104 protein-coding genes, 1 tRNA gene and 1 pseudogene (2 of these 106 running past the window's edge) are annotated in these 114502 nt (G+C 66.2%); 53 read left to right on the top strand and 53 right to left on the bottom strand.

Features of this window, described 5'->3' with window-relative positions; translation table 11 throughout:
• From B0I00_RS00785 to B0I00_RS00770, 4 genes are all read left to right on the top strand, one after another.
• Positions 1-617, top strand: partial view of a GGDEF domain-containing protein gene (locus B0I00_RS00785; RefSeq protein WP_100865471.1) — the 3' portion only. It extends 316 nt beyond the left edge of the window; 617 of the gene's 933 nt are visible here — the last part of the coding sequence; its start codon lies beyond the left edge, outside the window; its stop codon occupies positions 615-617.
• 209 nt (positions 618-826) lie between these two features.
• Complete coding sequence (rpsA, locus tag B0I00_RS00780; RefSeq protein WP_100865470.1) at positions 827-2533, top strand: 30S ribosomal protein S1; 1707 nt, start codon at positions 827-829, stop codon at positions 2531-2533.
• Between the two features lie 116 nt (positions 2534-2649).
• Entirely contained in the window at positions 2650-3408 is a 759-nt protein-coding gene (gene gloB / locus B0I00_RS00775) for a hydroxyacylglutathione hydrolase (protein WP_100865469.1), read from the top strand.
• Positions 3409-3413: 5 nt separating this feature from the next.
• On the top strand, positions 3414-4394 hold the full coding sequence (locus B0I00_RS00770) for an NADPH:quinone oxidoreductase family protein (RefSeq protein WP_100866413.1): 981 nt from the start codon (positions 3414-3416) through the stop codon (positions 4392-4394).
• A gap of 55 nt (positions 4395-4449) precedes the next feature.
• On the opposite strand, the gene B0I00_RS00765 is transcribed toward B0I00_RS00770, so the two are convergent.
• The 8 genes from B0I00_RS00765 to B0I00_RS00730 form a co-directional block, all read right to left on the bottom strand.
• A complete protein-coding gene (locus tag B0I00_RS00765; protein WP_408635189.1) occupies positions 4450-5043 on the bottom strand; it encodes a F0F1 ATP synthase subunit B family protein in 594 nt (197 codons plus the stop codon).
• Complete coding sequence (locus B0I00_RS00760; protein WP_100865468.1) at positions 5036-5527, bottom strand: F0F1 ATP synthase subunit B family protein; 492 nt, start codon at positions 5525-5527, stop codon at positions 5036-5038. The genes B0I00_RS00765 and B0I00_RS00760 overlap by 8 nt, the downstream gene beginning before the upstream one ends.
• An 80-nt stretch (positions 5528-5607) precedes the next feature.
• On the bottom strand, positions 5608-5835 hold the full coding sequence (locus B0I00_RS00755; protein WP_054122335.1) for a F0F1 ATP synthase subunit C: 228 nt from the start codon (positions 5833-5835) through the stop codon (positions 5608-5610).
• A 47-nt stretch (positions 5836-5882) separates the two neighbouring features.
• Entirely contained in the window at positions 5883-6641 is a 759-nt protein-coding gene (locus tag B0I00_RS00750; RefSeq protein WP_100866411.1) for a F0F1 ATP synthase subunit A, read from the bottom strand.
• Positions 6642-6707: 66 nt separating this feature from the next.
• A complete protein-coding gene (locus B0I00_RS00745; protein ID WP_100865467.1) occupies positions 6708-7025 on the bottom strand; it encodes an AtpZ/AtpI family protein in 318 nt (105 codons plus the stop codon).
• Between the two features lie 185 nt (positions 7026-7210).
• A complete protein-coding gene (locus B0I00_RS00740) occupies positions 7211-7618 on the bottom strand; it encodes a YdbL family protein (RefSeq protein ID WP_100865466.1) in 408 nt (135 codons plus the stop codon).
• A gap of 16 nt (positions 7619-7634) precedes the next feature.
• Positions 7635-7862 (bottom strand): YnbE family lipoprotein, encoded by a 228-nt coding sequence (locus B0I00_RS00735; protein WP_100865465.1) that lies wholly within the window; start codon positions 7860-7862, stop codon positions 7635-7637.
• A 47-nt stretch (positions 7863-7909) separates the two neighbouring features.
• On the bottom strand, positions 7910-11104 hold the full coding sequence (locus B0I00_RS00730; RefSeq protein ID WP_100865464.1) for a YdbH domain-containing protein: 3195 nt from the start codon (positions 11102-11104) through the stop codon (positions 7910-7912).
• Positions 11105-11163: 59 nt separating this feature from the next.
• Here B0I00_RS00730 and radC point away from each other — a divergent pair, with 59 nt between their 5' ends.
• Positions 11164-11862: a RadC family protein gene (radC, locus tag B0I00_RS00725; RefSeq protein ID WP_100866410.1), complete on the top strand. Its 699-nt coding sequence runs from the start codon at positions 11164-11166 to the stop codon at positions 11860-11862.
• Between the two features lies 1 nt (position 11863).
• Positions 11864-12562: an NRDE family protein gene (locus B0I00_RS00720; protein ID WP_100865463.1), complete on the top strand. Its 699-nt coding sequence runs from the start codon at positions 11864-11866 to the stop codon at positions 12560-12562.
• 13 nt (positions 12563-12575) lie between these two features.
• Here B0I00_RS00720 and B0I00_RS00715 read toward each other — a convergent pair whose 3' ends face one another.
• Entirely contained in the window at positions 12576-13925 is a 1350-nt protein-coding gene (locus B0I00_RS00715; protein WP_100865462.1) for a glycoside hydrolase family 125 protein, read from the bottom strand.
• Between the two features lie 219 nt (positions 13926-14144).
• Between B0I00_RS00715 and purB the strand changes: the two genes are divergently transcribed.
• The 9 genes from purB to B0I00_RS00670 all read left to right on the top strand — a co-directional run bounded on the left by purB (position 14145) and on the right by B0I00_RS00670 (position 22229).
• On the top strand, positions 14145-15458 hold the full coding sequence (purB, locus tag B0I00_RS00710; RefSeq protein ID WP_100865461.1) for an adenylosuccinate lyase: 1314 nt from the start codon (positions 14145-14147) through the stop codon (positions 15456-15458).
• An 82-nt stretch (positions 15459-15540) separates the two neighbouring features.
• Complete coding sequence (locus B0I00_RS00705) at positions 15541-15876, top strand: lipopolysaccharide assembly protein LapA domain-containing protein (protein WP_100865460.1); 336 nt, start codon at positions 15541-15543, stop codon at positions 15874-15876.
• A complete protein-coding gene (pyrF, locus tag B0I00_RS00700; RefSeq protein WP_100865459.1) occupies positions 15873-16550 on the top strand; it encodes an orotidine-5'-phosphate decarboxylase in 678 nt (225 codons plus the stop codon). The genes B0I00_RS00705 and pyrF overlap by 4 nt, the downstream gene beginning before the upstream one ends.
• A gap of 65 nt (positions 16551-16615) precedes the next feature.
• Positions 16616-17389, top strand: coding sequence for an SIMPL domain-containing protein (locus B0I00_RS00695; RefSeq protein ID WP_100865458.1), 774 nt, complete (start codon positions 16616-16618; stop codon positions 17387-17389).
• A 39-nt stretch (positions 17390-17428) separates the two neighbouring features.
• Positions 17429-18067 carry a phosphoribosylanthranilate isomerase gene (locus tag B0I00_RS00690; RefSeq protein WP_100865457.1) on the top strand — a complete coding sequence of 213 codons (639 nt, stop codon included), beginning with the start codon at positions 17429-17431 and terminating at the stop codon, positions 18065-18067.
• The gene (gene trpB / locus B0I00_RS00685) at positions 18064-19278 is read left to right on the top strand and encodes a tryptophan synthase subunit beta (RefSeq protein ID WP_100865456.1); all 1215 of its coding nucleotides are present in this window, start codon (positions 18064-18066) and stop codon (positions 19276-19278) included. The genes B0I00_RS00690 and trpB overlap by 4 nt, the downstream gene beginning before the upstream one ends.
• Complete coding sequence (gene trpA, locus B0I00_RS00680; protein ID WP_100865455.1) at positions 19275-20060, top strand: tryptophan synthase subunit alpha; 786 nt, start codon at positions 19275-19277, stop codon at positions 20058-20060. Before trpB ends, trpA begins: the two co-directional genes overlap by 4 nt.
• Before the next feature lie 6 nt (positions 20061-20066).
• The gene (gene accD / locus B0I00_RS00675) at positions 20067-20915 is read left to right on the top strand and encodes an acetyl-CoA carboxylase, carboxyltransferase subunit beta (RefSeq protein WP_100865454.1); all 849 of its coding nucleotides are present in this window, start codon (positions 20067-20069) and stop codon (positions 20913-20915) included.
• A gap of 6 nt (positions 20916-20921) precedes the next feature.
• On the top strand, positions 20922-22229 hold the full coding sequence (locus B0I00_RS00670) for a bifunctional folylpolyglutamate synthase/dihydrofolate synthase (RefSeq protein WP_100865453.1): 1308 nt from the start codon (positions 20922-20924) through the stop codon (positions 22227-22229).
• Here B0I00_RS00670 and B0I00_RS00665 read toward each other — a convergent pair.
• Complete coding sequence (locus B0I00_RS00665) at positions 22207-23781, bottom strand: AmpG family muropeptide MFS transporter (protein WP_198519113.1); 1575 nt, start codon at positions 23779-23781, stop codon at positions 22207-22209. The genes B0I00_RS00670 and B0I00_RS00665 overlap by 23 nt on opposite strands.
• 65 nt (positions 23782-23846) lie before the next feature.
• On the opposite strand from B0I00_RS00665, the gene B0I00_RS00660 reads away from it, so the two are divergent.
• The 3 genes and pseudogenes from B0I00_RS00660 (at position 23847) to rsmD (ending at position 26594) form a co-directional block, all read left to right on the top strand.
• Complete coding sequence (locus B0I00_RS00660) at positions 23847-25007, top strand: aromatic ring-hydroxylating oxygenase subunit alpha (RefSeq protein WP_100866409.1); 1161 nt, start codon at positions 23847-23849, stop codon at positions 25005-25007.
• Positions 25008-25038: 31 nt separating this feature from the next.
• Positions 25039-25791: pseudogene (locus B0I00_RS17230) on the top strand (pseudouridine synthase); the annotation flags it as partial.
• A 248-nt stretch (positions 25792-26039) separates the two neighbouring features.
• Positions 26040-26594 carry a 16S rRNA (guanine(966)-N(2))-methyltransferase RsmD gene (rsmD, locus tag B0I00_RS00650; RefSeq protein ID WP_100866408.1) on the top strand — a complete coding sequence of 185 codons (555 nt, stop codon included), beginning with the start codon at positions 26040-26042 and terminating at the stop codon, positions 26592-26594.
• Here the strand turns inward: rsmD and B0I00_RS00645 are convergent.
• Together B0I00_RS00645 and B0I00_RS00640 are read right to left on the bottom strand one after the other, a co-directional pair.
• Entirely contained in the window at positions 26560-27822 is a 1263-nt protein-coding gene (locus B0I00_RS00645) for an MFS transporter (RefSeq protein ID WP_100865451.1), read from the bottom strand. The genes rsmD and B0I00_RS00645 overlap by 35 nt on opposite strands.
• A 101-nt stretch (positions 27823-27923) precedes the next feature.
• Positions 27924-28709: a hypothetical protein gene (locus tag B0I00_RS00640; protein WP_100865450.1), complete on the bottom strand. Its 786-nt coding sequence runs from the start codon at positions 28707-28709 to the stop codon at positions 27924-27926.
• A 104-nt stretch (positions 28710-28813) separates the two neighbouring features.
• On the opposite strand from B0I00_RS00640, the gene B0I00_RS00635 reads away from it, so the two are divergent.
• The gene (locus B0I00_RS00635) at positions 28814-31102 is read left to right on the top strand and encodes an ATP-dependent helicase (RefSeq protein WP_100865449.1); all 2289 of its coding nucleotides are present in this window, start codon (positions 28814-28816) and stop codon (positions 31100-31102) included.
• Between the two features lie 12 nt (positions 31103-31114).
• On the opposite strand, the gene B0I00_RS00630 is transcribed toward B0I00_RS00635, so the two are convergent.
• Together B0I00_RS00630 and B0I00_RS00625 are read right to left on the bottom strand one after the other, a co-directional pair.
• Positions 31115-32503 (bottom strand): DEAD/DEAH box helicase, encoded by a 1389-nt coding sequence (locus B0I00_RS00630; RefSeq protein ID WP_100865448.1) that lies wholly within the window; start codon positions 32501-32503, stop codon positions 31115-31117.
• 141 nt (positions 32504-32644) lie between these two features.
• The gene (locus B0I00_RS00625) at positions 32645-33238 is read right to left on the bottom strand and encodes a hypothetical protein (protein WP_100865447.1); all 594 of its coding nucleotides are present in this window, start codon (positions 33236-33238) and stop codon (positions 32645-32647) included.
• 125 nt (positions 33239-33363) lie between these two features.
• On the opposite strand from B0I00_RS00625, the gene B0I00_RS00620 reads away from it, so the two are divergent.
• Positions 33364-34818, top strand: a complete 1455-nt coding sequence (locus B0I00_RS00620; RefSeq protein WP_100865446.1) for an FAD-binding oxidoreductase — start codon at positions 33364-33366, stop codon at positions 34816-34818.
• Positions 34819-34882: 64 nt separating this feature from the next.
• On the top strand, positions 34883-35662 hold the full coding sequence (locus B0I00_RS00615) for a SapC family protein (protein WP_100865445.1): 780 nt from the start codon (positions 34883-34885) through the stop codon (positions 35660-35662).
• A 241-nt stretch (positions 35663-35903) separates the two neighbouring features.
• On the opposite strand, the gene B0I00_RS00610 is transcribed toward B0I00_RS00615, so the two are convergent.
• Positions 35904-36857 carry an N-formylglutamate amidohydrolase gene (locus tag B0I00_RS00610; RefSeq protein ID WP_100865444.1) on the bottom strand — a complete coding sequence of 318 codons (954 nt, stop codon included), beginning with the start codon at positions 36855-36857 and terminating at the stop codon, positions 35904-35906.
• A 148-nt stretch (positions 36858-37005) separates the two neighbouring features.
• Between B0I00_RS00610 and cpdR the strand changes: the two genes are divergently transcribed.
• Together cpdR and B0I00_RS00600 are read left to right on the top strand one after the other, a co-directional pair.
• On the top strand, positions 37006-37380 hold the full coding sequence (gene cpdR / locus B0I00_RS00605) for a cell cycle two-component system response regulator CpdR (protein ID WP_100866407.1): 375 nt from the start codon (positions 37006-37008) through the stop codon (positions 37378-37380).
• Between the two features lie 79 nt (positions 37381-37459).
• Positions 37460-37534 (top strand) — tRNA-Val (locus B0I00_RS00600).
• Between the two features lie 60 nt (positions 37535-37594).
• Here the strand turns inward: B0I00_RS00600 and B0I00_RS00595 are convergent.
• A complete protein-coding gene (locus tag B0I00_RS00595; protein WP_100865443.1) occupies positions 37595-38362 on the bottom strand; it encodes a crotonase/enoyl-CoA hydratase family protein in 768 nt (255 codons plus the stop codon).
• Positions 38363-38522: 160 nt separating this feature from the next.
• Between B0I00_RS00595 and B0I00_RS00590 the strand changes: the two genes are divergently transcribed.
• The 4 genes from B0I00_RS00590 to B0I00_RS16955 all read left to right on the top strand — a co-directional run bounded on the left by B0I00_RS00590 (position 38523) and on the right by B0I00_RS16955 (position 42638).
• Positions 38523-39746 carry an NADP-dependent isocitrate dehydrogenase gene (locus tag B0I00_RS00590; protein WP_100865442.1) on the top strand — a complete coding sequence of 408 codons (1224 nt, stop codon included), beginning with the start codon at positions 38523-38525 and terminating at the stop codon, positions 39744-39746.
• Positions 39747-39853: 107 nt separating this feature from the next.
• Positions 39854-41668: a cation:proton antiporter domain-containing protein gene (locus B0I00_RS00585; RefSeq protein WP_100865441.1), complete on the top strand. Its 1815-nt coding sequence runs from the start codon at positions 39854-39856 to the stop codon at positions 41666-41668.
• 6 nt (positions 41669-41674) lie between these two features.
• Positions 41675-42385, top strand: a complete 711-nt coding sequence (locus B0I00_RS00580) for a hypothetical protein (RefSeq protein WP_100865440.1) — start codon at positions 41675-41677, stop codon at positions 42383-42385.
• An 82-nt stretch (positions 42386-42467) separates the two neighbouring features.
• Complete coding sequence (locus B0I00_RS16955) at positions 42468-42638, top strand: hypothetical protein (protein ID WP_157812442.1); 171 nt, start codon at positions 42468-42470, stop codon at positions 42636-42638.
• Positions 42639-42652: 14 nt separating this feature from the next.
• On the opposite strand, the gene alaS is transcribed toward B0I00_RS16955, so the two are convergent.
• Genes alaS through B0I00_RS00565 form a run of 3 tightly spaced genes read right to left on the bottom strand, consistent with a single transcriptional unit; the run spans position 42653 to position 47060 of the window.
• Entirely contained in the window at positions 42653-45298 is a 2646-nt protein-coding gene (gene alaS, locus B0I00_RS00575; protein WP_100865439.1) for an alanine--tRNA ligase, read from the bottom strand.
• A gap of 47 nt (positions 45299-45345) precedes the next feature.
• Positions 45346-46245: a diacylglycerol/lipid kinase family protein gene (locus tag B0I00_RS00570; protein ID WP_100865438.1), complete on the bottom strand. Its 900-nt coding sequence runs from the start codon at positions 46243-46245 to the stop codon at positions 45346-45348.
• Positions 46245-47060 carry a class I SAM-dependent methyltransferase gene (locus B0I00_RS00565; RefSeq protein WP_100865437.1) on the bottom strand — a complete coding sequence of 272 codons (816 nt, stop codon included), beginning with the start codon at positions 47058-47060 and terminating at the stop codon, positions 46245-46247. The genes B0I00_RS00570 and B0I00_RS00565 overlap by 1 nt, the downstream gene beginning before the upstream one ends.
• 155 nt (positions 47061-47215) lie before the next feature.
• Between B0I00_RS00565 and B0I00_RS00560 the strand changes: the two genes are divergently transcribed.
• Positions 47216-49273 (top strand): elongation factor G, encoded by a 2058-nt coding sequence (locus B0I00_RS00560; RefSeq protein ID WP_100865436.1) that lies wholly within the window; start codon positions 47216-47218, stop codon positions 49271-49273.
• Between the two features lie 160 nt (positions 49274-49433).
• On the opposite strand, the gene recA is transcribed toward B0I00_RS00560, so the two are convergent.
• The 7 genes from recA to dapA form a co-directional block, all read right to left on the bottom strand.
• Complete coding sequence (gene recA, locus B0I00_RS00555) at positions 49434-50501, bottom strand: recombinase RecA (RefSeq protein ID WP_100865435.1); 1068 nt, start codon at positions 50499-50501, stop codon at positions 49434-49436.
• Positions 50502-50596: 95 nt separating this feature from the next.
• Entirely contained in the window at positions 50597-51709 is a 1113-nt protein-coding gene (locus B0I00_RS00550; RefSeq protein ID WP_100865434.1) for an acyltransferase family protein, read from the bottom strand.
• Between the two features lie 52 nt (positions 51710-51761).
• Positions 51762-54206, bottom strand: a complete 2445-nt coding sequence (locus B0I00_RS00545) for a hybrid sensor histidine kinase/response regulator (protein WP_100865433.1) — start codon at positions 54204-54206, stop codon at positions 51762-51764.
• Complete coding sequence (locus B0I00_RS00540; RefSeq protein ID WP_232730057.1) at positions 54203-54766, bottom strand: DUF2062 domain-containing protein; 564 nt, start codon at positions 54764-54766, stop codon at positions 54203-54205. Before B0I00_RS00540 ends, B0I00_RS00545 begins: the two co-directional genes overlap by 4 nt.
• Complete coding sequence (locus tag B0I00_RS00535) at positions 54763-55320, bottom strand: DUF2062 domain-containing protein (RefSeq protein ID WP_232730056.1); 558 nt, start codon at positions 55318-55320, stop codon at positions 54763-54765. The genes B0I00_RS00540 and B0I00_RS00535 overlap by 4 nt, the downstream gene beginning before the upstream one ends.
• Positions 55317-55799 carry an SsrA-binding protein SmpB gene (gene smpB, locus B0I00_RS00530; protein ID WP_100865432.1) on the bottom strand — a complete coding sequence of 161 codons (483 nt, stop codon included), beginning with the start codon at positions 55797-55799 and terminating at the stop codon, positions 55317-55319. Before smpB ends, B0I00_RS00535 begins: the two co-directional genes overlap by 4 nt.
• An 80-nt stretch (positions 55800-55879) precedes the next feature.
• Positions 55880-56761: a 4-hydroxy-tetrahydrodipicolinate synthase gene (dapA, locus tag B0I00_RS00525; RefSeq protein WP_100865431.1), complete on the bottom strand. Its 882-nt coding sequence runs from the start codon at positions 56759-56761 to the stop codon at positions 55880-55882.
• Positions 56762-56859: 98 nt separating this feature from the next.
• On the opposite strand from dapA, the gene B0I00_RS00520 reads away from it, so the two are divergent.
• The 4 genes from B0I00_RS00520 to B0I00_RS00505 are packed head-to-tail and all read left to right on the top strand — an operon-like array spanning position 56860 to position 59708.
• On the top strand, positions 56860-58824 hold the full coding sequence (locus B0I00_RS00520; protein WP_100865430.1) for a lytic transglycosylase domain-containing protein: 1965 nt from the start codon (positions 56860-56862) through the stop codon (positions 58822-58824).
• Positions 58821-59321, top strand: a complete 501-nt coding sequence (locus B0I00_RS00515; protein WP_100865429.1) for a GreA/GreB family elongation factor — start codon at positions 58821-58823, stop codon at positions 59319-59321. Before B0I00_RS00520 ends, B0I00_RS00515 begins: the two co-directional genes overlap by 4 nt.
• Positions 59322-59325: 4 nt before the next feature.
• Positions 59326-59505 carry a DUF4169 family protein gene (locus B0I00_RS00510; protein WP_100865428.1) on the top strand — a complete coding sequence of 60 codons (180 nt, stop codon included), beginning with the start codon at positions 59326-59328 and terminating at the stop codon, positions 59503-59505.
• The gene (locus tag B0I00_RS00505; RefSeq protein WP_100865427.1) at positions 59505-59708 is read left to right on the top strand and encodes a hypothetical protein; all 204 of its coding nucleotides are present in this window, start codon (positions 59505-59507) and stop codon (positions 59706-59708) included. Before B0I00_RS00510 ends, B0I00_RS00505 begins: the two co-directional genes overlap by 1 nt.
• Here B0I00_RS00505 and B0I00_RS00500 read toward each other — a convergent pair.
• Complete coding sequence (locus B0I00_RS00500) at positions 59705-60217, bottom strand: hypothetical protein (protein ID WP_157812441.1); 513 nt, start codon at positions 60215-60217, stop codon at positions 59705-59707. The genes B0I00_RS00505 and B0I00_RS00500 overlap by 4 nt on opposite strands.
• A gap of 91 nt (positions 60218-60308) precedes the next feature.
• Here B0I00_RS00500 and B0I00_RS00495 point away from each other — a divergent pair, with 91 nt between their 5' ends.
• From B0I00_RS00495 to B0I00_RS00470, 6 genes are all read left to right on the top strand, one after another.
• The gene (locus tag B0I00_RS00495; protein WP_100865425.1) at positions 60309-60794 is read left to right on the top strand and encodes a hypothetical protein; all 486 of its coding nucleotides are present in this window, start codon (positions 60309-60311) and stop codon (positions 60792-60794) included.
• 36 nt (positions 60795-60830) lie between these two features.
• A complete protein-coding gene (gene rlmN, locus B0I00_RS00490; protein WP_100865424.1) occupies positions 60831-62078 on the top strand; it encodes a 23S rRNA (adenine(2503)-C(2))-methyltransferase RlmN in 1248 nt (415 codons plus the stop codon).
• Between the two features lie 88 nt (positions 62079-62166).
• A complete protein-coding gene (locus B0I00_RS00485) occupies positions 62167-62646 on the top strand; it encodes a glycine zipper 2TM domain-containing protein (RefSeq protein ID WP_100865423.1) in 480 nt (159 codons plus the stop codon).
• A 180-nt stretch (positions 62647-62826) separates the two neighbouring features.
• Positions 62827-63177, top strand: a complete 351-nt coding sequence (locus B0I00_RS00480) for a glycine zipper 2TM domain-containing protein (protein WP_100865422.1) — start codon at positions 62827-62829, stop codon at positions 63175-63177.
• Between the two features lie 55 nt (positions 63178-63232).
• On the top strand, positions 63233-63982 hold the full coding sequence (locus B0I00_RS00475; RefSeq protein WP_232730055.1) for an SDR family oxidoreductase: 750 nt from the start codon (positions 63233-63235) through the stop codon (positions 63980-63982).
• Positions 63983-64207: 225 nt separating this feature from the next.
• Positions 64208-64780 carry a TMEM165/GDT1 family protein gene (locus B0I00_RS00470; protein ID WP_100865420.1) on the top strand — a complete coding sequence of 191 codons (573 nt, stop codon included), beginning with the start codon at positions 64208-64210 and terminating at the stop codon, positions 64778-64780.
• On the opposite strand, the gene B0I00_RS00465 is transcribed toward B0I00_RS00470, so the two are convergent.
• Positions 64777-66834, bottom strand: a complete 2058-nt coding sequence (locus tag B0I00_RS00465) for a S46 family peptidase (protein WP_100865419.1) — start codon at positions 66832-66834, stop codon at positions 64777-64779. The genes B0I00_RS00470 and B0I00_RS00465 overlap by 4 nt on opposite strands.
• 88 nt (positions 66835-66922) lie before the next feature.
• Here B0I00_RS00465 and B0I00_RS00460 point away from each other — a divergent pair, with 88 nt between their 5' ends.
• Positions 66923-68188, top strand: a complete 1266-nt coding sequence (locus B0I00_RS00460) for an SAM-dependent methyltransferase (RefSeq protein ID WP_100865418.1) — start codon at positions 66923-66925, stop codon at positions 68186-68188.
• Position 68189: 1 nt separating this feature from the next.
• Here B0I00_RS00460 and B0I00_RS00455 read toward each other — a convergent pair whose 3' ends face one another.
• Entirely contained in the window at positions 68190-68627 is a 438-nt protein-coding gene (locus B0I00_RS00455; protein ID WP_100865417.1) for a DUF1801 domain-containing protein, read from the bottom strand.
• A 76-nt stretch (positions 68628-68703) separates the two neighbouring features.
• Between B0I00_RS00455 and B0I00_RS00450 the strand changes: the two genes are divergently transcribed.
• The 3 genes from B0I00_RS00450 to B0I00_RS00445 all read left to right on the top strand — a co-directional run bounded on the left by B0I00_RS00450 (position 68704) and on the right by B0I00_RS00445 (position 71927).
• Positions 68704-69918 (top strand): argininosuccinate synthase, encoded by a 1215-nt coding sequence (locus B0I00_RS00450; protein WP_100865416.1) that lies wholly within the window; start codon positions 68704-68706, stop codon positions 69916-69918.
• A gap of 996 nt (positions 69919-70914) precedes the next feature.
• Entirely contained in the window at positions 70915-71343 is a 429-nt protein-coding gene (locus B0I00_RS16950; RefSeq protein ID WP_157812440.1) for an META domain-containing protein, read from the top strand.
• A 41-nt stretch (positions 71344-71384) separates the two neighbouring features.
• Positions 71385-71927 carry a pseudouridine synthase gene (locus tag B0I00_RS00445; RefSeq protein ID WP_100865415.1) on the top strand — a complete coding sequence of 181 codons (543 nt, stop codon included), beginning with the start codon at positions 71385-71387 and terminating at the stop codon, positions 71925-71927.
• Here B0I00_RS00445 and B0I00_RS00440 read toward each other — a convergent pair.
• From B0I00_RS00440 to B0I00_RS00410, 7 genes are read right to left on the bottom strand one after another with little or no spacing between them, the layout of a single operon-like run.
• Positions 71924-73192, bottom strand: a complete 1269-nt coding sequence (locus B0I00_RS00440; protein ID WP_100865414.1) for a class I SAM-dependent RNA methyltransferase — start codon at positions 73190-73192, stop codon at positions 71924-71926. The two genes, B0I00_RS00445 and B0I00_RS00440, sit on opposite strands and share 4 nt — an antisense overlap.
• Positions 73159-74559 (bottom strand): NAD(P)H-hydrate dehydratase, encoded by a 1401-nt coding sequence (locus B0I00_RS00435; protein ID WP_100865413.1) that lies wholly within the window; start codon positions 74557-74559, stop codon positions 73159-73161. The genes B0I00_RS00440 and B0I00_RS00435 overlap by 34 nt, the downstream gene beginning before the upstream one ends.
• Entirely contained in the window at positions 74543-74848 is a 306-nt protein-coding gene (locus B0I00_RS00430) for a hypothetical protein (protein WP_232730053.1), read from the bottom strand. Before B0I00_RS00430 ends, B0I00_RS00435 begins: the two co-directional genes overlap by 17 nt.
• 35 nt (positions 74849-74883) lie before the next feature.
• Entirely contained in the window at positions 74884-76737 is a 1854-nt protein-coding gene (ilvD, locus tag B0I00_RS00425; protein ID WP_100865411.1) for a dihydroxy-acid dehydratase, read from the bottom strand.
• A gap of 47 nt (positions 76738-76784) precedes the next feature.
• Positions 76785-77510: an N-formylglutamate amidohydrolase gene (locus B0I00_RS00420; RefSeq protein WP_100865410.1), complete on the bottom strand. Its 726-nt coding sequence runs from the start codon at positions 77508-77510 to the stop codon at positions 76785-76787.
• Positions 77507-78304: a 4-(cytidine 5'-diphospho)-2-C-methyl-D-erythritol kinase gene (locus tag B0I00_RS00415; RefSeq protein ID WP_100865409.1), complete on the bottom strand. Its 798-nt coding sequence runs from the start codon at positions 78302-78304 to the stop codon at positions 77507-77509. Before B0I00_RS00415 ends, B0I00_RS00420 begins: the two co-directional genes overlap by 4 nt.
• Before the next feature lie 12 nt (positions 78305-78316).
• Entirely contained in the window at positions 78317-79966 is a 1650-nt protein-coding gene (locus B0I00_RS00410) for an electron transfer flavoprotein-ubiquinone oxidoreductase (protein ID WP_100865408.1), read from the bottom strand.
• A gap of 85 nt (positions 79967-80051) precedes the next feature.
• On the opposite strand from B0I00_RS00410, the gene B0I00_RS00405 reads away from it, so the two are divergent.
• Genes B0I00_RS00405 through B0I00_RS00395 form a run of 3 tightly spaced genes read left to right on the top strand, consistent with a single transcriptional unit; the run spans position 80052 to position 83748 of the window.
• A complete protein-coding gene (locus B0I00_RS00405; protein WP_232730052.1) occupies positions 80052-80840 on the top strand; it encodes a uracil-DNA glycosylase family protein in 789 nt (262 codons plus the stop codon).
• A 41-nt stretch (positions 80841-80881) separates the two neighbouring features.
• Complete coding sequence (locus tag B0I00_RS00400; RefSeq protein ID WP_232730051.1) at positions 80882-82627, top strand: lytic transglycosylase domain-containing protein; 1746 nt, start codon at positions 80882-80884, stop codon at positions 82625-82627.
• Between the two features lie 38 nt (positions 82628-82665).
• Positions 82666-83748, top strand: coding sequence for a PA0069 family radical SAM protein (locus B0I00_RS00395; protein WP_100865407.1), 1083 nt, complete (start codon positions 82666-82668; stop codon positions 83746-83748).
• A gap of 22 nt (positions 83749-83770) precedes the next feature.
• On the opposite strand, the gene B0I00_RS00390 is transcribed toward B0I00_RS00395, so the two are convergent.
• The 7 genes from B0I00_RS00390 to B0I00_RS00360 form a co-directional block, all read right to left on the bottom strand.
• Positions 83771-84604 (bottom strand): hypothetical protein, encoded by an 834-nt coding sequence (locus B0I00_RS00390; protein ID WP_100865406.1) that lies wholly within the window; start codon positions 84602-84604, stop codon positions 83771-83773.
• A gap of 94 nt (positions 84605-84698) precedes the next feature.
• On the bottom strand, positions 84699-85106 hold the full coding sequence (locus tag B0I00_RS00385) for a DUF1330 domain-containing protein (protein WP_100865405.1): 408 nt from the start codon (positions 85104-85106) through the stop codon (positions 84699-84701).
• A 3-nt stretch (positions 85107-85109) separates the two neighbouring features.
• Complete coding sequence (locus tag B0I00_RS00380; RefSeq protein ID WP_100866402.1) at positions 85110-86708, bottom strand: long-chain fatty acid--CoA ligase; 1599 nt, start codon at positions 86706-86708, stop codon at positions 85110-85112.
• A 34-nt stretch (positions 86709-86742) separates the two neighbouring features.
• The gene (gene dnaE, locus B0I00_RS00375; RefSeq protein WP_100865404.1) at positions 86743-90213 is read right to left on the bottom strand and encodes a DNA polymerase III subunit alpha; all 3471 of its coding nucleotides are present in this window, start codon (positions 90211-90213) and stop codon (positions 86743-86745) included.
• An 80-nt stretch (positions 90214-90293) separates the two neighbouring features.
• The gene (locus B0I00_RS00370; protein WP_100865403.1) at positions 90294-90782 is read right to left on the bottom strand and encodes a glutathione peroxidase; all 489 of its coding nucleotides are present in this window, start codon (positions 90780-90782) and stop codon (positions 90294-90296) included.
• Positions 90779-91468, bottom strand: a complete 690-nt coding sequence (locus B0I00_RS00365; protein ID WP_100865402.1) for an ABC transporter ATP-binding protein — start codon at positions 91466-91468, stop codon at positions 90779-90781. Before B0I00_RS00365 ends, B0I00_RS00370 begins: the two co-directional genes overlap by 4 nt.
• Positions 91461-92702 carry a lipoprotein-releasing ABC transporter permease subunit gene (locus tag B0I00_RS00360; protein ID WP_100866401.1) on the bottom strand — a complete coding sequence of 414 codons (1242 nt, stop codon included), beginning with the start codon at positions 92700-92702 and terminating at the stop codon, positions 91461-91463. Before B0I00_RS00360 ends, B0I00_RS00365 begins: the two co-directional genes overlap by 8 nt.
• A gap of 170 nt (positions 92703-92872) precedes the next feature.
• Between B0I00_RS00360 and purF the strand changes: the two genes are divergently transcribed.
• From purF to B0I00_RS00345, 3 genes are all read left to right on the top strand, one after another.
• A complete protein-coding gene (gene purF, locus B0I00_RS00355) occupies positions 92873-94360 on the top strand; it encodes an amidophosphoribosyltransferase (protein WP_408635188.1) in 1488 nt (495 codons plus the stop codon).
• On the top strand, positions 94357-95070 hold the full coding sequence (locus tag B0I00_RS00350; RefSeq protein WP_100865400.1) for an SDR family NAD(P)-dependent oxidoreductase: 714 nt from the start codon (positions 94357-94359) through the stop codon (positions 95068-95070). Before purF ends, B0I00_RS00350 begins: the two co-directional genes overlap by 4 nt.
• Positions 95071-95154: 84 nt before the next feature.
• A complete protein-coding gene (locus B0I00_RS00345; RefSeq protein ID WP_100865399.1) occupies positions 95155-95514 on the top strand; it encodes a PilZ domain-containing protein in 360 nt (119 codons plus the stop codon).
• A gap of 6 nt (positions 95515-95520) precedes the next feature.
• Here the strand turns inward: B0I00_RS00345 and B0I00_RS00340 are convergent, their stop codons facing one another.
• The 3 genes from B0I00_RS00340 to dacB all read right to left on the bottom strand — a co-directional run bounded on the left by B0I00_RS00340 (position 95521) and on the right by dacB (position 101616).
• Complete coding sequence (locus tag B0I00_RS00340) at positions 95521-96828, bottom strand: SAM-dependent methyltransferase (protein WP_100865398.1); 1308 nt, start codon at positions 96826-96828, stop codon at positions 95521-95523.
• A gap of 123 nt (positions 96829-96951) precedes the next feature.
• Positions 96952-99975, bottom strand: a complete 3024-nt coding sequence (locus tag B0I00_RS00335) for a TonB-dependent receptor domain-containing protein (protein ID WP_100865397.1) — start codon at positions 99973-99975, stop codon at positions 96952-96954.
• A gap of 168 nt (positions 99976-100143) precedes the next feature.
• Positions 100144-101616 carry a D-alanyl-D-alanine carboxypeptidase/D-alanyl-D-alanine endopeptidase gene (gene dacB, locus B0I00_RS00330; RefSeq protein WP_100865396.1) on the bottom strand — a complete coding sequence of 491 codons (1473 nt, stop codon included), beginning with the start codon at positions 101614-101616 and terminating at the stop codon, positions 100144-100146.
• A gap of 170 nt (positions 101617-101786) precedes the next feature.
• On the opposite strand from dacB, the gene purC reads away from it, so the two are divergent.
• Together purC and B0I00_RS00320 are read left to right on the top strand one after the other, a co-directional pair.
• The gene (gene purC, locus B0I00_RS00325; RefSeq protein WP_100866400.1) at positions 101787-102566 is read left to right on the top strand and encodes a phosphoribosylaminoimidazolesuccinocarboxamide synthase; all 780 of its coding nucleotides are present in this window, start codon (positions 101787-101789) and stop codon (positions 102564-102566) included.
• A gap of 90 nt (positions 102567-102656) precedes the next feature.
• Positions 102657-105542, top strand: coding sequence for a M16 family metallopeptidase (locus tag B0I00_RS00320; RefSeq protein WP_100865395.1), 2886 nt, complete (start codon positions 102657-102659; stop codon positions 105540-105542).
• Here the strand turns inward: B0I00_RS00320 and B0I00_RS00315 are convergent.
• The 6 genes from B0I00_RS00315 to B0I00_RS00290 all read right to left on the bottom strand — a co-directional run bounded on the left by B0I00_RS00315 (position 105521) and on the right by B0I00_RS00290 (position 112349).
• Complete coding sequence (locus tag B0I00_RS00315) at positions 105521-106642, bottom strand: ABC transporter permease (protein WP_100865394.1); 1122 nt, start codon at positions 106640-106642, stop codon at positions 105521-105523. The two genes, B0I00_RS00320 and B0I00_RS00315, sit on opposite strands and share 22 nt — an antisense overlap.
• Complete coding sequence (locus B0I00_RS00310) at positions 106642-107574, bottom strand: ABC transporter ATP-binding protein (protein WP_100865393.1); 933 nt, start codon at positions 107572-107574, stop codon at positions 106642-106644. Before B0I00_RS00310 ends, B0I00_RS00315 begins: the two co-directional genes overlap by 1 nt.
• Complete coding sequence (locus tag B0I00_RS00305) at positions 107571-108545, bottom strand: HlyD family secretion protein (protein ID WP_100865392.1); 975 nt, start codon at positions 108543-108545, stop codon at positions 107571-107573. Before B0I00_RS00305 ends, B0I00_RS00310 begins: the two co-directional genes overlap by 4 nt.
• On the bottom strand, positions 108545-109162 hold the full coding sequence (locus tag B0I00_RS00300; RefSeq protein WP_157812438.1) for a TetR/AcrR family transcriptional regulator: 618 nt from the start codon (positions 109160-109162) through the stop codon (positions 108545-108547). Before B0I00_RS00300 ends, B0I00_RS00305 begins: the two co-directional genes overlap by 1 nt.
• A gap of 104 nt (positions 109163-109266) precedes the next feature.
• On the bottom strand, positions 109267-111687 hold the full coding sequence (locus B0I00_RS00295) for a TonB-dependent receptor (RefSeq protein WP_100865390.1): 2421 nt from the start codon (positions 111685-111687) through the stop codon (positions 109267-109269).
• A 173-nt stretch (positions 111688-111860) separates the two neighbouring features.
• Complete coding sequence (locus B0I00_RS00290) at positions 111861-112349, bottom strand: hypothetical protein (protein ID WP_198519112.1); 489 nt, start codon at positions 112347-112349, stop codon at positions 111861-111863.
• Between the two features lie 252 nt (positions 112350-112601).
• On the opposite strand from B0I00_RS00290, the gene B0I00_RS00285 reads away from it, so the two are divergent.
• The 3 genes from B0I00_RS00285 (at position 112602) to purQ (ending at position 114283) form a co-directional block, all read left to right on the top strand.
• Complete coding sequence (locus tag B0I00_RS00285) at positions 112602-113276, top strand: winged helix-turn-helix transcriptional regulator (RefSeq protein ID WP_100865388.1); 675 nt, start codon at positions 112602-112604, stop codon at positions 113274-113276.
• Positions 113277-113372: 96 nt separating this feature from the next.
• Positions 113373-113609 (top strand): phosphoribosylformylglycinamidine synthase subunit PurS, encoded by a 237-nt coding sequence (purS, locus tag B0I00_RS00280; RefSeq protein WP_100865387.1) that lies wholly within the window; start codon positions 113373-113375, stop codon positions 113607-113609.
• A complete protein-coding gene (gene purQ / locus B0I00_RS00275) occupies positions 113606-114283 on the top strand; it encodes a phosphoribosylformylglycinamidine synthase subunit PurQ (protein WP_100865386.1) in 678 nt (225 codons plus the stop codon). Before purS ends, purQ begins: the two co-directional genes overlap by 4 nt.
• Before the next feature lie 3 nt (positions 114284-114286).
• On the opposite strand, the gene B0I00_RS00270 is transcribed toward purQ, so the two are convergent.
• Positions 114287-114502, bottom strand: partial view of a putative bifunctional diguanylate cyclase/phosphodiesterase gene (locus B0I00_RS00270; protein WP_100866399.1) — the end only. It continues 2043 nt past the right edge of the window; the window shows 216 of its 2259 coding nt (coding positions 2044-2259); its start codon lies off the right edge, out of view; it ends in the stop codon at positions 114287-114289.

Here is a 114502-nt window from a genome sequence, read left to right as displayed (position 1 = left end):
AGCGCGGGCGGCCCTACGGCGTCCTCGCGATGATGCGCAGCGTGACCGAACGCAAGCTGCTCGAAGACCGCCTGTTCACCGCCGAATTGACCGATCCGCTGACCCGGCTGACCAACCGGGTCGCCTTCACCGCCATGCTCGACTACCTGGTCGAAGGCGACGCCGAAGGCTGCGTTGCGCTGTTCGACCTCGATCACTTCATGACGCTCAACATGGCATACGGCCACGCCGCGGGCGACGACCTGTTGCGCGCCTTTGCCGACCTTCTCGGCAGCTTGACCCGAAGCGACGACATCCTCTCGCGCGTGGGCGGCGAACGCTTTGCCGTGCTGATGCCGCAGATCGATCCGGTCAGCGCCCGCGACCTGTGCGAGCCGATCATCGAGACGCTGGCCGCGCTTGGCCGCGGCGCGCGCGATTGCGCGGTTACTGCCAGTTGCGGCGTGACGCCGCTTGCCGCTTCGGTCGACCAGACGATCAAGCGGGCCGAACTGGCCCTGTTCATGGCCAAGGCCAAGGGCCGGTCACGCGTCGAGATCGATCACGGCGGGGACGACCGCTCTGCGGCCCGGCCAGATCGGGCCGCGCTGTCGGCCTTGGTCCGGCACATCTCGTGAAGACCGCGCAAAGCCGCTATTTCCTTGCATTCGGGTCCCCATTGGCATAGGGGCCGCGCGTCCCGCGTGCGGGGCGCTGCGAACGGCATCCGGCCGGCGCGGCAGAGCGGCCCTTTTGGCCCGCAACCGGGATGGTCCCGGCGGCGGAGGAAAGACCGGCGGAACCAACCGCCTGGCCGGAAACATCGATACCGAGGAAACTCAACCCTATGGCATCCACTGCCAACCCCACCCGCGACGATTTCGCGGCTCTCCTTGACGAATCGCTCGGCGGCGCCGCCGACGGTGGCTTCGAAGGCCGCGTGGTCAAGGGCACCATCACTGCCATCGAAAACGACAAGGCCGTGATCGACGTAGGCCTGAAGAGCGAAGGGCGCGTCGCGCTTAAGGAATTCGCCATGGCCGGACAGCCCCACGGGCTCAAGGTCGGTGATGAAGTCGAAGTCTTCGTCGACCGCGTCGAGAACGCCGATGGCGAAGCCATGCTCAGCCGCGACCGCGCCCGCCGCGAAGCCGCCTGGGACAAGCTGGAAAGCGAATTCGGCGAAGGCAAGCGCGTCGACGGCGTGATCTTCGGCCGCGTCAAGGGCGGCTTCACCGTCGACCTCGACGGCGCCGTGGCCTTCCTGCCCGGCTCGCAGGTCGATATCCGCCCGGTTCGCGACGTGCAGCCGCTGATGGACATCCCGCAGCCGTTCCAGATCCTCAAGATGGATCGCCGCCGCGGCAACATCGTCGTCTCGCGCCGCGCCGTGCTGGAAGAAACCCGCGCCGAACAGCGCTCGGGCCTGATCCAGAACCTGGTCGAAGGCCAGATCATCGACGGCGTCGTCAAGAACATCACCGACTACGGTGCGTTCGTCGACCTGGGCGGCATCGACGGCCTGCTCCACGTCACCGACATGAGCTACAAGCGCGTCAATCACCCGAACGAGGTCATCAACATCGGTGACACCGTCAAGGTCCAGATCATCCGCATCAACCAGGACACCCAGCGCATCAGCCTGGGCATGAAGCAGCTGGAATCGGATCCGTGGGAAGGCGTTGCCGCCAAGTACCCGGTCGGCGCCAAGCTGCGCGGCACCGTCACCAACATCACCGAATACGGTGCGTTCGTGGAACTGGAAGCCGGCATCGAAGGCCTGGTCCACGTGTCGGAAATGTCCTGGACCAAGAAGAACGTCCACCCCGGCAAGATCGTTTCGACCAGCCAGGAAGTCGACGTCATGGTGCTGGAAGTCGACAGCGACAAGCGCCGCATCAGCCTCGGCCTCAAGCAGGCCCAGCAGAATCCCTGGGAAGCTTTCGCCGAGAAGCACCCGGTCGGTTCGACCGTGGAAGGCGAAGTCAAGAACGCGACCGAGTTCGGCCTGTTCATCGGCCTCGACGGCGACGTCGACGGCATGGTCCACATGTCGGACATCGCCTGGGGCATCTCGGGCGAGGACGCGCTGGCGCTCCACCGCAAGGGCGAGCAGGTCTCGGCCGTCGTGCTCGACGTCGATGTCGAGAAGGAACGCATCAGCCTCGGCATGAAGCAGCTTGAAAAGGGCGCTCCGGCGGCCGGCGTCGCGACGTCGTCCTCGGGCCTCAAGAAGAACGACGTCGTCACCGTCACCGTGCTCGAAGTGCGCGACGGCGGCCTCGAAGTTCAGGCCGGCGACGATGGCGCCACCGGCTTCATCAAGCGCAGCGACCTTGGCCGCGACCGCGACGAACAGCGCCCCGACCGCTTCCAGGTCGGCCAGAAGCTGGACGCCATGGTCACCGGTTTCGATCGCTCGAAGAAGCCCAACTTCTCGGTCAAGGCGCGCCAGCTGCACGAGGAAAAGGAAGCCGTGGAACAGTACGGTTCGTCGGATGCCGGCGCTTCGCTGGGCGACATCCTCGGCGCCGCGCTGAAGGCGAAGCAGTAAGCTTCACCCTCGCCGCTAGGCTGACAGCAAAAGGCCCGTCCGGAGAAATCCGGGCGGGCTTTTGCTTTGCATGTCGCCGGCAAAGCAGGTCTAATGCGGGCCAGGAGAGCCCAGCCATGCTTGAGATACACCAGTTTCCCTGCCTTTCGGACAATTACGGCTATCTGGTCCACGATCCGGAAAGCGGCGAAACGGCGGCTATCGATACGCCCGACGGCGAGGAATACCTGCGCCAGGCGGCCGCCAAGGACTGGCAGATCACCCAGATCTGGAATACCCACTGGCACCCCGATCACGCCGGCGGCAACGCCGCGATAAAGTCCGCGACCGATTGCCTGGTCGTCGGTCCGGCCGAGGTCGAGAAGCTTGGCACCGCGCCCGATCGCGTGGTGGCCCATGGCGACATCGTCATGCTGGGCGAATGGGACGCGGCGGTGATCGACGTCGGCGGGCACACGACAGGGCATATCGCCTACCACCTGCCCGATGCGGAGATTGCCTTTGTCGGCGATTCGGTCTTCGCGCTGGGCTGCGGTCGGATGTTCGAAGGGACGCCGGACCAGTTCTGGGCGAGCCTGAGTCGAATCAAGGCCTTGCCGCCGGCGACCCTGCTCTATTGCGCGCATGAATACACCGCATCGAACGCGCGCTTTGCCCTGCACGCCGATCCGGACAACGCCGAGCTTGCGCACTATGTCGAACGGGTGACGCGCTGCCGCGCCGAGGGGCGGCCGACCGTGCCGACCACGCTTTCGCGCGAGCTGTGCACAAACCCGTTCCTGCGTGCCGACGACCCCGCCATGCAGCAGCGCTGGGGGGGCGGAGACGCGGTCGCAACCTTTGCCGCCCTGCGAGCCGCCAAGGACAGTTTTTGATCGCGATGCTGGCTCTCGTCGTCCAGTCGCTGTCGTCCGATCTTTCCGGTGTCGATCTGATCGAAGTGACCAGACCCGAGCGCAAGCCGGGACAGGTACTGGTGAAGGTCCGCGCGGTCTCGCTCAACTTTCCCGACCTTTTGATGACCAGGGGCGAATACCAGCTGAAGCCCGCCCTCCCCTTTGTCGCCGGGCTAGAGTTTGCCGGTGACGTCGCCGATGCCGATGCCGATGGCCCGTTCCGCGTCGGCGATGCGGTATTCGGCGGGCAGAAGACCGGGGCCTTTGCACAATACGCGGTAGTGGACGCGGCTGCGCTGCGCTCCGTTCCCGGCGGCATGGACCACGCCACCGCCGCGTCGCTCGGCGCCGCCTACAGCACGGCCTATACCGGGCTGGTGGAACTCGGCGGGCTTGAGGCCGGGCAATGGGTACTGGTTCACGGCGCGACCGGCGGGGTCGGCCTTGCCGCATGCGATCTGGCCAAGGCGCTCGGCGCCAAGGTAATCGCCACGACCGGAAGCGAGGGCAAGATCGCCGCACTCAAGGCGGCGTGCAATCCCGACGCCGTGATCGTGGCCGACGGCCGCTTCCGCGACGCGGTCAGCGGCATTACCGGCGGAAGGCTGTGCGACCTCGTCTATGATCCTGTCGGCGGCGACATCTTCGACGAAAGCACCCGCTGTGTGGCTTTCGGCGGCAAGCTGCTGGTCATTGGTTTCGCCGGAGGCCGGATTGCCGACATCTCGACCAATATCCCGCTGATCAAGGGATTCTCGGTGGTGGGCGTGCGCGCGGGCGAATATGCAAGGCGCTTCCCGGATCGCGGGGCGCGGATCCGCGATGCCTGGCTGGGCCTTGCCGCGCAAGGCAAGCTTCATCCGCACATCGATCGCGTGCTGCCGCTATCGCGCTGGCGCGAGGCTTACGAGGCGATGGCGCACCGAGAAATCGTAGGGAAGATCGTGTTGGAGCCTGGGGCCTGAAACGGAAAAGGGCGGCTCGTTGGCCGCCCTTCCCTCTCCAACCTTTGAACGCGCTTTAGATGCTCGCGATTGCCTGGTCAACCAGCGACGTGTCGGCATCGGCGCCATGCTTTTCGGCAATCAGCTTGCGCGCGGCAGCGGTCGCGGCAGCTGCGGCCTTGGCGCGCAATTCGTCGACGGCACCGCGTTCGGCAGCGCTGATCTTGTCTTCGGCCATCTTTTCGCGGCGGGCGACGAGCGCGGTGGTGTCAGCTTCGGCCTTGGCGATGATCGCGTCCGCTTCGTGGCGGGCGTGGTCGATCATGGCTGCTGCGTCCTTTTCGGCACCAGCGATCTTGTCGGCGTATTCCTTGCGCAGCGCTTCGGCTTCGGCGCGCAGCGCCTTGGCCTCGTCCAGCTGCTTGCGGATCTGGGCGATCGAGTTGTCGAGGCCCGATGTGATGAGGCTTGGCACCTTCTTCACGATCATCACGATCAGCAGCGTGAGCATGGCCAGCGCCACCCACATGCCGGGCGTGATGCCAAAGGCTGCGGGTTCGGCGTGGTGCACTTCCTTGGTGCCTTCGGCCAGGGTCATTGCCGTGTCGGCGTGTTCGAGCTTGGCTTCTTCGGCCGCATTGACCGCTTCGGGCGCATGGGGACTAGCCATGGAAAGCCTCCTTCACAGCCGCATTAGCGGCCTTCGCGTCGACCGACAGGCCGGCCACGCGCTGAGCGATGGCGGCGGCCGCTTCGCTGGCAACGGTCTCGATCTCGCCAAGCGCACCGTCGCGGGCGGCAGCAATGCGCGCGTCGGCTTCGGCCAGGCGGCCATCGACCACGGTAGCGGCCGCAGCCAGGCGCTTTTCGCTTGCAGCCGCCGCGTCGGCCTTGGCCTTGGCAATGACTGCCTGGGCTTCGGCGCGGCGCGCGTTGTCGGCGGTGCGCCATGCCTCTTCCTCGGCATCGGCGGCAGCCCGCGCGGCGTCAGCCGCGGCAAGATCGTCCGCGATCTGCTTGTCGCGCGCTTCAACGGTAGCCATCACCTTGGGCACCATGCCCCGGCCGATGACGAAGTAGATGAAGCCGAAGAAAGCCAGCATCCAGAAGATCTGGCTGGCATAGGTCGCGGCAAGCTGCGAGATTTGAGGCATCGGGGTTTCCGGTCGGTTCGGGCCGCCCCCGCCATCAAAGGCAGGGGCGTGCCAAATCGGTAATCAGTCTTCGTTCGCGCTCAGGCGACGAAGATCAGGATCATCGCGACGACGAACGAGAGCAGGCCCAGAAGTTCGGCGGCAGCGAAGCCGATGAACAGGCGGCCCTGCTGGCCGTCGGCGGCGCCGGGGTTGCGCAGCGCGCTTTCCAGGAACGAACCGAAGACGTTACCCACGCCGATGGCGGCCATGCCGGCGCCGATGGCAGCGAGACCAGCACCGATCAGCTTGGCGCTTGCAGGTTCCATGTCAAAAACTCCTCTTTTTCGTAAATTTCGGTTGGATCAAAACGGACTTAGTGAAGGTTCTCGGCGTCGTTCAGGTACAGCGACGTGAGCAGCGCGAAGACGTAGGCCTGGATGCCGGCAACCAGCAGTTCCAGCGCGCAGATGGCGATCATCAGCAGGAAGCTGGGCAGGCCGACGACCGTGCCCCACAGCGCGCCCGAATTGGCGCTGTCGATCACGAAGGACGACAGCACTTCGAGAAGCACGTGGCCGGCCATCATCGCCACGAACAGTCGCAGCGCGAGGCTGAACGGACGGACCAGGAACGAGATAAGCTCGATGATCGGGATCAGCCACAGCAGCCACCAGGGGGTGCCATGCGGAACGAACAGCGAGAAGAAGTGAAGGCCGTGACGCGCGAAGCCGACGATCAGCACGATCGCGAACGACATGATCGCGAGTACGCCCGTAACCGTGAAATGGCTGGTGGGCGTGAACGGGTGAACGCCGACCAGCATGAGGGGCAACAGGCCCAGCAGGTTGGCGAACAGGATGAACATGAACAGCGAGAAGATGTAGGGCACATACTTCTTGCCGGCCGGGCCGATGTTGGCAGCCAGAAGGTTGTCGATGAATCCCGTGAAGCCTTCGACCGCCATCTGCCAGCGGCCGGGCACCAGCTCGCGCTTCATGCCGCCGACCACGAACAGCAGCAGCACGGCCGTGGTCAGCGCCATCCACAGCGCGGAATTGGTGAAGGGTATGGAATAACCCGCAATTGACCAGTGATCGGTGCCGAACAACGGCTCGATCGTGAACTGGTGCATCGGATCGACTTTGCCCTGTTCGGCTGCCACGCGACGTGCCTCTTCACTCGGTTCGATGCCGGCGCCCTACTTGGGCGGCTGCGACATCCGGATAATGTTCCTGAAGGTGACGATGATCCCGAGGGCCATCACCACCAGCAGACCCCAGGGCGACGTTCCGGCAAAACGGTCGATGACCCAGCCGATGAACGCTCCGCCCCCGATGCCCCCCAGCAATTCCGCCAAGACCCTGTTGCCGGCGCTGTAATTGGCGTCGGCTTCCACGGTTCCTTGCGGCTTGGTGCGGTCTTCCTCGCGCTCTTTGGCGGCTGCAAGCCGCGCTTCGAGCGCGTCGATTCGCGCGTCTTCGCCGATGGGGTCTCGGGCTGGCTGCTCGTCGTTCATGCCTGGCTCCTAATACGAGAGACGGGCACGGGCAACGGCGGCCCGCCTAAGGCGCCGCCCCCTTAGCAGGCAGAGGATTCGAGTCAACCGCCCTGAAAGGCGAATTGCTGCGCCGCAAAACGCGAAGACCCCTCCGCGCGGTCGGCGCGAAGGGGCCTGTTTATCAACCGATTTCCGTGCGCCACTTAGGGGCAGCGGCTGTCACGGTTGGGCGCGCCGGCGCCACGGGTCTGCCACGAACCGTCCGGCGCCTGGTATTTTTCCCCGGGAGTGGTGCGGGCTATGGCAAGGCAGCCAGCGGTGAAGGCGTATTCCTCGACCGTGGCGTTGTTGGCCTGGGCCTTCTGGGCGTAGACCGCCTTGCGCTTGATGTTGATGTCCTCGACGACGCTGCGCAGCGCCGCGCTTGGCGGGGTCGGAAAGCCGAGATATCCGTCCAGCTTCTCGCCCACCTGGCCCGAGGCACGGGCCGCGGCATAGACCGGATCGCGGCCTTCGGCCGACGCGCTGGTCCCCGCGGACAACATGGCAAGCGCCAAGGCGCCGGCGCCCAGCGTCAGCAACGTGCTTGTCTTGAAATTGCGGGCCTTCATCGGTTCATGCTCCAAATCAGAAAATGTCCTGGTTCTGATCTATCGTGTTCCCGGCATCGGCCGCGAGACGGTAGATCACTTCCTGCTTTATGTTGATGTTGAGCTCTATCACGATCGGCTTGTCGGGAGCATTAACGGAAACGCACCCTCCCGCTGCGAGCGAGCCGCCCATCAACACGGCCAGAAACGCCCCACGCTGCAATCGCCACGCCTTACCGCCGATCTGTGCTTCCAACCCTTGCATGGGCTGGATTCTCGCAGTGCCTGCGCACTTGGTCAATCGGCTGGTCGTCATGGCTTGGTCCTGGTGTCTGATGGCTGAACGAGCGGATCTTCGGCTGGTGCCGGATTGGTGACGGAGGCGCTGACCGGCTTGCCGTCCTTGTCGATCAGGCCCAATTCGCGCGGGTCGCGCAGGGCCTTGGTATCGTAGAGCGAACGGAACGTACCGATCAGCTTCTGGAACGGCGCGCGCACGTTGACGTTGAACTGGATCGGCAGGTTGGCGAAGCGCTGGGTGATGAAATTGCGCCTGGCACCCGTCCCTTGCGTCACTCCGTCGAAGCGCACGCGGGTGACGATGTCCCCTTCCAGCTCGCCGTCCATGGCAATGGTCATCTGCTTGTAGTCGAGCGAGCGCAGCGCCTGGAATGCGAAATTGGCCATCGCGCCAAGGTTCTTGTAGGTCAGTTCTCCGACATAGCTGACATTGCCGCCGGGCGGGCGCGAGACAAGCTTGCCGCCCTCGATCCGGCCGCCGTTCTCATCGAACACCAGCGGCAGGGTGCCGTCGAACTTCCCGCTCGCCGAGATGTTGGCAAGGTTCATCCGCTCGACGAAACGCCCCGCCTCGATCCCGATCACTTCGAGCGTGAAGCGCCGCATTTCCGATCTGCCCAACTGTAGCCCTGTCGGCCTCAGTCTCAGCTCGCCGTCGAGGAACGGCCAGGTCGCTCCGTTGACCTGGAGGTGCAGGCCTTCTTCTAGCTGGAACGACAGTTCTCCGTCGGTCGCTTCGATCCCGGGATTGATCGAGGCGAAGCGCAGCGTCTGGTTGCGCGCGGTGCGCAGGCCCAGCAGATCGTCGAAATAGAGCGTGCCCGTTGCGCCCTTGACCGGACCGAAGGCCGCCGCGAAATCGAGGCTGTCGGTGTGGAAGCGGCCAGTGCTGGTCACCGCGCCGCGCTGCCAGTCGATCCGGCCCTTGCCATCTACCGTGCCGTTCGCGTTGGCGATCACGCCGAGCGCCAAGCGGGTCAGTGTCGTCGGCTGCATCTGCCGGTCGAAGACCAGGCCGGGCACGTCGAGATCGGCAAAGCCACGCTCGCTGTCGAGATCGTGGACGATGTGCGCGGTCACGACGTGGCGGTCGCTACGCGGTTCGCGCAACACCGCATCGGCGGTGAAGGTCGTGGACTTGAGCGTCAGCGAGGCATCGCGCGCGACAAGCGGGCGGAAGCGGGCATCTGCCAGCCGGTCTTCGAGACGCAGCGACACGCCCGATAGCGCCATGTCCTTGCCCACCCAGCGCCAGCGACCTCCCGCGTCGAACACGTCGAGCGGGACGTTGGCGAGCTTGAAATCGGTGCCTGCAAAGGTGCCGCTGCTGACCGCGCCCATGGTTCCGCGCAGCGTCCGTACGTTGAGCAGCGTTGCCTCGTTCACCGGGCCGAGTTCGATAACCAGGTTGTTGGCCGCAACCGCGCCGGGCCAGGCGAAGCCGAACGCGCCGCTGCGCATCCGCAAAGGCGTCGATCCGAGCTTGCCGCTGAGGTTGAGTGAAGAGGTCCCCACGGCAAAGCGGGTGCCGGCGCGGTCGCTGCGCAGGATCGCGCCGCCGCCGCCCGGACACAGAACCAGAGAGCGGCGATCGAGCGAAATCGAGCCGACCGCGATCCGGTCGAAGGCCACCGGCGTGCAGCGCCGCCAGACCGACAGGCCGCGCGCCGAGGACCAGGTGCCATCGATCGGCAATAGCAGGTTCTGCGCGATCCCGCCCGGAAGCCGCCCGGTCACCTGCGCGCGGCCGGCAAAGCCCAGTTCGCCCCCGGGCCGCTGGACCAGCGCGAGTTCGGGCAGCGCCAGCCGCGTATCGCCGGCGCGGTATTCGGCCATGCGGAACCGGCCGAGAGTGGTGCCGCCGGCCTGCGCCTCGATCCGCCCCTCGATCCGCGGCAAGCCCTCCCCGCCGGTGACGAAATTGCCGACGAACTGCGGCGTGGCCTTGCCGATCGCGGTGAGCTGAAAGCGCGACAACGCGAGGATGTCGGCCCCGCTTGTCCCGCGCAGCGCGGCGCGCGGCACGACCAGACTGGTGACGTTGCCGCCTTTGCGGAACACATAGGTGCCGGTGAGCGAGCTGGCGCGCCCTTCGCGCAGCAGCGCCGCCCGGATTTGGCTGGCGAGAGGTGCGACAAGGGTGTCGCGGCCCGCGAGGGCAGCGTCGGCCAAAGCCTTGTCGAAGACCTGCGATGGGCGAACAGCCTCTCCGCTGATTGCGCCATCCGCCTCGATCGTGGCAAAGCGGTCGCGCGTGCGGACCACGCCTTCAAGGCCCAGGGCGCCCGCCGCGCCATAGGTTGAGCGCAGGTCTTTCGCCGCGAGGTCATAGCTGGCGGTCACGTCGCCGCCAGCATAGGTGAAGTCACCCTTGGCGGTGCTCGCAGCCATGGCCGCGCCGGCCATGGCCAATCCCTGCACCGAAGCGTCGTAGGTGCCGGCGAAGCGATCGAACTTTTCGGTGGTCTCGGCCGTAAGCTGCAGGGCGGCGCTGCGAATGGCAAGCCCCTGGGCCGGGCAATCGAGCTTGCCGAAGCGCAACGGACCGGCGAATCCCGGCTTTGCGGCCATGACCTTGACCGCACCGAAGGCACTTGCCCCGGTTGCCTTGCACGAACCGAACGCCAGTTCGGGAGCCACCGCCGCGATCATGCCATTGAAACCGCCGCGCAGGTTGCCGGCCCCTTCGGCCTTCACGCCGATCACGCCCATGTCGGTTTCGAGCCGCGCGCGACCGTCGACGAGCGTGAGGTTGAGGTCGGGCAACCCTCCCTCCCCGCCGGTATCGCGGAACAACACCTTGTCGAGCGTCCCGAAACTGATCTTCGCGTCGCGCAAGGTGCCGTAGAGCCGCGGGCGGATCAGGGTGACGGTCTCGATCGTCGGCGTGCCGAAGCGCGGCGTGATCTGCACGATCGCGCGTTCCACCGTAAGGTCGGGGCGGCGCGGATCGCCGATGACGATATCGGTCAGGACCTGATGGCGCGTGCTGATCGATTCGATCTTGTAGGTTGCCGGCAGACCCAGATCGCCGAGCTGTCCGGCGATGATGCGGTTGGCGATGCCGTAGCGCTGCCACCAGACCACGCCGATCGTCACCAGGCCGAGCACGGCGGTGATCATCAAGGCAAGCGCCAAGCACGACCGTTTGCGCCGCGCAGGGACCACTTCGATCTGGTCGGCGGTATCGCCAGCGGCCTCGGTCATCGCCCCCACCCTTGCGCGCCGCGCGCGCGAAAGGCAAGGAAGTCACGAACCGGCAGGGGATGGAAGTGACTGACAAGCCACGCGAAGCGCATGACGGCACCGGGCATCGCGCCCGCCTGCGACAGCGCTTGCTGGACGGCGGCGATGGCGCGCTGGCCGATCATGAAATGATCGAATACCTCCTGATGACCGCCATCCCCCGGCGGGACATGAAACCCCTTTCCAAAAGCCTTCTCAACCGCTTCGGTTCCCTCGCCGGGGTGTTCAATGCCGATGCCCAGGCGCTGGCCAACCACCCCGGCATGGGCGAGACGAGCGCCGCGGCGATCAAGATTGTTACCCTCGCCGCGCGCCGGCTGGCGCGCACCGGGGTGCAGGAACAGCCGGTACTGGGATCGTGGCAGACGCTGATCGACTACCTGACCATCGACATGGCGCACCTGACCCACGAGCGGGTCCGCATTCTTTACCTCGATGTGCGCAACCGCCTGATTCTCGATCATCTGCTGACCGACGGGAGCATCGACGAAGCCGCCATCCATCCGCGCGAGGTGGTGAAGAAGGCGCTGGACCTAGGCGCAAGCGCGCTGATCCTGGTGCACAACCACCCCTCCGGCTCGCCCGAGCCCAGCCGCGCCGACATTCAGGTGACCAACCGCATTGCCGAGGCCGGGCGGCTGCTTGGCATCGTGGTCCACGATCACGTGATCATCGGCAAGGAAGGCCACGTCAGCCTCAAGGCCAAGGGGCTGATCTGACATGTGCGTCGCCGCCATCGCCTGGGCCGCAGACCCGCGCTGGAAAGTGGTCGCCATCGGCAACCGCGACGAGTTTCACGCACGGCCTACCGCGCCGCTCGCCGCCTGGGACGACGCGCCGCTCGTGGCGGGGCGCGATCTTCAGGCCGGGGGGACATGGCTGGGGGTCAGCGCGGGGCGGTTCGGGCTGGTCACCAACCTGCGTGTACCGGGCTATCCGCGGGCCGAGCTTTCCTCGCGCGGCGCGCTGGTCAGCGATTGGCTCCGCGGCCGCGAGCCGGGCGGGATCGAAGGCATGAACCCGTTCAACCTGTGGCTGGCCGAACGCGATTCGCTGCGCTTCGTCACCAATCATCCCGCAGCGCAGACGGTATCCCTTTCGACCGGCATTCATGGCCTCTCCAACGGGGCGCGGGGCGATCGCTGGTTCAAGATCGCGCGACTTGAAGCCGCGCTTGAGGACTGGCTGGCGTCAGACGCTGCGCCGGAAGCGCTGTTCGCCGCGCTGGCCGACCCGACCCCGCAGTCGGCCGATCCCGAGGATGCGTTCTCATCCGTCTTCATCCGCAACGAGACATATGGAACGCGCTGTTCGACCGTGGTGCTGGTCGACGCCGATGGACGCGGAACGATCGTCGAGCGGCGCTTCGACGCGCTGGGCCGCGAAACCGGCGAAACCAGCCTGCCCTTCACCTGGTGACGTGCGACCCTGACTAGCCGTACCGCGTCGCCAGCAGATGCGGGCGCTCGTTCGCCACCTTGACAACCAGTTCGCCGAACAGCCCGTTGACCCAGGCGAACCAGCTGCGGGTGAACTTCGCCGGATCGTCCTTGTCGAAGGCCTCGTGCATGAAGCCGGTTGCGGCATGGCTGCCGCGCAGGGTGGCAAGACTTGCCTCGATCACGCCATCGTCGACGCTCGACAAGGCGCGCACGATTATGCTCATCGGCCAGATCTGCCCTTCCCCGATGTGCGGTCCGCCAATTCCTTCCGCGGCCTTGCCGGAAAAGAACCAGGGGTTGTCGGCGCTCCACACCGCCTGCGCGGTTGTTCGCCACAGGGCGTAGTCCGCCGGCAGGCAGCGAAGGTAGGCAAGCCCCAGCAAGGAGGGGACATTGGCATCGTCCATGAACAGGTGGTTGCCGTATCCGTCGGTTTCGTAGGCGAAGACCTGGCGGCCGTCGGGCATCAGCATCGTCCCGTGAGCCATGACCGCGGCTTCGACTTCTGCGGCAAGGGTCAGCGCATCGGCCGACAGCGCAGCGTCGGCAAGCACCGCGCCGGCAAGGCTCGCCAGTTCGCGCAAGGTGGCCACGGCGAAGAGGTTGCCCGGTATGTTGAAGGGATAGGTGCAGGCATCGTCCGAGGGGCGGAAGGCGGAATGGATCATCCCGACCTTGCGCGTCGGCACACCGATCCCGGCCAGGGTCGTCTCGGTGGGCTGGGTCGACTGGCGCTGGAAGCGATAAGGCCCCGGCCCATCCTTGCGCTGCTGTTCGCGAAATGTCGCGACGATGGTTCGTGCGGCATCGGCCCAGGTTGCATCGAACGGCTCGACATCGCCGGTTGCCCGCCAGTAATCGTGCGCCAGCCGCAGGACATAGCACAGCGAATCGACCTCCCATTTGCGTTCGGCGACACCCGGCTTCATCGCCGTCTGGTCGCCCCGCGACCAGGCCAGCGCCGTCGTGTCGGCCGGATCGTGGGTGAAGGCGTTGGCATAGGGGTCGAGCAGCACGCAGCGCGCGTGCCGGCGGATCAGCCCGCGATAGAGCGCAGTCAGGGCCGCGTCGCCACGCGCCAGATGCAGATAGGGCCGCAGCTGCGCAGCCGAATCGCGCAGCCACAGCGCGGGAATGTCGCCCGTTATGACGAAGGCATCGTCCTTGCCGTCGACTGTGCCGAGAAGAACCGTGGTGTCGAGGGTGTTGGGATAGCAGTTCGAAAACAGCCAGCGCAGCTCCGGATCGGCAATCAGCGCGGATACCCTCTCGATTTCGCGCTCAACCGCAGGGCTGGCGAAGCGGCGCGCGGCGACGGCGGGGCGATTCGACGGGGGCATGGCGGTCTCCTGCGCGGATCCGGTGCGCGGCCACAGGGCAAGCCCGGCTGCGCCGGCAAGGAACGATCGACGGGTAGGTGAAGCTGGTCCCACGCCCGGTCCTCGTGGCCCTCCAGCCCCAGCGGCGCAACCATTCTTTCGCGCCTCGCGCGTGCAGTCCCCTTGCCATTATCCGCCCCGGTCCCTAGCGGCGGGCGCGTCCAGCCAAGGAGTCGAAACATGGTCCCCCGCTACGCCCGCCCCGCCATGGTCGCGATCTGGGAGCCCGAGGCACGCTATCGCATCTGGTTCGAGATCGAGGCCCATGCCACCGAAAAGCTGGGCGAGCTCGGCGTGGTGCCGCCGTCGGGTGCCAAGGCGCTGTGGGACTGGTGGGCGACGGCCCCCGCCATCGACGTTGCCGCAATCGACGCGATCGAGGCCGTGACCAAGCACGACGTGATCGCCTTCCTCGACTGGGTAGCGCAGCAGGTCGGCCCCGAAGCGCGATTCATGCACCAGGGCATGACCAGCAGCGACGTACTCGACACCACCCTGGCGGTTCAGCTGGCCCGCGCCAGCGACATCCTGCTCGACGATCTCGACGCGCTGCTCGCCGCGATCAAGCGCCGCGCGCTGGAGCACAAGTATACCCCGACCATCGGCCGCAGCCACGGCATCCATGCCGAGCCGACCACCTTCGGCAAGAAGCTGGCCGAAGCCTATGCCGAATTCGACCGCTGCAAGGCGCGCCTTGTCGCCGCGCGGGCCGAGATCGCGACCTGCGCGATTTCCGGCGCGGTCGGCACCTTCGCCAACATCGACCCCGCGGTGGAAGGCTATGTCGCCGAGAAGCTGGGCCTAACCGTCGAGCCGGTAAGCACCCAGGTGATCCCGCGCGATCGTCACGCCATGTTCTTTGCAACGCTTGGCGTGATCGCCAGCAGCATCGAACGCCTTGCGGTTGAAATCCGCCATCTGCAGCGCACCGAGGTGTTGGAGGCGGAAGAGTACTTCTCGCCGGGACAGAAGGGCTCGTCGGCCATGCCGCACAAGCGCAACCCGGTCTTGACCGAAAACCTTACCGGCCTTGCCCGCATGGTCCGCTCCGCCGTCACCCCGGCGCTGGAGAACGTGGCGCTGTGGCACGAGCGCGACATCTCGCACTCCTCGGTCGAACGCTTCATCGGGCCCGATGCGACGATCACCCTGGATTTTGCACTCGCGCGGCTGACCTCGGTCGTCGACAAGCTCGTCGTCTATCCCGAGCGGATGGAGAAGAACCTCAACAAGATGGGCGGCCTGGTCCATTCGCAGCGCGTCCTGCTGGCGCTGACCCAGGCGGGTCTCGAGCGCGACGCTGCCTATCGCCTGGTCCAGCGCAATGCGATGAAGGTGTGGGAATCGGACGGGAAGTTGAGCCTGCTCGACCTGCTCAAGGGCGACAGCGAAGTTCTTGCAGTGATGAGCGAGAAGGACCTCGAGGAGAAGTTCAACCTCGACTACCACTTCAAAGCGATCGACACGATCTTCGCGCGGGTCTTCGCGGGCTGAGCCCCTCAGGCGCGAAGCCCTTCCCTTGCCGCACCGTTTTGCCTAGCATCCCCGCCAGACCGGATAACAGGGAAGCGCACAGATGCAGATAATCCGCACCATCGTCTGGGTCCTGGTCCTGGTCGCGCTGCTGCTGTTTTCACTCAACAACTGGGAGACCGTGTCGGTGAAGATCTGGGAGGGGCTGATCCTCGACACCAAGCTGCCGGTGTTGGTGTTCGCCTCGTTCCTGTTGGGACTCTTGCCGATGTGGCTGCTGCACAAGGGCGCCAAGTGGCGCTTCAACCGGCGGATAAGCGCGCTGGAAAACTCGGTCCGCGCCGCCTCGGTGACCACGCCCGTCGCGGCGCCCGTTCCGTCGCCGCTTGATCCGGTGGCTGCCGATCCGGCCGCTCCGCCGCCGGCCGGCCTGCCATGAAGACCAACCCCGTCTATCTCGCGCTCGACTTTCCGCGACTGGAAACCGCCGAAGCCATCGCCCGCAAGGTCAAGGACCATGTCGGCGGGCTCAAGCTGGGGATGGAGTTCTTCTACGCCCACGGCCACCACGGGGTGCACGAGATCGCCAAGATCGGCCTACCGCTGTTCCTGGACCTCAAGCTGCACGATATTCCCAACACCGTTGCCGGCGCGATGCAGGCCATCCATGTCCTCGAACCGGCTATCGTCACGGTCCATGCCAGCGGCGGACAGGCGATGATGGAAGACGCGAAGGCCGCGGCAGGGGAAAATTGCAAGGTCGTTGCAGTCACTCTGCTGACCAGCCTCGACGAGCGCGACATGACCGCAACTGGCGTCGGCGGGACCGCCCACGACCAGGTCCTGCGCCTTGCAGACCTTGCCCACAAGGCCGGGCTCGACGGGATCGTATGTTCCGGCCACGAAGTCGGCGCGGTGCACCGGCAGTGGAAGGACGGCTTCTTCGTCGTGCCTGGACTGCGTCTTGCCGATGGCAAGGCCGGTGACCAGAAGCGCACCGTCACCCCCCGCAAGGCCCGCGATGATGGCGCCAGCGTTCTGGTGGTCGGTCGCCCGATCAGCCGGGCCGAGGATCCCGTCGCGGCCGCCCGCGCGATCGAGGCGACGCTGTAGTTCACCGCAGCGAAAGCACGATCTGTCCACATGGGCGCAAATCGCAGACAAGGAGCCCACGCCCCATGAAATCGCTGTCGCTTGCTTCCAGGACGCTCTTCGCCGCTCCGGCGCTGGCCGCCGCCCTGATACCTGCCGCCGCTTCGGCGCAAAATGCATCGCTCGTTCCGGCCATCGCGCAGGGTAGCACCCTGTTGACCGTGTCGGCCGACGGTCGCTCGACCCGCACTCCGGACCTCGCCTTCTACACCGCCGGCGTGACCACGCAGGGCCGCACCGCGGCAGATGCGCTGGCCGCCAATTCCACCGCGATGACCAAGGTGTTCGCCGCGCTCAAGCAGGCCGGCATCGCCGACCGCGACATGCAGACCAGCAACATCAACCTGAACCCGATCTACAGCAACGCGGTGGTCGGTCCCAATGGTCAGGTCGTGCAGGAGGCCCGGATCACCGGCTATCAGGCCAGCAACCAGGTCTCGATCAAGCAGCGCAACCTGAAGGCGATGGGCAGCGTCATCGACGCGCTGGTCAACGCGGGCGCGAACAACATCAATGGGCCCAGCTTCCAGCTCGACAAGGCCGACGGGGCGCTGGACGAGGCGCGCGTCGCCGCCATGGCCAAGGCCCGCGCCCGCGCCGATCTCTATGCCCGCGCCGCGGGTCTGCGGGTCGCGCGGATCGTCTCGATCAGCGAGACCGGACGCTATTCCCCGCCGATGCCGGTGATGTATGCGCGCGCCGACATGGCCGCCCCGCCCGCGCCGCCACCCCCGCCGATGGCCGTCGGCGAGGTCGAGGCGCAGGTCAACGTAACGGTCCAGTTCGAACTCGCCCCGTGATTGCTTGACGTAGCGGCGGGCGGCGTTCATCGGCGCGCCATGCCCGCCCCGCGTATCAAGATCTGCGGCGTAACCCAGGCCGCCACGCTGCACGCTTGTATCGCCGCGCGCGCCGACTACGTGGGCTTCAACTTCTGCCCGCCCTCGCCCCGGTTCCTGAGCCTGCCCGCCGCGCGCGACCTGGGCGCGCAGGCGAACGGCCGCATCACGAGAGTCGGGCTGTTCGTCGACGCCGATCCCGCCACGATCGCCGAGGCGGTCGAGGCAGCCGGCCTCGACGCAATCCAGCTCCACGGCAGCGAAGCGCCCCAAACTGTCGCCGCACTAAAGGCCCGGCACGGCCTTCCGGTGTGGAAGGTGATCTCGGTTTCCGGTGCCGCGGACCTCGCCCCCGCCGCGCGTTACGCACAAGCAGCCGATCTCGTCCTGCTCGACGCCAAGACGCCCAAGGGCGCGCTGGCCGGCGGGCTGGGCCTCAAGTTCGACTGGACGCTGCTGGCCGCATGGAGACCGTCGGGCCCCTGGGGCCTGGCAGGCGGACTCAACCCCGCGAACGTTGCCGAAGCGGTGCGGGTCACCGGTGCGCCGCTGGTCGACACGGCATCGGGCGTCGAGACGGCGCCGGGGGTCAAGGATATGGACTTGATCGCCGCCTTCTGCCAAGCGGCCCGATCATGACAGCAACTGCCAATTCCTATCGCACCCAGCCTGACGAGCGCGGGCATTTCGGCCAGTTCGGCGGGCGTTACGTGGCCGAAACGCTGATGCCGCTGATCCTCGACCTGGAAAAGGAATACACCGCGGCGAAGGCTGATCCGGCGTTCAAGGCCGAGTTCGACGATCTGCTTGAACACTATGTCGGCCGGCCAAGCCCGCTGTACTTCGCGCCGCGCCTGACCGAGGAGCTTGGCGGCGCGCAGGTCTGGTTCAAGCGCGACGAACTGAACCACACCGGCGCGCACAAAATCAACAACTGCATCGGCCAGATCCTGCTGGCAATGCGGATGGGTAAGACCCGCATCATCGCCGAAACCGGCGCGGGGCAGCACGGCGTGGCGACGGCCACGGTCTGCGCCCGCTTCGGACTGCCCTGCGTGGTCTTCATGGGCGCGACCGACGTCGAGCGGCAGAAGCCCAACGTGTTCCGCATGAAGCTGCTCGGCGCCGAAGTGCGCCCGGTGACCGCCGGGGCAGGCACGCTGAAAGACGCGATGAACGAGGCGCTGCGCGACTGGGTCGCCAACGTCCACGATACTTTCTACATCATCGGCACCGCTGCGGGACCGCACCCCTATCCCGAGCTTGTCCGCGACTTCCAGAGCGTGATCGGCAAGGAAGCACGGGCGCAGATGCTCGCCCGCACGGGCAAGCTGCCCGACTTGTTGGTTGCCGCGATCGGCGGCGGCAGCAACGCGATCGGCCTATTCCACCCCTTCCTCGACGATTCCTCTGTCAGGATGCTCGGCGTCGAAGCGGCGGGCTACGGTCTTGACGGCGACCAGCACGCGGCCTCGCTCGCGGGCGGCCGGCCGGGAATTCTCCACGGCAACAAGACCTACCTGCTGCAGGACGCGGACGGCCAGATCGTCGAAGGCCACTCGATCAGCGCCGGTCTCGATTATCCGGGCATCGGGCCCGAACACGCCTGGCTGAAGGAAATCGGCCGGGTCGACTACACCTATGCCACCGACCAGGAGGCGCTGGACGCGTTCCAGCTGCTGTGCCGCACCGAAGGCATCATCCCCGCGCTCGAACCTAGCCACGCCATCGCCGCGGTCAAGAAGGTCGCCCCGTCGATGGGCAAGGACCAGATCATCCTGGCGAACCTGTGCGGCCGCGGTGACAAGGACATCTTCTCGGTCGCGGAACATCTCGGGGTGGATCTGTGAGCCGCTTCGAGGCCGCCTTTGCCAAGGGCCCGGCGCTTGTCACCTTCGTGACCGGGGGCGATCCGACGCCCGAAACGACGATTTCGATCCTCGACGCGCTGGTCGACGGCGGTGCCGACGTGATCGAACTGGGGATGCCCTTCACCGATCCGATGGCCGATGGCCCGGCGATCCAGGCAGCAAACATTCGTAGCCTGGGCGCGGGCACCACGACTGCCGACATCTTTCATATCGCGGCTCGCTTTCGCGAGAAGCATTCCAACACTCCGTTGGTGTTGATGGGCTATGCCAATCCGATGGTGACGCGCGGCGCCGACTGGTTTGCCGCACAGTGCCGCAAGGCCGGGGTCGATGGGGTGATCTGCGTCGACATTCCGCCCGAAGAGGATGCCGAGCTTGGCCCGGCGCTTCGCGCGGCAGGCGTGGCGCTGATCCGGCTGGCCACGCCGACCACCGACGCGGCGCGGCTCCCTGCCGTGCTAGATGGGTCATCGGGCTTTCTCTACTACGTCTCGGTCGCCGGGATCACGGGGATGCAGCAGGCCGCGCAGACCTCGATCGAGGAAGCGGTGGCGCGGCTCAAGGCGCAGGCGACGATACCCGTCGCCGTCGGCTTCGGCGTGCGCACGCCCGAACAGGCTGCCGCCATTGCGCGGGTCGCAGACGGGGTGGTCGTCGGTTCGGCGCTGGTCGATCTCGTCGCCCAGCACGGCACCGCCGCCGCCGCGCCTGTGCGCGAATTGACCGCTGCGCTTGCCGCTGCCGTCCACGGTGCTAGGTAGGCGCCCATGTCCTGGCTCGACCGCGTTCGCAAATCGATCCCCTTCGCGCAGAAGCGGGATACCCCCGACAACCTGTGGATCAAGTGCCCCTCGTGCAGCGAGATGCTGTTCACCAAGGAGTACGAGGAAAACCTGAACGTCTGCCCGCGCTGCGAGCATCACGGACGCATCGGCGCCGACGCGCGCTTTGCCCAACTGCTCGACCCCGGCTTCAGCGTCCTGCCTTCGCCCAAGGTCAAGGAAGACCCGCTGAAGTTCAAGGACCAGAAGAAGTATCCCGACCGCCTCAAGGCTGCCCGCGCCGCCAATCCGCATCCCGATGCGCTGACCAACGCGGCCGGCAGGATCGAAGGGCGGAAGTGCGTGCTGGGGGTGCAGGACTTTGCCTTCATGGGCGGATCGATGGGCATGGCGGTGGGCGCTGCCTTCGTCGCCGGGGCCGAACGCGCGATCAAGGACAAGTGCGCCTACGTGATCTGCACCGCCGCTGGCGGCGCGCGCATGCAGGAAGGCATCCTCAGCCTGATGCAGATGCCCAAGGCGACGGTCGCAATCAGCCGCCTTAACCGCGCTGGCCTGCCCTACATCGTCGTGCTGACCGACCCGACCACCGGCGGCGTCACGGCGAGCTATGCCATGCTGGGCGACGTGCAGATCGCCGAACCTGGGTGCCTGATCGGTTTTGCCGGACAGCGGGTGATTCAGGACACGATCCGCGAAAAGCTGCCCGAAGGGTTCCAGCGCGCCGAATACCTGCTCGATCACGGCATGATCGACATGGTGGTGCCCCGCAAGGATCTGCGCGCCACCCTGGCCAACGTGCTCGACTATCTGGGCGCGGCCAAGGCGGCCTGAGCCGCCGTGAGGGACTTCGCGATTTCGGACGATCCGCGCGTCCAGGCGCAGCTCGACCGGTTGGGCGCGCTAAGCCTGCCGCAGGGGCGCATCGGGCTGGAAACGATTCATGCCCTGCTGGACCGGCTGGGCAACCCCGAGCGCGACCTGCCACCGGTGTTCCATGTCGCCGGGACCAACGGCAAGGGCAGCACCTGCGCCTATTTGCGCGCGATGCTTGAGGCGCAGGGACTGCGCGTCCACGCCGCAACCAAGCCGCATCTGGTCCGCTATAACGAGCGCATCCGCCTGGCCGGCACGCTGATCGCGGATGATCTGCTGGCAGACCTGCTGGCCGAGGTGCTTGACGCCGGGCTCGACCTTGCGCCGAGCTTCTTCGAGGTGACCACGGCAGCAACCTTCCTGGCCTTTCACCGCGCGTCCGCCGACGCCTGCGTGATCGAGGTCGGGCTTGGCGGCCGGTTCGACGCGACCAATGTGCTCGACGGCCAGGCCGCCTGCGGCATCGCCAGCCTGGGCATCGATCACGAGGCCTTCCTGCTCGCCCCGGAAGGGGGCGTGCCCGCCGATCCCATGCAGCGCATCGCCTTCGAGAAAGCCGGCATCGCCCGGCCCGGCGTGCCGCTGGTGACGCAGGAATACCGTCCCGATGTAACTCGCACGATCATCGATCATGCGATGAAAGTCGGCGCGAAGACCGCGATCCGGGGACTGGACTGGAGCGCCGAGATCGGCCCCCGCATCGCCTATGCCGATCGCCACGGCGCGCTCGACTTGCCGTTGCCGGCGCTGGCCGGACAGCACCAGGCCGACAACGCAGCGCTGGCCGTCGCCATGCTGCGCCACCAGACACGGGTTCGTGTCACGCCCGAAGCCATGGCTGAGGGGATTCAGGCGGCGCTCTGGCCCGCCCGACTGCAATTGTTGGGCGACGGACCACTCACCTCATTGGCGCCGGGCCGTGACGTCTGGCTCGACGGCGGGCACAACGCCGACGCCGGCCTTGCCATCGCCCGTCACTTTGCCGAGGCCCCACCCTTCCACCTGATCACCGGCATGCTGTCGTCTAAGGATCCCTCCGCCATCGTCGCGCCGCTGCGCGGCAGGCTGCTGAGCCTATCCGTGGTACCAGCTCCGGGGCACGACGCGCACAGCCCCGAACAGATCGCCGCGCATGCCGATCGGCCGGTGCAGGCCTTTGCCGATGTGTCCTCTGCCCTCAAGGCCTTGCCGCGCGGCGGCGACGTGCTGATCGCCGGTTCGCTTTACCTGGCAGGCGAGGTCCTGCGCCTCAACGCGGAGATTCCGGACTGACCATGGCGCGCCGCTTGCCGAGCCAGGCAAGCACCGCGCCCAGAACCAGCACCGCGGCATAGATCGCGGTCGTCGCATTTTCCCACTTCAGCGGCTGCGACAGCAGCACGCCGACCAGCCCGACCACCACAAGCGCGAAGCCGGCAAGCCGTCCGGCCCCGATCGGCTCCTTCAGCGTCGCCTCATTCACGCCTTCGGTCTGGCGGATGCCCTTGACGACATAGCCCTTGCTCCACAACAGCCACAGCAACAGCATTCCCGGGATCGCCGCGACCACGGTAAAGCCCCAGAAACCGATCCAGCCGACCTTGTCTGCCACGATCCCCGCCGGCCCGGCCATGAAGGTCCGCCCGACCCCCGCAAATGATGATAGCAGCGCGAACTGCGTCGCCGTGTAGGCGATCGACGACAGGCCGGAGAGGTAGGTGGTGAACACCGTCAGGCCGATCCCGCTGGTCAGGTTCTCGGTCCCGATCGCGGCGACCAGCATCCAGTAGCTGTTGCCGGTTGCCGCCAGCACCATGAACATGATGTTCGACAGCATCATCATCAGCCCCGAGATCAGCAGCGCGCGGCCCATGCCGAGCCACAGGATGAACGGCGCGCCCAGCGCCGAGCCGACGATCAGCGCGGCAAAGCCCCAGATCTTGTTGGCCGAGATATAGTCGAGATCGGCAAAGCCCAGGTCGACGATCATCGGGCTGAGCATGGCCTGGCCCATGGCGTCGCCGACCTTGTAGAGCAGCACGAATGCAAGGATCAGGAAGGCGCCATGGCGCGACAGGAACTCGCGGAACGGGTTGATCACCGCTTCGGTCAGGAACTGGCCCGCGCTCATGCCGGAAACGTGGGCGAAGCGGTCGACAAAGCGACCTTCGCCGATCCACAGCGCGCCGAGGATCGCTGGGACGATGCAGAAGGCGGTCAGGCCATAGGCCGTCGCCCAGCCCAGCCCCAGCCCTTCCGCCGAAGCGAAATAGATCGTTCCCGCGCCGGCGATCAGGTTGCCGGTGCGATAGCCGAACTGGTTGGTCGCCGTGCCGTGGGCGAACTCCTCCTCGTCGAGGATCTCGATGCGGTAAGCGTCGATGACGATGTCCTGGGTCGCCGAAAGGAACGCGGTGATCAGCGCCCAGACCGCGAACAGCCCCAGGTGACCGGGCTGCGGGTTGCTGGCCCCCAGTTGCCAGACCGACACGAACAGCAGTCCCTGGATCAGGAACAGCCAACCGCGCCGCTGACCGAACGCCTTAGTCAGGAACGGCAGGTGCAGCTTGTCGACCAGCGGAGCCCAGAGGAACTTGATCGTGTAGGGGATGCCCAATGCCACCGCGAAGCCAATCGTCGCGGTGTCGATGCCGACCTTGGCCAGCCAGAAGGTCATCGTCGCGACCAGCAAGGTCAGCGGAAATCCGCTCGAAATGCCGAGCAGGAAGGCAACCAGCGGGGCCTTGCGGATATAAGGTCGGAAGGTCTTGCTGGTCAGCGCGACCAGCACAACTGCCACCAGCACACCGGCAAAAATCAGGAACCGGATCAGATCGACCGACATGCACACCCCGTAACGACACCAATTAAGGCGCGAACCTAGCGCACAAATAGTCTATGAACAGCCCCATGGAGAGGACATCCACGCTTGCCCCGCGGTCCCCGACCGCTGCACAACTCGACCTGGCGCAACAGATCGCCGACGGGTGCCTGCGCACCAACCTCGGCATGACCACCGTGCCCGCCGCAGTCTATACCGATCCGGCGCACTGGCATCGGGAAAAGGCCGCGCTGTTCGGCCGCCTGCCGCAGGTGCTGTGCCCCTCGGCCCTGATCGCCGATGCGGGGATGAGCGTGCCGCATGACGCCACTGGCCGGCCCTTGCTGATCACGCGCGATGCTGACGGCATGGCGCACGTTTTCCTCAACGTCTGCCGGCACCGCGGCACGCGTCTGGTCGAAGGCCAGGACGTTGCTTGCGGCAAGCGGCTGACCTGCCCCTACCACGCCTGGACCTATGCCCTCGACGGGCGGCTGCTCGCTTTGCCCCGCCCCGAGACCTTTCCCGGGATCGACAAGGGCGACTTCGGTCTGGTCGAACTGCCCAGCTGCGAGGCAGGCGGCCTGATCTGGTATGCCCCTGAAAGCGAAGCCGACTTCAGCCTGGCGCGCGAACTGGGCGATGATTTCGACGCCTTCGCCTTTCGCGACCATCACCTGTTCGCCCGAGCGACCCATGATGTCGCTGCGAACTGGAAGCTGATCATGGACGCCTTCCTCGAAAGCTACCACGTCGCTCGCCTGCACGCGCAGACCATCGGCCCCTTCTTCAAGGACGGGGTGACCAGCGGCGACCAGGTCGGCCCGCACCAGCGCAGCCTGGTCTGCCGGGCCGAGGAACTGGGCGGCGTCGACCTGACCGACATGGCCGCGCTGCGCCGCATCGGGACCTTCGCCTACCAGCTGTTCCCGGCGACCGTGATCGTCGTCAGCCCGGACTACATCAACGTCATGGCGCTATGGCCACAGGCCCACGATCGCACCCTGGTCGAGGATTTCATGCTTATTCCCGAGGCACCGCAAACCGACAAGGCGCGCGATCACTGGGAACGGTCGTGGAAGCTGCTCGATGGCGGGGTCTTCGCGGGCGAGGACTTCCGCGCCGCGGCGCTTGGCCAGCAGGGCCTGCAAAGCGGGGCGATCGCCGACCTGACCATCGGCACCCTCGAAGGCGGGATCCGCCGCTTCCACGAGATCTGCGCCGAACAGATCGCCGCCGCCGAGGGGTGACGCCGCGCCCGCGCTCGCGTAAGGGCGCGCGATGACCAAGTCCGACGACAGCCCCCGCACGGGCGACCGCATCGCCAAGCTGCTTGCCCGCGCGGGTGTGGCCAGCCGCCGCGAAGTGGAACGAATGATCGCCGAGGGGCGCGTGAAGATTGGCGATGATGTCGTGACCACGCCGGCTACCCTTCTGACCAACCTCAAGCGAGTGAGCGTCGATGGCAAGCCGGTCAAGGCGCCCGAGCCGCCACGCATCTTCATCTTCCACAAGCCGTCGGGGCTGATCACCGCCGAGCGCGACCCGGCCGGGCGGCCGACGATCTACACCGCGCTGCGCAACGCCCTGCCCCCCGACGCGCGCCGGGTGATGCCGATCGGCCGCCTCGATTTCAACACCGAGGGGCTGCTGCTGCTTACCAACGACGGCGGCCTCAAGCGGACGATGGAACTGCCCGCCACAGGCCTTCCGCGCACCTACCGCGCGCGGACCTTCGGCGACATTACCCAAGCACAGCTCGACGACCTGATCGAGGGCGTGGAAATCGACGGTGTCCGCTACGGAAAGATCAACGCCAATCTCGAACGCAGCACCGGCCGCAACCAGTGGATCGAAGTGACGATCACCGAAGGCAAGAACCGCGAGGTGCGCCGCGTGCTCGAGCATCTCGGGCTTGAGGTCAGCCGCCTGATCCGCACTGCCTATGGCCCGTTCGAACTGCTCGACCTGCCGCGCGGCGCAGCGGTCGAAATCCGCCAGGTCGAAGTCGAACGCTTCATCCGCAACCTCAAGGTGCCCGGCTCGGTGCCGGCCGAACAAGCGCCGCGCGATGCCGATACGATGGCGCGCGCCCGCGTGCACCGTGCGCGCCGCGCCGCGCCATCGGACACTCCGCGCGCTCCGGCCAAGGCCGCCAAGCGCCCGCTGCCGCGCAAGCCGCGCGACGATGGCAAGCTGGTCGATCGGCCGACCCGCGCCGGGTCGGCGAGGCGCGGCTCGCCCAAGTCAGGTCCACGCAAGCCCGGACCGCGCAAGTGAGCCTGCGCATCATCGCCGGCGAATGGCGGGGTCGCAAGCTGCAGGCACCGACGGGCGAGACCACCCGGCCTACCGCGGATCGCACCCGCGAAACGCTGTTTTCGATGCTGGCAAGCCGGCTCGGCACGTTCGAGGGGCTGGCCGTGGCCGACCTGTTCGCCGGTTCGGGCGCACTGGGTCTCGAAGCCTTGTCGCGCGGCGCGGCGACATGCCTGTTCGCCGAACAGGATCCCGCCGCGATCCGCGCGCTTCGCGCCAATATCGCGGCGCTGCGCTGCGCCGATCGCTGCGACGTGCGCGCGGCCTCGGTCATGGCGCTGGGGCCGCTCAAGGCGCCGCTCGACCTCATCCTGCTCGACCCGCCCTATGGCAGCGGTGCGGGAGCCGTCGCGCTCGACAAGCTGGTGCGGCTCGGCTGGATTGGCCCGGCGACCTGGATCAGCCTCGAAACCGGCGAGAAGGAAGAGCCCAAGCTCAAATCGCTGGAGGCCGTGGCCGACCGCAAGGTCGGCAAGGCGCGGCTCACCCTGCTGCGGGCGCCGGGCGCGCCAGGCTGACGCCCAGCACGGTCAGCGCGCCGGCGGCCACCAGCAGGTAACCGATCGCGTCGCCGTGGCCGGCATCGGTCATCGCCTTGGCGACCAGCGGGGTCACCGCCCCGCCGACGATCCCGCCGGCATTGAACGCTACCGAAACACCCGAATACCGCACCGGCACCGGGTAAAGCGTCGTCAGCCAGCCGCCAAGCGGACCATAGACGAAGCCCATCACGAACAGCGCCGTGGCCAGAGTCAGGAAGATCGCCAGCGTACCTCCCGCCAGCCCCGGCGCGAACAGCAGTCCCACGCCGATGGTTGCGACCGCACCCCACAGGATCATCCGGCCCGCGCTCGTCCGATCGGACAGCCAGGCGGCGATGACGATTCCCAGCGCCAGGAACAGGTTGGCGGCAAGTTGCAGCGACAGGAAGGTCTCGCGCGGATAACCGAGCTGCCGCGTCCCGATGTCGAGCGCGAAGGCGGTGGAGAGGTAGAACAGTGCGAAGCAGGCGACCACGCCGGCGCTCCCCGCAAGCACCGCCCCGCCATGATCGCGCAGCAAGGCCCACAACGGCACTGCCGGCGGCGGAGCGCGGTCGAGCGCTTCGCGGAATTGTGCGGTTTCGCCGATATTGAGCCGCACCCACAGCCCGATGCCGACCAGCACCGCGCTGGCAAGGAACGGTACGCGCCAGCCCCAGTTGAGGAAATCGGCATCGCTCAGCCACAGGCCGAGCAGCAGGAACAGCCCGTTCGCGGCGAGGAACCCCAGCGGCGCGCCAAGCTGCGGCGCCGCACCGAAGCGGCTTTCCCAGCCCTTCGGCGCGTTCTCGGTCGCGAGCAGGGCCGCCCCGCCCCATTCGCCGCCGAGGCCCAGCCCCTGCCCGAAGCGCAGGATGCACAGCAGCAGCGGTGCGAAGAAACCTGCGTCGGCATAGCCGGGAAGGAAGGCGACCAGCAGGGTCGAAGCGCCCATCAGCAGCAGCGAGGCGACCAGCGTAGCCTTGCGGCCCACCCGGTCGCCGAAATGGCCGAAGGCAACCGCCCCGATCGGCCGCGCAATGAAGGCGAGGCCGAAGACCATGAACTTGGCAATGCCCTGAACCTCGGGCGAGCTCTTGGGGAAAAACAGTTCGCCGAACACCAGCGCGGTTGCGGTGGCAAAAACGTAGAAGTCATAGAATTCGACCGCCGTGCCAGTGAGCGAGGCAGTCAGCACGCGGCGATGCTGGCGAAGCGGATTCATGGCGACCGCTCGTCGCGATGCTGTTCCCGGCTGTCAAACGAAAAGGGCGCCGGTGCTGCCACCGACGCCCTTCCCTGCGACCCTTTTCGGGCTGTTGCTTGTCAGTTGGGCTTGACCTTGGCCACCACCTTGCCCTGTGCCTTCAATTCGCTGGCCGGGGCGCCCGGCCAGTAATCGAGCGGACGGTTGCCATAGTTCTTCCCGGCCGCGCGCGGCTGGATACAGCTGTCGGTGATCGTCTTGCTGCAGATCGGATAGGTCTTGGCCTCGGCCACGGCAGCCGCGACGTCGCCCGGTGCGCGGTTGTCGACGCGGGCGGCGGTCGTCGCTGCGACGGCGACTGTGCTGCGGTTGGCCATCTGGTTGCTGATCGACGCCCAGGCCTTGGCCCGCGCCTCGGCGTCCATCGCCAGGATTCGGGTGCGCTGCGCATCGTTCAGCGCCCACCAGCCGGTGCGCTGCTCGGGCGTCAAGGTCCAGTAATAGGTGCGCGCGTCGAGTGGCCAGGCATAGAAGCCGGTGCGCTGGGCGTCGGTAAGATCCCACCACGCCGTCGACTGCTCGGGCGTGAGCCCCCAGTAGTAGCTGCGAACATCGGCCGGCCAGGCGTAAAGGCTGGTGCGGTCGGCATCGGTCAGCGCCCACCAGGCGGTGCGCTGTTCGGGGGTCAGCCCCCAGTAATAGGTCTGCAGATCGCTGGCCCAGGCGTTGTAGGCCGCCTGCTGGGTGGCGTTCCACGCGGCGTAGGCCGCCTGCTGCTCCGGCGTCAGGACAACGGTGGTCGTGGTCGTGGTCGTGGCCGCGGAAGTCTGGGCAGTGGCGATCGTCGGGGCGGCACACAGCGCCATGGCCAGGGCGGCGGCGCTGCCGGTCAGGAATACCTTCATTATCTTGTCTCCTTCGGGGCTCGTGGGTGGGACAACACGTGGATCGCCGCCCGGTTCCATGCGGCGGGTTGCGCCGCGCCGCTTCGTTCCCTAACTGTTCACCCGTGTCCCCCGATGATGAGTCCCTCGACGATCCCCTGCTTCAGGGGCTGAACCCGCCGCAGCGCGAGGCTGTGCTGGCGCTGGATGGCCCGGTGCTGATGCTGGCCGGCGCCGGCACCGGCAAAACCGCGGCCCTGACCACGCGGCTGGCCCATATCGTGCGCAGCCGCCGCGCCTGGCCGAGCGAGATCCTGTGCGTCACCTTTACCAACAAGGCGGCGCGCGAAATGAAGGAGCGGGTCGGCCAGCTGGTCGGCCCGGCGGTCGAAGGAATGCCGTGGCTTGGCACCTTCCACTCGATCGCGGCCAAGCTGCTGCGCCGCCACGCCGAACTGGTCGGCCTGCAATCGAACTACACCATCATCGACACCGACGACCAGCTGCGGGTGCTCAAGCAGCTCATCCAGGCCGAGGGGCTGGATGAAAAGCGCTGGCCGGCGCGGCAACTGGCGCAGTGCATCGACCGCTGGAAGAACCGCGGCCTCAACCCGCAGGATCTCGATGCCGGAGAAAGCGAGGCCTACGCCAACGGCCAGGGCCAGAAATTCTATCGGCTGTACCAGGATCGGCTCAAGGCGCTAAACGCCTGCGATTTCGGTGATTTGCTGCTCCACATGCTGAACGTGCTGCGAACCAACCGCGAGGTTCTGGAGCAATACCAGCAGCGCTTCAAGTACATCATGGTCGACGAATACCAGGACACCAACCAGGTTCAGTACCTGTGGCTGCGCCTGCTCGCCCAGGGTCACAAGAATATTTGCGTGGTCGGCGATGACGACCAGTCGATCTATTCATGGCGTGGTGCAGAAGTTGCCAATATCCTGCGATTCGAAAAGGATTTTCCCGGCGCAAAGGTCATCAGGCTGGAGCAGAATTACCGCTCCACCCCGGACATTCTGGCGGCGGCATCGGGCCTGATCGGCGCCAATTCCGAGCGCCTCGGCAAGACGCTGTGGACCCAGCGGAACGGCGGCGACAAGGTTCGCGTGATCGGCGTCTGGGACGGCCCCGAAGAAGCCCGCCGCATCGGCGAGGAAGCCGAACGGCTCGAGCGCGAAGGAGCGTCGCTGGCTCAGGTTGCGATTCTCGTGCGCGCCCAGTTCCAGACCCGCGAGTTCGAGGACCGCTTCATCGCGATCGGCCTGCCCTACAAGATCGTCGGCGGCTTCCGCTTCTACGAGCGCGCCGAGATCCGTGACGCGCTCGCCTACCTGCGGCTGATCACCCAGCCGAGCGACGATCTAGCCTTCGAGCGGATCTACAACACCCCGAAACGCGGCCTTGGCGACAAGACGCTCGAGAAGATCCACCGCCACGCCCGCGCGCGCGCCGTTCCGCTAAGCCTCGCCGCCTTCGAGATTACCGAAACCGACGAGTTGCCGGCCCGCGCTCGCAACACGCTCTATGCGCTGATGCGCGACGTCGGCCGCTGGCGCGAGGCAGCCAAGACGCTGAGCCCCGCCGAACTGGCCCGCACCGTGCTGGAGGAAAGCGGCTACACCACCGCACTTCAGAACGAGAAAAGCGCGGAAAGCGCCGGACGGCTGGAGAACCTCGCCGAATTGGCCCGCGCGATGGAGGAATACGAAACGCTTGGCGATTTCCTCGAACACGTCAGCCTGGTCATGGACAACGACGCCAACGACAGCGCCGAAAAGCTGACCATAATGACCATCCACGCCGCCAAGGGGCTGGAATTCGACAACGTATTCCTGCCCGGCTGGGAGGAAGGCGTGTTTCCAAGCCAGCGCGCGCTCGACGAAGGCGGCCTGTCCGCGCTCGAGGAGGAACGCCGCCTCGCCTATGTCGCGATCACCCGCGCACGGCGGCGCTGCACGATCGTCCATGCGGCCAACCGCCGCATCTACGGCCAGTGGACAAGCTCGATCCCGAGCCGCTTCATCGCCGAATTGCCGGCCGCGCATGTCGATCAGGAAACGACGCTGTCGGGCGGCGCCTCGTTGTGGCGGGCGCAATGGTCCGAGGCGAGCGATCCCTTTGCCGACGTCGCCCGCAACCAGCCCAGCCGCATCGTCACCCGCGGCCCCGGCTGGCAGCGCGCGGCCGCGCGCGACTACGATCCCGCGCCACGGCGCATCGCCGAATCGACCCGATCCGCCGCCAGCTTTGCCGCCAAGCCGCGCGGCGACATCGCGCTGGGCGCGCGCGTGTTCCACGAAAAGTTCGGCTACGGCACCGTGACTTCGCAGGAAGGCAACAAGCTTGAGATCGAGTTCGAGACCGCCGGCGCGAAGCGGGTCATCGACAGCTTCGTCAAGCCGGCGCCCTGAAGCGCCTCTGAATCAGAGCGCGGAAAAGCTGAGGAAATTGGGCACCGGGCCGTTCCATTCGCCCGGCTGCATCGGCGGTTCGGCCGCCTCGTCGCGGCGCTGGCGGCTTTCCCGGCGCGGTTCGGTGCGGGGCGTCCGCTCCTCGCGGCTGCGCTCCTCGCGCGGCGCGCGTTCGGGCTTTTCCGCCCTGGCAGCACGTTCGCGCCGCGGCTTTTCCTCGCGCGGCGCACGGTCTTCACGGGGAGCGCGGTCTTCGCGCGCGGCACGCGCAGGCTTCGCTTCTGCCGCAACCTCGAACACCGGCAGGGCCGACTTGGTGAGCTTCTCGACGTTGTCGATCGCCTCGGCATCCTCGGGCGCGATCAGGGTGAAGGCGCGGCCGGTCGCTCCGGCGCGGCCGGTCCGGCCGACGCGGTGGACGTAATCGTCCGGGTGCCACGGGGTGTCGAAATTGAAGACGTGGCTGACGCCCTTGATGTCCAACCCGCGCGCTGCGACGTCCGAGCAGACCAGAATGTTGACCGCGCCGTCCTTGAACCGCTGAAGCTCGGCCAGCCGCGCCGGCTGGTCCATGTCGCCGTGGATTTCGGCGCTGGCAAAGCCGTGGCCTTGCAGGCTCTTGTTGAGCTCGCGCACTGTCGTCTTGCGATTGCAGAAGATCATCGCGGTGGCGACGTTGTCGGTCGTCAACAGGCGGCGCAGCACCTCGCGCTTCACGCGCGATGAGGCGACCGGCACCTTGAATTGGACGATGTTGGTGTTGGTCGAGGCGGGCCGCGCCACTTCGATGTACTTGGGGTTCGACAGGAACTTGTCGGCCAGCTTCTTGATCGGCGGCGGCATGGTCGCGCTGAATAGCAGCGTCTGGCGCGTCGCGGGAAGCTTGGAACAGATCGTCTCGATATCGGGAATGAATCCCATGTCGAGCATGCGGTCGGCCTCGTCGATCACCAGCAGGTCGCAGCCGGTCAACAGGATCTTGCCGCGTTCGAACAGGTCCATCAGGCGGCCCGGCGTGGCGATCAGCACGTCGACGCCTTCGTTCAGGGCCTTTACCTGATCGCCCATCTGCACGCCGCCGATCAGCAGAGCCATCTTGAGGTCATGGTTCTTGCCGTAGGCTTCGAAGTTCTCGGCAACCTGGGCGGCCAGTTCACGGGTTGGCTCGAGGATCAGGCTGCGCGGCATCATCGCGCGGCGCCGGCCGTGGGCCAGGATATCGATCATCGGCAGCACGAAGCTGGCGGTCTTGCCGGTACCGGTCTGGGCGATGGCGATCAGGTCTCGCATCATCAGCACCGAAGGGATGGCCTGGGCCTGGATTGGGGTGGGCGTGTCATATCCCTTGGCGGTGACCGCCGCGAGCAGTTCATCTGACAGGCCGATATCGGCAAATTTCATAAGCTGGTGCTGTGTTCCGGAAAAAAGCTATCTGTTCGCGCCCCATCCCCCCGGCAGGCCGCCGCTTCGCGCGGGCGTTCACAATGCGCGCGAAGTTGGGGCGCCCTAGGCGCAAGCATCGCGCAAAGTCAAGGAAAAGGCCTAGTCGCCCAGTTCGACGATCTGGCGAAAACCGCTGACCGTGCAATTCATGCCGTTGCGCGCCAGAAGCTGGTCGCGGCCCTGGCAGATCATCCCGTCGGCATTCTTTGCTACCAGAAAGCCCGAATAATAGGCCTGGGCCTGGCACGCCCTGGACAGCGTGGCACTTACGGTGCGGCGATCCTTCAGCATCATGATGAGCCGATTGCCATTCCCAGGCTGGACCCCGAGGATCGCGGTCATCGGCACGCACTTGCCCATCTTCTTCTCGACGTAGCGCGGGATGCCCTGCTGCGGAGCAAAGTCCTGCGCGAACATCGACGGCATGATCGGCGCCGGGCGCGGTGCGATGCGGATGGTCACGCGTTCCTCGATCCGCACCTGCTGGCCTTGCGAGGGGCGAAAATAATCGGTCAGAGCACGCCAGCTGTCGCCCGATGCGCGCGAGATCGGTGCAGCAGGCACGCTGAACGCGGCCTCGCCAACGTCTACCTCCGGTTCCGCAGCGATCTCCGGGGCGCGCGCTTCGTCCACCGCCACGGCCGCCGGCAGCATCAGCGCCAGCGGCGCAACCAGATTGAGAAACGCGTTCATTGCCCCCGCGTAGATAGACCCCAGTGTTGAACCACCGCTTAACCTTCCCGCGCACAAGCGCAAGTGCGCTCGCCCGCGTGGGCGCGTTGGAACCCGCGCCAAGCTGTGCCATAGCCGCTACCGAGATGACCGATACCTTCCAAGACCTTCTGGCCGAACTGAGGGCCATCCTTGGCACGCGCGGCTTTCATGCCGACCCCGAGACGGTGGGGCCGTGGCTGACCGACTGGCGCGGCCGCTACACCGGCAAGGCGCTCGGCCTCGCCGCTCCGGCCAGCACCGACGAACTCGCGCGGGTCGTGCGGGCCTGCCATCGCGCCGGCGTGCCGATCGTCCCGCAGGGCGGCAACAGCGGCATGTCGGGCGGCGCCACCCCCGATGCGAGCGGATCTTCGCTGCTCCTCACGACGCGGCGAATGAACGCGATCCGCTCCATCGACGCCGAAGCGCGGCAGGCCGTCTGCGAAGCGGGCGTGGTCCTCCAAACGCTGCACGAAGCCGCCGCGGAAAAGAGCTTGCGATTTCCGCTGACCTTGGGCGGCAAGGGTTCGGCGACCGTCGGCGGGCTCATCTCGACCAACGCGGGAGGAACGCAGGTGCTGCGCCACGGCGTGATGCGCGCGCAGGTCCTGGGGCTCGAAGCCGTGCTGCCCGACGGGCGGGTGTTCGACGCTCTCACCCCACTGCGCAAGGACAACCGGGGGTTCGACCTCAAGCAGTTGTTCATCGGTTCGGAAGGCACGCTCGGCATCGTCACCGCAGCGACCCTCCGGCTTGTGCCGGCGCTGGCGGACCGGGCAGTCGCCTGGGTCGGTCTCGCCACGATTCACCATGCTCGCTCGCTGCTGCTCCATTGCGAGGCGGCGCTCGGCGGCGCGCTTGAAGGGTTCGAGGTGCTGCCGCAGGATTGCCTAGAATCGGTGCTCGATTACCTCCCGGATGCGCGCAGCCCGCTGGCAGAGGCGCACGACTGGCACGCCCTGATCGAAGTGGTGGCCGAGGACGCCGCCAGCGCTGAAAGCCTGCGTAGCCGGGTCGAGGAATGCCTCGCCGCCGCCTTCGAGGCCGATCTCATCAAAGACGCCGTGCTGGCCTCCAGCGAAGCTCAGGCCGAAGCGTTCTGGACGCTGCGCGATTCGATCTCGATGGCTGAACGGGCCCGCGGCCCTGCAATGCAGCACGACATCTCCGTGCCGGTCGAACGCATGCCCGCCTTCATCGAGGAAGCCGGCGCCGAGGTAGAGACCGCTTTCCCGGGTGTGCGCGCGTTGGGCTTCGGTCATCTGGGCGATGGCAACATCCACTTCCACGTCGCCGCGCCCCCGGGCACCGACCGCGCGACGTGGGAAGCAAGCCAGGGCGCGGCGATCAACCGCCGGGTGCATGATCTGGTCACCGCCTGGGGCGGCTCGATCTCGGCCGAACACGGCATCGGCCAGTCGAAACGCGGCGAGCTTGCCCGGCTGCACGATCCGGTCGCGCTCGACCTGATGCGGGCGATCAAGGCCGCGCTCGATCCGGACGAACTGCTCAACCCCGGAAAACTGGTCACGCTTGCGCGCGAAAGCGCCAAGGCTTAAAGGCCCCCATTCGCCCAGAACCTGCCGGACCGGCCGGGATTCGACTTAGTTTGGAGAGATTTCGATGGCCAGCGCGCCGCAAGCCACCAACCTGCCGCTGTTCTACAAGGACCTGATGCCGCTCAACAGCCGCGACCACGCCACCTGGAAGAGCCGCACCACCGACAAGGCCAAGTGGCTGATCGATCAGCACGCCATACCCCTGACGGCCGAGGAATTCGTTCACGCCTCGCGCAACTACCCGATCGTCTTCTCGGTTGGCGAACCGCCTGTTCCCCTCGCGCTGATGGGCCTCAACGAAGGGGTCAACACCTTCATCGACGCTGAAGGCAAGGCGACCGATCCGGTCTATGTCCCGGCCTATGCGCGCCGTTATCCGTTCATGCTGGCCAAGCTGACCCCCGACACCGAGGAACTGTCGCTGTGCTTCGATCCGACCACCGACCTTGTCGGCGAGTTCGACGAAGGTTCGGCGCTGTTCGAAAATGGCGAACCCAGCGATGCCTGCAAGGCGACGCTCGATTTCTGCCGCAACTTCGAGGAAGCGGGCTTCCGCACCCAGTCGTTCGTCGAGGAACTGGTCAAGCACAACCTGCTGATGGACGGTGAAGTTGCGATCCAGCAGGCCGGGAACGACCAGCCGTTCGTCTATCGCGGCTTCAAGATGGTCGATCAGGAAAAGCTGCGCGAAGTGCGCGGCGACGTCCTGCGCCAGTGGAACCAGAACGGCATGCTCGCCCTCATCTTCGCGCACCTCTTCAGCCTCGAGCTGATGAGCGAGGTGTTCAGCCGCCAGGTCCAGCAGGGCAAGGGCCCCGTCCCCGTCCCGGTACCCGCAGCCTGATTCGACGCTCGCGGGAAATCCCGCGACCCTTGCAAGGGCCGCGGATTTCCGCGGAGTCATTCGTATGCATTGGCATAGGGCTTGCCAGCAAATCGGTTCAGCCCTATCTTTCGAAATGTCTTGTCGGCGCTTCCCTCATGGCCCGGCAAGGTATCTGGTGCACTTTGTGCACCTCCTCCCTGAACCTTGGCCACCTCGTGCGCTTGCACGAGGTGGTTTTTTATTGGGCTTTTGAGAACGCCTATTCCGCGGCGATTGCCCAGCGTCCGCCCTGGCCCGAGCGGCCCAGTTCGGCAACCTGGGCCGCCAGCGTGCTGACCAGGCCGCACAGCAGGTCGACCATGTCCGCCATCCCTTCCCCCGGCTCGACCAGCGCGCGGTCAAGGTAGCTGCTGCGATCGATCTCGAGCTGCAGGGCATGGACGTTGTCGTCGACTGCCGCGTGCCGTTCGAGAACATAGCCTCCGGCATAGGGACGATTGTGCCCGGCAAGGCGACGCGCCTGGGCGAAATAGCCGAAGGCCGCCGCGATAAGTGTTCCGTGGCACGAGGCCCCGAAGCGGTCGCCGATCACGAATTCGCTCGGTGGATGGGGGCCACGCAGGCCCAGCGGGGGCATCGAATGCAGGTCGATCAGCAAGGCGGCGCCCCAACGGCGCCGCAGGTCGGCCAGTTCGCGCTCCAGACAGGCGTGATAGGGCGCATGGATCCCGGCCACGCGTGCTTCGAGTTCGTGGTCCTCGTGCCGGTGTTTCCAGATTTCGCCGAGGCCGGGGATACGGCGCGGGATCAGACCCAGCCCGCTGCGCGAGCGCGGACCGGTCGCCGCCTCGCCCTGCCCGCCGCGCCAGGATGCGAACATGGAATTGTCAATATCGTCGGTCGCGCGGTTGAGGTCGATCATCGCGCGGGGCGCGCGCGCGATCAGCAGTGCGGCACCGGTTGCCCTGGCCACCGCCTGGCCGAGCAGATCGGCATAGCGGTCCTCGAGGCGCAGCGCGGCCGCGCGGGGATGCCGCATCCGGCCGGTCAGGCTGTCCGGATAGGTCCGCCCCGCGTGTGGCACGGCGATCAGGATCGGCAAGACCGAGGGTTGTGCGGACTGCAATGTGAAGGCTGGTTCGCCAGGGGCACCGGGGATGATGCCGCCCCCGTCCGGATCCGATTCGCCATCAACCTGTTTCGGGGCCGCCATGCCTGCCAAGCTGACCGCTATCGCGGCCTGTGTCAAAGCAAGTCAGTCCGAAAAGCAGACGAGATTGTTAACCGGTACGATATATAGCATTGTGCGCGTCACGGCCTATAAAGTGACGCCCAGCAACCTGTGGTGGAAACCAGTCGCAATGATCCGCATACTGCTTGCCGAAGACGAAGAAGCGATGCGCACCTACCTGGCGCGCGCGTTGCAGAACGCCGGCTACGACGTAGTGGCGGTGGATCGCGGCACGGCGGCTCTGCCGCTGCTGGAAAACGGCAGCTTCGACCTTTTGCTGTCAGACATCGTGATGCCCGAAATGGACGGCATCGAACTGGCCCAGCGCTGCGCCGAGATCAGCCCCAAGACCAAGGTCATGTTCATTACCGGTTTCGCCGCAGTGACGCTGAAGGCCAGCCGCGAAGCGCCGCAGGCCAAGGTGCTGTCGAAGCCCTTCCATCTGCGCGATCTGGTGATGGAGGTGGAACGCATTTTCAGCCATCAGGCCCACGCGACGATCTAACTCTTGCCAAGCCGGAACCGGTTCGCTAGTGGCGCTCCCCTGTCCGGGGCGACGGCCTCGGGCAGACCTTGAATGGTGCGGGCGTATAGCTCAGTGGTAGAGCACTATGTTGACATCGTAGGGGTCGCAAGTTCAATCCTTGCTACGCCCACCATTCGCTAAAAAGGCCCCGGATTTCCGGGGCCTTTTCGTTTTTCGAGCAAGTTTTCGGCGCTCAGGTGCCGGTCCAGTTCGGCTTGCGCTTTTCGGCAAAGGCGGCCGCGCCTTCGCGCGCATCGTTCGAACCGAACACCGGCCCCATCAGCTCGCTCTGCTTCGACCACATCTCCTGGTCGTTCCAGGTGTGCGAGTTGCGGATGATCGCCTTGGAAGCGACGAGCGCAAGCGGACCGTTCTCCGCGATCTTTTCCGCCAGTTCGATCGCCGCATCAAGCGACGGACCCTCGACGACCCGGTTGATGAAGCCCAGTTCATAGGCGCGCTGGGCGGTGATGAAGTCGCCGGTCAGGGCCAGTTCCATCGCGATCCGCGGCGGGATCTGGCGCGGCAGCTTGACCACGCCGCCGGCCGCGGCGACCAGGCCCCGCTTGGCCTCGGGAATGCCGAATTTCGAGGCGGAGCTGGCAACGATGAGGTCGCAGGCCATCGCCAGTTCCATGCCGCCCGCAAGGGCATAGCCATCGACCGCGGCGATGATCGGCTTCTTGGGGGTCCACTGCGACAGCCCGCCGAACCCGCGTTCCGGAATGGAGGGCGATTCGCCGCGCAGGAAGCCCTTGAGGTCCATGCCCGAGCAGAAGGTGCCGCCGGCCCCGGTCAGCACCGCGACGCGCAGGTCGCCTTCGGCTTCCAGCCGGTCCATCGCCGCAGAGATTCCTTCCGCAGCCTGCTTGGTCATGGCGTTCTTGGCTTCGGGGCGGTTGATTGTGACGATGATGACGCCGCCGCGCACCTCCGTCAGGACCTGGGGTTCATCGCTCATGGCATCCTCCGTTCACGTTTAATTGTGCGGTTAAATTGGTAAGCCGCAGACGGCGGCGCTGTCCAGCGGGAAGTTGCGAGCGCCGACCTTGCACCCGCGCGCCCCTCTGCTAAGGGGACGACGCATTTTCGTTGAAAACTCCCCGGGAAAGACCTGCGCAATGGCCAAGATCAAGGTGAAGAATCCTGTCGTCGAGATCGACGGCGACGAAATGACCCGCATCATCTGGCAGTGGATTCGCGAACGCCTGATCCTGCCCTATCTCGACATCGACCTGAAGTACTACGATCTGGGGGTCGAGAAGCGCGACGAGACCAACGACAAGATCACCGTCGATTCGGCCAACGCGATCCGCGAATACGGCGTCGGCGTGAAGTGCGCGACGATCACCCCGGACGAAGCCCGCGTCGAGGAATTCGGCCTCAAGAAGATGTGGAAGAGCCCCAACGGCACGATCCGCAACATCCTTGGCGGCGTGGTCTTCCGCGAACCGATCGTGATGCAGAACGTGCCGCGCCTGATCCCGGGCTGGACCGATCCGATCGTGGTCGGCCGCCACGCCTTCGGCGACCAGTACAAGGCGACCGATTTCCTGGTCCCCGGCCCCGGCAAGCTGCGCCTGGTGTGGGACGGCGACAACGGCCAGACCATCGACGAGGAAGTGTTCCAGTTCCCCTCGCCCGGCGTGGCGCTGGCCATGTACAACCTCGACGATTCGATCCGCGATTTCGCCCGTGCCAGCTTCAACTACGGCATCGGCCGCGAATGGCCGGTCTATCTGTCGACCAAGAACACGATCCTCAAGGCCTATGACGGCCGCTTCAAGGACCTGTTCGCCGAAGTCTTCGAAAGCGAAGGCTTCAAGCAGCAGTTCGACAAGCTGGGCATCGTCTACGAACACCGCCTGATCGACGACATGGTCGCCTCGGCGCTGAAGTGGTCGGGCAAGTTCATCTGGGCCTGCAAGAACTACGACGGCGACGTGCAGTCGGATCAGGTGGCGCAGGGCTTCGGCTCGCTCGGCCTGATGACCTCGGTGCTGATGACGCCCGATGGCAAGACGGTCGAAGCGGAAGCCGCCCACGGCACCGTCACGCGCCATTACCGCCAGCACCAGCAGGGCAAGCAGACCAGCACCAACCCGATCGCCAGCATCTTCGCCTGGACCCGCGGCTTGATCTATCGCGGCAAGTTCGACGAAACGCCGGACGTGACCCGCTTTGCCGAAACGCTGGAAAAGGTCTGCATCGACACGGTCGAGGGCGGCCAGATGACCAAGGACCTCGCGATCCTGATCGGCCCGGACCAGCCATGGCTGACCTCCGAAGGGTTTTTCGAAGCGATCGTCCAGAATCTCGAAAAGGAAATGGGCAACTGGAAGTAAGTCCGGTCCTTTCCAACGAACGTAATCGCGGCGGTCCGGGCTTCCGGGCCGCCGTTTTCGTATGCGGGGCCGTGACAAGCGCGCCCGCCATGCCATAGGTCACGGTCATGGCCGCCTCCGAAACGATCGAAGCTCATTCTCTGCTGTCCGACGCGCTGGTCATCCTCGGCGCGGCGGGGATCGTCATTCCGTTGTTCGCGCGCTTCCGCATCACCCCGGTGATCGGCTTCATCCTGGTCGGGATGCTCGTCGGGCCGTTCGGCCTCGGCACCTATGTCGGCCAGTTCCCCTGGCTCGGCTACATGACCATATCGGACACGGCGCGGCTCGAACCCTTTGCCGAGTTCGGCATCATCATGCTGCTGTTCACGGTGGGACTGGAATTGTCGTTCGGACGCCTGTGGGACATGCGCAAGCAGGTCTTCGGGCTCGGCGCGCTCGAACTGATCGGATGCGCCGCGCTGATCGGCAGCGGTCTGCTCCTGCTTGGCAATCCGCCCACCACCGCGCTGGCGCTGGGCCTGGCGCTGGCGCTGTCTTCAACTGCGCTGGTGCTGCGCATCGTCGATCCCAACCGACCCGTGGGCCGCGCCGCGCTGGCCATGCTGCTGTTCGAGGACATCGCCCTCATCCCGATCATCTTCCTCCTTGGCGCCATGGGCCAGGGGAGCGAGGCGCAGTCTACCGCCGAGCTCATGTCGGTCCTGATCCGCGGGGCCATCGTCGTTGCGGTGCTGCTGGTGGCCGGCCGCCTGCTGTTCCCGCGCCTGTTCGCCCAGGCCGCCCGCACGAAAAGCCCGGAGCTCTTCCTTGCCGCGAGCCTGCTGGTCATCATCGTCGCGTCGAGCGCCACCGGCGCGGCCGGGCTTGGCCCGATCGTCGGTGCGCTGATCGCCGGGTTGCTGATCGCCGAAACCGAATACAACGAGGAAGTCGAGACGATCACCAAGCCGTTCGAGGGCCTGGCCCTCGGTGTCTTCCTGATCACCGTTGGCATGGGCCTCGACCTCAACGCGCTGTTCGACGATCCCTGGCCGATCATCGCCGGCACCGCCGCGATCCTTCTGACCAAGGCGATCGTCACCGGCGTCCTGCTGCGCATGATGGGCGCACGGCGTGGCACTTCGGCCGAAGCGGGCATCCTGATGTCGAGCCCGTCGGAAACGACGCTGATCGTGCTTGGCGCCGCGGTGAGCGCACACCTCATCTCGCGCGAGGATGCGCAGTTCTGGCAGATGATCACCGCGCTCGGCCTGACCATCACGCCGATCCTTGCCTGGCTGGGCCGACGCCTCGCCCGCCGCGTCGATCGCGGTGCCCCGCTCGAAGTCGGGGCGACGCCCGAGGAACCCCGCGCGATCGTGATCGGATTCGACCGCGTCGGGCGCCTGATCGGCGAGATGCTCGACGCGCACGGGCGCAAGTGGGTGGCGATCGATCTCGACAACGACGCGGTCATTCGCGCCCAGGCCGACGGATTGCCGGTCGTCTTCGGCGACGCGACGCGCGAACCGATGCTCGACAAGCTGGGAGTGGAAAACGCATCGGCGGTCGTGCTGACCATGGACGAGCCGGTTCTCGCCCAGCGCCTCGTCAAGAAACTGCGCGCGCGGTTTCCCGAACTGCCGATCCTCGCGCGCGCCCGCGATGCCCGCCACGCCGCCAGCCTCTACCGCGCCGGCGCGTCGACGGCCGTGCCCCAGACCCTGGAAAGCAGCCTGCAATTGTCCGAGGCGGTCCTGGTCGACATTGGCGTCCCGATGGGCCCGGTCATTGCCAGCATCCACGAAAAGCGCGACGAGCACCGCCAGCTCATCCGCGAAGAAGGGCAATTGACCGCGCCGCCCTCGCTGCGCAGCCGGTCGCTGCGCGGGCGCGGCCCGACGGGCGACGGGAACCCGGAGCCCGAGCCGAACGTCTAGACGTTCATGATCAATCGAATTCTGCCGGCGGCCGGTCTGGCCGCCCTCTCCGCCTGTTCATCGCCCAGCGAGACCGAACAGCCTGCTGCCCCCGCTACCGAATCCTCGCCGGCAGCTCCAACCAGCGGCCCGAACGACTTCGACGGAACCGCGACCGGCACCCTTGCCCCGTCCACATCGCCCTCCGCGTCGCCGCCCCCCGATCATGTCGGCGATCCGCCGCCACCGGTGACGGCCGTCGATCCCGCGGCGCGGCGGATCGCCCTTTCCGGATGGCGCAAGTCCGAAAAACCCGAAACCTGCGCCCCGCTGGCGCTGAAGAGTGACGCCGGCGCGGGCGGCAAGGCGCGGCGCGCCAATTTCAGCGGCGGCTGGGGCGTGGCCTTCGACCAGCCTGCCTTGCGCAGCGCCTATGGCTTCGCCGGAACCGGTTTCATCCCGCAGGATGCGAATAGCGTGCAGAAGCAGCGCGCTCGGCTTGCGGCGCAATGGCCCTATTTTCGCGAAATCACGCAACTGCCCAAGCCCAGTTACGCCGGCTACGGCGTGGAAGGTGCCGAGGATTATCCGCGCGCCAATCCCGACGGAAACGGCCTCAATTCGATCGCCTATGTCCGCGTCGGCGGACAAGGCTGCGACTACAACGTGTGGAGCCGCCTTGGCCGCGCCCACCTCGAGCATCTGCTGGCGAATCTCGTCATGGTGCCAACGTCATAGGGCGGGGCGACCGCCGGACGGGGCAAGCTGCCGGAACGGAGTGGCCGGTCTGCGGGTTATTTCTCCCATAAGGAGACGATCCATGCACGATATCCCTCCCCATCAGCCGGACACGCGGCACCCGCTCGCCCAGCAGGCCGACGAGAGTCAGGGTCGGATCAAGCGGATACAGCGTGATAACGCGTCGATGCGCAACGTTCCGCGCGGCAGCGAAGTCGAGCGTCGCGAAGCCGGACGCGGTCACCGCGTCTGACAGAGCAGCCCCGGTCAGGCGGCGAGCGCCGCCTTGACCGCAGCTATGGCCTCGGCGGCCTTGGCGCCGTCGGGCCCGCCGCCTTGGGCCATGTCGGGCCGGCCGCCGCCGCCCTTGCCGCCCAGCGCCTCGACGCCGGCGCGCACCAGGTCCACCGCGCTGACCGTGCCGGTCAGATCATCAGTGACGGCTGCCGCGATGCTGGCCTTGCCTTCGTTTACGGCGACGATCGCGGCAACCCCCGAACCCAGCCGCTGCTTGGCCTGGTCGAGCAGGCCGCGCAGGTCCTTGGGGTCGAGCCCGTCAAGCACCTGGCCCGAGAACTTCACCCCGCCGACGTCTTCATCGGCCGTCTCGGCCTTCGCGCCGCTGCCGCCAAGAGCCAGAGCTTTCCTGGCTTCGGCCAGCTCGCGCTCAAGCTTGCGCCGTTCGTCGAGCAGAGCCGCGACCCGCGCCTCGACTTCGTCGGGCGTCGTCTTGAGCAGGCTTGCCGCATTCTTCAGAGCGTCCTCGCGCCCGACCAGCCACTGGCGCGCGCCTTCGCCGGTCAGCGCCTCGATCCGGCGCACGCCCGAGCTGACCGCGCTTTCGCTGACCACGCGGAAAACACCGATATCGCCCAGCGCCGTAACGTGGGTGCCGCCGCACAACTCGACCGAATAGTGCCGGTCGCTTGCGCGGCCCATCGACAGCACGCGCACTTCATCGCCGTACTTCTCGCCGAACAGCGCCATTGCGCCGGCGGCGATGGCATCGTCCGGGCTCATCAGGCGGGTTGAGACCGGCTCGTTGGCGCGGATCTCGGCGTTCACCTCGGCCTCGATCGCAGCGATATCGTCAGCAGACAAGGCGGTAGGGTGCGAAAAGTCGAAGCGCAGCCGATCGGGCGCGACGAGGCTGCCCTTCTGCGTCACGTGTTCGCCCAGCCGCCCGCGCAGCGCTGCGTGCAGCAGGTGCGTGGCCGAATGGTTGGCGCGGATCGCATCGCGCCGCTCGGCGTCGATATCGAGCTTGACCATGTCGCCGACCCTGATCGAACCGGCCTCTACAATCGCGTCGTGCGCGTGGAGGCGGCCGAGCGGCTTGGCGGTGTCGCTGACTGCCAGCTTCAGGCCGTTCGCGCCGGTGATCGTTCCGGCATCGCCCATCTGGCCGCCGCTTTCGCCATAGAACGGCGTCTGGTTGACGATGACGCTGACCGCGTCGCCTGTGGCCGCGCTGTCCACTTCCTTGCCGTCCTTGACCAGGGCGACGACCTGCGCCTCGCCGGTGGTGGCGGCGTAACCGGTGAACTCGGTCGCGCCGACGCGCTCGGCGATGTCGAACCACACCTCGCCGTCGGCTGCCTGGCCGCTACCCTTCCACGCGGCGCGCGCGGCAGCCTTCTGCTGGGCCATGGCGGCATCGTAACTCTGACGGTCGATCCCGATCCCGCGCGAACGCAGCGCGTCCTCGGTGAGGTCATAGGGGAAGCCGTAAGTGTCGTAGAGCTTGAACGCCGTCTCGCCGGGCAGCTCGCCGCCCTCGCCAAGCCCCGCCGTCGCTTCGTCGAGAAGCTTGAGGCCGTTGGCTAGCGTGCGGCGGAACTGTACCTCCTCGCGCTGCAGGGTCTCCTCGATCAGCGGCTGGGCGCGGCCGAGTTCGGGATAGGCCTGTCCCATCTCGGTGATCAGTGCCGGGACCAGGCGGTGCATCAGCGGATCCCTGGCGCCCAGCAGATGCGCGTGGCGCATCGCGCGTCGCATGATCCGGCGCAGCACGTAACCGCGCCCTTCGTTCGACGGCAGCACGCCATCGGCCAAGAGGAAACTGGTCGAACGCAGGTGATCGGCAATCACGCGGTGGCTGGCCTGGTGGTCGCCCTCGGCCTTGACGCCGGTCAGGCTTTCCGAGGCGGCAATGAGTGCCTTGAACGTGTCGGTATCGTAGTTGTCGTGGACGCCCTGCATCACCGCGGCGATGCGCTCCAGCCCCATGCCCGTGTCGATGCTGGGTTTGGGCAGTTCGCCGGTGATCTCGCCGGCGGTTTGCTCGAACTGCATGAAGACGAGATTCCAGATCTCGATGAAGCGGTCGCCGTCTTCCTCGGCAGAACCGGGAGGGCCGCCCCAGATATGGTCGCCGTGATCGTAGAAGATCTCGCTGCACGGCCCGCATGGGCCATCGTCGCCCATCGCCCAGAAGTTGTCCTTGGTAGGGATGCGGATGATGCGGCTTTCGGGCAGGCCGGCGACCTTCTGCCACAGGCCGAAAGCCTCGTCGTCGGTGTGATAGACGGTGACCAGCAACTTGTCCTTGGGCAGGCCCCAGTCGCGGGTCAGCAGGGTCCAGGCGTGCAGGATCGCCTGTTCCTTGAAGTAGTCGCCGAAGCTGAAGTTGCCCAGCATCTCGAAGAAGGTGTGGTGCCGCGCGGTGTAGCCGACGTTGTCGAGATCGTTGTGCTTGCCGCCGGCACGCACACACTTCTGGCTGCTGGTGGCGCGGGGAAAGGCGCTCGCCTCGAGCCCGGTGAAGACGTTCTTGAACGGCACCATCCCGGCGTTGACGAACATCAGCGTGGGATCGTTGTACGGCACCAGCGGGGCCGATTGCACGATCTCGTGCCCGGTCTGGCCGAAATAGTCGAGGAAGGAGCGGCGGATGTCGTTCGTCGAGGTCATAGCAGCCGCCGATTAGGGCTTTGGAGGCTGCCTAACAAGCGCGATTCTCAAGGTCGGGAAGGCGGCACCTTGATCCGCAGGGCGCCCGGACGAACCCGGAAACGGAGCGGCAGGGCCATGTCGCTCACCTCGCCGTCGTGGGCGACGCTCATCGTGCCTTCGCCGTGGACGGTCAACTCGGTCACGTCGGCGATGCCGATGAAGTCGCGCATCGGATCGGCCCGCCCGACGAGTGCCCGCAGCGCAAAGGCCAGCAGTCCTGCCTTCGACTGCTCCCTGACCGCATAGACCGCCAGCTTGCCGTCGTTCAGGCTGGCCCGGCGGCCACGGTCGACGCCGGTTATCGCGTAATGATTGTTGCCCACGAACAGCAGCGGCGTGACGATACGGTGGTGGCGGCCATCGGCTTCGATCGCGATCGTTCGCGGTCGGAGCGCCTTCAGTGCGGTCCAGGCCGCCGGAAGCGTCGCCAGCCACTTGGGCAGGCGCTGGCCTTCGCGGCTGCGGACCATCCTTGCATATAACCCGATCGAGGCGTTGTTGACGAAGGTCGTGCCGTTCACTTCGGCAAGGTCGATAACGTCGACCGCGCCATCGACCGCAATGGCAGCGGCGGCATCGAGATCGTGCGGAATTCCAAGATCGACTGACAAGTGGTTGAGCGTGCCAAGCGGCAGCACCGCCATGGATTGCCCCGTCTTTGCCAGCACCGCGGCCGCCGAACCCAGGGTTCCGTCACCGCCGCCGACCACGACGCAGGTGCAATCATGCACCTCGGCGAGGGCAGCGGCGATGTCCTCGCCGGCGACGATGCGCGGCGACGTTGCGATCCCGCAACGGGCGAAGGCAGCCGAGATCCGCGACGGAAGACTGCTGCCTTCCCTGCGCGCCCGTCCACCGCTGCCGTTCACCACGACGGCAATCGATTCGGGCGATCGCGCCGCCATCAGTGGCGCGCCGAGACGATCCAGGCTGCGGCGGTGAAGGCGACTATGTCTCCGCTGCGATGCTCTTCGAGCCAGTCGCGGAGCCAGCCCTCGGCCCGGACCCGTTCTTCGCCCGCGAGCGCGCTGAGCGCGCGAGCGGCAGGGCCGATCTGGCTGAAGAACGCCAGCGCGTCTTCCACAGGATCCTCGCCCTTGCCGGCGACATAGGCGAAGTTCACTTCCTCGAACTGCGGCTCGCGCCAGCCCGCCCCTTCGAGAATCGCGGCGACATGGGCAGGGTCGGCAAAGGCGAAGGGGCCTGGGGCCGTGGAATCGCCGGCCTGCTGCGCACCGATCAGCGCCGCCGCTTCCGACGCCCAGGGATTTTCGGAGGCCGGTCGGAAGCAGGAGAAAACGAGATGCGCGTCCGGCGCGCTGAGGCCGTGCAGGTTGGCAAAGGCCGCCACCGGATCATCGAAGAACATCACGCCGTGACGCGAGGTCACCAGGTCCGGCGCGAAATCGCCAGGATCCCAAGCCGCCGCATCTGCGAGAACGAAGCGCGCGTTGCCGGTCATCGCGCCGCGTTCTTCGGCGGCGGCGACCAGATGCTGCGACACGTCGACCCCGACGACGTCGGCGCCCGGCCGTTGTCGTGCCAGCGCGAGCGAGAGTTCGCCGGCACCGCAGCCCACGTCGAGCAGGCGGTTTCCATCGCGTTCCGCAATCCGCGAGAGCAGCCGTTCGGTCAGCCCGGCGAAGGCGCGATCGGTCAGCCGGAAATTGTCTGCCCAGCTGCGCCCGACCCGGTCCTGCCATTCCAATCCGCTTGTCATGGCGGCGGACGCTAGGCACGCACGGCGGACCGCACAAGACGCATTTTTTCGCTTGCGACTCGCTGGCGACAGGCAGAGCATCCCGCCCAGTCCTTGCGCGACCGAGTGCCGAGGAAAAGCGCCCGGCGCGCCTTCGTTTTAAGAGGAGGCGGATGATGGGCAACACCCAAAATGGTAACCCCGGCGGCAGAGCGGCAACCCGTGCGGTCGCCTTGGTCGGGCCGGCCGGCACGGGAAAGACAAGCCTGGCCGAAGCGCTGCTGTTCGCCAGCGGCGCAATAACCCGACAGGGTAGCGTCGAAGGCGGCAACAGCGTCGGCGATGCCAGCCCCGAAGCCCGCGCGCGCGGCAGTTCCACCGAAATCAACCTGTCCCGTTTCGAATACCTCGGCGATCGCTTTGCGGTGATCGACGTCCCGGGCGGAACGGGATTTGCCGCAGATGGGTTGTCGGCGCTGCTCTCGGCCGACCTTGCCGTGGTCGTGATCGACCCAGCGCCCGAACGCGCGATGTTGGCCGAACCGGTGCTGCGCCGACTCGACGAACTGGGCGTGCCGCACGCCATCTTCGTCAACAAGATCGAGCACGCCCGCGCCGGCGCGATCCGCGAACTCATCGCCGAACTTCAGCCGCTCAGCCGCGAGCCGCTCGCGCTGCGCCAGATCCCGCTGCGCGATGGCGAGGCGGTGGTCGGCTATGTCGATCTCGCGCTGGAACGGGCCTACCGCTACCGCCCCGGGAAGGAGAGCGAACGGGTCGCCATACCCGAGGACGTCGCCGCGCGCGAACAGTCCGAACGCGCCCACCTGCTCGAAACGCTGGCCGATTTCGACGACGCCCTGATGGAAGCTCTGCTGATGGACGAAGTGCCCGATCCGGCGCTGGTGCTGTCCGACCTTGCCGCCGATACGGGCGCCAACAAGGTGGTCCCGGTCCTGCTCGGATCGGCGCTTTCGGGCGGCGGCGTGCACCGCCTGCTCAAGATGCTGCGCCACGAAACCCCCGGCCCCGATGCCGCCGCGCAGCGCATCGGCGTCGAATCGGGCGGTGCGCTACACGTCTTCAAGATCGCCAATGGCGGAGCGATGGGGCGGCTCGCCCTTGGCCGCGTGCTCGGCGACGGCCTGCACGAAGGCGACGAACTGCTGGCGGGCAGCGGCGCCGAACGTACCGGATCGCTGTTCTTCGTCCAAGGCGACAAGACCGCCAAACAGGCCGAGGCGATGGCGGGCGAGATCATTGCCGTGGCCAAGGTCGATGGCGCGCGCAGCGGGATGCTGCTCGGGCGGCGGGATGCCCGCGTCGGTGAGGCGAACGGGATCGCATACCCGGCACGCAACGCGGCGCTGGCGATCCGCACCCGCGACCGCAAGGATGACGTCAAGCTGTCGACTGCGCTACACCGACTCTGCGAGGAAGACCCCGCGCTGGAGTGGACCCAGGACGACGCCGCGCATGAGACGGTGCTGCGCGGGATCAACGACGATCATCTCGGCGTCGTGATCGGGCGCCTGCAGCGGCGTTATGGAGTGGCGGTCGACACCCGTCCGCCGCGCATCGCCTATCGCGAATCGATCCGCAAGGGTGCGACCCAGCGGGGCCGCCACAAGAAGCAGTCAGGCGGCCATGGCCAGTACGGCGATTGCGTGATCGAGATCCGCCCCCTGCCCCGCGGCGAAGGCTTTCGCTTTATCGACCGGATCACTGGCGGGGTCATTCCGCGGCAATGGATCCCGGCGGTCGAGCTGGGTGTTCGCGATGCGATGGAGCGCGGACCGCTGGGCTTTCCGGTGGTCGATGTCGAGGTGACGCTGGTCGACGGTTCGTTCCATGCGGTCGACAGCTCCGAACTCGCCTTCCGCATCGCCGGGCGCCTGGCGATGAGCGAAGCACTGGCGCAGGCCGCGCCTTACCTGCTCGAACCTGTGGTCAAGGTGACGGTCGAAACGCCGACCGGCACGGGCTCGAAGGCTGGATCGGCGCTATCGGCGCGGCGTGGGCAGATCCTGGGCCTGTCGCCTCATCCCGACTGGAGCCGGTGGGAGCGGGTCGAAGCGCTGTTGCCCGAGAGCGGTCTGTACGGTCTCGACGCGGAACTGCGCTCGATGAGCCAGGGACTGGCGAGTTTCACCAGCGGGTTCGATCATCTTGCCGAACTGAGCGGGAAGCACGCCGAAGACGTGGTCAAGGCGCGCGCGACAGAAGCAGCCTGAGAGTCAATCGCGGAACGAAGAACCGGCGCGGCATCCGCAAAAGGGAGCCGCGCCGGCCTGTTTCGTGGAGGACGCCCGTTTCTGGGCTAGGGGACGAAAGCGGGCGTCCTCCGTTCAACTCCGGCCTGGCGGTTGGGGGCTGGCCGGAAGTTCTGGGCGATCAGATATCGTCGTCCGCGTCCGGACCCGTCATCATCTCGCCCGACAGACCTTCGGTCTGGCCGCGGATCGCAGCCTCCAGCCGGTCACAGATCTCGGGATGTTCCTTGAGGTAGGTCTTGGCGTTCTCGCGGCCCTGGCCGATCCGGATCGAATCGTAGGAGAACCAGGCGCCCGACTTCTCGACGATCCCGGCCTTGACGCCGAGGTCGAGGATTTCGCCGATCTTGGAAATGCCTTCGCCGTACATGATGTCGAATTCGACCTGCTTGAACGGCGGGGCCACCTTGTTCTTGACCACCTTCACGCGGGTCGTGTTGCCGACGATATCGTCGCGGTCCTTGATCTGGCCGGTCCGGCGGATGTCGAGACGGACCGACGCGTAGAACTTGAGCGCGTTGCCTCCGGTCGTGGTTTCCGGGTTGCCGTACATCACGCCGATTTTCATGCGCAGCTGGTTGATGAAGATCACCATGCAGCGCGAGCGGCTGATCGAACCCGTCAGCTTGCGCAGCGACTGGCTCATCAGGCGGGCCTGGAGGCCGACGTGGCTGTCACCCATCTCGCCTTCGATTTCGGCGCGCGGAACCAGCGCGGCGACCGAGTCCACCACCAGCACATCGATCGCGTTGGAACGGACCAGCGTGTCGGTAATCTCCAGCGCCTGTTCGCCGGTATCGGGCTGCGAGACGATCAGTTCGTCGATGTCGACGCCAAGCTTCCTGGCATAGACCGGGTCGAGCGCGTGTTCGGCATCGACGAAGGCGGCGGTGCCGCCGTTCTTCTGCGCCTCGGCGATGACGTGCAGCGCCAGCGTGGTCTTGCCCGAGCTTTCCGGACCGTAGACTTCGATCACGCGGCCGCGCGGCAAGCCGCCGATGCCCAGCGCGATATCGAGGCCGAGCGAGCCGGTGGAGATCGCCTCGACCTCCATCGCTTCCTTCGAGCCCAGCTTCATCGCCGAGCCCTTGCCGAACGCGCGATCGATCTGCGCCAGCGCCGCTTCGAGCGCCTTTTGCCGGTCCATGCTTTCCTTACCTTCCTGAATCAGCTTGAGTTGTGCAGCCATGATACGTCCCCTTGCCTAACCAGCCGACCGGAGAGGTCAACTGACGACGATGTATCGCATTTGTTCTCGTGGAACAAGGGGGGAACGAAATTTTGCTAGGTGGGGGTCGGCGCCGCCGGTTTCCGCGGATTGTTGCTCCAATCGATTAGCTTCTGGCCAAGCTGGTTGCCGGGCTGTTCGACAAAGCGCCAGACGAGCCGGGCGATCGGATAAAGCAGCGCCACCTCGGCCACATAGAGCGGAACGAGCAGCAGCGCCTGGGCATTCGGCACGTCCTCCACCGCCTGCAGCAGCCAGGCCGAGGGACGCCAGACCAGGGCGAAGTGGATGAGATACAGGCTGTAGCTCACCCGCCCCACCGCACCAAGCCAACCGCCCTCGCCGCCCTTTCCGCGCAATACGTTGCCGAACAGCACCCAGCCGAGCGCGGCAAGGGTCGGCAGGATGCCGTTGAACGGCAGAAGCTCGAGCCCGAGGATCAGCCAGCACGAGCCGAACAATACTGCCGCCAGCACTGTGTCCCGGACCGGCCGCGGCGCCATCCCGCCCCCGCGCCACGCCGCGAGGTACCAGCCCATCCCGGCCACAAAGACCGGCAGCTGGTTGACGAACGAGCCATAGGCATAGCTGTTGTTGGCGAGCCAGCGGCCATAGTGCAGGCGAAAGCCGAGCTGCCAGGCCACGGCGACCAGCACGGCGAGCGCGAAAGCGACGATCAGCGCACGGTTGCCCCAGCGCTTCCAGCCCGCCTCGAGCGCGGGATAGAGCAACGGAAACGCGGCGTAGAACAGCATCTCGGTGCCGATGGTCCAGCCGCCGGGGACCACATTGTTGTTCGCGAAGGGCAACAGTCCGTGGACCAGAAACAGGTTGGCGAGCACGTTCTCGACAGTATAGGGCGCGCCCTCGCCGCTGACGATGAACATCCAGGCGTAGAACGCGATCCCGACGTAATAGACAGGCGCGATGCGAAACCAGCGGCGAATGGCATAGGCGCGCAGGCGGTGCGGTTCGTCGCGGCGGTTGTCGGCCGAAAGGCACAGGGTGAAGGCCGAGGCGACGAAGAACAGCTGCACCCCGACCTGCCCGATCTCGTTCCAGTCGCGCAGGATCGGCGAGGCGAATACCTGAAGGTAATGCATGGCGATGACCAGCAGGATCGCGATGCCGCGCAGACGGTCGACGAAGGCGAGTTTGGCGGGCTGCATGCCCCAGCGGCCAAGCAGGTTTGCGGCCGCAACGCAAGATTGGCGCTAACGGTTATCCGCCCTTCGATGCGGCCAGAACGGCGCCGACCTTGTCGCCGATCTGCTGGACCGAAAACGGCTTGGGCAGGAAATGGACGCCGTCGGCAATGTCGATCTGCTTGCGCAGTTGCTCTTCGGCATAGCCCGACATGAACAGCACCGGCAGGTCGGGTCGCAGTTTGCGGACTTCGCGCGCCATGGTCGGCCCATCCATAGCCGGCATGACGACGTCGGAGACGATCAGGTCGAATTCGGCCCCGCCCTCTACGATCTCCAGCCCTTCGTCGCCGTCGCTGGCTGTGGTCACGGTGTAGCCCGCCCGGGTCAGCGCACGTTCGGCGACGGCGCGAACCATGTCCTCGTCCTCGACCAGCAGGATGCGCCCGCCGCCCGACCAGCCTGCTTGCTCGGCAACCGGGACGGCGATTTGTGCGGCGACTTCCTCGGCGCTGGGGTAATGAACCGGCAGGTAGACGGTGAAGCGCGTGCCTTTTCCGTGCTCGCTGTCGGCAAAGATGAAGCCGCCCGATTGCTTGACGATGCCGTAGACAGTCGAAAGGCCAAGGCCGGTGCCCTTGCCGGTGTCCTTGGTGGTGAAGAACGGCTCGAATATCTTGCCGAGGTGGTCGGCCGGGATGCCGGTGCCGGTATCTTCGACCACCAGCGCGGTATAATCGACCTGCGGCATGATCGCCGTGCGCATCGCCCGCACGTCGGCAGCGGTGAAGCGGCGCGTGGCGATGGTCAAGCGGCCACCCGAATCGCCCTTGGTCAGGATCGCGTCGCGGGCGTTGACGGCAAGGTTGACGATCACCTGTTCGAGCTGGGTCGGATCGGCCCGCACCGCGCCAAGATCGCGGTCGTGCGTGACCACCAGCTTGATCTTTTCTCCGATCAGCCGCTTCAGGAGGTGCGACACGTCGCTGACCACATCGGGTAGCTGCAACACTTCAGGACGCAGCGTCTGCTGGCGGCTGAAGGCGAGGAGCTGACGCGTCAGGCTGGCGGCGCGGTTGGAATTGGCGCGGATCTGCTGGATGTCGTCATAGTCGCTGTCGCCCGGCGTATGGCGCAGCAGCATGAAGTCGCAGGTGCCGAGGATCGCGGTCAGCACGTTGTTGAAATCGTGCGCCACCCCGCCGGCCAACTGGCCGACCGCCTGCATCTTGGTGGCCTGGGCGACCTGCCGCTTGAGCCGGGTTTCCTCGGTGCTGTCGGTCAGGCCGAGCAGGACGGCGGCGTCCCCCAACCCGCGCACACCGGCAAGCGACAGACTGACCGGTTCTTCGGCCATGCCCTTCAGCCGCACGGCGATATCGCCGCTGCTGGCCGGCCCCTGCGCAAAGCGTCGGATCGCGTCCGATAATGGCCCCTTGTCCTCCTGGACGACCAGGTCGGTCGGATAGGTCGGCGGACCGCCGGCCTCTCGTCCGGCGGCGCGCATGAAGGCAGGGTTGGCGAACAGCATTCGCCCGTCGCGATCGACCATGGCAAGGCCAAGCGGCAGGGGGCCGATCAGCGCCTCGAGATGAGGGACCGCCGCCGTCCCGTCGCCGCTGCTGCCCCCGCCCAGCCCTGTTCCGTTATCGGCGAGCAGGATCAGCGAGGGCGTGGTGTTGTAGTCGGGCTCGACCGCCATGTCGGGATCGGCGACCGGCAGGTAGTACATCGTCAGCGGCGCGCCGCGCAGACCGTCTCGCGCCCAGGACAGCCGATCCTGCTCGTCCTGGCGGAGCAGCGCGGTGAAATCGGTGCCGGTGAGCAGGGCCGCGCCGTCGCCGGTGGCGCGCTGGGCGAAGCCGGCGCTGTGGGCGCGGATCTTGCCGTCGGGATCGACGATTGCGGCGGCAATTCCGGCCTGCGACAGCGCGCGCCCGAGCTTACCGTCGAGATGCGGGACAAGGTCGGCGACAAGGTCGGTCCCGGCGATCGCGGCGATGGTCCAGACCAGGTAATCGTCGCCGCGGCCGGCACGCACGACCTGGGCAGACCAGCGGCCGCCGGCGGTTTCGCCCGTGCCTTCGATCAGGTCGGCCTTGCCCTTGCCATCGCGCCAGCCCGAGCGCCCCGCCTTGGCCAGCCGTTCGAGACTGGCATTGTCGAGCGCCAGGCGCGGCGGCGCTTGGGCGATGCCGAACCAGCGTTCGTAGAGATCGTTGGCGCACACCAGCCGCCCGGCGCGGTCGGTGATCGCGATAGCCGCATCGTCGCGGTCGATTGCGGCGACCGTGACCGACCAGTCGGGCAGGATGGTTTCGCTGGCGGCAGCAGCGTGCCGCGGCCGCGCGATGGTGAAGGCGATCGCGCCCAACGCGGCGAGTCCGGCGGCAAAGCCCGCCACAGCCGCTATCTGACCGGTCGCGAGCCAAACCAGTGCGAGGCTGGCCACGCCGCCGAGCGCCACGGCCACCTGGTCAAGCGGACTGCGAACCCGCACCAAGGAATCCGCGCCGTTCATCCCGCCGGCTCCGCGATCCGAGCCTGGGCCAGTCGCGCGCAGCGCCGGCGCGCAACGATCCCGCGCCAGACGAGGGCCGAGACGGCATAGCCGGCAGACGAAAGCACGATCGAAAGGACAAGCAGGCCGACCGCCGTGTCGAGACCGGCCCCGGTGAGGTTCTGCAGCAGATGATCGGTCTGGGTATGCTCCATTGTCGCGCTGATCGGGGTTAGACCGCTGGCCCGTTCGAGGTGGAACAGCGTCTTCCCGATTTCGTAGGCTGCGGGGTACAGCAGCATCCAGGTAGCCGGGTTGCTGGCAAAAGTGGTCGCAATGGCGACGGGCACGTTGGCGCGGACGAAAACGGCGCAGAAGGCCGCTACGATGCTGTGCGCAAAGGGAATCAGGACGCCGACGAAGAGGCCTAGAGCGACCCCCCGCGGCACCGAACGGCGGCTGAAGCGCCACAGGTCGGAACGCAGTACGCGCCCGGCAAAGGGCCTGACGAAGCGGTTCCGCTCGAGTTGGTCGCGCGTCGGAACGCAGCGGCGCAGCCATCCCGAGGTGGTTTCGATCACGCCCTGCTCCGGCGCTGGACCGTGCGCAGGTTGGTGCGCCGCTTGTGGCCGACCCACCAGCGCCACACCCAGCCCGAACCGACATATCCGACCGCGGCCGAGACCACCGAGATGATGACCAGACCCAGCGCGAGCGACCGCCCTTCGGAGGTCAGCCACTGGATCGCGTCCCACACGTCGGTCAGCGCAAAGAGACGATCGATCGCGCCGCCGGCCTTGTCGTCGAAGTGCAGCAGCATGTTGCCGAGCTGATAGGACACGGCCCAGATCAGTGGCGTCGTGAACGGGTTGGTGACGAAGGTCGTCAGCGCCGCGATCGGCACGTTGGCGCGAACCGGCAGGCTGAGGATCGCGGCAAAGATGATCTGCGCGAAGGGCAGGAGAATGCCGACGAGCAGCCCCAGAGCGACCGCGCGCGGGACCGACCGACGGGTAAAGCGCCACAATTCGGTGCGCAGAACGGACTTCGGAATCCAGCGGCTGCGCGCCATCTGATCGCGCGTGGGCATGTTGCGCTGCCCCCAGGCGCGCAGCCGGGCGGTAAGCTCGCTCATCCGCGATCCCGCATGATCCGGGCCTGTTCGCGCTTCCAGTCGCGATCCTTGATCGTCTGGCGCTTGTCGGCAACGTTCTTGCCCTTGGCAAGGGCCAGTTCGACCTTCGCCCGGCCGCGGCTGTTGAAATAGACCGACAGCGGCACCAAAGTCATGCCCTTGCGCTCCACCGCGCCGGTGAAGCGATCGACCTCGCGGGCGTGAAGCAGCAGCTTGCGCGGGCGCTTTGGCTCGTGGTTGTAGCGGTTGCCGTGGCTGAATTCGGGCACGTTCGAATTGATCAGCCACACCTCGCCGTTCTTCACCTCGGCATAGCTCTCGGCGATCGATCCTTCACCGAAACGCAGGCTTTTCACTTCGGTCCCGGTCAGGGCGATGCCGGCCTCGACGGTGTCCTCGATGTGGTAGTCGAAACGCGCGCGCCGGTTTTCGGCGACGACCTTCTTCTTGTCGAACTGGGCGGATTGCGGACGGACCATGATTTGCCGCCATGTAGGGCGTGGCAGGCGAAAAGGGAACGGGGCAGCGGCGGGAAATATCGCGCGGCCGAAACCGCCTGTCAGGCGAGCCCGGCGTGGGCCAGTCCGGCGTCGACGGCCTTGCGGCTTTCGGCGCTGCAGGCGATCAGCGGGAGGCGGACCTCTTCGCCGATCCAGCCGACGACCTTCGCCAGGGCATACTTGACCGGCCCGGGCGAGGCGTCGGTGAACAGCGCCTGGTGCAAGGGGAACAGCCGTTCGTTGAGCGCATGGGCCGTGGCCATGTCTCCGGCGAGACTGGCGACCTGGAACTCTGCGCAGAGCCGGGGCGCGACATTGGCGGTGACCGAAATGCAGCCGACCCCACCGCCCGCGTTGTAGTGCAGCGCCATGTCGTCATTGCCGCAGATCTGGGCAAAGCGGCTGCCCAGCGCCATTCTGTGCGCGGTCAGCCGGGTCATGTCGCCGCTGGCGTCCTTGATCCCGATGATGCGGTCTGGGAAACGGTGCGCCAGTTCGATCGTGGTTTCGGGCTTGATGTCGGTCACCGTGCGGCCCGGCACGTTGTAGAGTACGATCGGAAGATCGACCTGTTCGGCGAGGAAGCTGAAATGCGCGATCAGGCCGGCCTGGCTCGGCCGGTTGTAATAGGGCGCAACCATCAGCGCCGCGTCGGCCCCGACCTCTTTGGCGACCTGCATGTGCCACAGTGCGGTCTGGGTATCGTTGCTGCCGCAGCCGGCGATCACCGGGACGCGCCCTGCGGCCTGTTCGACGCAGATCTCGAACAGGCGGTGCTGTTCCTCGTTGCTCAGCGTCGGCGCCTCGCCGGTCGTGCCGCAGGGCACCAGCGCACTCGACCCTTCGGCGATCTGCCAGTCGATCAACCGGCGGAACGCCGCTTCGTCGACAGCACCGTCTCGAAACGGTGTGACGAGTGCTGGAATCGAGCCGGAAAACATGGACTTCACCCCTGGACTTGCCCCATAGCCGGTTCGAACCGGCGTGCCGCGCACTGGGCCGTTTTCATTCAGCGCGTGATAAGGAGCAATTTTCGAGAATGTCCAGCATGACGCGCACGACATTTGCTTTGCTGGCCGCAACCGCCGCTCTCCTCCCGACCCATGCGTATGCCCAGGATGGCACCGAATGGGACCGCGCGCGGCTGGCCACGGCCGTGGCGCCGATGGGCGCCATGCAGCAGGCAATCGACCGCTGGCGGCAACTGAACGCCAGCGACCGGTTTTCCTTCGCCGACTATGCCGGCTTCCTGCTGAGCTATCCCGGCTTTCCCGAAGCCGCCAAGTTCCGCGCCAACGCCGAACGCGCCCTGGACCGCGAATATGCCGATCCCGCCCGCGTCGCGGCCTTCTTCGACCGCTACTCCCCGGTCACCAACCAGGGCCGCGCGGCCTACGCGGTGGCGCTGAGCGCGCTGCGCCGGCCCGAGGCCCTCAACCAGGCGCGCGACGCCTGGCGCGGCGGTCCGATGAGCGCGAGCGCCGAGGCGGCACTCTTTCCGCTGGTCGCAGGATCGCTGTCTCCCGCCGATCACGACGCGCGGATGGACGCGCTGCTGTGGGCCAACGACGCGGCGGCCGCCGAAAAGCAGCTCGGCTGGGTGTCGCCAGCCGCCCGGGCCGGCTTCACGGCGCGGCTGGCGCTGGTCAAGGGATCGGATCCGGGCACGGTCGGCGTCGTGGTCGATCCCAATGCCGCGCGCGACGCCGGCTATGTCTACAACCGCTCGCGCATGCTTCGCGCCACCGGCCAGGGGTCCAGCGCGGCCTATTTCGTTGCCAGCCGGCCAAGCCTGTCGGCACCGGCGCGCGACCAGCGCAAGTGGGTTGCGGAACTGCTGGCCGCCGCCCGGGCCGGCGATGCCTCGAGCGCGGCGCGGATCGCGGCCGGCGCCGACGAAGGCTTTGCCAAGGGCACCGACATCTCGCAGACTTCGTTCCAGATCCGCGACGACTACACCTCGCTGATGTGGCTGGGCGGAACCAAGGCGCTCTACAGCCTTGGCAACGGCAGCCAGGCCGCACCGTTGTTCTACCGCTATGGGGCCGCGGCACGCACCCCGCAGACGCGGACCAAGGGCTTCTACTGGGCCGGGCGCGCCATGGCCCAGGCCGGCAACAAGACCGAGGCGAACCGCTATTTCGAGATGGCCGCCGCCTTTCCCGACCAGTATTACGGAATGCTAGCGGTCGAGCGGCTGGGCCGCGCCCTTCCCGCCTTCGCCAACGTGCCCAAGGTCAAGCCGAGCAGCGCCGAGCGCAGCACCTTCTACGCCAGACCGCTGACCCAGGCCGTGCGTGAAGTGGCGCGCGGAGCCGACTGGCCGGTGGCGGTGCGCTTCTTCCGCGAGATCAGCGACCAGGCCGAAACCGAGGCCGAACACGTCATGGTCGCCGATCTCGCCCGCGAACTGGGCCGCCGCGACCTCGGCGTGATTCTGGGACAGGCCGCCCACGCCGACGGCTATGGCGATTTCCATCAGATCGCCTTCCCGCTGATTCCGACCCCGGCCTATGCCAACTGGACCATGGTCCACGCGATCAGCCGCCAGGAAAGCCAGTTCGCGATGAACGCGATCAGCCACGCCGGCGCCCGCGGCCTGATGCAGCTGATGCCGGGCACGGCGCGCGAGCAGGCGGGCAAGATGGGAATGAGCTACGACCCCCAGTCGCTGACCACCGACGCGGGCTACAACCTGTCGCTAGGCAACGGCTATTTCGCGCGGATGATGGATTACTACGGCGGCTCCTATCCGCTGGCGGTCGCCGCTTACAATGCGGGGCCCGGCAACGTGAACAAGTGGCTGCGCGCCAATGGCGATCCGCGCAACGGCGGGATCGACTGGGTCGACTGGGCCGAGCGGATCCCGGTCACCGAAACGCGCAACTACGTCCAGCGCGTACTGGAAAACGCCGTCGTCTATGAGGCGATGAATCCCGAGCGGGCCAGCTATCGCGGCACCAACCCGCTCAGCCACTTCCTGGGCAAGCGGTATCCCGGATGAGCACGTTGCCTGACCGGGCGGGTCCGCCGATCAGCCCCGCCGGCATGGCGGCGCTGCGCCAACGCTACGACCACCTGCTCGGCACCGAGCGCCCGGCGATCGTCGAGGTTGTGAGCTGGGCTGCCGGCAACGGCGACCGCAGCGAGAACGGCGACTACCTCTATGGCCGCAAGCGGATGCGCGAGATTGACCGCGAACTGGCTTTCCTCGCCCGCCGGATGAAGGCTTGTCGGGTAGTCGATCCAGCCCGCCAGGAGGACCGTGCCCGTGCCTGGTTCGGTGCGACCGTGACCATTGCCGACGAGGACGACGCGCATCGTACCGTCACTCTGGTCGGTGACGACGAGCAGGACGCCTCGACCGGGAGGATCGGCTGGTCGGCGCCGATGGCCCGCGCGCTTCGCGGCGCAGCCGTTGGCGACCTGCGCCGCGTCCGCCTGCCCGCCGGCGAAAAGGAATGGGAGGTGATCGCCATCTCCTATCCGAAGGAGGTCTGACCGCATGGCCGAGATCGTCAACCTGCGCCTCGTCCGCAAGGCCAGGGCGCGCGGTGCGGCCGCCGACAAGGCAGCGCAAAACCGCGCGCTCCACGGCCTCACCAAGGCAGAGCGCACCAGGCAGAAGACCGAGGCAGAGCGCGCCGCGCGAATGCTCGACGGCGCCCGGCGCGAGGAGGATTGATGCGCACCACCTATGAAGGCGCCACGGTGCGGCTTTATCACCTTGATGGAGGGGTGGAAGGCGGCGCTGCCAACACCTTGTTCTACGGCTCCCTGTCCGAGGCGATGCGCATCGCCGAACAGCAAAGCGATGAGGTTCAGGACGGTCTGTTCATCGCCACCGACAACGATGTGGTGGCCTATGTCGATCTGATCGGCGGTTAGCCTTGCGGATCCTCTGACGGCGCGGGCCCGCGCGGGCCGATCTGGCGCGTGTCGTTCACCACGACGTGGACCTGGTAATAGTATTTGCCGGTTGGCTTGCCGTCAGCGGTAAAATCGATGCGAACGCGGCGCGCGATTCCCTGGACGACCACCCATTTGCCGAGAAAGCGCGTCCGCACATCGTCCAGATTGGACTGGCCGGCAAGCTTGCCGGCTGCGGCTGGCGAAACCACCAGGGTCAGGCAGTTGCGGTCGCGGTAGTCGGTTTCCGAGTTGAGGAAGAACTTGCCGCCGCTTTCGTCCACGGCTTTTACGTAAACGGCAAAGCGGCCCGCCAGCCCGCCCTTGGGCGCGATCTGCGAGGCAAGCGCGACGGCTTCAACGGGCGTAAAGCAGCGTTCAGGGCACGGCCCAAGCTTCTGGGCTGCGGGAAGCACTATCGTGGCGACCTGCGCCGACGCGGCAGATGCCCCCATCAACGCAACGGCAGATACGATCAATCGAATCATGTGACCCCCTCAAGATATTGAGATTAAACGCGACTTATCCTTCTCCCGCAACGCCTTCCCTCCGCCAAGGCTTTCTGCAACAAGCCGATCGATGCTGCGCCGTGTTCTCTGCATTCTGGTCCTGGTTGCGACGCCCGCCGCCGCGCGCGATGCGCTGGGGCTGTTCGACACCTGGGGGGTATTCCGCGATCCCGCCGTGCCGCGCTGCTATGCGATTGCCAAGGCAGCGCCTTCGCTCAAGCGGCGCGACCATCAACCCTATGCCGACGTGGCCTTCTGGCCGCGCGCGCAGGTTCGCGGCCAGGTCCATTTCCGCCTGTCGCGCAACCTGCGGGCCAACGCGCCGATCACCCTGTCGATCGGCGGGCAACGGCTCCGTCTGGCGGGCGGCGGGGCCGACGCCTGGGCAGCCAACCGACGCATGGACGCCGCCATCGTAGCGGCCATGCGATCGGGGGGCGAAATGACCGTCAGCGCGCGCGATGCGGCGGGCAACGGCTTTTCCAACACCTGGACGCTGGCGGGCGCGGCAACCGCCATGGACGCGGCGCAAATCGCCTGCGCACGGCTGCGCTAGCTTTTCGCGGGCTTCCGCACTATATCGCCCGGCCTTATGGCCGACACCGCCCTCATGCCGATCCCCGGACAGATCGATCCGGTTCCCACCCCGCGCGACATCACGCCGCGCGCAGATGGCCGCATCGACTTGATGGGCCTGCCGCGCAAGCGCATCGCCGAACTGTTCGAGGCCGCCGGGCTCGATGCCAAGGCGGCCAAGCTGCGCGGCAAGCAAGTCTTTCATTGGCTCTACCACCGCGGCGTCACCGATTTCGACGCCATGACCGATATCGCCAAGACCATGCGGCCTTGGCTGGCCGAACGCTTCGTGATCGGCCGTCCCGACGTCGTGCTGGCCCAGCATTCAAGCGACGGCACCCGCAAGTGGCTGCTCAAGACCGCCGACGACCACGAATACGAGATGGTCTTCATCCCCGACGCCGATCGCGGCACGCTCTGCGTATCGAGCCAGGTCGGCTGCACGCTCAACTGCCGGTTCTGCCACACCGGAACCATGCGGCTGGTGCGCAACTTGACCCCTGGCGAAATCGTCAACCAGGTCATGCTGGCGCGCGATGCGCTGGGCGAATGGCCCAAGGGGTCGATGGCAGGGCTCGACGCGGACGAAGATGAAGGCGGCTATTCGAGCGACGGTCGCCTGCTGACCAACATCGTGATGATGGGCATGGGCGAACCGCTCTACAATTTCGACAACGTACGCGATGCCCTGAAGATCGTGATGGACGGCGATGGTCTGGCCCTGTCGAAGCGGCGTATCACCCTGTCGACCAGCGGCGTGGTGCCGATGATGGAGCGCTGCGGCGAGGAAATCGGCGTCAACCTGGCCGTCTCGCTTCACGCGGTCAGCAAGGACGTGCGCGACGAGATCGTGCCGATCAACCGCAAGTACGGGATCGAGGAACTGTTGCAGGCCTGCGCCGACTATCCCGGCGCGTCCAATGCGCGGCGGATCACCTTCGAATACGTGATGCTCAAGGACAAGAACGATTCGGACGAGGACGCGCGCGAATTGGTCCGTCTGATCAAGCAGTACAAGCTGCCGGCCAAGGTCAACCTCATCCCGTTCAACCCGTGGCCCGGTGCGATCTACGAATGTTCGAGCCCAGAGCGCATCCGACGGTTCTCCGAAATCGTCTTCGAAGCCGGAATCAGCGCCCCGGTGCGCACGCCGCGCGGGCGGGATATCGATGCCGCCTGCGGCCAGCTCAAGACCGCGGCCCAGAAGATGAGCCGGGCCGAGCTCGATCGGCTTGCCGAGGAAAAGCAGGCCGCACTCGGCTGATCGCAATTCGCCTTCGGTCTGTCTCCGCTACATCTGCCGTTCAGCCAGCCCGGCGCAGGGTCTCCTCAACAGATCAAGGAGATCACCCATGCGCAAGACTGTAATGGCAGCCGCCCTGGCTGCAGTGACGCTGACCGCGACGCCGGCCATGGCTGACCCGCCAAGCTGGGCTCCGGCCCATGGCAAGCGGGCCAAGCACTACGACCGGTACGACGATCGCTACCGCGACGGATATACCTATCGCACCTCGCATCGCGATGGCTACCGTGACGGGTACCGCGAATACCGCCGCGGCGACTATTACGACGGCTATGGCTATCGCGATGGTTATCGCCCGCGCGTCTATCGCTCGGACAACGGCGTGAACTACTGGCGGGGTGACAACGGCCGCTACTACTGCCGCCGCGGAGACGGCACCACGGGCATGCTGATCGGCGGTGTTGCCGGTGCGCTGCTTGGCCGCTCGGTCGACCGATACGGCGATCGCGCCCCTGGCACGATCATCGGCGCGGCTGCGGGCGCCCTGCTCGGGCGCGAGATCGATCGCGGTGGAGAACGCTGCAATTAACCCTTAGCGGCCATGCTGCTTGTTCCGGAAGGGCCGGGTCGCACTATGCTGCGATCCGGCCTTTTCCGTGTGCTACCATTCGCACGGTTCGGCGCGGGACGGACACGGTTCACCATTTACGGCAAGCCCTCGTTCAGTTTGACGCGTTGAAATGGCGAAGCATCAATGAGGAGCATTCCAATGCGCAAGATTCTGATCGCGACCGTCATGGCAGCGACCACGCTGCCCGCTACGGCCGCCTATGCGGACCCGCCGCGCTGGGCCCCGGCCCACGGTTACCGCGCCAAGAATGGCGACATCATGTATCGCCGGACCGATAACGGCATCCGGTACTGGGACGGCCAGGACGGTCGACGTTATTGCCGCCGGCCTGACGGAACCGTCGGCCTGCTGATCGGCGGCGCGGCCGGTGCCCTGGTCGGCCGGGCCATCGATACCCGCGGCGATCGCGCCACCGGTACGATCATCGGTGCCGCTGCCGGCGCGCTGATCGGCAACGAGGTCGCGAAGTCGCGGTCGCGCTGCCGCTAAGCGGCCGCTCCGAAAAGCCTTTATTACTGGCGGCCGGGTGTGCATGGATCGCTCCATGCCCCCGGCCGTTCTCATTACCGGCTCCGGGCGCCGCATCGGCGCCCAACTGGCGCGGCGCTTCGGTGCTGCCGGATGGCACGTCGTGATCCACGTCGGCCATAACCCCGAGGCCGCAAAAGCCTTCGCGGCCACGCTTCCATCTGCCGAAGTGGTCCAGTGCGACCTGCTGGATGGCGAGGCGGCCCTTGCCATGATCGAAAATCTGGCCGCGCGGCTGGACGATTGGCGGATGCTGATCAACTGTGCCGCGGTGTTTCATCTCGACACCGCCCAAGACCTCGATCCGGCGGTGTTTGCCGAGGCGATGCGCGTCAATGCCGAGACTCCTGCCCGCATCAGCCAGGCCTTCCTCGGCCAGGCGCGCGCCACGAGCGGGCGGCGGTTAATCCAGTTCCTCGACCAGAAGCTGCTCAACCCCAATCCCGATTTCTTCAGCTACACCATGGCCAAGCACGCCTTTGCTGCGACGGTGAAGATGCTGGCCATGGCGCAGGCCGATCCGCGCGACCGCGTCTACGGCTTAGCGCCCGGCGCCATGCTGCCAAGCTTCGACCAGGCGAGCGAGGAACACGAGACGAGTGGGCGGATGAACCTGCTCCAGCGGCTCACCGACCCCGACGAGTTGGCCGATGCCGCGCAGTTCCTGGCCGAAGGCTGGCTGGCGAGCGGCGAGACGTTGATAGTCGATTCGGGTCAGCATCTCCTATCCCAGCCGCGCGACGTTCTCTTCCTGGCACGCGAATAGCGGTTGCATTGCCGTCTCGGCGGGCCTACCGCGCCGCCGTCATCTGGGGAGTAGCCAGCCGCGCACCCGGCGCGGTCCGCGATCGTCAACACACTCGGCCGAGAGGTCGTGGCGCGCGGCAGGACGGGTCACCGTCCCGGGCGAGACCAATGGCATTGCACCTTCGCCGGGCCAAGCGCGGGTTGCGATGCCGTTGCCTGTCTCGCGCCTGGCCCGGAGAATGTGATGGAAGCCTTCCTGTCTTCGACCGCAGTGGTCGCCCTTGCCGAAATCGGCGACAAGACCATGCTGTTGGCGATCATTCTGGCCGCGCGGCTGCGCGCGCCGTGGCAGATCATCGCCGGGATCTTTGCCGCGACGATCGCCAACCACGCGCTGGCGGCCTTGATCGGGCGCGAGGTCGCGGGCCTGCTGGAAGCACCGTGGTTCCGCATCGCCGTGGCGCTGGGCTTCATCGCCATGGCCGCCTGGATGCTGGTGCCCGACAAGCTCGACGATGACGAGCATTCGGTGCGCCAGCGCGGCGGCGCCTTCCTGACCACGCTGGTCTCGTTCTTCCTGGTCGAGATGGGTGACAAGACCCAGGTCGCGACGATCGCGCTGGCTGCGCACTACAAGGCGGTTCTGGCCGTCGCTGCCGGCACGACACTGGGCATGATGATCGCCAACGCGCCGGCGGTGTTCCTGGGTGAAGCGCTGGTCAAGCGCATCAGCCTGAACGCGACGCGGCTTGCGGCCGCGTCGCTGTTCCTGGTCCTCGGGCTCTGGCAGCTGGCCAGCGCCTTCGGCTGGCTCTAGCGCTTCTTGACGCCCAGTTCGGCAAGCAGCGCGGGCGACGGATAGATCGACCGCATCGCCTCGGTCAGCGCCGCCGCGCTGACCACGACGGTGCGGTTGAGCTCCGGATCGTAGCCATAGTTGCCGCCAAGCGAGTGGATGTTGCCATCGAACGCGGCGCCGATCACCGTGCCCGCCTTGTCCAGCACCGGCGAGCCTGAATTGCCGCCGATGATGTCGTTGGTCGTGACGAAGTTGTAGGCCACGGCCTTGTCGACCTTCGCCTCGTTCGCGGCAAAGGCCGGGGCGAGGTCGAACGGCGCGGCGCCCGTTGCCCGCTCGAAAGTTCCGCCGATCGTGGTGACCGGGTTGATCGCTTTGCCGCGCTCGGTCCAGCCGGCCACCTTGCCATAGGAAATCCGCAGCGAGAACGTCGCGTCAGGATAGGCGCTGGCGCCAAAGGCGGCGAAGCGCGCGTCGGCCAGGCCCGCACTGGCGGCAGTCAGCGGTCCGTTGACCTCGGCGTTGGCGAGCCGGGTCAGCTCGCGGTCGCGCGCGTCGAGCGCCCTGGCATAGACGATCATCGGATCGGTCGAGGCGTCGATGGCCGTCTGGCCACCCTCCCACAGCGCCTTGCGCACGGCGGGGTCGCCCAGCTTGGTTCCCGAAATCAGCCGCGCGGCCAGTCCCTCGGGCGATTCCTTGCCCAGCAGCAGCTTGGTGTCGGCATCGTCAGCGCCCAGCCATTCGCGCGCCTTCGACAGGCTCCACTCAAGGTAGAGTTCCTCCACCCAGGCGTGGTGCGGGGTGGGATCGAGGATCGTTTTCTCGGTCAGCGGCAGGGATGACGTCGTGTAGCCTGGCAAGCGCTCGGCATCGGGCTTGGTCCGTTCCGCCGCGGCACGCACCAGCGTCCGCGCATAATTGTATAGGTCGCTGGTCGGCCGGATGAAGCGGCTGGCAAGGTAAAGCTTGCGGTTGGCGGCCATAGCGCCGTCGACCGCCGTCCACGGATCGCCGATCGCAGCGTTTTTGGCCGCCACGTCCTTGAGCTGCGCCTCGGTCGCGGCAAGGCGCCCGGTGAAGGCTGGATCGTTAAGCGCCTTCTGCCGGCCGAGATAGACCTTCAGGCTGTTCTCGATCCCGTCGAGGTCGTCCTGCCCCTCGCTGCGCTTCTGGGGGCTTTCGTCCATGGCGCGGATGAGGCGGCCCCGCAGTTCGGACAGCGTCGCAACCGTCACCGGCAGGCGCATCTCCCGTTCGAAGGCGATCTGCGAGCTGGTCCACAACCGAGAGGTTGAACCCGGGTTACCGACCACGAAGGTCGCTTCGCCCAGCACCGGGGTGCGCGGGTTCCACTTGAGGAAGGCTGCCGGGGTCACCGGCTTGCCGTTTTCGTAGGCCCGCAGGAACGAGCCATCGAGGGCATAGCGTGGGAAGTTGAAGTTGTCGGGATCGCCGCCGAAGCCCTGCGCGCGTCCTTCCGGCGCCCAGGCCAGGCGCACGTCGCTGTACTTGCGGTAGGTGTAGAGGCTGTACTTGCCGCCGCCATAGAGCGTGACCACCTGGCAGCGGGTCTTGGCCTTGTCGGGACATCCGGCCGCCTCGATTGCGGCGATCCGCGCATCGCGTGCCTTGATCAGCGCCTCGCCGGTTGCCGAACCGATCGCGTTCTTGATGTCGCCGGTCACGTCGCCGATGGTGGTGACGACTTCGGCCTGCTGGCCGGGGCACGGCTTTTCCTCGGCCCGGGTGGCGGGGCGAAAGCCGTTGAGGAGGTAATCACTGGTTTCGGTCGAGATGTTGGCGAGGCAGCTCGCCACGCAGTGCTGGTTGGTGAGGATCAGGCCCTGATTCGACACGAAGCTGGCGGAACAACCGCCGGTCAGGCGAACCGCTGCCGCACGGGTACGGTCGAGCCACTTCTGGTCGGGGGCCCAGCCGTAATCCTTGCGCATCTGTTCGGCCGGAAAATTGTCGAAGGTCCACATCCCCTCGTCGGCGAGAGCGGGAGCGGCGAAGGTGGAAAGGGAGGCGCCCAGCGCCGTTGCGATCAGCAAAAAGGGTTTTGTCATGGAACCGAACCTGCCAGAGCGCCCGCTGCGAGGGAACCGAAAAAAATGGGCTTGCCAGAGGGTTTGCGACACTTAGGCTAGGCGGCCTATGTGGTTGCTGGACAAGATGCTGCGGGCTGTCGTCCGCAAAGGCCGCCTGGTTCTCACCGACCACGACGGCAGGGTCTACACCTATGGCGATGCCGTCGATCCCGATCCTGTCCACATCCGACTGACCGACAAGGGCGCGGCGCTGCACATTGCGCGCGATCCGCGAGTCGGCGCGGGCGAAGCCTACATGGACGGACGGCTGGTGGTCGAACCGCCGCACGACATCCGCGACATGGTCCTGCTGGTGATGCGCAATGCCAACCAGGGCAGCGGCGTGACCGCGCCCAACCCGCTGCGCCGCGCGGCCGACTGGCTGGCCTTCAAGGCCGACCAGGTCAATCTGCGCGCCAAGGCCAGCCGCAACGTCGTCCATCACTATGACCTGACCCGCCCGTTCTACGAGCTGTTCCTCGACGAGGACCGCCAGTACACCATGGCCTACTTCACCGACCCGGCGAACACGCTGGAACGCGCGCAGGTCGACAAGAAGGCGCTGATCGCAGCCAAGCTGCGTTTGCAGCCGGGGATGCGCGTGCTCGACATCGGTTGCGGCTGGGGCGGTTTCGCGTTGAGCCTGGCCAAATGGTTCGACGTCGAGGTTGTCGGCGTCAGCCTGGCCCCCGACCAGGTCCGGTTCGCGCAGGAGCGGGCCGAGGCGGCGGGCCTTGCCGACAAGGTCCAGTTCCGCCTGACCGACTACCGCGACGTCGACGAAACCTTCGACCGGATCACCAGCGTCGGCATGATCGAGCACGTCGGCGCCGCGCATTTTCGCGAATATTTCGCCAAGACGCACGATCTCCTTGCCGACGATGGGATCATGCTGACTCATACCATCGGACGCACCGGCGGTCCGGGGACGACCGACAAATGGACCCGCAAGTACATCTTCCCGGGCGGCTACATCCCGGCGATGAGCGAACTTGTCACCGCGCTGGAAGGCACCGGCTGGGAAGTGGCCGATGTAGAGGTACTGCGCTATCACTACGCCTACACCTTGGCCGAATGGTATCGCCGCACCACCTTGCACGAGGCCGAGATTACCGCGCTCTACGACGCGCGGCTGTTCCGCATGTGGCAGTTCTACCTGGCCGGCGCCGAACAGAGCTTCCGGTCGGGCGGCATGGTCAACTTCCACATCCAGAGCGTCAAGAACCGCACCGCCGTGCCGATGACCCGCAACTACATCCAGGTCGAGTTCGCGCGGATCTCTGCCTCCGAACAGGCGCCGCAATGGCACCTGGACCGCGACGCGGCCGAATAGGTCAGTCCGGGTAGCGGGCGTTCATGATCTGCCAGCTCAGTGCGACAAGCTCTTCCAGCACCTCAAGATCCACCTCGGCCAGCTTCTTGATGTAGAGGCAGCTCTGCCCGGTGGTGTGCTTGCCCAGCCGCGCGAACAGCGCGTCGGCTTCCGATCGGTCGTCGCAGTAAGGTCCCATCAGGTAGATCGACAAGGCCGCCTTGCGCGGCGAGAAGCCGGCCCGGCAGGCCGTCCCTTCCCGCCCCGTCTGGTAGCGGTATCGATAGCTGCCGTATCCGATGATCGACGGCCCCCACATCCACGGCTCACATCCTGTGACCCGCCGATGCAGCGCATCGACGATCGCCGCCTCCTCGCGCCGCCGCGGATCGGCGACCGTGGCGATGAAGTCGGCGACTGACACGTCGCTCGGCTTGGTCTTGGCGTCCGAACTGGCCATTGGGTTGCCCTGCTGTGATGCTTGTCCTAGTGGCGCACGCGCAAGGTAACCCAGATTCTGCGCGGAGTGCAGCCCAATGTCCGATATCAAGCGCGTCGTCCTGGCCTATTCGGGCGGACTCGACACCTCGGTGATTCTCAAGTGGCTGCAGGTGACGTACAACTGCGAGGTGGTGACGTTCACCGCCGATCTCGGCCAGGGCGAGGAGCTGGAACCGGCGCGGGCCAAGGCCAAGCTGATGGGCGTGCCCGACAACCACATCTACATCGACGACCTGCGCGAGGAATTCGTCCGCGACTTCGTCTTCCCGATGATGCGCGCCAATGCCCGCTACGAAGGCGATTACCTTCTCGGCACCAGCATCGCCCGCCCGCTGATTTCCAAGCGCCTCGTCGAAATCGCCCATGAAACTGGCGCCGACGCGGTCGCCCACGGCGCCACCGGCAAGGGCAACGACCAGGTCCGCTTCGAATTGTCGGCCTATGCGCTCGATCCCAGCATCAAGGTCATCGCTCCGTGGCGCGAATGGGACCTGACCAGTCGCACCGCGCTGATCGCCTGGGCCGAAGCCCACCAGATCCCCGTGCCCAAGGACAAGCGCGGCGAAAGCCCGTTCTCGACCGATGCCAACCTCCTTCACACCTCGTCCGAGGGCAAGGTGCTGGAAGATCCGTGGGAAGAGACGCCTGACTACGTCTATTCGCGCACCGTAAATCCCGAGGACGCTCCCGACGCGCCCGAATACATCACGATCGACTTCGAAAAGGGCGATGGCGTTGCCCTGAACGGCAAGGCGATGAGCCCGGCTGCGCTCCTCACCGCGCTAAACGACCTGGGCCGCAAGCACGGCATTGGCCGCCTCGACTTGGTCGAAAACCGCTTTGTGGGCATGAAGAGCCGCGGAATGTACGAAACTCCGGGCGGCGAAATCTATGCCCGGGCGCATCGTGGGATCGAACAGATCACGCTCGACCGGGGTGCGGCGCACCTCAAGGACGAGCTGATGCCCAAGTACGCGGAGCTGATCTACAATGGCTTCTGGTTCGCGCCCGAGCGCGAGATGCTCCAGGCGGCGATCGATCACTCGCAGGAACGAGTCAACGGTACGGTGCGGCTGAAGCTCTACAAGGGCCAGGCTTCGGTCGTCGGCCGCAAGAGCCCCGATTCGCTCTATTCGGAACGCCATGTGACCTTCGAGGATGACGCCGGCGCCTACGATCAGAAGGACGCTGCGGGCTTCATCAAGCTCAACGCTCTCCGCCTGCGACTCCTGGCCCAGCGAGACCGGTAATTTCGACTCGCTTCGGGCGAATCAAATTGCGCCCGCAAAGCAGATTCGACCGCACACAAGTTCATCCGCAGACTTGTCCACATTTTGCGTCACGATTTGTGGGTCGGGATGTCATTTTCCGCTTGTGCGACTCGGACAAGAGGCGCAGCTTTGTCTTGTCGAGACGGTGACACCGAACTTGAAGATGAAGCGGGAAACCGCTGAAACGGAAAGGGAAAACAGTACGTCAAGATCTGGCAGCGATGCCCGCAGCAGTGTTGGAAAACACGCCTCAGGAAGACTTCGGTCGGAATCTGGCGAACCGCAGATGCAGCGAGCGGCAACGCAGTCAGCAGGTCGCTTCGACGGCGGTCGGAAAGGAAACGGAAGGAAAGTGGCGCTTCACGCGTTGCGCATCGTCCGGGACCAGAACGGCAAAGCATCGAAGCGGTCACGGAACCGCCAGGTGGTACGGCAAGGGTCCCCCGGACCGGCGCCAACCGCCTGACGGGACCGGACGCCGGAACGGCAAGTTCGGGTGATGAACGCCGGCTTCCTCGGAAGCCACCGGTCCAGACGGCCAGCCCGATGCGATGAGCATCACGATGCAGTGGCACTCACGGTGCGATGGCACGCGAGGTGCTCAGCAAAGCATCACCGCGGCAGGCGGGAAGGACAGGTAACAGCGATCGCCCAATTCATCCGGACGGACGACGCGGCGAGCGTGGGGCTGATGGCAACATCGGCCCCATTTGCATTTTGACGGCACCCGCGTGGACGTTCGAAAGAAACCGGACCCTGCCCTTGCACGGCAGGCTGACTTCAGGCGCGCGTCAAATTGGCGTTTCGGAAAACGCATGACGCTGTCACCTGCATTGGTCACGCCAAGGCCCGTGCGAGCCAACTCTTCAACGAATTTCGTCACGTAGCGCGGCGTCCATGCGCGCGGAACATCTCTAACCCAACCGACTTCTTCAGAATGCACACCAGAATGCAAATTGGGACGGATAGGTTCGCATGAAGATTATTGCACTTGCCGCAAGCATTGCCACCTTCGCCATCGCACTTGGCGGCTGCTCAACCATTCCGCCAACACAAACGTCGTGGCTCGCTGGCACGCGTTGGGCAATCACGGACGTTAATGGCGTCGACACCTCGGCACGGTCCGACTTCGCGGTGAATTTTTCTGAGACGCGCTTCGAAGCGCGTTTCGGCTGCCGACGGGCCTCAGGCCGGTATTCCCTCCGTTCAGCTTCCAACGGCGCTCCAGAGCCGATTTTTCAGGGTTCGGACGCGATCATTTCCGGCCAGGCTTGCACGGGTAGTTTTGCTGAAACGGTTGGACCGGAGATCTTGAGCAACGCCGGGCTCAGTCTCCACCGCTTGGCCGATGGCCGGGTGGTGATGTTGGAACCACCGACAGGGATTGCCCTTCGCCCCCTCTGATCGCCATTGCAGATGAGGCGTCTCCCACGTACGCGTCCTTCGTGCCCCGCCTCATCCTGTTCAATAAACCGTGTGGCGTGCTGTGCCAGTTCAGCGCGGACGGATCGGACAAGCCGACGCTAGCAGGGTTCGTCCAAGTGCCTTCGGTCTACCCCGCCGGGCGGCTCGATACCGACAGCGAGGGGTTGCTGCTGCTGACCGACGATGGGCGCTTGCAAGCGCGGATTGCCGATCCGAGGTTCAAGCTCACGAAGACCTATCTGGTTCAGGTCGAGGGCGATCCGGATGAAGCGGCTCTCACCGCCCTTCGCAGGGGCGTGGCTCTCAAGGACGGCGTTACCCGGCCTGCCGAAGCAGAACTGATCCCCGCTCCCGACCTCTGGCCCCGCGATCCGCCGGTGCGCTTTCGCAAGACGGTGCCGGACAGTTGGGTCCGCCTGACCATCCGCGAAGGGAAGAACCGGCAGGTCCGGCGCATGACAGCGGCGGTCGGGCACCCGACGCTGCGGTTGGTTCGCTGGCAGATCGGGGAATGGAAACTGGACGGCCTCGCGCCCGGCGAATGGCGCGAACTAGAGGTCTAGCGAATGAACAGGCTCGCCAGTTCGACGTGGGTCGACCAGCGGAATTGCCCTACGGGGCGCAGCTCGGCCAGACGGTATCCCGCATCGATCAGCAAGGCGGCGTCGCGCGCCCAGCTTGAAGGGTTGCAGCTGATATAGACGACGCGCGGCACGGTGCTGTCGGCGATCCGCTCGATCTGGTCGCGCGCGCCGGCACGGGGCGGGTCGATCACCACCCCGGCAAAGAGGTTCAGTTCGTCGGGCATCAAGGGGTTCCGGAACAGGTCGCGGTGCAGCGTGTGGACGGGGACCTGCGCGCGGGCCGCTGCGGCCTTGCAGGCAAGGCTCGCGCTTCGCGCGGCTTCAACCGCCAGAACCTTGGTCTGCGGACCCGCCAGCGCGAAGGCGAAAGTGCCCAGCCCGGCAAAGAGATCTGCCACGGTAGCGCAGCCGGAGAGCCATTCGCGTGCGGCATCGACCAGCGCCGCCTCGCCGTCGCGGGTCGCCTGAAGAAACGATCCCGGCGGGAATGGCACGGCAACGCTGCCAAGGGTGACGGTTGCCGGTTCCGGCTCCCACACCGTCTCGCTGCCATATCCCTGGTCCAGCGTCAGCCGCGCCAGGCCCTGGTCACGCGCAAAGTCGAGCAGTGCTTCGGTCGCTGAGAGCCCTTCGGCCGACACGCCCTTGATGCCGAGATCAAGTCCCTGGTCGGCGCAGGTTATCTCGATGTCGGCAGCCAGCTTGGCGTGGCTGTGCTTGCCCTTTCCCGCGCCCTTGCCCGAGCCAAGCGCGATCAGCAGCTTGCGCAAGGGGCCGAGGATGGCGACAATCGCTGGGTCCAGCACCCAGCATTCGCTGATCTCGACCAAGCGGTGCGATTTCGCTTCGCGATACCCTATCACGACCCGTCCTTGGCTGCTTTCGGCGCGGAGCGAGGCGCGGCGGCGGCTGTGCGGGGGCGAGAGGTGCGGCGGCGCGATCGCTTCCGCGCCCAGTTCCTGCGATGCAGAGGCATTGCCGACCCGCGCGGAGACGAAGTTCGCAAGGCTCTCCTCATCGAGCTGCTGCAACTGGCAACCGCCGCAGCGCCCGAAGTGCTTGCAGGGCGGCGTAACGTGGTGCGGGCCCCATTCCAGCGTCCCGTCGGGCCGAAGCCGGTCGCCCGGCGCGGCGCCCCAGGCAAACCGGCCCGAAGCCGTGACGCCGTCGCCCTTGGCGGCGATGCGGATGATTTCTTCTGGCTCTTCGCTCACAGGCAGGCCGCGTAGGCGGCTTGCACGCATTCGGCAAGCTGCCCGGCGGCAAAGGCCTTGCCGGCCAGCCGCGCTGCCTCGCCGTGGAGCCAAACGCCCTGGCAAGCTGCCTCGAACGGTTCGGTCCCGACTGCAAGGCGGCTGGCAACGATCCCGGACAGCACGTCGCCGGTCCCCGCAGTCGAAAGCCAGGGCGTGGCAGGCGGCGCAAAAGCCAGCCGGCCGTCCGGAGCGGCGATCACGGTGTCCGGCCCTTTGGCGATGACGACAGCACGCAACACGGTGGCCAGCTCCAGCGCACGCTCGGGCTTGCTGCCGGTGCCAATAAGGCCGAAAGCCTGCTCCAAGGCCTTGGCCTCGCCCTCGTGCGGGGTCACGATCAGTGGCGCCGTTCGCTCGGCGACGAGGCGCGGCGTCAGTAGCATCAGCGCGTCGGCATCGACAACGGCGGGCCGCGCGATCGCGAGGGACAGGGCCAGGCGTTCGACGGCTGCCGCTTGCCGCCCCAGTCCCGGACCCACCAGCACGGCAGACAGCCGCTTGTCCGAAAGGGCATCGGACAGCGGCGCCGGATCGACGACGAGATCCGCAGGCGCGCCGGCAGCCTGATCCGACAGCATCCTGATGTACCCAGCCCCGGCGTGCTGCGCCGCCTGGGCCGCAAGCAGGGCCGCGCCGGGCATGCCACCGCCGACCACGCCAAGGAGGCCGCGTGTGTACTTGTGGGCGCCGGCGCCGGGGGCAGCTAAAACCGGGCGCGAAAGGCGCCTGGCCCGGGCGTCCGACGCTTCAACCCCGATACCGACCAGCCGCAGCGCACCCATCTTCGCCGCCGCCGGCATCAGGAAGTGCGCCGGCTTCCACGCGCCCAGCGCAACGGTCAGGTCGTTTCGCGGCAGACCGTCGTTGAGCTCCTTGCCCGTGTCGCTATCGATCCCGCTAGGCAGGTCGATCGCCACCCTCAGCGCGTGCGCGGAGGCCAAGCGTTGCAGCAGGGCGAGATGTCCCTCTTCGAGCGGACGCGTCAGACCCGTGCCGAACAGGCAATCGACTAGCACATCGCCGTGCCGGTCGTCGCCCGGGTCCCGCACCTCGCCCGTATAGGCCGTGCGTGCGTTGCGCGCCGCATCGGTGGCTGGGGGTGCCGCTGCCACGACGGCAACATCACCGCCGCGCGCGCGAATTGCCCCGGCGATGACATAGCCGTCGCCGCCGTTGTTGCCGGGCCCGCACAGCACGGTCACCGGTCGGCCGGCGGTCATCCGCCAGACATAGTCGGCCGCCCCCTGCCCGGCCCGTCGCATCAGCTCGTCGACACTGGTGCCTGCCGCGATCAGGGCCTTTTCGGCGGCCCGCATCGCGCCTGCGGTCAGGACGGGGTCAGCGCGCCGCGGCATTGCCCGCAACCGGAATGACATAGCGATCGGTACCGACGATCACTTCGTAGCGGTCGCCTTTCAAGGCCGACCGCGCCTCGTCCGCCCCATCGAGCGGTTCGATCGACTGGCCACCGGCGGCGATCGCAAGCCGGCGGAAACCGCCATCCGGATGGTGCACGACAACCCCCGATCGTCCCCCGATCATGACCCGTTCGGCCCGGCAATCGGGTGTGAACTCGCTCGCCCCGGCAAGCGCGCAGGTGATCGGCTCGCCAACCGGCGCTTCATCGGCCTGGCCGCAGGCCACGAGGGCAAGGAGCGGAAGCGCGCAGGCAGCGCCCCTCAACGCTTCTTCTCGGCCAGTTGCGACAGGTCGCGCACCGCGCCGCGCGCGGCGCTGGTGGTCATCGCGGCATAGGCCTGGAGCGCAACCGAAACCTTGCGCGGACGCGGCTTGGCAGGCTGCCACCCGGCTTCGTCCTGCGCGGCGCGGCGGGTGGCGAGTTCGGCATCCGATACGTCGAGATGGATGGTGCGGTTCGGGATATCGATCTCGATCCGGTCGCCCGGCTGGACCAAACCGATTTCGCCGCCCTCGGCAGCTTCGGGGGAAACGTGGCCGATCGACAGGCCCGAGGTGCCGCCCGAGAACCGCCCGTCGGTCAGCAGCGCGCAGGCAGCGCCCATGCCCTTCGATTTGAGGTAGCTGGTGGGATAGAGCATTTCCTGCATGCCCGGCCCGCCCTTGGGCCCTTCGTAGCGGATCACCACCACGTCGCCCTTTTCGACCTGCCCGGTGAGGATGCCGGCTACCGCAGCGTCCTGGCTTTCGAACACCTTGGCCGGGCCGGCGAATTTCAGGATACTATCGTCCACCCCGGCGGTCTTCACGATGCAGCCGTCGCGGGCAATGTTGCCATAGAGAACGGCAAGCCCGCCGTCCTTGCTGAACGCGTGTTCGGCGCTGCGGATCACGCCGCTTTCGCGGTCGGCGTCAAGATCGTCCCAGCGGCGCGACTGGCTGAACGCGGTCTGGGTCGGCACCCCGCCCGGTGCGGCCTTGAAGAAGGTCTGCACGGCCGGATCGTTGGTCCGCTTGATGTCCCACTGGTTGAGCGCATCGCCGAGGGTGCGACTATGGACGGTCGGCAGGTGGGTGTGGAGCAGCCCGGCCCGGTCCAGTTCGCCCAGGATCGCCATGATCCCGCCGGCGCGGTGGACGTCTTCCATGTGGACGTCCTGCTTGGCCGGGGCGACCTTGGACAGGCACGGCACCTTGCGGCTCAGCCGGTCGATATCGGCCATGGTGAAATCGACGCCTGCTTCCTGCGCGGCGGCGAGCAGGTGCAGCACGGTATTGGTCGATCCTCCCATCGCGATGTCGAGGCTCATCGCGTTCTCGAAGGCTTCGAAGCTGGCGATGGCGCGCGGCAGGACGCTCTCGTCCTCGTCGATGTAATAGCGCTGGCACAGTTCAACCGCGATTCGGCCGGCCTTGAGAAACAGCTCCTTGCGATCGGAGTGCGTGGCGAGCTGCGATCCGTTGCCGGGCAGCGACAGGCCCAGCGCCTCGGTCAGGCAATTCATCGAATTGGCGGTGAACATTCCCGAACACGATCCGCAGGTCGGGCAGGCGGATCGCTCGATCGTCTGCACTTCCTCGTCGGTGTACTTCTCGTCGGCGGCGGCAACCATGGCATCGACGAGGTCGAGCGCGACTTCCTTGCCGCGCAGCACCACCTTGCCCGCTTCCATCGGCCCGCCCGAGACGAACACGACCGGGATGTTGATCCGCATCGCCGCCATAAGCATGCCAGGCGTGATCTTGTCGCAGTTGGAAATGCACACCATTGCATCGGCGCAGTGGGCGTTGACCATGTATTCGACCGAGTCGGCGATCAGGTCGCGCGAGGGGAGCGAATAGAGCATCCCGTCGTGGCCCATGGCGATCCCGTCATCGACCGCGATGGTGTTGAATTCCTTGGCCACGCCGCCCGCCGCCTCGATCTCGCGCGCGACCATCTGGCCAAGGTCCTTCAGGTGCACGTGCCCCGGCACGAACTGGGTGAAGCTGTTGACCACGGCAATGATCGGCTTGCCGAAGTCGCTGTCCTTCATCCCCGTCGCCCGCCACAGCCCGCGCGCGCCGGCCATGTTGCGGCCATGGGTCGAAGTGCGGGAACGATAGGCGGGCATGAGACAGAATCTTTCGCGAATGTGGCTTCGCTTCGCGCCCTAGACCCTTATTCCCCCAGCTTCAACGCCACTTCGTTGCACAGCCTTGCGAGGCGCTCGGCCCATTCGGCCTGACCCGCTGCGTGGCCGATCTGGTCCTGCCGGATCTCGATGCCGAGATAGGGGCGGCCGTCCGCTTCGGCATGGCGGTTCATCGTGTAGTTGAGCAGCTTGCCCGAATAGGGCTGCTGGTCCCCCACGATCAGCGCTTCGGCGGCAAGCAGGGGAATGGCGATCCGGGCGGCGCGGTCATCCTCGTTGTAGAGTACGCCGACCTGCCAGGGCCTGGCCTCGTCGCCGGTGGCGAGGCGCGGGGTGAAACTGTGGAGCGAGAGGATCAGCGCGGGCGGCGCGTCGTCCAGCACCTGCGCCAGCGCGTCGTGATAGGGCATGTGGAAGCGCTCCAGCCGCGCTTCATGCCCGGCGTGGTCGAGCGCGTTGCCGGGGATGGCGTGGCCATCGCTGGCAATGGGAATGACGGCGGGGGCGTGCGGCTCGCGGTTGACGTCGCAGACCAGCCGGCTGACGCCGCACTGGAACGCGGCGATGCCCGGACGCTGCGCCATGGTCCGCCCGATCGCGCCGACACCGATGTCGATCGCCATGTGCTGTTCTAGCAGCGCCGGATCGATGCCGAGATCGATGTCGGCCGGTACGCGGTTGCTGGCGTGGTCCGACACCACCAGTATCCCGCCGAAGCGCGGCGCGCCGTGCAGCTGCCAGGCCTCGCTCATCGCAAGGCTCCCGTCATCGTCCACCAGCCGGGCGGCATCGCCGCCTGCGCGGCATCGCGCGCACTGGCGCTTTCGTACAGGGCGAAGCAGGTCGCGCCGGAGCCGGACATGCGCGCGAGCCACGGGCGCGTTGCTGCCAGGGCTGCAAGCACTTCGCCCACGGCGGGGCAGAGGCCAATCGCCGGGGCTTCAAGATCGTTGCGCCCGCCCAGCGCGATGGCGCTTACCGGTCCGCCGGGCATCGGCCCGCGATCCACGCCGTCCCAGCCCGCGAACACCGGCCCGGTGCTGAGCGGCACCCGCGGGTTTACCAGCAGCACCGGCATTCCGGCGATGTCGCTATCCACTTCGGCCAGGTCGGTGCCGATACCCCGCCCGACCGCCGTGACCGAACGGACGCAGGCCGGCACATCGGCGCCGAGCTTCGCCGCACGGGCATGCCAATCGTCCGGCAGGACGCCTTCGCGCTCGACCAGCCGGAACACCGCGCCCGCATCGGCCGATCCCCCGCCAAGCCCCGCTGCTACCGGCAGGTTCTTTTCCAGCGTCACGGCCCAGCCCTGGGATCGCGGCAGCGCGTTGAGCGCCTGCATAACGATATTGCTAAACGGATCAGCCAGTTGCCCGCCAAACTCGCCAAGCGTCCTCAAGCTGTCGCGCTCGGCCGATGCGACACTCAGCCGGTCGCCCGCATCGACGAATGCGAACAGCGTCTCCAGCTCGTGATACCCATCCTCGCGCCGCCGGCGGACATGCAGCGCAAGGTTGATCTTGGCATAGGCAGTTTCGATCACCGGATCGGCAGGTCACATGTTCGGATAGTTCGGCCCGCCGCCGCCTTCGGGCGTGACCCAGGTGATGTTCTGGTTGGGATCCTTGATGTCGCAGGTCTTGCAGTGGACGCAGTTCTGCGAATTGATCTGGTAACGCGGTTCGCCTTCCTCGACGCCCAGCCATTCGTAAACGCCGGCGGGGCAATAGCGGGTCGAGGGCCCGGCGAAGACGCCGAGTTCGCTGACCTTCTGCAGTTCCAGATCCTTGACCTGCAGGTGGACCGGCTGGTCTTCGGCATGGTTGGTGAAGCTTTGCGCGACGCTCGACAGGCGATCGAAGGTGATGACGCCGTCGGGCTTGGGATAGGCGATCGGCTGGTAGAGATCGGCGCGCTGCAGCATCTCGTAATCGCGGTGGTGCTTCATCGGCTTCCACAGCCCGAAACCGAACAGGGTGCGCAGCCACATGTCGGCGCCGGCCAGGATCGTGCCGAGGTCGCCGCCCCATTTTGCCACCATCGGTTCGGCGTTCTGGACGAGCTTCAGTTCCTTGGCGATCCAGCTGCTGCGCACCGAGGCATCGTATTCGGCCATGGCGTCATGTTCGCGGCCCGCGGCAATGGCGGCAGCGGCGGCCTCGGCGGCCAGCATTCCGCTTTTCATCGCGGTGTGGCTGCCCTTGATCCGCGGCACGTTGACGAAGCCGGCCGAGCAGCCGATCAGCGCGCCGCCCGGGAAGTCGAGCTTGGGCACCGACTGCCAGCCGCCCTCGTTGATCGCGCGCGCGCCGTAAGAGACGCGGCGGCCGCCTTCGAGGATGGCGCGGATTTCCGGGTGCTGCTTCCAGCGCTGGAATTCCTCGAATGGGTAGACCCACGGATTCTTGTAATCGAGCGCGGTGACGAAGCCCAAAGCAACTTGGTTGTTGGCCTGGTGATAGAGGAATCCGCCGCCCCAGCTGTCGCTTTCCGACAGCGGCCAGCCCTGGGTGTGGATCACGCGGCCGGGCACGTGCTTGTCGGAATCGATGTCCCACAGTTCCTTGATGCCGATGCCGTAAACCTGCGGTTCGCAGTTGGCCTCAAGATCGTACTTGGCCTTGAGCTGCTTGGTCAGGTGGCCGCGCGCGCCTTCGGCGAAGAAGGTGTACTTGGCGTGCAGTTCCATGCCGGGCATGTAATCGCCCTTGTGGCTGCCGTCCTTGGCCACGCCCATGTCCTGCGTGGCGACGCCCTTGACCGAGCCGTCCTCGTTGTAGAGCACTTCGCTGGCTGGAAAGCCGGGAAAGATCTCGACGCCAAGGTTTTCGGCCTGGCCGGCCAGCCAGCGGCACAGGTTGCCAAGGCTGCCGGTGTAGTTGCCGTCATTCGACAGGAACGGCGGCATCGGCCAGTGCGGGATCGAGAACTTGCCCTTGCGGCTCAGCACCCAATGCCAGTTGTCCGTCACCGGCGTTTCCGCCATTGGGCAGCCTTGGTCGCGCCAGTCGGGCAGCAATTCGTCCAGCGCCTTGGGATCGATCACCGCGCCCGACAGGATGTGGGCACCCACTTCGCTGCCCTTTTCCAGCACGCAGACCGAAAGGTCGGCGTTGACCTGCTTCAACCGGATCGCCGCGGCGAGGCCGGCCGGACCGCCCCCGACAATCACGACGTCATAGGGCATCGATTCACGTTCGCTCATGGCCAGTCCAGGTCCCCGCTGCTTTGCGTCATTTTTTGCGTCCCATGCCTTGATTGCAGCGCCGCGGCAGGTCAAGACCCTGATCGTGCATCCGGCCTCACAAAACAGCAACAGTTCGAACCTTCCAGCAGGCGCGATTGCCGCCGCGCTCGACTGGTGGCGGCTCGCCGGGGTCGATTGCCACTTTGCCGATGAGGCTACGGCATGGTTGGCGGAACCTGAGGCCGCGGTGCCCGAGCCCGTGGCGCCGGCCGCCATCGCACCAAGGGCCGCCGCGTCGCAGGCGCCGCCCCGCGCGCGCTTCGGCGGCGCCAGTGAAAACTGGCCGCAGAGCCTCGACGCCTTTGCCGCATGGTGGCTGGGCGAGCCGACTCTCGACGACGGGCGCGTCGAAGGCCGTGTCGCGCCGCGCGGACCGGCCGGGGCAAAGCTGATGGTGCTGGTCGACCAGCCCGAGCCGGAGGATGCCGAATTGCTGCTTTCGGGGCCGCAGGGCGGGCTGCTGCAAGGAGTACTGCGCGCGCTGGGTCTGCGCGACGACCACGTCTACCTTGCCAGCGCCCTTCCGCGTTCGATGCCAATGCCCGACTGGGCGATGCTGGCGGCCGATGGGCTAGGATCGATCGTTGCGCATCACGTAGCCCTCGCGTCACCGCAGCGAATTCTTGTGCTGGGAGGCAACGTTTCATCGCTTCTTGGCCACGATCCGGCGAAAAGAGACGGATTTTTACCGTTTTCGGGTCATGACAATCGCAGGATTCCGGCGCTCGTCGCACCGGGGCTTGCCGCCCTTGCGACACGGGCCCGGGGCAAGGCCCGCCTGTGGCAGACCTTGCTCGACTGGACCGGCGCCGACTGGATGGGGACGAACTGATTTTGATCGCTGTTGCCAAGGCTCGTTGTGCCGCATTCGGAGTGGCCGCCTGCGCCCTGATTGCGCCGCTCGCCGCGCAGGCGAACAGCGCCGCAGTCGACTACTTTCGCAACCGGGCCAGCAACACCGCGGTCCCTTCGCTTCTCAGCCAGGACGAACGCGCCTATTACCGCGATCTCTTCGCCGCGATCGATCGTGCGGACTGGGCCCGCGTCCAGGCGATGTTCTCCGAACGCGCCGACGGTCCGCTGCACCAGGTCGCCCGCGCCGAATATTTTCTCGCCGCCAATTCCCCGAAGATCGAAGGCGGTGAATTGAGCGCCTGGCTGGCCCAGGGCACCGCCCTGCCCCAGGCCGAGCAGATCGCCAGCCTTGCCGCCAAGCGCGGAGTGACCGCCGTGCCTTCGCTGCCCGGCACGACCTCGCTGGTGCAGATGCCCAACCGAGCCAAGCGCATCCGGCCGCGCGATACCAGTGACGGCACCATGCCCGCCGCCGTGTCGAACGCTATCCTGGGCGCGATCAAGGCGGACAACCCGGCCGGGGCCAAGGCCCTGCTCGACGGGATAGATACCCAGCTTTCCGCCTATGCCCGGGCCGAATGGCGCGCCAAGATCGCCTGGTCCTATTATATCGAAAACGATGACCTGTCGGCCTATGCGCTCGCGCAGTCCGCAAACGACGGCGCCGGTCCGTGGGTGGCCGAGGGCTGGTGGACGGCCGGGCTCGCCGCCTGGAGGCTCGATGATTGCCAGGGCGCGGCCGATGCCTTTGCCCGGACCACGTCGTTCAGCGACAACAGCGAGCTGACCGCCGCCGCGCTCTACTGGCAAAGCCGCGCGCTGGTCCGCTGCCGCAAGCCCGAGCTGGCCGGCGCGCCTTTGCAGCGCGCGGCAAAACTCGACGAAACGCTTTACGGCATGATGGCCGCCGAACAGCTTGGCCTTACCCTGCCCAGGACGCACGAAGCGCCCGATTTCAGTGCCGCGGACTGGCAGAAGATGCGCGACGTGGACAATGTGCGCGTCGCGGTCGAACTGGCCGAGATCGGCAAGGACGGCCTCGCCGACGAGGTGCTTCGCCACCAGGCGCGGATCGGCGGCGCAGGACAGTACCAACCCCTGTCGCGTCTGGCGCGCGATCTTGGCCTGCCTTCGACCCAGTTGTGGATGGCCTACAACGCACCACAGGGCGGCAAGGCCGAGCCAGCCGCGCGCTTCCCCACGCCGAAGTGGACCCCTGTTGGCGGCTGGAAAGTCGATCCGGCGCTGGTCTATGCCCACGCCTTGCAGGAATCGGTGTTCCGCACTGGCGCGATCAGCCCGACCGGGGCACGCGGCCTGATGCAGATCATGCCAGCCGCGGCCAAGGACCATTCGGCCGACCTCGGTTACACCGGCTCGCCCAGCGATCTCAACAGGCCCGACGTGAACCTCGCCTTCGGGCAGCGTCACCTCGACATGCTGCGCAATTCGGCAGGGACACAGGGCCTGCTGCCCAAGGTCATGGCCGCATACAACGCCGGTCTGACCCCGATCACGCGCTGGCAATACGAGATCAAGGACAAGGGCGATCCGCTGTTGTGGATCGAAAGCGTGCCCTATTGGGAAACGCGCGGTTATGTGAACATCGTGATGCGCAATTACTGGATGTACGAGCGGCAGGCCGGCGGACCGTCAGAAAGCCGGCTGGCGCTGGCACAGGGCCTGTGGCCGACCTTCCCCGGGCTGACCGGATCGCAGGCGGTGCGCATCGGCGCCAACGGAGCGATCCAACGGTCGCGCTGACGCTTCCAACAGTTCTCATTTTGTTCTAGTTTGGCGGGATGGCGAGTCCACCCTCTCCCGTACATGGCCGCGGCGCGCAGTCGGACGCCGTGCCGCAGCGCTTCGGCCTTGCCGCGCGCGAGCTTGATGGCGACTGGCTCGACGCGCGCGAGGATATCGATGGCCCCGGCCCGAAGCTGCGTACAACGGTGGTCGAGGAGAAGCCCAAAACCATCGTCAGCTTCAACCAATCGCCCGATATTCCGTTCGACCGCTCGATCAACGCCTATCGGGGCTGCGAGCATGGGTGCATCTACTGCTTCGCCCGGCCGACACATGCCTATCACGACCTGTCGCCGGGGCTGGATTTCGAGACCAAGCTGTTCGCCAAGCCCGATGCGGCAAGGATTCTGCGCGAAACGCTGACCAAGCCCAACTACCGGCCCGCGCCGATCGCGATGGGCACCAATACCGATCCCTACCAGCCGATCGAGGGACGCTACCGGATCACGCGGCAGATCCTAGAAGTGGCGCTTGAGACGCGGCACCCGGTGACTATCACAACCAAGAGCGCGCGGGTGACGCGCGACATGGATCTGCTGCGCGAGCTGGCCCGGCTCGACCTGGTGGCGGTGGGCGTATCGGTGACCAGCCTCGATCCGCGGCTGTCCGGTCTGCTCGAACCCCGTGCATCCTCGCCTGCCAAGCGGCTCGAGGCGCTGGGCAGCCTGGTCGCGGCAGGGATCCCGGCTCACGTCTCGATCGCGCCGGTCATCCCGTCGATCACCGACGCGTTCATTGAAGGAATCCTGCAGGAGGCCGCAGCTCGAGGAGTCACGTCGGCCAGCTGGATCATGTTGCGCCTGCCGCACGAGGTAGCGCCGCTGTTCCGCGAATGGCTTGAAGTCCACTTCCCCGAACGGGCCGGCAAGGTGATGAACATCGTTCAGTCGGTCCGCAACGGACGCGACAACGATCCCTCCTTCTTCAGCCGGATGAAACCGCAAGGCGTCTGGGCCGAAGTGTTCCGCACGCGCTTCCGCCTCGCCACCAGGCGGCTCGGCATGAACACGGTGAGCCTGAAGCTCGACAGCAGCCATTTCGTCCGACCCAGCCCCGGCGGGCAGCTTTCGCTGCTCTGACGAAGGCTGCCTGTCGTCCTTCTCAGTCGTGATGGATCTCGCTTCGCTTGACCTCAAGCGTCCAGAACACATGAGTGATCCGTCGTCCGCCTCCTGGCAGATCCATGACGAACACATCGGGCCGCCCCTTCGCGTCATCGTGAACGGATCGCCCCCAGTCGGCGGGGCTGTCGCCCGGATCGCCTAAGTCTTCGGCTGCTGGCCGGGGATTGCGCAAGTCGCGAATGCCGAAATTGGTCGCCACCGCAGCGGACGAGGTCGAGTAGGTATCGAAGTGATTATAGATCGCCGCCAACTGGTCGTAGTCATGCTGGTTGGGATGCTGGTTCGTCGACGGATTGCTGGTGTAATCCATGCACGTACCGAGATTGGGATTGCCGAAATTTTCGTCCTGATGGGCAAGACCGAAGTCGTGCCCGATCTCCTGGCATGCGACCAGCGCACGCCAAGCGGGCGTGTTGTAGGTGCCGCTGGCGAAATAGGTATCGTTAAGCTTGGTCGTGCCCGACTTGATGTGCCCTCTGGAATCCGTTGTGATCGACGCAATGCCCAACCACCCGCGCGGCCCGTACGCCTCGTTGCAGACCAGGATCTGGCCGCTGATCGCCGAGCACCGTTTGCGATTGGCGGTCGAATCTTGCGGTGTCAGGGCCAGATTGGAAGATTTCTGCCAGTCGCTGATTGCCGTGCTTACCGACGACGTCCACTGCGATGTGACGGAAACGTTGATCGTCAGATCGACCGGCCCGGACGAATTGGCCCAGTGGTAACTGCCCCAGCTATGACTGGCTAAGGCGGGCACGGCGATAAGTCCTGCGGCAAGTGCGGCGAGACCGCCAATTCGAGCAAGCGTCATGAGAGCAATCTCCCCGATGCGCGACCGAACAGGAGGATGTCACAAATCCGCGGTTATGCAATCCGTGGTGCACGCCTATTCGAAGCTGTCCCGTTTAGCCACGGAACCGGATCAGGCGACTGTCGGCGACTGCGGCAGTGCGGTGCGGGACGATATCGCGCACGTATTGCTCGTTCTTGACCATCGCCATGAAGGAGGCGCTGTCGGGATAGCCCATCACGAAGGCCTCGTCCCATTCGCCTTCCGGCCCGGTGACAACGCATTCCAGCGGCGCCTGCCACACCATGGCCGCGCCGTCCTGCGCGACGAGCCGCTGGAAGCCCTCGGCATAGATTGCATAGGCTTCGCGGCCCGTCAGTCCCATGCCGTGACTGGGGTGACCTTCAGGATAGGCGGCGAGATCGCGGAACTTGATCAGGTTGAGCATGTGGATCGGCCGGTCGCGCGGCAGGTCCTTGAAGCGCTGCCAGTTTTCGCGATCGGGATCGACGTAGGCGGTCACCGCTCAGGCGTCCGCCAGCCGATAGTCGCGGAACTGGTCGCGCAGGTCCTTCTTGCTGATCTTGCCGGTTCCGCCGTGGGGGATCTCGTCGACGAACTCGACTGCGTCGGGAAGCCACCACTTGGCAACCGATTGGGCAAGGTGCGCCTTGATATCATCGGCGGTGACCTCCGCACCCGGCTTCTTGACAACCACCAGGATCGGGCGTTCGTCCCATTTGGGGTGGAAGATGCCGATCGCCGCCGCTTCGGCAACGCCGGGGTGGCCGCAGGCCGCGTTTTCCAGCTCGACCGAACTGATCCATTCGCCGCCCGACTTGATCACGTCCTTGGTCCTGTCGGTCAATTGCAGGGTGCCGTCGGGGTGGAGGATGCCGACGTCGCCGGTGTCGAACCACTGGTCCGGATCGGGAGCGGCATCCTCTTCTGCCTTGAAATAGCGCTTGATCACCCAGGGCCCGCGCACCTGCAGCGCGCCCGCGGACTTGCCATCGCGCGGCAGTTCGACGGTGTTGTCGTCAAGGTCGACGGTGCGCAGCTGGACACCGAATGGCACGCGTCCCTGCATCTGCTTGATCGACACCTGTTCGTCGAACGAGAGATCGTCCCAGTCCCAGGTCTTGGCGCCGGTGGTTCCGATCGGGCTGGTTTCGGTCATGCCCCAGGCGTGGGCCACGTTCACGCCCATCTTCATCAGCCGTTCCAGCATGAAGCGGGGGGCGGCCGACCCGCCGATGATCGCGTGGCGCAGCGAAGGCAACCCCTCGCCCGTCGCGTCCATATGCTGGAACGTTGCCAGCCACACGGTCGGCACCCCGGCGGAGTGGGTCACCTTTTCGCGGTTCATCAGGTGGCACAGCACCGCCGCGTCGTTGACCTGACTGAAGACGAACCTGATGCCCGCCGCGGCACCCGACCAGGGCAGGCCCCAGCTGGCGGCGTGGAACATTGGCACCACCGGCAGCATCACGCTGCGCGCGTCGAAGTCGAAGATCGCCGGCTGCAGCCCGGTGATCGCGTGCAGCATGGTGGAGCGGTGCATGTAGAGCACGCCCTTGGGGTGGCCGGTCGTGCCGCTGGTGTAGCACAGCATGCAGGGGTCGCGTTCGTCGCCATCGGCCCATTCGGTCTGCCCGTCCTCGGCGCCGATCCAATCCTCGAAATCGCCATTGTCGAAGCAGATGTAGTGACGGATCGTGGTCCACTTCGCCTGCATCCGGTCGACGATCGGCTGGAAGGCCTTGTCGTAAAGCAGGACCTGGTCCTCGGCATGGTTGGCGATGTATTCGAGCTGGTCGTCGAACAGCCGCGGGTTGATGGTGTGGAGCACCCCGCCCACGCCGACCGCACCGTACCACGACACCAAGTGGCGCGAATGGTTCATCGCAAGGGTCGCGATCCGGTCGCCCGCAACGACGCCGAGTTTTCTCAGCGCCTGCGTCATGCGCAGCGCATCATGGCGGATTCCGGCCCAGTTGGTGACGGTTTCGCTGCCGTCGGCCCAGCGCGTGGTGATTTCGCGCGCGCCGTGTTCGCGCGCGGCGTGATCGATCAGATGCGTAACCCGCAGATCCCAGTCCTGCATTGCTCCCAGCGGGTGCATGGCTGCCGGCATTTCATTCTCCCAAGACTCATCGTCAAGCGACGAGCCTCAGGTTTGCCGAGCCGCGCCGCGCCGTCAGCACCACATTGGCAAGGCCTTCGACGCTTGCCAAGCGTTCTGCAAGATCACCGTCGATCTGGAAGTCGCGGCCTAGGCGAATGACGGGCTCGGTATCCCCCCCGGTGCGCAATGTGGCGACGACCTCGCCCCGGCCGGTGGCACCACCGACCAGCATGTCGCGCAGGGTGGCGAAGGCTTCAGCCCGCAACACGTCGAGCTTCAGCATCATGCTGGCGGCGCTTTTGACTTCGGACAACGGCCGGGCGCCGCGCACGGTGATGCGGGGCGGTTCGTCGGCACTGGGGGAATCAAGTTCAACCTGAAGCAGCAGGCAGGTCCCATCCTTCGCCCACTGGATCATCGGTTCGACCAGGCTTTCCTCGAAACACGAGGCGGAAAACTGGCCCGAGCTGTCGGAAAACTCGGCCATGACGAAATCCGCGCCGCGCTTGGTGCGCCGCTTCTGTACGCCTTCGACCATGGCCGCGATTACCGCCGGCATGCGTCCGCCGCCGGGCACGCCGGTCTCCATCAGGCTGACATAGGATCGCGCGCCATTGGCCGAAGCGACCGAATGCCACTGCGCCACCGGATGCGCGGCGAAATAGAAGCCGAAGTTCTCGCGCTCCTTCGTCATCTGCTCGGCCCGGCTCCACGGTTCGACCTCGTTCAAGCGCACCGCAGGGGCGGCGTGATCGTCGCCGCCGAACAGCGCGGCCTGACCGCTGTTGCGGCTCCGCGTCGCTTCGTCGGCGACGGCCAGCAGCATGTCGGCGCTGGCCATGACCTTGGCCCGGTTAGGCTCGAGGCTGTCAAACGCGCCGGCGGCGGCCAGCCCTTCCAGCTGGCGGCGGTTCATCGAACCCGCCGGCGCCCGGCGGAACACTTCGTCGAGGCTTTCGAACCAGCCGTGGGCCTCACGCTCGGCGACCAGTTGATCCATCGCCTTTTCGCCGACATTGCGGATGCCCGCGAGCGCGTAGCGCACGGCGTAGCCGTCATCGGTACGCTCGACCGTGAACTCGGCCTCGCTGCGGTTGATGTCCGGCCCTTCAAGTGCATACCCGTTGCGCCGCATGTCGTCGACGAAGACCGCGAGCTTTTCGGACTGGTGCATGTCGAAACACATCGACGCGGCGTAGAATTCGTGGGGGTAATGCGTCTTCAGCCAGGCGGTCTGATAGGCCAGCAAGGCATAGGCGGCGGCGTGCGACTTGTTGAAGCCATAGCCGGCGAACTTGTCGATCAAGTCGAACAGTTCGTTGGCCTTGGCCTTGTCGATCCCCGAAACCTCGCGGCATCCGTCGACAAAGCGCTGGCGCTGCGCGTCCATTTCGGCCTGGACCTTCTTGCCCATGGCCCGGCGCAGCAGATCGGCATCGCCGAGCGAATAGCCAGCGAGGATCTGCGCCGCCTGCATCACCTGTTCCTGGTAGACGAAGATCCCGTAGGTTTCGGACAGGATACCTTCGAGCTTGGCGTGTGGGTATTCGATCGGTTCCGCGCCGTTCTTGCGCCGCCCGAACAACGGAATGTTGTCCATCGGCCCGGGGCGATAGAGCGAGACGAGCGCGATGATGTCGCCGAAATTGGTCGGCCTGACCGCCGCCAGCGTGCGCCGCATGCCTTCGGATTCGAGCTGGAACACCCCCACCGTGTCGCCCGACTGGAGCAGGCGATAGACCTGCTCGTCGTCCCAGGGCAGCGCCGACAGGTCGATGTCGATTTCGCGCCGCTGCATCAGCTGCTGCGCCTTCTTGAGTACCGACAGCGTCTTAAGGCCAAGGAAGTCGAACTTTATCAGGCCCGTGTCCTCGACATATTTCATGTCGAACTGGGTCACCGGCATGTCCGAGCGCGGATCGCGGTAGAGCGGGACGAGTTGCGCCAGCGGCCGGTCGCCGATGACGACCCCCGCGGCGTGGGTCGACGAATTGCGCGGCAGGCCTTCGAGCTGCACCGCCAGGTCGACCAGGCGCTTGACCTCCTCGTCGGTGTCGTATTCGCGTTTCAGCTCGGCCACGCCATTGAGCGCGCGCGGCAGGGTCCAGGGGTCGGTCGGGTGGTTGGGCACCATCTTGCAGAGCCGGTCGACCTGGCCATAGCTCATCTGCAGGATACGGCCGGTGTCGCGCAGCACGGCGCGCGCCTTCAGCTTGCCGAAGGTGATGATCTGGGCGACGTGATCGTGCCCGTACTTCTGCTGGACGTAGCGGATCACCTCGCCGCGCCGCGTTTCGCAGAAGTCGATGTCGAAGTCTGGCATCGAGACGCGTTCGGGGTTCAGGAAACGTTCGAACAGCAGGCCCAGCTTCAGCGGGTCGAGGTCGGTGATGGTCAGCGCCCAGGCCACGACCGAACCGGCGCCAGAACCGCGCCCCGGGCCGACCGGGATGTCGTTGTCCTTGGCCCACTTGATGAAGTCGGCGACGATCAGGAAGTAGCCCGCGAAGCCCATCGTGTTGATCACGCCGGTCTCGAAATCGAGGCGGTCGAAATAGGCCTGCCGTTCCTCGACGCTGAGCTCGCCATAGGGCGCGAGCCGGGCATCAAGGCCGGCGCGGGCGTCGTCGATCAGCATCTGCGCCTCGCCCGCCTTGTCGCCGGCAAGGCTGGGCAGCAGCGGCTTGCGCTTGGGTGGGGCAAAGGCACAGCGTTGCGCGACAACCAGGGTGTTGGCCAGGGCCTCGGGCAGGTCGGGAAACAGTTCGGCCATCATCGGGCCGCTTTTCACCCAGGCGTGAGGACTGGAACGCGGGCGCTCGGCCGCGTCGACGTGGGTCGAATTGGCGATGCAGAGCATGGCATCGTGCGCGCCATGGAAGCCGGGATCGGCGAAATTGGCCGGGTTCGTCGCCACCAGCGGCAGGTCGCGGGAATAGGCCAGGTCGACCAGCGCGTCCTCGCTCGCATCCTCGACCGGATCGCCGCGCCGGGCGACCTCGACGTAGAGCCGTCCGGGGAACAGAGCCTCGAGCTTTTCGCACAGCGCCTCGGCCGCCTCGCTGCGGCCCTCGGCCAACAGCCGCGCAAGGGCCCCGTCGCCCGCGCCGGTGAGGCAGATCAGACCGTCGGTCCGGCCCGTGAGGTCGGCGAGAGTCACGTGAGGATCGCGTTCGAGCGGCCGGTCGAGGTGCGCTCGGCTGACGAGGTCGCACAGGTTGTTCCACCCGTCCTCGTTCTGCACCAGCAGGGTCAGCCAGTCTATCGCGTCGCCGTGTTCGCGGCCAACGGCTAGGCAGCTGCCGACGATCGGCTGGATCCCGGCGTCGCGGCAGGCGCCAACGAAGGCCATGGCCCCGTAAAGGCCGTTCTTGTCGGTCATCGCCACGGCTGGAAAACCGCGGTCCTTGGCCATCTTGGCAAAGGCCTTGGGCTCCACCGCGCCTTCCAGCATGGTGTAGCTCGAATAGACGCGCAGCGGAACGAAGGGGACGTAGGCCATCTGCGAAAGCTAACGCCCGCGCATGCGCACGATCAAGGGCAGTCGCCGGGCTAGGCGGGGAAAAGCCTGTGCAGCACCTTTCACAGCAGCTTTTCGATATCCTTTTCGAGGCTCGCTGGCTTGTCCTGCGGGGCGTAGCGCCGCACGACCTGGCCCTTGCGGTCGATCAGGAACTTGGTGAAGTTCCACTTGACCGACTTCGATCCCATCAGCCCCGGCGCCTCGCTTTTCAGCCAGTCGTAAAGCGGGGTCGCGTCAGGGCCATTGACGTCGATCTTGCCCATCAGCGGAAAGCTGAGGCCGAAGTTGACCTTGCAGAACTCGGCGATCTCGTCCGCACTGCCCGGCTCCTGCGCGCCGAACTGGTTGCAGGGAAAGGCGATGACCTCGAAGCCCCGGGCGCCATACTTCTTCCACAGCGCTTCGAGCCCGTCGTACTGCGGGGTAAAGCCGCACTTGCTGGCTGTGTTGACGACCAGGATCACCTTGCCGAGCTTGTCGGCAAGGCTGATCTCCTCGCCACTGGGCAGCGTGGCGGTGAAATCGGCGATTGTCTTGGCTTCGCTCATTGCAGCACTCCTTCGTGCAGGCGGACCACGCGGTCCATCGACAGGGCCAGGCGTTCGTTGTGCGTTGCGACCAGTGCGGCGCTGCCGGTGCCGCGGACCAGTTCGAGGAACTGGCCGAGCACAGTGTCGGCCGTCTTTTCGTCAAGGTTGCCGGTCGGCTCGTCGGCAAGGACCAATGTCGGGCGGTTGGCCAGCGCGCGGGCCACGGCGACGCGCTGCTGCTCTCCGCCCGAAAGCTGACTGGGCCGGTGATCGAGCCGCGCGCCGAGGCCGAGTGCATCGAGCAGCTCGGTCGCCCGCGCCTCGGCCTCGCCGCGCGTCTTGCCTGCGACCATCTGCGGCAGGACCACGTTCTCGATCGCATTGAAATCGGGCAGCAGGTGGTGGAACTGATAGACGAAGCCGACCTTGTCTCGCCGCAGCACGGTGCGCGCATCGCCGTCGAGCGCCGAGGCATCGACGCCGTCGATCTCGATCCTGCCGCCAAACCCGCCCTCCAGCAGGCCGACAGCCTGAAGAAGCGTCGATTTGCCCGACCCCGAGGGGCCAAGCAGGGCGACGATCTCTCCCGGCGCGACCGCCAGGTTGACCCCGCGCAGCACATCGATCCGCACCCCGCCCTGTTCGAAGCTGCGAGTCAGCAAGGTCAGCCTGACCACGGCATCGCGAAGCATCATTTCACTCATAACGCAGCACCTGGACCGGATCGGTACTCGCCGCGCGCAGCGCCGGATAGAGCGTGGCGAGGAAGCTGAAGACCAGCGCCATGCCGCAGATAACCGCGATTTCGAACGGATCGCTGCGGCTGGGCAGCTCGGTCAGGAAGCGGATCGACGGGTCCCACAGGTTCTGCCCGGTGACGATCTCCACACCGCGCACGATCGACTGGCGGAAGAACAGGAAGATCAGGCCCAGGACGAGCCCCGCGACCGTGCCCAGAGCCCCGATCACGAAGCCGATGGTCACGAAGATCTTGAGCAGCGATTTGCGCGAGGCGCCCATGGTCCGCAGGATCGCGATGTCGCGCGTCTTGGCGCGAACCAGCATGATCAGGCTCGACAGGATGTTGAACACCGCCACCAGCACAATGATCGACAGCACCACGAACATGGCCACGCGTTCCACCGCCAATGCTTCGAACAGACTGGCGTTGATCGTCCGCCAGTCGGTGACCACGGCCTGTCCGCCCAGTCGTTGCCGGACCGGCTCGAGGATTTGCTGGACGTTGTCGGGATCGGTCACCTGAACCTCGATCATGCCCACCGTATCGCCGGACAGGAGGAGGGTCTGCGCGTCAAGCAGCGGCATGACGACGAAGCGTTCGTCGTAGTCGTAGATGCCAATCTCGAAGATCGCGGCGATGTTGTACGAAATCTCGCGCGGGACCGTGCCGAAGGGGGTCGACTGACCCTGCGGGTTGATGATCGTGATCTTGTCGCCCACCCGGGCGCCGATGTTTTGCGCAAGCTGCGAGCCGATCGCCACGTTGCCGCTGTCCGGCGTCACCCCGGCGATTGAACCGGCCTTGACCTTAGGCGCCAGCCGCTGAATGTCGGCCTGGGTGTTGCCGCGGGCGAAGACCGCCTCGACCCGGCCGTTAAGGCTGCCCAGAAGCGGCTGCTCGATCAACGGCGAGGCGCGCGTCACATCGGGCGTCGCCTCGACCTGCTTCAGCACCTCGCGCCAGTTTTCCAGCCGCCCGCCATAAGCCTGGACAATGGCATGGCCGTTGAGGCCGACGATCTTGTCGAACAGTTCGGCGCGGAATCCGTTCATCACGCTCATCACGATGACCAGCGCGGCCACGCCCAGCATGACCGCGACCAGGCTGATCCCTGCGACCAGGGCGATGAACGCCTCTCCGCGGCCGGGCAGCATGTAGCGTTTGGCAATCGTCCATTCAAAAGGGGAAAGGATCAAGCAGGGGCTCGTCTGGTCAGGCTGGCAGGAGCCGCCGATGTAGGCGGGCAGGCCCGCAGTGGCAAGGCAGACCGCTTTCACCGGCGATCTGCGCCCGCGCCCTTGCTTTCGGACGCCGGAAAGGCCACATGCGCGCCCGACAGGGTGCTCATCGAGGCCAGGCGATACCCATGATTATGAATGACAGCTCGCGCGACGAAACGCCGTGGGATGCGGACGGCGACAAATTGCGCGAGGAATGCGGCATCTTCGGTGTCATCGGCACCAAGGACGCCGCCGCGATGACGGCGCTGGGGCTCCACGCCCTGCAGCATCGCGGGCAGGAGGCCTGCGGCATCGTCAGCTGGGACGGCCACGAATTCTTCGCCCGTCGCGGCATCGGCCACGTCGCACAGGTGTTTTCCGACCACGCGATCCTGTCCGAACTGCCCGGCGACATGGCATCGGGCCACGTGCGCTATTCGACCACCGGTGGTTCGGGCCTGCGCAACGTCCAGCCGCTTCATGCCGACCTTGCCCGCGGCGGGTTCTCGATCGCGCACAACGGCAACATATCCAACGCGATGCACCTCAAGGCCGAACTGGTGGCCAAGGGCGCGATCTTCCAGTCGACCTCGGATACCGAGGTGATAATCCACCTTATCGCCACCAGCCGATACCCCACGCTGATGGACCGCCTGGTCGATGCGCTGCGCATGGTCGAAGGCGCCTATTCGCTGATCTGCATGACGCCCAAGCGCATGATCGCCTGCCGCGACCCGCTGGGCATCCGGCCGCTGGTCATGGGGCGGATTGGCGATGCGACGGTCTTTGCCAGCGAAACGGTGGCGCTCGACGTGGTCGGGGCCGAATTCGTCCGCGAGATCGAGCCCGGCGAGATCGTCGAAGTGCGCCAGGATGGCCGCGTTTCCAGCCACCGCCCCTTCGGCAGCCATCCGTCGCGGCCCTGCATCTTCGAACACGTCTATTTCAGCCGGCCGGATTCGGTGATGGGCGGCCAGTCCGTCTATGAAGTGCGCCGCCAGATCGGCGCCGAACTGGCCAGGGAAGCCCCGGTCGAGGCCGACCTGGTGGTTCCGGTGCCCGACAGCGGCGTGCCTGCGGCGATCGGCTATGCCCAGCAGTCGGGCATCCCCTTCGGCCTCGGCATCATCCGCTCGCACTACGTCGGGCGCACCTTCATCCAGCCGTCGGACGGCGCGCGCCACGCCGACGTGAAGCGCAAGCACAACGCCAACCGCGCGCTGGTCCAAGGCAAGCGCATCGTGCTGATCGACGATTCGATCGTGCGCGGCACCACATCGATGAAGATCGTGCAGATGATGCGCGATGCCGGCGCCAAGGAAGTGCATTTCCGGGTCGCCAGCCCGCCGACCAACAACAGCTGCTACTACGGGGTCGACACGCCCGAGCGGCACAAGCTGCTCGCCGCGCGGATGAGCGTGCCCGAAATGGCCGAGTTCATCCAGGCCGACAGCCTCGCCTTCGTCTCGATCGACGGGCTTTACCGTGCGGTGGGCGAAAATCAGCGCAACTCCGCTTGCCCGCAGCACTGCGACGCCTGCTTTACCGGCGACTATCCGACCCGGCTTACCGACCTGGGTGAGCGCGAGGCGGACGAGGATCAGCTTCCTCTGGCGGTCGGCAAGGTCGCATGACTGACCTCACTGGCAGGATCGCGCTCGTCACCGGGGCGAGCAAGGGGATTGGCGCGGCCGTGGCCGAGGCCCTGGCCGCCGCCGGCGCCCACGTTGTCCTGACTGCGCGCGACACCACGAAGCTCGAAGCCATCGAAGAGCGGATCTTCGAGGCCGGCGGCGCGGCGACGATAGCGCCGGTCGACCTGACCGACGCCGATTCCATCGCGCGACTGGCCAACGCCCTGGCCGGACGCTGGCCGTCGATTGACATACTGGTCCATGGCGCAGCGGTCCTGCCCGAGCTGACAGCGGTCAAGGATATCGACCAGGTCGCCCTAAGCCGCGCGCTGACGGTCAACCTGCTCGCAACCCAGGCGCTCATCGCACGCTTCGATCCGCTGCTGCGCAAGGCGGTCGATCCACGGCTCGTCTATCTGACGACCAGCGTCGCGACGGCGCCCCGCGCCTATTGGGGAGCCTACGCCGCCAGCAAGGCGGCAGCCGAGGTGCTGGTCGACTGTTACGCGCAGGAAACCTGCAATATCAGTTCGTTGAAGGTCGCGATCGTCGATCCAGGCGCGACCCGCACAGACATGCGTGCGCGGGCCTATCCGGGCGAAGACCCGGCTTCGGTGAAGCCGGCGTCAGTCGTTGCGGACCGCATCGTCGCGTTACTTGGTGAACAGATCGCCAGCCCGCACCGCGAACGCGTTAACCATTCCTCCTAAAGCCTCGGCAACCGCAACCCTCCATACCATGTAAGGCGTATCGGACCGGATTTACGGTCATGCTTGCAGTGAGGGGCGCACGACATGAACGAATATTTGCTGGGCACTCGGGACTCGTACTTCACGGCCGCGCAGGAAGACCGTTCGGCGCCGCGGACGCGCATCAACATTCCAGCGACCATGCGCATTTCGGGGGCCCGTGGCTTCCAGACGGTGGTCCACGACCTGTCGTTGAGCGGGTTCTGCGCCGCGGCGGTCAACCGCCTTCAGCCGGGCACCGTATGCTGGCTGACCCTGCCGGGCCTCGAAAGCCTGCAGGCCGAAGTGATCTGGTGGGACAACAGCCTGGCCGGTTGCGCCTTCGACAACCTGCTGAGCCCGATCGTTCACGACAACATCCTCACCCGCTTTCGCGGTGGCAGCCAGTTCCGCCCGGTCGCCTGACGGCGATCAGGCCGGCTTGATCAGCGTGACCTGCGCGACGTCGATCAGGCCGCCGCGGAAGCCGCCTTCGCAATACATCAGGTAGAACCGCCAGAGGCGGATGAAACGGTCATCGAAACCGTCGGGAATGGCACCGCTTGCCACCGCCTCGTCGAAGTTCATCCGCCACAGATAGAGCGTTTCGGCGTAGTCGAGACCGAAATCGTGCTGGTCGGTCCATTGCAGACCGCGCTCGGCCGCAAGGGCGCGGAAGGCGCTCTCGCTGACCAGCATCCCGCCCGGGAAAATATAGGTCTGGATGAAGTCCGATCCGCGCGAATAGGCCGGGAACACGCGGTCGTCGATCGCGATATATTGCAGAACCGCGCGTCCGCCGGGTTTCAGGTTGCGATCGAGGCAATCGAAGAAATCGGGCCAGTATTCCTGCCCCACCGCCTCGACCATTTCGACACTGACCACGGCGTCGAAGGTGCCCGCCATGTCACGGTAGTCCTGCTTGCGGTAGTCGAACGAACCGGCCGTCAGCTTCCAGTGCTCGCGCGCCCAGGCGATCTGTTCGTCAGACAGGCTCAGCCCCACCACGTCGGCGTCGTACTTTTCGGCCAGGAACGCGGCCAGCGTGCCCCACCCCGCCCCGATCTCGAGCAGCCGGTCACCTTGGCGCAAGGCCAACCGCCGATCGATCGCATCGCACTTGCGATTCTGTCCGATGCTCAGTTCGGAAAAGAACTGGTGCAGGTTGCGCGGACGGTTCGGTTCGTCTTCGTCAAGATCGTCGCCGAAGATGGCGCTGGAATAGATCATCGTGGGATCGAGCCAGGCGGCGTAGAAATCGTTGCCGAGATCGTAATGGGCGTGAATGTTGCGCGCCGCGCCGCCGCGGCTGTTGCGGTTGAGACGGTGGATCAGCCGCCCGACCCAGCGCCACGGGCCATGCGATCGCGCCGCATCGCCCAGCGGGACGGCGTTGGCGCAGAACAGCGCAAACAGCGTGACCGGATCGGGGCTGGACCAGTCGCCCGCCTCCCAGCCCTGGTAGCAGCCGACCGAGCCTGCCGTGGCCAGGCGCAGCAACGCGCGCCAGTCGTGTACGGTAACCTCCGCCTCGAAGCCGGGCGCGCGGCCGCCGAGCTGGCGGATCGTCCCGTCGGGCAGACCGACGCGAACGAGGCCCTGCTCCAGCCCCGCGTCTACCCGGTCGAGCAGGCGGTTGAAGCCGCCCGCCCACAGCCGCCCGAGCCAGCGCGGCACCAGAGCCAGCGCCGATCCACCCTCGACAAGCGTCTTCCCGCGGTGCGCCTCGTGAACCGTCATGGCGGGCTTATGAACGGGCCGCATGGCACGGGCAATCGGATAGCCTCTGTCTTCCCCAGACCATCGGACAAAAAAATGGGGCGACCCAACGGCCGCCCCATGGATTGTCGCTGTTCGCCAGCCTCAGAACTTGACCTCTGCGGCAACCGTGAACGACCTCCCGCGCGGATCCGCAACGCGCGGCTCCCACGAACTGCCGGTGCCGGTGTCGGTGTCATAGGTGATCGCAAACGGCGGATCGGCGTTGAACAGGTTCCGCACGCCAAGCGTGAGCTGGAAGTTCTCGTCGATGCGCTGCGTGGCCGAGAGGTTGTAGATATGGTACGCCTTGACGCGATCGTTGTAGTCGGGACGTGTCGCGCTGACGTTCGGGCTGGTGATCCGCGGTAGCCAGCCGTTGGCATAGCCGCCACGATAGATCTGCGAGAACGACAGGGTAAAGTCATCCTTGGTGAAGCTGATCCAGGCGTTGTGCTTCCACTTGATCCCGATATCGCCGGTCAGCGAATAGACGCCGCGCAGGTTCGTATAGGGCAGGTTCGGCAGCAGCTTTTCCTTCTTCGTCAGGAGCAGAGTGCCATCGAAACCGGCGGAAAGCGTCCCGGCAGCGGCATCGAACGCCGCGCGGCCAGAAAAGTCGATCCCGCTGGTCCGGCGCGAACCGAAATTGCCGGTTCGAAGATCGACCAGCGTGATGATCCCGTTCGTGCGTTCGATGCGTTCGGGGAAGGCCGCGATGTTGGCGAACAACTGGGTCAGCGTGATCGAGCCGATCACGTTGTCGACGGCGATGTTCCAGTAGTCGGCCGACAGGCTGAACCGCGAGGTCGGCCGAAGGACGATGCCGGCGCTGAACTGCTCGGACGTCTCGGGTCCGAGATTGCGATTGCCGCCGTTGATCGAATCCGGATTGATCTGGTTGCAGCCCGGCGTGACGTTCACTGACCCACCGGCGGGACAGGTCGTCGGATCGGTCAGACCCCCGCCCGGGTTGGGCGTCTGGGTCACCCCATTGAAGATCTGGTTGAAGGTCGGCACCCGGAAGCCGGTGCCATAGGATCCGCGTATCATCAGCCAGTCGACCGGTTCGAACTTCGCGGTGACCTTGGGGTTCACGGTGCTCCCGAAACCGGTGTAATCGTCGACCCGAACGGCGCCGGTTATCTCGAAGGAATCGATCACCGGAACCAGCACTTCGGCATAGGCGGCCTTCACGTCCCGCGTGACCTTGGAGAACTGGTTCGCATTGTCGAACGCGACATTGAAGATGTCGGGCGATCTGAGTTGGTCGCCGGCAACCGACCCGTCGAAACCATAGCCTTCACGGCGATAATCGGCACCCACGGCAATCTTGACCGTGCCGCCGGGCAGTTCGAACAGATCGCCGGTCACAGCGGCGTCGGCCTGCCACAGGGTATATTTGCCGCCGTAGAGCCGGGTGCCCTTTGCCGAGACCGCTTCAAGCGCAGCCAGCGCCTGGGGCGTCTGAACGATGGAAAAGGGATTGAGGATGCCGCTGTTGAGCAGGCCGACGATGCCCGGTGCCGTGGCGCCCGGCGCGGTCGGTGCGCGCGGATCGGCCTGACCGGCAAGCGTTGCGCCGGTTCCGGAGGCGACGGCTGCGGCATTGCTGGGGAACACGCCGCGGTAATGGTAGCCCGAACCCAGGATCGAGGTGGCCTGGCTTTCCGCATAGCCGCCACCGATGCGGTATTCCCAGTTGTCCGTGATCGGGCCTTCAAGCCCGATCGCGGCACGGAAAGTCTTTGTATCGGTCGTGTATTCGCGGTTGCCGCAGGCAACGCAGCGCCAGCGGTAGGCGATCGGCAATCCGTATCGCCCGTTGGCATCAACGGTGCGGTCGCCAACCGCGCCCAGGCCGGGCAACACCGCGGCCAGCCGGTCATAGATGTCGTTGTATGTCGCGGCGGTCAGGGAATTGAGCGGGTAGGCGATGGGAAGCGAGGTGTTGTTCGCTGAATACTGGTTGTTCGAGAACAGCTTGCTCGAGTGGGCCTTGGACCCGGTCACTTCGGCAAACAGCTCGTGATCGCCCAGTCGCGCCGTTGCACGGCCGTAGTAGGTCAGGGTATCGATCGGTTGCTGAAGGGTAACCGCACGACCCGTGTCCCAGGCGCAGGCCAGAGCCGCGCCGGGGGTGACCCATAGCACTTCGTCGTATGCCATCCCACCGGCCATCGAATCGCAACCGGCGCCGCCGGGCAGATCGAGAACGTTGACCCCGCCGTTCATCCGGACGCCATTGACGGTCAGGTTGGTCAACGTCCCCGTCGTGTTCCCCAACAAGGTACCGCCCCCCGTGATGCCGATACCCGTCGCGGGCGGGTTGAGCGGGAAGGCAGTCGCGATCGGCGTGCCGCGGGTGTCGATCGACAGCCCCCGGCTTGGCTGGTTGCCGTTCACGAAATCGCGGTCCTTGCCGAACAGCGCGCCGTTCCAGCTCTTGCTGACCGAGGCCATGACGTTGAAGCCCTGGTTATCCAGATCACCGAAACCGACCGTGCCCGAAAGACGGCGCATCGGGCTGTCCCCTTCCTCCGTAATATCGTAGAAACCGGTCAGGTCGATGCCGCGGAAGTTCTTCTTGGTGATGAAGTTGATGACCCCGCCGATCGCGTCGGTGCCGTAGATCGCCGAAGCCCCGTCCTTGAGGATTTCGACCCGCTCTATTGCCGCCAGGGGGACCTGGTTGACGTCGACAGCCGCCCCGGACAGCCCGTGGGCCGCGACACGCCGGCCGTTGAGCAGGACCAGCGTGGACGATGGCCCCTGGCCGCGGAGATTGGCAGACGAAAGCCCGTTCGCGCCGCGCCCTGCGCCGCTGATGACGTCGGAGTTCGAGGCCAGATTGTCAGCGCCGTTGCCGTTCGAGGCGAGGAACGAAATCAGCTGTTCGGGATTGCTGATCCCTTCGCGGCTGAGATCGTCGGGCGTGACGATCTGAAGCGGCAGAGCGGACTTGGCCGGGTCCTGGCGAATGCGCGAGCCGGTCACGACGATGCCGTCCTTATCGTCGGCTTGCGCGGTGTCCGGCGTCGAAATGTCCTGGGCCTGAGCCGCACCGGCCAGGGCCCCAAGCGAAATGCCACCAAGGCACGCTGCGCGAAGCAGTTTGCGAACGATCATGATTACCCCCCTTGTCCGTCAGCCACCGGGCCTGACGGCGACCGGGGCTTCGAATACAAAGACTATCAAAAGCTTGAGGCTTGGCTAGGCGAAAGGCGACAGGCCGGTGACAGCGGTGCATGGCCCGCGTCACATGTGGCAACAATGGCACAGGTCGCGAGACGTATCCTAGTTTGCTGCGGCGATGGCGACGACGAGCGCGTCGATCATCGGAACTGCGCTGGCATCGCCGGGGACGTCGTTGGCCAGGATCGAAAAGGTCAATTCGCGCCCACTCGCCGCCTGGAGATAGCCTGACAGCGCGTTGGTGGCGTTGAGCGTGCCGGTCTTGGCCCAGACCTTGCCGGCGACCGGGGTTCCGATGAAGCGGCGGCGCAGCGTTCCGTCGATCCCGCCGACCGGCAACGAGGCCCGCCAGACCGGCGCCCAGGCCTGCCCCTTGGCCCAGGTCAGCAGGCCGACCGCAGCGCGCGGCGATATGCGGTTGTAAGTCGACATGCCCGATCCGTCCGAAAAATCGTAGGCGGTTCGCGCGATGCCCGCCCGTGCCAGCGTGGCGTTTATTGCCGCCACCCCGCTTTCCAGCGATCCCGGTTCTCCAGTGACCGGTCCGAGCGGGTCTTTCGCATCGGCGACCAGGCCCAGTCGGCGCAGCAGGACTTCGGCGCGCAGGTTCTGGCTGGGCTTGTTGATCACAGCGACCTCTTCGGCCAGCGGAGCGGGCATGACCGCGAGCGCCAGCCTCGGCTCGGGTGCCTTCGCAGGCGCTGACACCACGCCCAGGCCTTGCAGCGGGCGGTGCCGCACGATCACCTTGCCGCCAACCTTGACCCCCCGGGCAAGCAGGCCTTCGCGCACCAGCCAACCGGCAAATTCGGCCGGATCGTCGATCCCCAGCCGCTCGCGCCAAGGCGCCGCATTGACCGGGATCATCCCGTAGACGCGGAGTTCGCGGCTGCCGACCGCGCGATCGAACGCCAGCCTGGTCTGCCCTTCGGCAATGGTCTGGACCTCGTTCCGGACGGTGAAATAGGGCGTCACGGCGACGACGCCCGGCGCACCGGCAGTGCCCGGCGACACGACCAGCGGCACCTCGTTGTCATCGACCACGATGGCCGAGGCGGCCGTGCCGGATTCGGTCGGGATGTTGTTCCAGCTCATCCCCGGGCTCCATCGCTGGTCGGCAAAGGCGGTATCGTCGGCAATCACGTTGCCGACCTTGCGAGCCTTCATGGCGATGCCCGACAGCAGCCCGCCAAGACACCGCTTGACGCATTCGTTCGCGGTCGAAAGCGCCGTTCCCCCGCCGGTCAGCACCACGTCCGGCGCGCCTCTGGCCGCCGGAACCAGGGCCAGCGACGTTGCTGCCCGCGCCTCGACTGCGGCGGCATCGTCGCTCATCGCATCGAGTGCGGCGGCAGTCGTGAACAGCTTGGTATTTGACGCAGGGATGAAGCGCTGGTCGGGATCGATCGCAAGGATCTCCTGTCCCGCATCGTCGACGACCAGCACGCCAAACCGGGCGCCCTTGGGGGCCTGGGCGAGAATTGTCTCGACCTGAAGCGAAAGCGGGCTGGCGGTCTGTGCGGCGGCGGGCGCAACCAACGGCAGCAAGGCGATGAACGTCAGGGCAAGTCTCATTGCAGGCATCCTGCCGCCGCGCCCCGAACAAGTCCACCCGCGGCGGCGGCGCGGTTCGATTGCGCTGGCCGGGATTTTGGCGTAAGGGCGCGGCAATCGCCCCGGCCATGCAGGTTTTCGCTGACTTGCCCGCGCCGGGGCTTGGCTTTTTCACGTCCAAGGAAGTGCCCATGTCGCGTCGCCGCCAGATCTATGAAGGCAAGGCCAAGATCCTCTACGAAGGCCCCGAACCGGGCACGATCATCCAGTACTTCAAGGACGATGCCACCGCCTTCAACGCGCAGAAGAAGGGCACGATCAACGGCAAGGGCGTGATCAACAACCGCATCAGCGAGTACGTGTTCACTCGCCTCAACCACATCGGCATCCCGACCCACTTCATTAAGCGCCTCAACATGCGCGAGCAGCTGGTCCGCCAGGTCGAGATCATCCCGATCGAGGTCGTGGTGCGCAACGTGGCCGCCGGCTCGATTTCCAAGCGCCTCGGCATCCCCGAAGGCGAGCCTTTGCCCCACACGTTGATCGAGTACTATTACAAGGACGATGCGCTGGGCGATCCGATGGTCGCCGAAGAGCATATCGCCTGCTTCGGTTGGGCCGGGAACGAGGAAATGCAGGACATTTCCTCGATGGCGATCCGGGTCAACGATTTCCTCTGCGGTATGTTCGCGGCGATCAACATTCGTCTGGTCGACTTCAAGCTGGAGTTCGGGCGGATCTGGGACGGCGATTACAGCCGCGTGATCCTGGCCGACGAGATCAGCCCCGACGGATGCCGCCTGTGGGACATGACCACCGGCGAAAAGCTCGACAAGGACCGCTTCCGCCGCGATCTCGGTGGCGAGGAAGAGGCCTACCAGGAAGTCGCCCGCCGTCTCGGCCTGCTGGAAAACGACGGCCCGAGCGAAGTGCTCGATCTCGGCGCGCACAGGAAGCTGCGCGGCAAATAAGCGCTCATCGGGCGGGCCGGATGGCCCGTCCGTCGATTGTGGACCGCAAGGCCTTGCCCGCTGCGTCCCCATGCGGCACGTCGCCTTGTGATGCTGTCGCGCAAAGCCCTGTCCGCTCTAACCATTTCGATGCTTGCACTGGCAGCCTGCGCCCCGCGCGCTGGCGAGACTGCGGGCGTGGCGTCGATCCCTCGCGCCAAGCCGACCTGGGCCTTCCAGGCTAGCGACGTGCCGGTCGACGAAGGCTACCGCTTCGGCCAGCTGGCCAACGGCATGCGCTTTGTCGTGCGGCACAACGCAACGCCGAAGGGCACGGCGGTGGTTCGCATGAACGTCGAGGCCGGCTCGCTCGACGAAGGCGAAGCCGAGCGTGGTTTTGCCCATTTCGTCGAGCACATGGCCTTTAACGGCTCGACCAACGTGCCCGAAGGCGAGATGATCAAGTTGCTCGAGCGCGACGGGCTGGCCTTTGGGGCCGACACCAACGCGACGACCAGTTACGATCGCACGACCTACATGCTCGACCTGCCGCGCGCTGATGGCCGGCTGCTCGACACGGCGCTGATGCTGATGCGCGAAACCGCGAGCGAGCTGACCATGTCGCCCGAGGCGGTGGCGCGCGAACGCGGCGTGATCCTGTCGGAAATGCGCGATCGCAACAGCTTCTCGCTGCGCAACTATGTCGACCAGACCGAGTTCGTTGCACCCGGCTCGCGCTATGCGCAGCGTTTGCCGATCGGCACCACCGAGACCCTCAGCGGCGCCTCAGCCGAGGCCCTGCGCGCCTTCTACCGCCGCGAATACGTGCCGGCGCAGACCACGCTGGTGGTGATCGGCGATGTCGATGCCGCCGCGGTCGAAACGGCGATCCGCGCCCGGTTCGACAGCTGGCAGGCCGCGCCCGCCGAAGACCAGCCCTCCGCAGGCCCCATCGCAACCAGGGCCGAACCGCGCACCGACATCTATATCGATCCCGCGCTGTCGGAGCGGATCACCGCGAGCCGCCTCGGCGCATGGAAGGACGAGCCCGACAGCTTGGCCCAGCGCCGTGAGAACCTGTTGCGGCAGGTCGGCTATGCCATCGTCAACCGCCGGCTGCTGCGCCTGACGCGCGAGGCGAACGCCCCGTTCCGCAACGCAGGGCTCGGCACCGGAGACCTGTTCGAGGCGGGCCGCGCGACCAGCCTCGTCATCGATACAGTCGATGGCAAATGGCGCCGCGGATTGGTCACGGCGGCGCAGGAATACCGCCGCGCGCTGCATTACGGCTTCAGCGCTGACGAAGTGCATGAACAGGTTGCGGCGATCCGTGCGGCGAACGCCAACTCTGCCGCAGCGCAGGATACCCGCAGCAACGGCCAGCTTACTGGCGCGGTGCTGGCACTGGTTACTGACGAGGTCGTTCCCGACACCCCGAGCCGCTCGCTTGCAAGGCTCGAGGCGTTCATTCCGCAGATCACCCCGGCGGCTGTCCTTGCCGCCCTCAAGCGTGAGCTGGTGCCGCTCGACGTGCCGTTGCTGCGTTTTCAGGGCAGGATGCCGCCGACTGGCGGCGAAGCAGGACTTCGCCAGGCCTGGGACCAGGCGATGCGGGCCGCCATTGCTCCGCCCAAGGCTGCCGAGAGCGGGCAGTTTGCCTATACCGATTTCGGCGCGCAAGGCCGCGTCGTCAGTGACCGGGTGGAACCGCTGCTGGGTATCCGTGAGTTGCGCTTTGCCAACGGAGTGCGTCTCAATCTCAAGCAGACCGACTTGCAGAAGGACCGGATCTGGGTCCAGACCTCGATCGATGGCGGCAATTTCTTGGCGACCAAAGACCAGCCGTTGGCGACCAAGTTGGGCAGTGTCCTGACGCTCGGCGGGCTTGGCAAGCATAGCAAGGACCAGCTCGACACGCTTCTGGCGGGCAAAACCGCGGCAACCAGTTTTGCCGTGACCGACGAGACCTTCACCCAACTGGTCACGACCAACCGCCAGGACCTGCTGCTGCAGATGCAACTGCTGGCCGCACAGGTGACCGATCCGGGCTATCGCCGCGAGGGCGAGGTGCAGTTCCGCCAGTCGGTCAACAACATGTTCGCCTCGCTGCGGGCTACGCCGGGCGCGACGCTGGCCGCCGATGGCGGCGCGATCCTGTCGGACAACGATCCGCGCTTCAGCCTGGGCAAGGTCGAGGACTGGCGCGGGCTGACCTTCGAAAAGCTGAAGAGCACCATCGGCGAGCGGCTGGCCTCGGGCGCGATCGAGATTGGCCTGGTCGGCGACTTCGATCCCGACGCGGCGATCACCGCCGTCGCCGCGAGCTTTGGCGCCCTGCCCGCGCGCGAGACCGATTTCCGGCCCTATGCCGACGAACGGCGCCGCAGCTTTACCGCGGATCGCAGCCCGCGCGTGCTGCGCCACAGCGGTCCCAAGGATCAGGCGCTGGTCACCATCACCTGGCCGACCCGCGACGGGGAGGATCCGGTCGAGATGCTCAAGCTCGAACTGCTTGAACGGGTCGTGCGGATCGAACTGACCGACACGCTGCGCGAGAAGCTGGGCAAGGCCTATTCGCCCAGCGCCAGCAGCACCACTTCGCGGACGTGGCGCGACTACGGCGTCTTCGGCATTTCGGCTTCGGTCGAGGTGGGCGAGATCGCTGCGACCCGGGCCGCGATTGCCGAAACGCTGGCCGACCTGCGCGACAGGCCGCTACCCGCCGACGTGCTGCTGCGTGCCCGCGCGCCGATGATCGAGAGCTTCGAGAACCTGCTCAAGACCAATGCCGGCTGGCTGGCCTATGTCGACCGCGCCCAGACCGAACCGGACCGGATCGAGCGCTACCTGAGATCGGTAGAACGGGTGAAAGCGATCACCACCGCCGATATCCAGGCGATTGCGCGGCGTTACCTGACGCCGCAGGCGGGGGTGGAGATCACCGTCCTGCCGGACGGCGTGGCGGCTGGCGCCGATCAGGCCACGGTGTCGCGGTAGCGCCGCACCGCGATCGTACCGAAGGCCAGCAGCATCACGACCAGCACGGCGGTTTCCGACAAAGCCAGCTGCCAGTCCCACCCCTTGAGCATGACGCCGCGGACCAGCCGGATGTAATGCGTGGGCGGCAGCAATTCGGCCAGCCACTGCGCCCAGACCGGCATGCCGCGAAAGGGAAAGGCGAAGCCCGACAGCAGGATAGAGGGCAGCAGGTAGAGCATCGACAACTGCATCGACATGATCTGGCTGTCGACCAGCGTGGACAGCGTGAAGCCCAAGGCCAGGCTGACCAGAGTGAACAGCAGCGTGACCGCCAGCAGCAGGCCGAACGAGCCGACGAAGGGCACTTCGAACACGATCGCCGCCGCCAGCAGGACGACCAGCACCTGGACCAGCCCCATGGCGAAATAGGGCACGATCTTGCCGATCATCACCTCGATCGGGCGAAGCGGGGTGGCGAGCAGGTTCTCCATGGTGCCTTGCTCGGTTTCGCGCGTCACCGACATGGCGGTGAGCGCCACCATGGTCATCGACAAGATGATGGCAAGCAGCCCCGGCACGGTGTTGTGACTGGTGATACCTTCGGGGTTGAAGCTGCGGTGCAGGACGACATCGACCGGCGGCGGGGTCTGCAGGCGCATTGTCAGGGGGCCGGCAAGGTCGCGCGCCAGGGCCCGGGCGATCGCCTCGTTGACGGCGGCTACGGCAGGCCCGGTCGAAGCCGGATCGGTCGCGTCGACGGTGAGAAGAAGCTGCGGTCGCTGGCCGCGTACCAGATCGCGCGAAAAATCGGCCGGCACGGTAAGGACGAACTGCACCTCGCCTTCGGACAACAGACGGTCGCCCTCGCCATAGGTAGTGACTACCTTGGCCACGTCGAAATAGCCGGTTGTGCGCAGCGCGCTGACGATCGAACGCGAATAGACCGAATTGTCTTTGCTTTCGATCGCCAGCGGCAGGTGGCGCGGATCGGAGTTGATCGCGAAGCCGAAGATCGCAAGCTGGATGATCGGAAACATCAGCATCATCACGAACATGCCCGGGTCGCGCGCCATCTGGCGTACTTCCTTGAACACCATCGCGCCGATCCGTTCCCACATCAGGCCTGCTCCACCACGGATCCGTCGGTGGCGGTGCGCATCAGGTTGATGAACACGTCCTCGAGCGTGGGTGGAACCGCCCGCCAGGTGATGCGCTCGGCCCAGGGCGCCACCGCCGCACGAAGCGCCTCGGGATCGGTGCCGCAGACGTGGAGCGTCGTGCCAAATGGCGCCGCCATGGCCACGCCCGGACGTTCCTCGATCTCGGCGGCCAGCCGGTCGGCACCCGGACCTTCGCCTTCGAGCGCGGAAAGGCCAGAGGCGGCAATGACCTGGTCGGTAGTACCGTGCGCCAGCATCACCCCATAGGCGATATAGGCGATCTCGTGGCAGCGCTCGGCCTCGTCCATATAGTGGGTCGAGACGAGAACAGTCATGCCTTCGCGCGCCAGCGCATGGATCTGGTCCCAGAACTCGCGCCGGGCCTGGGGATCGACCCCGGCGGTCGGTTCATCGAGCAGCAGGATCCTCGGCTCGTGAAGGACAGCAGCGGCGAGCGCAAGGCGCTGCTTCCACCCTCCCGACAGTTTGCCCGCGAGATGCCCGGCGCGACTGGTCAGGCCGAGCCGCTCGAGCGCTGCCTCGACGCGCGCATTGCGGTTGTCGAGCGAGTAGACCCGGGCGATGAATTCCAGGTTCTCGGCAATGGAAAGGTCGGAAAACAGCCCGAACTTCTGCGTCATGTAGCCGATCTGCTGCTTGATGGCGCGGCGGCTCGTCCTGAGGTCGAGACCGAGCACTTCGCCCTCGCCCTCGTCGGGGATCAGCAGGCCGCAGATCATCCGCAGCGTCGTCGTCTTGCCCGATCCGTTGGGGCCGAGGAAGCCGCAGATCCGGCCCGGCTGCACCGCCAGATCGACATGGTCAACCACGGTCCGTCCGCCGAACCGCTTGGTCAACCCGCGCACGGCGATGGCGGGCGCGTCACTCACAGCGGTTCCACTGCGACGGGCAGGCCCGGCGGCAGCGGCCTGGTATCGGCGGGAAGCAGCGCCTCGACCAGGAAGACCAGCTTGGCCCGCGCGGTCTCGCTGTAGATCACCGGCGGGGAAAACTCGCTGCGCGGCGAGACATAGCTGACCCGCGCCTGGCGCGCCGCGCCGCAGCCGTCACAGGTATAGCGCACGGTCATGCCCGGCCGGACCGCAGCAATCCGGTCCTGCGGCACGTAGAAGCGCAACTTGCGCTTGTCGTCGGGCAGGACCGAGACCACCGGCGAATTGGCCGGCACCCACTCGCCGGGGTTGTAGAAGGTCTGCTCGACCACGCCGCGCGCCGGGGCGACCGGGGCAATCTCGCGGCGGCGCTGGCGCTGACCGCGCAGGGCGGCTTCGGCTTCGGACACCTGCGCACGCGCCGCGGCGATCTGTTCGCTGCGTCCGGCGCTGATCTGGCCCGAGGCGATCTGCGCGCGGGTCTGGGCCAAGGCGGCCACCGCGGCATCGCGCGCCGCGCGCGCCGCGTCGAGTTGGGCGCGGCTGGCAAAGCCCCGTCCGGCCAGCGCCGAAATCCGCGAGTAATCGTTCTGCGCCTTGGTCAGTTGGGCGGCGGCCTGGGCCTCAGCCGCGCGAGAAACGGCGATCTCGGGCGCGCGCTGGCGGGCGGCGGAAAGATCGCCGGCCTGGGCCTCGGCCGCGGCAACCTGGGCTTCGATGCGCGCCGTATCAGCGTCGGTGGTTTCGGGATCGAGCGAGAACAGCGGCGCGCCGGCAGCGACGGCCGCACCGCGATCGACCGCGCGCGTGGCCAGCCGGCCCGAGACCGGCGAAGCGACGTAAAGCGTCTCCGCCTCGACGTAACCGAGCCAACCCGCCTCTGCGGACGGCCGCGTGGCATACCAGCCCGCACCGCCGACAATGGCCAGCACGGCCAGACCGATCACGGGCTTGGGCACCTGAGGCATCAGGCTGCATCCTTTCTGACAAGAAGGCCGTCGAGCAGCAACCGCGTGTGCGCGCGCGCCATGGCCGCGGGATCGACCGGCTCTGCGCCGACCGGCTCGAACACCATACGCCAGACCGCGTTCAGCAGCAGGGCACCGATCACCGACCGGCAGGCCATGGCCGGATCCTCGCAAATGAACTCGCCCCGCCCCACCCCGTGGCGAATGATCGCTTCCACCATGCCGAGGCCGCGGTCGACGACGTTGTCGTGATAGAAGCGTGCGAGATCGGGGAAGTTCGAGCCTTCGCCGATGATGATGCGGGGCACGAAGGCAACCTCGGGACTCGTCATCCGCTGGGCGGCCACATGGACGAACCCTTCCAGCAGGGCCGGCGCGGGCACATCCGCGAAATCGGCAGGAACCATGTCCGGCAGCGTGCGATCGATAACGTCGGTCACCAGCGCCTGGAACAGCGCGTCCTTGGATTCGAACTGGAGGTAGAGCGCCGCCTTCGACAGACCGATGGCCTTGGCCACGTCGTCCATCCGCGTCCCGGCATAGCCGCGCTGGCTGAACACCGCGCGTGCGGCTTCCAGGATGTCGGCGCGGCGGGTCGGGACGCTGGGTCTGGGCACGGCAAAATAAATAACTGACTGGTCAGTTATGTGCAATGCCAAAAAAATGGGGCGGCCGCCTGTCACATGCGACCGCCCCGTCGAGGGTGGAACGAAGTTGCCTCTTAGAACGCCAGGGTCGCTTCGACACCGAAGGTGCGCGGCGCGTTGTAGTTGGCGTAGTCACCCAGCGCCGTATTGGCGGCGCTGCGACGGTAGATGTGTTCCTCGTTGAACAGGTTGCGGGCCCACAGCGCCAGCGTCAGACGCTGATCGCCCGTCCCCATCGGGATGTCCGACAGGCTGAGGCGGCCGTTGACGATGAAGCTCTTGTCGCTGAGCGTCGGTTCGTTGGCAAAGGTGTGCACCGGATCCGAATAGTTCGCATCGAGGTGGAAGCGCAGCAGCGTGCCGTTGTCGCTTACCGGCAGGTCATAGTCGACCGACCCCGACAGCGCGTTCTTCGGCGTGTAGAGGATATAGACCGTCTGGTAGACCGGCGTGGTGACCGGCGGGGTAAGCGTCGCGTTGAGCGCTTCCTGCACCGTGTTCCGCGCCGGCGGGATCTTCGAATAGGTGTAGGCGTAGGACAGGTTCATCGACAGGCCGTCGACCGGACGGACGGTCAGATCGGCCTCGATCCCGCGGATCTTGGTCGTGCCCATCGCGTTCACCGTCTCCAGCGTGTTGCGCACGGTGCCATTGGGCTGCGGCAGGAAGAAGTTGAAATCAACCTGCGTATCGGTGCGGTCCATCATGTAGCCCGCGATGTTGAAGCGCACCTTGCGGTTGAACAGCTCCGACTTGAAGCCCAATTCGTAGGACTTCACCTGTTCCGGCCCGAACGACAGGTAGGTCAGCGAGCGCGAGCTGGCCCCGCCCGCGCGGTAGCCGGTGGCATACTTGGCGTAGAGGTTGATTTCGGGAGTGGCCTGCCAGGCGATCACTGCCAGCGGATCGAAGCGGTTGTTGACCTGATCGAACGTAAAGTTGGTGGCCGCGCCGTTGACGATGTAGAGACGCCCGTCCTTTTCGTCGCGAGTGTAGCGTCCGCCAACGGTCAGGCGCAATGGCTCGATCGGCGCAACGGTAACCTGACCGTAAGCCGCATAGCTCTTGGCGAAGGCGATCGAGGCACGGGCGAGCGTAGCGGTCTGATAGGTCAGCGGATCATTGATGGTGTAGCCGGTGACCGTCGAGTTCCAGCGGTTCGTGTTGGGCGTGCGCGCGGTGTCGTTGGCGCGTTCGTTGAAGTAGTAGAGCCCGGCCACATATTCGACGGCATCGCCGATCGAGCCGACCGCCTGGAGTTCCTGGCTGAACTGACGCTGGTCGAGCGTGGCGAGCGAGTAGCGGCTGAAGTTGACGTTCGGACCCCAGACCGGCGTGCGGTGCGCACCGCCCGAGTTGTCCCACTGGTCGTCGCTGACCGTGCGCCAGGCCGTGATCGAGCGCAGTTCGAGATCGTCGCTGGCGTTCCAGCGGATCGTCGAGGTGAAGCCTTGGGCCTTGCCGACGCTGACCTGCTGCGGGACCTGGATGTCCGTTTCTTCCATGCGCCCGTAGCCCCAGGTGATCAGCGGCTTGCCCGATGCGTCCTTCGGCAGCGAGGCGAGCGCGGCCGGGGTGATCGTCACGAGCTGGCTGTAGAACGGCGTGTTCTCGTCGCGACTCTTGTCATAGGCGAGGTCCACGCTCAGTCCGTCGACCGGCTTCCAGCGCGCGGCAATGCGGCCGCCGACACGGTGGTACTGGTTGAAACCGGCCTGCCCCGGCATGGTGTTGCGGGTGGTCGGATCCTGGTGCTGGATCACGCCGTCCAGCTTGAAGCTGACATTGGCGATTGCCGGCAGGTCGAGGTGAATTTGGCCGTTGTACGAGCCATAGTTGCCGACCCCGGCGCTGGCACGGCCGCCGAACTCGCCGGTCGGCTGGCGCAGGACCATCGAGACCGCGCCGCCTTCGGTGTTGCGACCGAACAGCGTGCCCTGCGGGCCCTTCAGCACTTCGATGCGCTGGACGTCGAACAGGCTCGCGTTGAGGCCGTGCTGGCGACCAAGGTAGACGCCATCGAGATAAACGCCCACGCCCTGTTCGCGGGCGGGCTGGTTGGCATCGTCGGGAACGATGCCGCGAATACCGATGGTCAGCGCCGACTGGCGGGCCTCGAAGGTCGAGATGCGCAGCGACGGGACCGAGCCGTCGGCCAGGTCCATCAGGCTCTGCACGTTGCGCTTCTTAAGTTCGTCCGCACCCATCACCGAGATCGAGATCGGGGTGCGCTGCAGGTTGGTTTCGCGCTTCGTCGCGGTGACCACGATTTCGGTCAGCCCAGCGTCGGACTGTGGCGGCGCGCCGGCTTCTGCCGGAGCAGCTTCCGCCGAAGCCGGTTCTGCCGCCTCGTCGGCCGGGGCCGCGCCATCCACCGTTACGCCAGTCGCGGTGACGGTCAGGTTGCTGGCTGCGGCAACGCCGGCGTTGCCAAGGGCAAGCGCCGCACCGAGTGCAGCAAGGGATGCGTGGGTACGATACGAAAAGCGGATCATCGGGTTTTCCTGGAAATTGATCTGGTCTGCTCGATGCCGATCCAGGGAAACACGAATCGTCCCCAGCGGCCTCGCCGCCGCCTCTAGGGATGGTGTGTGTCGCTTCCGCGTATGATTGATGACAACAGTACGACAATTAGACGTCAGTTAACGACGTTGGTGTGAATATTCGATCAGTCGAGGTGCGCAGATTCCAGCAAGGCTAGCCACTGCTGACGTGACCCCGCATCGGGCACGCCCTTGACCAGAACGCTCAGCAGAAACAGCGAACGCTTGCCCTGAACGATGCGGGTGATCATGGTTTCGGCCCGCGCTGCGGGGCAGGCCGGGGCAAGTCGCTCGAAGGTGATCGAAATCGCGTCTTCGGCCAGCGTGGTGACAGCGGGATTGCATCCGGCAACCGCCCCTCCCTGAATCTCCGCCGCCCAGTCACGCGCTGTCCTGATCTTGCCAGTCGGCGTGCGGGCAATGATTTCCAGCGCCTCGGTCCAGTCCCGGGCAGAACGACCCTTCACCGCAATAAGATCGACGACGTAACGCGGATTGCTGGCGTCGAAATCGATCATCCCCGGATCACCGCCATCGAGCACGGCCTTGAGGCCGGGGTGGTTGCGGTGATCAAAGGTCAGTTTTTCCGCACTTGCCGGCGCTGCAACGGCCACCGCAAAGAGGAGCGAAATTGCAAGCCGTAGCCCGCGAGCGAGCGATCGATCCTGTCCCATGGGAACAGTCTAGCCGAGTCGTCGCACGGGGTGAATACGAATTAGGTGACAGTTTAATGACGTTCTGGACCTATTTTCCGCGCAACGGCCCGCTCGAATGCGACAGCAACCAAACTGTCACATAATCATCATCAAACCGTCACCTTGACGCGGCAGAAGGCGGCAGAATCTTGACAGAGCCATGCCGTTCCGATGACCAGTCCAACGACCATACTGCTTACCGCGCCTTCGCCGCTATTGGTTGACGATCTGCGCAACCAGCGTCCCGACTGGCTGGTCGTTCCGCTGTCCGATATCGTACCCGATAGCCTCGCGGGTGAGCTCTGGGCCTTCATCGACTGGGTTTGCCCGACCATGTCCGGTCTCGAGATGTGCCGCCGCCTGCGCGAGGCCGAACCGACCCGCCGCTCTCACCTCACCATGGTCCTCGACGATCCCGATCCCGATGCGCGCCGCCGCGCACTGCAGGCCGGCGCCGACGATTACATCGTCGGCACTCTCGACGCGGCGCAGGTCATCCAGCGGGTCGATCGCAAGACCGGCGGGCCGCAGCCGGTGCGCCAGCGTTTCGTCAACGGACCGGTGGCGATCGACGTTTCGGCCCACCAGGTCCGCGTCAACGGCACGATCGTGGCCTTGCGTCCGAACGAATTCCGTCTGCTGGCCCATTTCATGGAGTACCCCGACCAGGTCTTTTCGCGCACCGCGCTCATCGATCGGCTCGGCAAGGACGGCGATGCGCTGGACGAGCGTACGGTCGACGTCTGGGTTGGCCGCCTGCGCAGGGCACTGACCGAACACGGCGCGCCCGATCCCCTGCGCACGGTGCGGTCACTTGGATATGTGATGGATTCGCAGGAAAGCTGACCGGAAGGGCGCCGGCCGCCCTTGCTCCGTGAAGCGACAGGAGGCATAGGCGCGCTCGAGTCTCAAGCCCCCGCCCTTCCCGCGAAAGGTCTGCCCATGAAGGTCCGCGTCTTTGTCAGCCTGAAGAACGGCGTGCTCGACCCGCAGGGCCGCGCGATCCACCACGCGATCGAGGGCCTTGGCATCGACGGCGTCAAGGACGTGCGCGCCGGCAAGATGATCGAACTCGACGTCGAGGACAGCGTCACCGACTCCCAGCTCGAGGAAATGGCCAGCAAGCTCCTCGCCAACATGGTGATCGAGAATTACCGGATCGAAAGGCTCGCGGCGTGACCTTCCGCAGCGCGGTCATCACCTTTCCCGGATCGAACTGCGACCGGGACATGGCCGACGCGCTGGAAAAGGTGTCGGGCGCGCCCGTGACCCGGGTCTGGCACGGCGATGCCGACCTGCCCGCAGGCCTCGATTTCATCGCGCTGCCTGGCGGCTTTTCCTATGGCGATTACCTGCGTTCGGGCGCCATGGCCGCGCGCAGCCCGATCATGCAGGCCGTTATCGCCGCGGCGAACCGGGGCGTTCCCGTACTTGGCGTGTGCAATGGCTTTCAGGTGCTGACCGAAGCGGGCCTCCTGCCCGGTGCCCTGTTACGCAACGCGGGCATGAACTTCGTCTGCCGCGAGGTGCGCCTGACGGTCGAGAACAGCCAGAGCCTGTTCACCGCGCGCTATGAAGCGGGCCAGGAAATCGTCATCCCGGTCGCCCACCATGACGGCAACTACTTCGCCGACGACGCGACGCTCGACCAGCTGGAGGGCGAAGGCCGTGTCGCGTTCTGCTATGCCGAAGAGGTCAACGGGTCGGCCCGGCAGATCGCGGGCGTGCTGAGCGCCGCCGGCAACGTACTCGGCATGATGCCACACCCGGAACGGATGATCGAGGCGGAACAGGGCGGAACCGACGGACGCGCGCTGTTCGAAAGCGCGGTAAAAGCGCTGGTTTCGGCCTAGCTTCTACGCCGTCGCGCGCTGCAGCGTGGGGGTGGCGAAGAGGCCGCGCGCTTCGAGCGCGGGCATCGGGCGACCATAGTAATAGCCCTGGATCTTGCGGCAGCCGAGCTGGCGGATCACGTTCAGCTCGGCGTCGGTTTCCACGCCCTCGGCCGTGGTCGACATGTCGAGGCTTTCAGCCATGGCAACCACCGCGCGGATGATCGCGAGGCTTTCCGG

This window comes from Novosphingobium kunmingense (genome assembly GCF_002813245.1).
Lineage (GTDB): Bacteria > Pseudomonadota > Alphaproteobacteria > Sphingomonadales > Sphingomonadaceae > Novosphingobium > Novosphingobium kunmingense.
Note: the sequence above shows the minus strand (reverse complement) of the source record. Positions and strands in the feature narration are given on the sequence as shown.

Coding starts and splice junctions, on each gene's coding strand:
- rpsA (WP_100865470.1), top strand. CDS start 827: ATGGCATCCACTGCCAACCCCACCCGCGACGATTTCGCGGCTCTCCTT.
- gloB (WP_100865469.1), top strand. CDS start 2,650: ATGCTTGAGATACACCAGTTTCCCTGCCTTTCGGACAATTACGGCTAT.
- B0I00_RS00770 (WP_100866413.1), top strand. CDS start 3,414: ATGCTGGCTCTCGTCGTCCAGTCGCTGTCGTCCGATCTTTCCGGTGTC.
- B0I00_RS00765 (WP_408635189.1), bottom strand. CDS start 5,043: ATGGCTAGTCCCCATGCGCCCGAAGCGGTCAATGCGGCCGAAGAAGCC.
- B0I00_RS00760 (WP_100865468.1), bottom strand. CDS start 5,527: ATGCCTCAAATCTCGCAGCTTGCCGCGACCTATGCCAGCCAGATCTTC.
- B0I00_RS00755 (WP_054122335.1), bottom strand. CDS start 5,835: ATGGAACCTGCAAGCGCCAAGCTGATCGGTGCTGGTCTCGCTGCCATC.
- B0I00_RS00750 (WP_100866411.1), bottom strand. CDS start 6,641: ATGCACCAGTTCACGATCGAGCCGTTGTTCGGCACCGATCACTGGTCA.
- B0I00_RS00745 (WP_100865467.1), bottom strand. CDS start 7,025: ATGAACGACGAGCAGCCAGCCCGAGACCCCATCGGCGAAGACGCGCGA.
- B0I00_RS00740 (WP_100865466.1), bottom strand. CDS start 7,618: ATGAAGGCCCGCAATTTCAAGACAAGCACGTTGCTGACGCTGGGCGCC.
- B0I00_RS00735 (WP_100865465.1), bottom strand. CDS start 7,862: ATGCAAGGGTTGGAAGCACAGATCGGCGGTAAGGCGTGGCGATTGCAG.
- B0I00_RS00730 (WP_100865464.1), bottom strand. CDS start 11,104: ATGACCGAGGCCGCTGGCGATACCGCCGACCAGATCGAAGTGGTCCCT.
- radC (WP_100866410.1), top strand. CDS start 11,164: ATGGAAGTGACTGACAAGCCACGCGAAGCGCATGACGGCACCGGGCAT.
- B0I00_RS00720 (WP_100865463.1), top strand. CDS start 11,864: ATGTGCGTCGCCGCCATCGCCTGGGCCGCAGACCCGCGCTGGAAAGTG.
- B0I00_RS00715 (WP_100865462.1), bottom strand. CDS start 13,925: ATGCCCCCGTCGAATCGCCCCGCCGTCGCCGCGCGCCGCTTCGCCAGC.
- purB (WP_100865461.1), top strand. CDS start 14,145: ATGGTCCCCCGCTACGCCCGCCCCGCCATGGTCGCGATCTGGGAGCCC.
- B0I00_RS00705 (WP_100865460.1), top strand. CDS start 15,541: ATGCAGATAATCCGCACCATCGTCTGGGTCCTGGTCCTGGTCGCGCTG.
- pyrF (WP_100865459.1), top strand. CDS start 15,873: ATGAAGACCAACCCCGTCTATCTCGCGCTCGACTTTCCGCGACTGGAA.
- B0I00_RS00695 (WP_100865458.1), top strand. CDS start 16,616: ATGAAATCGCTGTCGCTTGCTTCCAGGACGCTCTTCGCCGCTCCGGCG.
- B0I00_RS00690 (WP_100865457.1), top strand. CDS start 17,429: ATGCCCGCCCCGCGTATCAAGATCTGCGGCGTAACCCAGGCCGCCACG.
- trpB (WP_100865456.1), top strand. CDS start 18,064: ATGACAGCAACTGCCAATTCCTATCGCACCCAGCCTGACGAGCGCGGG.
- accD (WP_100865454.1), top strand. CDS start 20,067: ATGTCCTGGCTCGACCGCGTTCGCAAATCGATCCCCTTCGCGCAGAAG.
- B0I00_RS00665 (WP_198519113.1), bottom strand. CDS start 23,781: ATGTCGGTCGATCTGATCCGGTTCCTGATTTTTGCCGGTGTGCTGGTG.
- B0I00_RS00660 (WP_100866409.1), top strand. CDS start 23,847: ATGGAGAGGACATCCACGCTTGCCCCGCGGTCCCCGACCGCTGCACAA.
- B0I00_RS00645 (WP_100865451.1), bottom strand. CDS start 27,822: ATGAATCCGCTTCGCCAGCATCGCCGCGTGCTGACTGCCTCGCTCACT.
- B0I00_RS00640 (WP_100865450.1), bottom strand. CDS start 28,709: ATGAAGGTATTCCTGACCGGCAGCGCCGCCGCCCTGGCCATGGCGCTG.
- B0I00_RS00630 (WP_100865448.1), bottom strand. CDS start 32,503: ATGAAATTTGCCGATATCGGCCTGTCAGATGAACTGCTCGCGGCGGTC.
- B0I00_RS00625 (WP_100865447.1), bottom strand. CDS start 33,238: ATGAACGCGTTTCTCAATCTGGTTGCGCCGCTGGCGCTGATGCTGCCG.
- B0I00_RS00620 (WP_100865446.1), top strand. CDS start 33,364: ATGACCGATACCTTCCAAGACCTTCTGGCCGAACTGAGGGCCATCCTT.
- B0I00_RS00615 (WP_100865445.1), top strand. CDS start 34,883: ATGGCCAGCGCGCCGCAAGCCACCAACCTGCCGCTGTTCTACAAGGAC.
- B0I00_RS00610 (WP_100865444.1), bottom strand. CDS start 36,857: ATGGCGGCCCCGAAACAGGTTGATGGCGAATCGGATCCGGACGGGGGC.
- cpdR (WP_100866407.1), top strand. CDS start 37,006: ATGATCCGCATACTGCTTGCCGAAGACGAAGAAGCGATGCGCACCTAC.
- B0I00_RS00595 (WP_100865443.1), bottom strand. CDS start 38,362: ATGAGCGATGAACCCCAGGTCCTGACGGAGGTGCGCGGCGGCGTCATC.
- B0I00_RS00590 (WP_100865442.1), top strand. CDS start 38,523: ATGGCCAAGATCAAGGTGAAGAATCCTGTCGTCGAGATCGACGGCGAC.
- B0I00_RS00585 (WP_100865441.1), top strand. CDS start 39,854: ATGGCCGCCTCCGAAACGATCGAAGCTCATTCTCTGCTGTCCGACGCG.
- B0I00_RS00580 (WP_100865440.1), top strand. CDS start 41,675: ATGATCAATCGAATTCTGCCGGCGGCCGGTCTGGCCGCCCTCTCCGCC.
- B0I00_RS16955 (WP_157812442.1), top strand. CDS start 42,468: ATGCACGATATCCCTCCCCATCAGCCGGACACGCGGCACCCGCTCGCC.
- alaS (WP_100865439.1), bottom strand. CDS start 45,298: ATGACCTCGACGAACGACATCCGCCGCTCCTTCCTCGACTATTTCGGC.
- B0I00_RS00570 (WP_100865438.1), bottom strand. CDS start 46,245: ATGGCGGCGCGATCGCCCGAATCGATTGCCGTCGTGGTGAACGGCAGC.
- B0I00_RS00565 (WP_100865437.1), bottom strand. CDS start 47,060: ATGACAAGCGGATTGGAATGGCAGGACCGGGTCGGGCGCAGCTGGGCA.
- B0I00_RS00560 (WP_100865436.1), top strand. CDS start 47,216: ATGGGCAACACCCAAAATGGTAACCCCGGCGGCAGAGCGGCAACCCGT.
- recA (WP_100865435.1), bottom strand. CDS start 50,501: ATGGCTGCACAACTCAAGCTGATTCAGGAAGGTAAGGAAAGCATGGAC.
- B0I00_RS00550 (WP_100865434.1), bottom strand. CDS start 51,709: ATGCAGCCCGCCAAACTCGCCTTCGTCGACCGTCTGCGCGGCATCGCG.
- B0I00_RS00545 (WP_100865433.1), bottom strand. CDS start 54,206: ATGAACGGCGCGGATTCCTTGGTGCGGGTTCGCAGTCCGCTTGACCAG.
- B0I00_RS00535 (WP_232730056.1), bottom strand. CDS start 55,320: ATGAGCGAGCTTACCGCCCGGCTGCGCGCCTGGGGGCAGCGCAACATG.
- smpB (WP_100865432.1), bottom strand. CDS start 55,799: ATGGTCCGTCCGCAATCCGCCCAGTTCGACAAGAAGAAGGTCGTCGCC.
- dapA (WP_100865431.1), bottom strand. CDS start 56,761: ATGTTTTCCGGCTCGATTCCAGCACTCGTCACACCGTTTCGAGACGGT.
- B0I00_RS00520 (WP_100865430.1), top strand. CDS start 56,860: ATGTCCAGCATGACGCGCACGACATTTGCTTTGCTGGCCGCAACCGCC.
- B0I00_RS00515 (WP_100865429.1), top strand. CDS start 58,821: ATGAGCACGTTGCCTGACCGGGCGGGTCCGCCGATCAGCCCCGCCGGC.
- B0I00_RS00510 (WP_100865428.1), top strand. CDS start 59,326: ATGGCCGAGATCGTCAACCTGCGCCTCGTCCGCAAGGCCAGGGCGCGC.
- B0I00_RS00505 (WP_100865427.1), top strand. CDS start 59,505: ATGCGCACCACCTATGAAGGCGCCACGGTGCGGCTTTATCACCTTGAT.
- B0I00_RS00500 (WP_157812441.1), bottom strand. CDS start 60,217: ATGATTCGATTGATCGTATCTGCCGTTGCGTTGATGGGGGCATCTGCC.
- B0I00_RS00495 (WP_100865425.1), top strand. CDS start 60,309: ATGCTGCGCCGTGTTCTCTGCATTCTGGTCCTGGTTGCGACGCCCGCC.
- rlmN (WP_100865424.1), top strand. CDS start 60,831: ATGGCCGACACCGCCCTCATGCCGATCCCCGGACAGATCGATCCGGTT.
- B0I00_RS00485 (WP_100865423.1), top strand. CDS start 62,167: ATGCGCAAGACTGTAATGGCAGCCGCCCTGGCTGCAGTGACGCTGACC.
- B0I00_RS00480 (WP_100865422.1), top strand. CDS start 62,827: ATGCGCAAGATTCTGATCGCGACCGTCATGGCAGCGACCACGCTGCCC.
- B0I00_RS00475 (WP_232730055.1), top strand. CDS start 63,233: ATGCCCCCGGCCGTTCTCATTACCGGCTCCGGGCGCCGCATCGGCGCC.
- B0I00_RS00470 (WP_100865420.1), top strand. CDS start 64,208: ATGGAAGCCTTCCTGTCTTCGACCGCAGTGGTCGCCCTTGCCGAAATC.
- B0I00_RS00465 (WP_100865419.1), bottom strand. CDS start 66,834: ATGACAAAACCCTTTTTGCTGATCGCAACGGCGCTGGGCGCCTCCCTT.
- B0I00_RS00460 (WP_100865418.1), top strand. CDS start 66,923: ATGTGGTTGCTGGACAAGATGCTGCGGGCTGTCGTCCGCAAAGGCCGC.
- B0I00_RS00455 (WP_100865417.1), bottom strand. CDS start 68,627: ATGGCCAGTTCGGACGCCAAGACCAAGCCGAGCGACGTGTCAGTCGCC.
- B0I00_RS00450 (WP_100865416.1), top strand. CDS start 68,704: ATGTCCGATATCAAGCGCGTCGTCCTGGCCTATTCGGGCGGACTCGAC.
- B0I00_RS16950 (WP_157812440.1), top strand. CDS start 70,915: ATGAAGATTATTGCACTTGCCGCAAGCATTGCCACCTTCGCCATCGCA.
- B0I00_RS00440 (WP_100865414.1), bottom strand. CDS start 73,192: ATGCGTGCAAGCCGCCTACGCGGCCTGCCTGTGAGCGAAGAGCCAGAA.
- B0I00_RS00435 (WP_100865413.1), bottom strand. CDS start 74,559: ATGCCGCGGCGCGCTGACCCCGTCCTGACCGCAGGCGCGATGCGGGCC.
- ilvD (WP_100865411.1), bottom strand. CDS start 76,737: ATGCCCGCCTATCGTTCCCGCACTTCGACCCATGGCCGCAACATGGCC.
- B0I00_RS00420 (WP_100865410.1), bottom strand. CDS start 77,510: ATGAGCGAGGCCTGGCAGCTGCACGGCGCGCCGCGCTTCGGCGGGATA.
- B0I00_RS00410 (WP_100865408.1), bottom strand. CDS start 79,966: ATGAGCGAACGTGAATCGATGCCCTATGACGTCGTGATTGTCGGGGGC.
- B0I00_RS00395 (WP_100865407.1), top strand. CDS start 82,666: ATGGCGAGTCCACCCTCTCCCGTACATGGCCGCGGCGCGCAGTCGGAC.
- B0I00_RS00390 (WP_100865406.1), bottom strand. CDS start 84,604: ATGACGCTTGCTCGAATTGGCGGTCTCGCCGCACTTGCCGCAGGACTT.
- B0I00_RS00380 (WP_100866402.1), bottom strand. CDS start 86,708: ATGCACCCGCTGGGAGCAATGCAGGACTGGGATCTGCGGGTTACGCAT.
- dnaE (WP_100865404.1), bottom strand. CDS start 90,213: ATGGCCTACGTCCCCTTCGTTCCGCTGCGCGTCTATTCGAGCTACACC.
- B0I00_RS00370 (WP_100865403.1), bottom strand. CDS start 90,782: ATGAGCGAAGCCAAGACAATCGCCGATTTCACCGCCACGCTGCCCAGT.
- B0I00_RS00365 (WP_100865402.1), bottom strand. CDS start 91,468: ATGAGTGAAATGATGCTTCGCGATGCCGTGGTCAGGCTGACCTTGCTG.
- purF (WP_408635188.1), top strand. CDS start 92,873: ATGATTATGAATGACAGCTCGCGCGACGAAACGCCGTGGGATGCGGAC.
- B0I00_RS00350 (WP_100865400.1), top strand. CDS start 94,357: ATGACTGACCTCACTGGCAGGATCGCGCTCGTCACCGGGGCGAGCAAG.
- B0I00_RS00345 (WP_100865399.1), top strand. CDS start 95,155: ATGAACGAATATTTGCTGGGCACTCGGGACTCGTACTTCACGGCCGCG.
- B0I00_RS00340 (WP_100865398.1), bottom strand. CDS start 96,828: ATGACGGTTCACGAGGCGCACCGCGGGAAGACGCTTGTCGAGGGTGGA.
- B0I00_RS00335 (WP_100865397.1), bottom strand. CDS start 99,975: ATGATCGTTCGCAAACTGCTTCGCGCAGCGTGCCTTGGTGGCATTTCG.
- dacB (WP_100865396.1), bottom strand. CDS start 101,616: ATGAGACTTGCCCTGACGTTCATCGCCTTGCTGCCGTTGGTTGCGCCC.
- purC (WP_100866400.1), top strand. CDS start 101,787: ATGTCGCGTCGCCGCCAGATCTATGAAGGCAAGGCCAAGATCCTCTAC.
- B0I00_RS00320 (WP_100865395.1), top strand. CDS start 102,657: ATGCTGTCGCGCAAAGCCCTGTCCGCTCTAACCATTTCGATGCTTGCA.
- B0I00_RS00315 (WP_100865394.1), bottom strand. CDS start 106,642: ATGTGGGAACGGATCGGCGCGATGGTGTTCAAGGAAGTACGCCAGATG.
- B0I00_RS00305 (WP_100865392.1), bottom strand. CDS start 108,545: ATGCCTCAGGTGCCCAAGCCCGTGATCGGTCTGGCCGTGCTGGCCATT.
- B0I00_RS00295 (WP_100865390.1), bottom strand. CDS start 111,687: ATGATCCGCTTTTCGTATCGTACCCACGCATCCCTTGCTGCACTCGGT.
- B0I00_RS00285 (WP_100865388.1), top strand. CDS start 112,602: ATGACCAGTCCAACGACCATACTGCTTACCGCGCCTTCGCCGCTATTG.
- purS (WP_100865387.1), top strand. CDS start 113,373: ATGAAGGTCCGCGTCTTTGTCAGCCTGAAGAACGGCGTGCTCGACCCG.